Origin of the sequence: Streptomyces lavendulae subsp. lavendulae, from assembly GCF_002803845.1 — a bacterium.
GTDB classification, from domain to species: Bacteria; Actinomycetota; Actinomycetes; order Streptomycetales; family Streptomycetaceae; genus Streptomyces; species Streptomyces lavendulae.
On sequence record NZ_CP024985.1, the window covers coordinates 1,147,013 to 1,260,845 of the forward strand.

Consider the following 113,833-nt stretch of genomic DNA (forward strand, 5'->3'; position numbering starts at 1 on the left):
CTCGTGGGCCAGATAGGCCAGGGCACGGCCGTTGGCCTGGCCGCCCGGCTGGAACTGGGCGGGCGGGATCAGCAGCGTGGTGATGAAGCTGCTGGTGATGAGGAAGACGCTCATGATCACGGCGGCGGTCGTCAGCAGCTTCCTGGCGCCGCGGATCCGGCCGGCCGGCTTCTCCTCGGTGTCCTCCGGATCGCCTTGGACGTGGGGCATGACCGCCACGCCGGTCTCGAACCCGGAGAGGCCCAGGGCGAGTTTCGGAAACACGATGAGGGCGATGCCGATCATCATGAGCGGGTTTCCGTGCTCCGCCGTCAGGGCGGCCGTCCAGTCGGGGATGAGGTGAGGCTCGCTGATCACCTCCCCCAGGCCCACGGCCACGACCACCACGTTCAGCCCCAGGTAGGTGGCGACGAGCACCACGGCCACCCCGATGGCCTCGCTGAACCCCTTGAGGAACACCGCGCCCAGCAGGGCGATCATGAGCAGGGTGATCGGTACCTCGTGGCCGTGCAGGGTGCTGGTGAGGTGCGGGTTCTCCACCAGGTGCGCGGTCGCGTCGGCGGCCGAGAGGGTGATGGTGATCAGGAAGTCGGTCGCCGCGAACCCGAGCAGGGTCAGGACGAACAGCTTGCCCTTCCAGAACGTCAGCAGCCGCTCCAGCATGGCGATGGAGCCCTCGCCGTGCGGACTCTCCTCGGCCACCCGCCGGTAGACGGGCAGGGCGCCGAACAGGGTGAGCAGGACGAGCACGATGGTGGCGAGCGGCGAGAGCAGCCCGGCGGCGAGCGCGGCGATGCCGGGCTGGTAGCCGAGGGTGGAGAAGTAGTCCAGGCCGGTCAGGCACATGACCCGCCACCACGGTCGCCCGTGGGGCTGGGCCGCGGCCTCCTTGGCGGCGGGCGAACCGTTCTGCGCGGTCAGGCCTTCCAGCATCCACGCGCGCAGGCGCGAGGAGCGGGCAGGAGTGGCCATGGTGGGGAGCTCCTGTCGCACGGCAAGGAATCAGCCATCGACACCGACGGCTGGGCCAGCGTACGCACCCTGATCACTTATCCCAGCAAATACGACAATTCCGACGCATTCTTACTGCGGACGGGGGACGGCTCCCCACTTCTCCGCTTGCAAAACGGACCAGCGGTCCGCATACTCCATTCATGCGGACCGCTGGTCCGCTTTTGTCGCCGCGAGCGCCGCGCCTTCGAGCAGAACGGAAGTCCCCACCATGACCATCCGCACGGAACCCGACGAGCTCTACCGCCACGGCCTGCGCCTGCTCCTGGAGAAGGACATCGACGGCTGGGTCGGCCTGTGGCACGAGGACGGCGTCATGGAGTTCCCCTTCGCGCCCGAGGGGTGGCCGGTACGGCTGGAGGGCCGGCGGGCCGTCGCGGACTACATGCGCCGCTACCCCGACCACATCGACCTCCACGACTTCCCCGACGTGACGGTCCACCGGACGACCGCCCCCGGGACGATCGTGGTCGAGATGCGCGGGGTCGGCCGCCTGGTGAAGACCGGCCGCCCCTTCGACATGACCTACATCGCCGTGGTAACCGCCGAGGACGGCCTCATCACCTCCTACCGCGACTACTGGAACCCCCTCGCCGTATCGCAGGCCGACGCCGGCTTCGCGGGAGCGGGCCGATGAGAGACCGCGACGCCACCCTGGTCATCGGAGCCACCGGCACCACCGGCCGTCGCGTCACCGCCGGGCTCCTCGCCGAAGGCCACCGGGTCAAGGCCGCCGGCCGCGGCGCCACCCCCGTGGAGGGCGCACAGGCCGTCCGTTTCGACTGGAACGACCCCTCGACCTGGGACGCGGCCCTCGACGGCGCCGACCGCGCCTACCTCGTCCCGCCCATCGGCTCCTCCGACCCGGCCGCCGTCATGCTGCCCTTCCTCCGCCGGGCCAGAGCCACGGGGCTGCGCCGCGCCGTTCTGCTCAGCTCCTCGGCGATCCCCGAGGGCGGGCCGGCCGTGGGGCAGGTCCACCGGGAACTGCCCGCCCTGGTCGAGCAGTGGGCGGTACTGCGGCCCTCCTGGTTCATGCAGAACTTCACCGGCGACACCCCCCACGCGCGCAGCATCCGCGAGTCCGGCGCGATCTCGACGGCCGCGGGCGACGGCCGCGTCGGATTCGTCGACGCCGAGGACATCGCCGCCGTCGCCGTACGCGCACTGACCGATGCCCGGTCCCCCGACACCGACCTCGTCCTGACCGGCCCCCGGGCCCTGAGCTACGACGAGGTCGCCGCGATCATCAGCCAGGTCACCGGCCGGACCGTCGTGCACCGGCACCTGACCTTCGAGGAGTTGCGCGACCGCTGGGCGGCCGAGATCCCGCTGGAGTTCGCCACCATGCTGGCCTCCATGGACCGGGCCATCGCGGCCGGGGCCGAGGACCGCACCACGGACACCGTCCAGCGCCTGACCGGCCGTCCCCCGGGCACCTTCCGCACCTTCGTGGAAAGGGAGGTGGCGCCGCGCGGCTGACCCTCCGCCGGGAAGGGGGGAGGAGGGGTGACCGGCGCGTCCGGCGCACGACAGCGCGTATCGTCGACTGGCCCGCACCACCCGGGCCGTCGGACACCATGCATCAGGAGGACCCCGTGACCCAGCGGCCGGAACGCGCGGACGCCCTGCGCAACCGAGAGGCCGTCCTGGCCGCCGCCGACGCCCTCTTCGCCTCCAGCAGCAGCCCCCACGGCGTGTCGATGGACGAGATCGCCACGGCCGCAGGCGTCGGCAAGGGCACCCTCTTCCGACGCTTCGGGGACCGCGCCGGCCTGATCGGTGCCGTGATCGCCTCCCGCCTCGAACCCCTCAAGCGCGACGTGGTGGAGGCGCGGGAGACGCCCGGATCCGCGCCGCGACAGCGGGTACTGGACCTCCTCGACGCCTCGCTGCGCTTCAAGATCGCGAACCGGAACCTGATGTCGGCCGCGGAGGAGGCCGGGATCAGCAGCCCCTACCGGGCCGACCACTACGGCTGGTGGCACGACATGCTCCGGTCGGAGCTCGACGGCGTGCCCACCGTCCACGACCCGGACTTCACCGCCCACGCACTGCTCGCCGCCCTCCGCGCCGACCTCGTCGCCCACCTGATCGACGAACGGAAGATGACGCCCGAAGACCTGCGGTCCTCGCTCGCGGCCTACGTCGACAACGCCCTCGGGGACGGCAGCGACCAGCCTCTCAGCGGGCCGGGTCACCCAGCGCGGTGAGGATCTCGCCGACCGTGTGCTCGAAGAGCGGCCCGGGGTCGGTGAGGGCGAAGTCGAGGTGTCCGAAGACCTCCACCGCGACGGCCCCGTACAACCGCGCCCAGCAGGCGACGAAGACGTAGATCACCTCCAGCGGTACCGGCTCCCCCGCCAGGTGCTCGCGCACCTCCTCCAGCTGCGCCGCCCAGACGGGGTCCAGCCCGGCGGGGGTCCGGACGGCGCCGCGCCGCGAGAGTTCGACCATGAGACCGAGGAGGACGCCCCCGAAGCGCCAGCTGGGGTCGTGGGCGGGGGCGCCGGGCGCGGTGTCGGCGTCCGCCACGGGCTTGGCGAACAGCAGGGCGAACTCCCGCGGGTGGGCCAGCGCCCAGCGGCGCAGCTCGCGGCAGACCTCGCGCAGCCGCTGCCCCGGCTCCCCGGCGGGCAGCCCGTCGCGCGCCGCGGCCAGGGCGGCGGCCAGCTCGTCGTACAGGTGCGAGACCAGGGCCTGGACCAGCTCCCGGTGGCCGGCGTAGTAGCGGTACAGGCCCGGCGCGGTCAGGCCCATCTCGCGGGCGACGGCCCGCACGGTCACCGCCTCCGGGCCCTCCTCGACCAGCAGCCGCCGCGCGATGCGCATGGCATCGGACAGCGCCTCCTCACGTACGCGGTGGCGCCGCCTTCCCGCGGCCGTTTCCGGGGTGTCCGTCATCTGCGCGGGCCCGCCTTCCACTTGACAAAGTTAACGGGTATCACTTTAGCTCTCCCCGAGAGTTAACACCGTAAACAATTGCTTGAGGGACCGGACTCGTGAAGTACTGCATCGTGCTGACCTACACGCTCACTCCGCGCTGGCTGGCGCTGTCGCGCGAGGAGCGCAACCGGATGCGCACCACGCACATCGAGCCGGTCTTCGCGCAGTACGCGGACCGGATCACGGCCCGGTTCTTCGACGCCGAGGCCTTCAACGGCGGCTTCTCGGACTTCGCCGTGCTGGAGACCGAGGACCTGGGCGCGTACTACTTCCTCGTCGAGGCCCTGCGCGACACCCCGCTCATCAGCGACGGCCACCTCGTCCTCGGCGAGGTCCTCATCGGGGTCCGGGACGGCTTCCAGGAGTACGAGCGCGCCCGCGCACGACGTGACGGGTTCCCGCGCGGGTCTGGTGTGAAGCAGTGAATCACTGCTTCAATTCTTCCCATGCCCTACCGCCGACCGCCCGCCGTGCAGGCCCGTCTCGACGCGCGCCGTGACCGGGTCCTGGAAGCCGCCGTCCGTCTGCTCGCCCGGGAGGGGTACGCCGGCTGCTCCGTCGCCGCGATCGCGGCCGAGGCCGGTATCTCCACCGGAAGCGTCTACCAGTCGTTCTCCGGCAAGTCCGAGCTCGCCGCCGCCCTCTTCCGGACCCTGGTGGCACGGGAGGTGGAGGCGGTGACCGCCGCCGCCGACCGGCCCGGTACCTCCGCCCATCGGGTGGCCGCAGCCGTGGAGACCTTCGCCTCGCGGGCGCTCCAGGCGCCCCGGCGGGCCTTCGCCCTGCTGGCGGAACCGGCGGACCCGGCCGTCGACACCGAACGCCTCGTCTTCCGGCGGGCGTTCCGCGACGTGTTCGCCCGGCAGGTCGCCGCGGGCGTGGCCGTCGGCGAACTGCCGCCGCAGGCACCCGAACTGACGGCGGCCGCACTGGTCGGGGCGATCGCGGAAGCGCTCGTCGGACCGCTCGCCGACGGCGACGCGGCCCCGGGCGAGGTCATCCCCGGCCTGATCACCTTCACCCTGCGTGCCCTTGGAGGACACGATGCCGCAGACGCATGAGGTCACCAACCAGGTACCACCGCACCACGGTTACGACGCCGCCGCGGATCCGGCCCTGCTGGAGGCCCTCGCCCGCGAGGGGGCCGGCCGGGCCGCGCCCGAGCTGCACCGCCTCGGCGTCCTCGCCGGTTCCGAGCAGGCGGCGGAGTGGGGCCGGCTGGCCAACGAGAACGAGCCCGTCCTGCGCACCCACGACCGCTACGGCCACCGGATCGACGAGGTCGAGTTCCACCCGTACTGGCACGAGCTGATGCACACCGCCGTCTCGCACGGGCTGCACGCGGCCCCCTGGGCGCAGGACGAGCCGGGCGCGCACGTGGCCCGCGCCGCGAAGTTCATCGTCTGGAGCCAGGTCGAGGCGGGCCACACCTGCCCGGTCTCCATGACGTACGCCGCCGTCCCGGCGCTGCGCGCCGCGCCCGCCCTGGCCGAGTGGCTGGAGCCGCTGCTCGCCTCCCGCACGTACGACTTCGGGCTGCGCCGGCCCGACACCAAGCGCGGGCTGATCGCCGGCATGTCGATGACCGAGAAGCAGGGCGGCTCGGACGTCCGCGCCAACACCACGACCGCCGTACCGGCCGGGGACGGCACGTACCGGCTGACCGGGCACAAGTGGTTCACCTCGGCGCCCATGTCGGACGTGTTCCTGACCCTGGCGCAGGCCCCGGGAGGGCTGTCCTGCTTCCTGCTGCCGCGGGTCCTGCCCGACGGCACCCGCAACCGGCTGCTGCTCCAGCGCCTCAAGGACAAGCTGGGCAACCGTTCCAACGCCTCGTCCGAGATCGAGTACGACGGGGCCTTCGGCTGGCTCGTGGGCGAGGAGGGGCGCGGGGTCGCGACCATCATCGAGATGGTCAACACGACCCGCCTCGACTGCGTGCTCGGCGGGGCCTCCGGGATGCGGCTCGGCCTGATCCGGGCCGTCCACCACGCCACCCACCGGCGGGCGTTCGGCAAGGCCCTCGTCGACCAGCCCCTGATGCGCAACGTCCTGGCCGACCTGGCCCTGGAATCCGAGGCCGCGACGGCCGTCGCCATGCGCCTGGCGGGGGCCACCGACCGGGTCGCGCGCGGCGACTCGGACGAGGCGCTGCTGCGTCGGCTGGGCCTGGCCGTGACCAAGTACTGGGTGTGCAAGCGTGCTCCCGGGCACGCCGCGGAAGCCCTCGAATGCCTTGGCGGCAACGGCTACGTCGAGGACTCGGGCATGCCGCGCCTCTACCGCGAGGCGCCGCTCTCCTCGATCTGGGAGGGCTCGGGGAACGTGGCCGCCCTGGACTCGCTGCGGGCCATGGCGCGGCAGCCGGAGACCGTCGAGGCCTTCTTCGCCGAGGTGGGCCGGGCGGCCGGGGCCGACCGGCACCTGGACGCGGCGGTGGCGGGGCTGCACAAGCAGCTCGCCGATCCCGCCGGGGCCGAGTACCGGGCCCGGCAGCTGACCGAGACCATGGCCCTGGTGCTGCAGGCGTCGCTGCTGCTGCGGCACGCCCCGGCCGCGGTCTCCGACGCCTTCTGCGCGTCGCGGCTGGGCGGCGAGCACGGCGGCGCGTACGGCACCCTTCCGACCGGAGTGGACACCGGGGCCGTTCTCGCCCGGGCCGCGACGGCCACCGTGTGAGCCGACTGCCGGGCCCGGCAGCTTCGGCGGCTGCCCGCAGTCGCCGCCGGGCCCGGCGGACCCCGTGGAGCCGGCGCCGGACGAGCCGCCGGTGCAACCGGTGCGCTCCCCCGGAGCGTCTGGGCCGTTGACGGCGGACGGCCGGAGCGGCGACGGGCGATGGGACGGGGACGGGACATGAGACGCTCGTACGGGAACGCGATGCTGGTCACCGCGGTGGCGGTGGCACTGGGGCTCTCGGCCTGCACCCCGTCCGGAGACCCGGATCCCGCAGCGCCCGCCCGGCCCACCGGCGGATCCGGGAGCGCCCAGGCCTCCCCCTCCCCCTCCCGCTCCCCCTCCCCCCGCCCGACGGCCCGCCCCTCCGGAAGCGCCCCGGGGAGCCCGGCGCCGTCGGGGCACACGGGTGCGACCCCCGCGGTGCGTACGGGTGTCCCGTGGAACCTGGACCGGCTCGACCAGCGCACCCGCCCCCTCGACGGCCGCTTCGCCGCGGGCACCGACGGCAGCGGGGTGCACGTCTACGTGCTGGACACCGGCATGGACATCAAGCACCCCGAGTTCGCCGGACGCGCCACCCCGGGCGCCGACTTCGTCGGTGCCCCCGACACCGGGGACTGCTCCGACTCGGAGGGGCTGGGCCACGGCACGTTCGTGGCCGGCATCATCGGCGGCCACACCTACGGGGTCGCCCCCGGGGCCGAGCTCGTGCGCGTCCAGGCCATCGGCTGCGAGGAGGGCGGCGGCAGCAGCGGCCCGGGCGCGGGCACTCCCCCGCCGGCCGAGGCCTCCGTCGTCAAGGCGGTCGAGTGGGTGACCGCCCACGCCCGGCGCCCGGCCGTGGTCAACATGTCCCTCAACCTCAAGACCCGCTCACCGGCGCTCGACGCCGCCGTGCAGCACATGGTCGAGTCCGGGATCCCGGCCGTCGTCGCGGCGGGCAACTTCAACGACGACGCCTGCGGGCACTCCCCGGCGGGCGCCCACGGCGCCATCGTCGTGGCCGCCGCCACGGCCGACGACCGCCACTGGCGGGACACCGAGGGCTTCGGTTCCGGGTACGGGTCCTGCGTGGACCTGTACGCACCCGGAGACAGGATCACCTCCGCGCTGGCGGGCACCCCCGACACCGTCAGCAGCGACTCCGCCGCCACCTCGTGGGCCACCCCGCACGTGACGGGCGCGGTGGCCCTCTACCTCTCGGCCCACCCCGGCGCCACCCCCGCCCAGGTGCGTACCTGGGTCACCCAGCAGGCCACCCGGGACGCCCTGACGGCCGTCCCCGCGGGAACTCCCAACCGCCTCCTGAACACCTCCGTCCTCTGACGGCTCCGCAAGGGAACGGGGTTCGGGGCGAAACGGGCCGGCCCCGTCAGCGGTCCACCGGCAGCAGTTCCCCGATCGCCGCGAGGGCGGCCCGCGGTTCGTCGGCGTGGCAGCGGACCGTGTGCACCTCCGTGCGCCGCCCCGACAGACCCACCACGGTGACCGGTCGGGTCAGCTCGATGGTGATCGAGGTCTGCGACGCGACGGCCAGGTCCAGCACCCCGTCCTCGGTCCTGTTCGCGTCGGGGAAGCGGACGTCGTGGCGGGCGGAGGCGATCCGTTCCAGCGGTATCCGCAGATCGATCCGCGCACCGCGCCGCACCCGCAGTCCGCCCGGTCCCACGACGTGCGGGCGGGTGACGGCGGCGGCATGCAGCCCCAGGACCAGGAACACCGTGTAGAGGTCGAGCACCAGCATGACCAGGTGCGCGACCGGATACGCGGCGAGCATGAAGGACACCCCGACCGTCTCGACCGCGAACACGAAGACCAGCCCGTACGAAGTCGGCGCCTGAGCACGCGCGTACCCGACAGCGGTGTCCCCTTCCCCGACCCCGTGCGTGCGGCGGGCCACCCACAACCCGAGGCTCGCCATCCACCGCCCCTCGTGCGCCACCAGCCGCCGTACCCGCGCGAACAACCCCGTCCCCATATGGCCCAGTGAACCAGGGAGGACCCCCCGGCGCACAGGAGGCCCCCGCGGGTCAGTCCTTGCGGAGCGTGGCCGCGTGGTCGGGCACGAGGGTCAGGAGCTCCTTGGGCGGCCTCTCGTACCCCGTCGACGGGGGCCGGGACGGCAGGACGAGCGGCGGCAGGGCCACGTCCCCGTAGGGGATCGAGGACAGCAGGTGGGCGATCATGTTGATCCTCGCGCTGCGCTTGTCGTCGCTCTCGACCACGTACCAGGGGGCGTCCGCCGTGTCCGTGTGGACCAGCATGTCGTCCTTGGCCCGCGAGTAGTCCTCCCAGCGCGTGAGGGACTCCAGGTCCATCGGGGAGAGCTTCCAGCGCCGCAGCGGATCCTCCGCCCGGCGGCGGAACCGCTCTTCCTGGACGGTGTCGCTGACGGAGAACCAGTACTTGCGGAGCAGGATCCCCTCTTCGGCCAGCATCCGCTCGAAGACCGGGCACTGCCGCAGGAAGAGCTGGTGTTCCGCCGGCGTGCAGAAGCCCATGACGTGCTCGACCCCGGCGCGGTTGTACCAGCTGCGGTCGAACAGCACGATCTCCCCGGCGGCCGGCAGGTGCGCCACGTAGCGCTGGAAGTACCACTGCGTGCGCTCCCGCTCCGTCGGCTTCGGGAGGGCCGCGATGCGTGCCGCGCGGGGGTTGAGGTGTTCGGCGACGCGTTTGATCGTGCCGCCCTTGCCCGCGGCGTCGCGGCCCTCGAAGACGACCACCAGGCGGGCGCCCTCCGCGCGCACCCACTCCTGGAGCCTGACCAGCTCCGTCTGGAGCCGTAGCAGTTCGGCCTCGTAGACCGCCTTGCCGAGTCCCATTACCGTTCCCTCCCCTTCGTCGTCGGACACTTCGATCAAGTCAGTCACGGCGGACGTCCGCGCGCAACGATGTCCTCCGGGCCCCGGCGTGTCGATACGCTGGCCGTTGGCCGGGGGCATCGGGCGGCAGCCGGAAGGGAAACGAGTGGGTGTGGGCGATCCGTTGACGCAGGTACCGAGGATGCGGCTGGACGAGCTGCTGGACGAGCTCCAGGCGCGCATCGACGAGGTGCGCGGCACCCGCGACCGGGTGCACAGCCTGCTGGAGGCCGTCGTGTCGGTGGGGCGGGAGCTGGACCTCGCCCAGGTGCTCCGGCGCATCGTGGAGGCGGCCGCGCTGCTGGTGGACGCCGAGTACGGGGCCCTGGGCGTGATCGGGCCCGACGGCCGTACGCTCGCCCAGTTCCTGACCGTCGGGCTCACCGACGGGCAGATCGCCGACATCGGTCCCCTGCCGGCCGGCCACGGCCTGCTCGGCGAGGTCATCCACCACCCGGAGCCGCTGCGGCTGACCGATCTCGGAGCGCACTCCTCCTCGTACGGGTTCCCGGCCCACCATCCGCCCATGCGCACGTTCCTCGGGGTGCCGATCCGGGTCCGTGACGAGGTGTTCGGGAACCTCTACCTCACCGACAAGCGGGGCGGGGTCGACTTCGACACCGAGGACGAGACCGTGATCTCCACCCTCTCGGTGGCGGCGGGCGTGGCGATCGACAACGCGCGGCTCTACGAGGGGGCGCGGCGCCAGCAGTTGTGGCTCAGGGCCAATGCGGAGATCACCGAGAGCCTGCTGTCGGGCAGTTCGCGCCCGGCGGTGCTGGAGCTGATCGCCCGCCGTGCCCAGGAGATCACCGCGGCGCGGCTCGCGAACATAGCCGTGCCGGTGGACGGAGTCGACGGCCTGGTCGTGGAGTTCGCCGCCGGCGCGGACGGAGCGGCGTGGCAGGGCCTCGTCGTCCCCTTCGACGGGACGCTCTCCGGTGCCGCGCACCGGGCGGGCAAGCCCGTGACGGCCATGCAGGCCTCGGACGACGGACGCTATCCGGCCGAGGGCCGGACGCGGGGGCGGGACGGGCTGGGGCCCGCCGTGGCGGTGCCGTTGGGCACGGCGGGCGGGGAGAGCCGGGGCGTCCTGCTGCTCTCGCGCCCGGCGGGCGATCCGGCATTCGGGGAGGGCGAGCTGGAGCCGATCGTCGCCTTCGCGGGTCAGGCGGCGATCGCCCTGGAGCTGGCGGAACGGCGCCGGGACGCCGAGCAGATAGCGCTGCTGGAGGAACGCGACCGGATCGCCCGCGACCTGCACGACCTGGCCATCCAGCGGCTCTTCGCCACCGGCATGACCTTGCAGAGCGCCGCCCGGCTCGTGGAGCACGAAGGGGCTGCCGAGCGGGTGGGCCGGGCGGTCGACGACCTGGACGAGACCATCAAGATCATCCGCTCGACGATCTTCGGGCTCCGCACCAAGGACCGCGAGAGCGGACCCGGGCTGCGGGCACGCGCCGCCCGTGCCGTCGGCGACGCGGCGGCCTCCCTCGGTCATCCGCCGCGCCTGAGCATGGAGGGGCTCCTCGACACCGACGTACCCGCGCGGCTCGCCGACCACGTGGTGGCGGTGCTGGGCGAGCTGCTCAGCAACGCGGCCCGTCACGCGCGGGCGACCCGGGTCGGCGTGACCCTCAAGGCCGCGCGGGGCGAGATCGTGCTGACCGTCTCGGACAACGGCACGGGCATTCCCGCACAGGGCCGCAGGAGCGGGCTGCGCAACCTCGACGAGCGGGCCCGGGACATGGACGGGTCCTTCACCATCGAGACCCCCGAGAAGGGCGGCAGCAGGCTCGTGTGGCGGGCGCCGCTCCCCGGCAGCCGCTGAGGGGGGCGGTACGGGCTCAGCCGCCGACCGCCAGGGCGGGCGGCGGCGCGGCCTCCAGCCGGAATCCCGTGACGAGGTCCGGGCGGATCCGCAGGGCTCCGGTCATCGGCCGCCCCACCCAGGGGCGCAGCAGGTCCGCGTACCGGCCGAGGTCCTCGGCGTCGGCCACGGGTCGCGCGTAGCCGGTGACGACGACGCTCCAGCCGAGGTGGGTGTGGGGATCGATGGCGTCCGCCTCGTACGCCACCACCACGCCCGGCGCGTCGACCGGGGCCGCCAGGGAGGCCAGCGCGCCGCCCTCGTGGATCCGGATGATGACGTCCTCGCCCTCGACGAGGTGGTTCACCGGCCGTACGGCGGGCAGCGCGTGCTGCGTGAAGACGATGCGTCCGAGCGGCACCGTGGCGAGGAGCTCCAGGGCCTCGGCGCGGTCCAGCTCCCACATGTGCCGGCCGGCGGGCCGCCGTATGCCGTCCTGGTCCATGGTCGGTACCTCCGTGATCACGAGACGACGAACTTCAGGCCGTGGTCGGCGGACAGCACCCGCATCGACTTGACCACCAGCGGTGGTACGTCGCACAGGAGGAGCCGCGTTCCCGCCACGCGGCAGTGGCGGTCGAGACGGGTCAGGAGGTCGATGCCCGCGCTGTCGCAGAAGGCGAGGCCGCACAGGTCCAGGACGATGTTCCGGTGGCCGGATCCGGCGAGTTCGCGCAGGCGCGGCCCCACTTGCCCGGCCGTGTAGAAGTCGAGTTCTCCGGCCAGGGCTATCCGCAGCCCGCGGTCGTCCCGGGCCACGGTCTTCAGGTCGATCAAGGCGGTCGTCATCGCGTCCTCCGCGCTGCGTGCGGCTCCGTGGAGCCGCGCTGTTCCCCGTGCGCCGTCAGTTCATCCGGTGCCACCCGCGCCCGGGAAGGCCCGGCAGGCCCTCGGACAGGGCCGAAGGTCCCTTTCGCGAGGCCCGTTGCGACGGTTCCCTCCGGAACCCCGCGTCCGATGAGGGCCGATCGGCCCTGTCCGGACGGCCCGTCCGGCGGGCAGGATGCGGGTGTCCGTGCGTCCAGGGCGAACCCAGGCGAAGGAGTCGCGTCATGACCGGCAGCGGTGCCCCCTCCCCCGCGGCGGAGCCCATCCGCGTCTTCCTGCTCGACGACCACGAGGTCGTACGCCGGGGAGTGCACGACCTGCTGGACGCCGAACCCGACCTGACGGTGGTCGGCGAAGCGGGCACGGCGGAACAGGCGCTGATCCGCATTCCGGCACTGCGTCCCCGGGTCGCGATCCTGGACGTCCGGCTCCAGGACGGCGACGGGGTGAGCGTGTGCCGCGAGCTGCGCTCGCAGATGCCCGGGCTCGCCTGCCTGATGCTCACCTCCTTCGACGACGAGGACGCGCTGCTGGACGCCGTGATGGCGGGTGCCTCCGGGTACGTCCTGAAGCAGATCACCGGCACCGACCTGGTGACCGCCGTGCGGACGGTGGCTTCGGGCCGGTCCATGCTCGACCCCGGGGCCACCACACGGCTGATGGCGCGCATGCGCGGGGAGGTCCCCGAGGAGGAGCGGGCCCCGGGGCTGCCCGGCTTCACGGACCGGGAGAAGGAGATCCTCCTCATGGTCAGCGAGGGGCTCACCAACCGGGAGATCGGCAAGCGGCTGTACCTCGCGGAGAAGACCGTCAAGAACATCATCTCGCGGCTGTTCATCAAGCTGGGGGTGGAACGGCGGGTCCAGGCCGCCGTGATCGCCAGCCACGCCCTGACCCCACCGGGCCGACACCCGGCCCCCGCCCGGGCCGCGGAGCAGGAGCGGCCCGCCGGGCAAGGGCGGCAGGCAGGTCAGTCGTCGATCGCCTGGTAGAGCGTGGTCCAGAAGTCGTGGATGGCCCGCGCCGAGTCCGGGGTGGACATCCCGGTCTGGGTGAGGAGGATGCCGACGAGCCGGTTGTGGGGGTCGGCGTAGGTCGTGGTGCCGGCTCCGCCGTCCCAGCCGAACTGGCCGACGGGCGCGTAGTCGCCCCGGTAGGTGCGCACCGTCATCCCGAAACCCCAGCCGCCGGTCTGTCCCTGACCGTGTGACAGGTGGACGACACTGCGCCCCCATGCCTGGAGGGCGGCCGTCTGCTCGGCCGGGAGGCGGTTGCCGGTCATCAGCTCGACGGCGGGCCGGGACAGGATCCGCTCGGTCCCGTGCATCCCGTGGTCGAGCAGCATCCGGAAGTAGGCGTGGTAGTCGTCGACGGTGGAGTCGAGTCCGCCGCCGCCCGACTGGAACGCCGGGGGCCGGCTGTGGTGTCCGCCTTCGGCCTCGTCCGCCACCTCGAACCCGCCGGTCTGCGGATCGGGGGCGTACAGGGGCGGCAGCCGGTCGATCTTGTCGGCGGGCACGTGGAACCCCGTGTCCTTCATCCCCAGCGGATCGAAGATGCGCTCGCGCAGGAACGCCTCGAACGACCGGCCGGTGACCCTGGCCACCAGCACCCCGAGCACGTCGTCGCTGACGTTGTACAGCCACCGCTCCCCGGGCTGGTACATCAGCGGAAGCGTGCCGAGGCGGCGCATCCACTCGTCCGGCTCCACTGCCGGGAGCATCCATCCGTTCTCGCCGTAGACCCGCTGCTCGAAGTAGGCGCTCATCATCGGGGAGCCCATCGCCGTCATGTCCAGCCCGAGCCCGCAGGTGGAGGTGAGCAGGTCCCGCACGGTGATCGGACGCCGCGCCGGTACGGTGTCCTCCAGCGGAGCGTCGGCCCGCTGGAGCACCCGCCGGTCGGCGAGCTCGGGCAGCCACGGGTCCACCGGGTCGTCGAGCCGCAGCCGGCACTCGTCCAGCAGGACCATGGTCGCGGCGACCGCGACCGGCTTGGTCGTCGAGGCCATCCGGAAGATGGTGTCCCGGCGCATCGGCGGGCCACCGTCATGACGCATCGTCCCGATCGCTTCGACGTGCGTTTCCTCGCCCCGGCCCACCAGGGCGACGAGCCCGGGAACCTTTCCGGACTCCACGTGCCGTCGCAGCACCTCGCGCAGTCTGCGCAGTCCTGCTCCGGAGAGGCCGTTGTTGCCGTTTCCCACCGTGAATCCCCCTGTTCGATGCTGCGAAACCGTCCCGGGTGGCCCGCACGGTGCGGGCCACCCCCGAGGACATGTGCCGTGTCGCCGTCAGACGGTCCCGTCCGCCCCTGCGGTGTCTTCGGCGGCGGCGCGCCCGATGTCGTCGGCGAGCCGCTTGCGCGCACGGGCGGGGACGTAGCCACCGTCCGAGTAGTTCTGGGCGAAGGTCTCGGCGAACTCCACCGGGTCCTCCCCGACGACCTCGCGGATCGGCGTCCCGTCCGCCACCGCCTGCTCGAACAGGTCGGCGAGATCTTCGAACATCGACGCATTGCTGTCGGCGTCGGTCGGCACGAAGTGCATGAGGTGCCGCTCGATCGCCCCGACCGCCGCGCGGTGGCCCTCCGGGAGCTCCTTGACGCGAGCCCTGTACGCCCTCCACCGCTTCTTGGGCCCGATCATCTTCGCGATGATCCCGCTCTTCTCGACTTCGGACACGGTCAGCCGCCCTCCCCTTCGCGGAGCTGTTCCAGTCGTTCCGCGAGGAAGCTCCACGTCCTCCAGAACTCTTCGAGGTATTCCCGCCCCTGAGCGTTGAGGGAGTGCACCTTGCGTGGCGGCCCCTTCTCCGAGGGGACCTTCTCCACGTCGACGAGACCGCGCTTCTCCATCCTGACGAGCAGCGCGTAGACGGTGCCTTCGGCGATGTCCGGGAAGCCCTGCTCCCTCAGACGTGCCGTGATCTCGTAGCCGTAGGCGGGCCTGCCGGCCAGGGAAGCGAGGATGATCCCCTCCAGCGTGCCCTTGAGCATCTCGGTCAGCAGCTTGGCCATGGAACACCTCCCCTTGAGCTATTGAGCGTCGTTGACTACTGGTACACAGTAACGCTGACTACCAGTACTCAGCAAGACGGATTAGTGAACCTCGACGAGTCCGACGGCGCGTCGGTGCAGTCGGTGGTGACGCGGAAGCGCAGGCGGCAGATCACCGCGTCGGCGTCCCGGCGTACCGCGTGGGCGGCCACCGAGCCGCGCTGGTTCTGCAGCATCCGCTGCCAGAGGCGTTCCGGTTCGGTCTCCGGGATCAGGACGGGCACCTGGGTGTCCGGCCGCCGCTCCGTCAGGCCGCGGACGTATCCCGACACGGGACGGCCCGGCGAGCGGGTCGGCGAGGGGAGTTCGACGATCCGATCGTAGGCACGGTGCACCTTCTCGAAGCCGAGGACGATTGGCGAGATCCATACGCCGTTGGCGCCACTGTTCACGCCCTCCATACGCCGGACCGGCCAGATCGTATGAGGTGCGTCAAGGCCTCGCCAGGGCCCGTGGCGCCGGGCCCGACCGGGGGCACCGTGGACATGGGCCCACCGGCCCGGCGGTGACCGCGCCGATCGGACCCGAGGGGGTCCGAGGGGGTCCGAGCGGGTCCGTTCCCGGGACCCCATGTCCGGACGGGAGGCTCCACATGTCCGGGTACCGGCTCCAGGAACGTGCCGCGCTGCTCGCGGCCCTCGTGGTTCCCTTCGCGGTGGCGCTCGCGCTCGTGCCCTTGCGTACAGACCTTTCGGCGTCGAACGCCGCGCTGGTCATGGTCGTGGCGGTGGTGGCCGTCGCCGCCCTGGGCACCCGCACCGCCGGGGCCTTGGCCGCGCTCTCCGCGGCGGCCTGGTTCGACTTCTTCCTCACCCCGCCCTACCGGCGCTTCGCCATCGCCGACCGCGCGGACGTCGAGACCGCCGTCCTCCTGCTGCTCGTCGGCCTGGCCGTCTCCCAGATGGCCCTCCGGGCCCGTCGGCTCCGTGCCGTGGCCGTCACCGGCTCCGGGCACCTGTCCCGCCTCCGGGTGGCCGCCCGCCTGGCCGAGGACGGTGGCTCGCCCGAGGCCGTGGTCGAGCACGTGCGCCGGGAACTCCTCGGGCTGCTGGACCTGCGCGGCTGCCGTTTCGAGTACGGCAGCCTGATGGGGCACCGCCCCCGCCTGGAGCACGACGCCGGGGTCTGGCTCCGCCACGGGGGCCGGATCGTCGAGTACGACAGCTGGCCGAACGGCGAGACCGAACTCCGCGTCGTGGGCGGCGGGCACCACTACGGCCGGTTCCTCCTCGACCCGCGTCCGGGTCCGCTGCCCCCGGAGGAGGCCCGGCTGGTCGCCGTCGCCCTCGCCGCCCAGGCCGGTGCGGCCCTGGACTCCACCGGGCTGGCCCGGAAGGCGTGAAGGCCGCACTTCGCGGAGCCCGCCGCGCGTCCCCGCGTATGGGGTGCGCCAAAGGAGCGCTTGCGCCCGTATGGACCCCGTCAAGGCGGCTCGGCGCGCAGGGCCACTCGCGGTTTGCTCGGTCTCGGCCACTCCGGCCGATTCCACCTCATCACTACACCAGGAGCTCACGGTGGCCGATCCGGCCTTCGTCGTCACCACGGTCGCGGTCTTCGCGCTGGTGGCCCTCATCGCCCGGGGGGTGACCAAGCTGTGAACGCCGAGAACATCGTCGGCCTCGTCGTGGCCGTCTCCCTGCTCGGATACCTCATCCTCGCCCTCGTGTACCCGGAGAGGTTCTGAGCACTGCCATGAGTCCCGTAACCGCTGGTGTGCTCCAGCTCCTCGCACCGACCGCGAGCTCGCCCACGAGGTCGGGGACGCCCTCGGCGTATGGCCGGACGGCGGCGGCATCCGCCTGGCCGAGGCCCTGCGGACGCGCTTCGACATCGCCCGCATCACCCCGGACCTGCTGAGGTTCGTCGTCGCCCGCACCGGAGACCAGGACCTCCAACGGCTGCTGCGCCCGGACACAAGGACGAGCCGGCCAAGTGGAGCCGGGGACGGCAGGCCGCCGACGTCATCGGCGCCTTCCCCGTCCGGGCCTGCGCCGCGGAGTGGACCGGAGTCCTCAAGCGACTCCGGCCCCGCCTCTACTCCATCTCCTCAAGCCCCCTCGCCCACCCCGGCGAGGTCCGCCCTGACCGGGTCCGCCGTCCGCTACGCCAACGACCTCGGCCGGGACCGCAAGGACGTCTGCTCCAGCTACCTCGCGGACTGCGCCGACGACGGGCCCTTCCAGGTGTTCGTGCAGCGCTCGCCCCACTTCCGGCCGCCCGCCGGACCGGCCACACCAATGATCATGGTCGGCCCGGGTACCGGGGCCGCACCGGCCCCGACTGGCTGGGCGCACTGCGGCATGGACAGGGAGTCGGGCGCCGCGTACGTGCGGCAGATGGCCGCCGACAGGCGCCACGTCCGCGACGTCTACCGACCGGCCCGCCGTTCAGGCCCGGCGCAGTGCGGAGCGGCCCGCGTAGCGTGCCGAGGCGCCCAGCTCCTCCTCGATCCGGATCAGCTGGTTGTACTTCGCCGTGCGGTCGGAGCGGGAGAGCGAGCCGGTCTTGATCTGACCGCAGCCGGTCGCCACCGCCAGGTCCGCGATGGTGGTGTCCTCCGTCTCGCCAGAGCGGTGCGACATGACGGCCGTCCAGCCCGCCCGGTGGGCCGTGCCGACCGCGGCGAGGGCCTCGGTCAGGGTGCCGATCTGGTTGACCTTGATCAGGATCGAGTTGCCCGCGCCGGTGCCGATGCCCTCGCGCAGCAGCTTCTCGTCGGTGCAGAAGAGGTCGTCGCCGGTGAGCTGGCAGCGGTCCCCGACCCGGGCGGTCAGCTCGCGCCAGCCGTCCCAGTCGTGCTCCGCCATCGGGTCCTCGATGGAGAGGATCGGGTAGGAGTCGATGAGCTTGGCCAGGTAGTCGGCGTTCTCGGAGGAGGTGCGGCGCACCCCCTCGCCCTGGTAGTCGTACACCCCGTCGCGGAAGAACTCCGACGACGCCGGGTCCATGATCAGGCCGATGTCCGTGCCGGGGCGGTAGCCGGTGCGCTCGATGGCGGCCATCACGAAGTCGAGCGCCTCCTCGGCGGTACGCAGCGCGGGTGCGAAGCCGCCCTCGTCGCCGACGCCCGTGGAGTGCCCGGCGGCCAGCAGGTCGCGGCGCAGGGTGTGGAAGACCTCGCTGCCCATCCGGACGGCTTCGGCGAAGGTGTCCGCGCCCACGGGAGCGATCATGAACTCCTGGAAGTCCAGCGGATTGTCGGCGTGGGCGCCGCCGTTGACGATGTTCATCATCGGCAGGGGCAGGAGGTTGGCGTCCTCGCCGCCGAGGTGGCGGTAGAGGGGCAGGCCGTGGGCCGCCGCGGCGGCCTTCGCGGCGGCGAGGGAGACGCCGAGGACCGCGTTGGCGCCGAGCCGGGACTTGGTGGCGGTGCCGTCGAGGGCGACGAGCGCGGCGTCGAGGCCCGCCTGGTCCGCGGCGTCCCGGCCGCGGACCGAGGCCGCGATCTCCCCGTTGACGTGCGCCACCGCGCGGTCGACGCCCTTGCCGTGCCAGCGCGCGGGATCTCCGTCGCGCAGTTCGACGGCCTCCCGGGCTCCGGTGGAGGCGCCGGAGGGAACGGCCGCGCGCCCCAGGGAGCCGTCCGTCAGGACGACGTCGACCTCGACCGTGGGGTTGCCCCGGCTGTCGATGATCCGGCGGGCGGTGACGGTCTCGATGGCGGCGTCGGCGGTTCCGGCTGCATTCGTGGACATGGGAGGCCCTTCCCGTTCGTCGTGTGCCGTGGCCCCGGCTGCGACAGCGCTGGCGCTGGGCCCGACACGACAAACCCTACAGCAATGCTGTTCAGTTTTGCTGCGCAGCATTGCTGTGCAGTATTGCTGCGCAGGTCAGCTGGGCAACGTGGCAGGCCAGCGGGGTAAAGTGCCCTATGCCCACCTCGGAAGCCGCCGCCATCGCCGCAGAACTGCGCACCGCGATGGGCAAGCTCACCCGACGCGTCAAGCACGAGGACCGCATCCCGCTGGGCCAGGCCGCCGTACTCGGCGCCCTCGACCGCAACGGCGCCATGACCACCAGCGACCTCGCCGCCGACCAGCGCGTGCGCCCCCAGTCCATGGCCCGGTCGGTGGGGCTGCTCATGGAGCAGAACCTGATCACGCGCCGGGCGCACCCCACGGACGGCCGCAAGTCACTGGTCGAGCTGTCGGACGCGGGCCGGACCGCGCTCGAAGCGGAGCGCGGCCGCAGGGCTGGGTGGCTCGCCCAGGCGATCGAGGCCGAACTCACGGACGAGGAGCGGGAGTTGCTGGCCCGCAGCGCCGCCCTGCTGGAGCGGCTCGCCACGCGCTAGCTGTATTGATCACGAGCGTTGTTGACACTCGGTGGGTCTTGAACATGACGAAGACCTCCGGTGTGGTGGGAGCTGTCTAGGAACCCATTGCACAACGGAGGTCTTCGTGTCCCACCGTAATGCCCGGCTGACCGTCTTCGGTAGGCGCCTGCTGGTCGAGCGGGTCGCTTCGGGCCGCCCGGTCGCGCACGTGGCCGCCGAGATGGGCATATCTCGGGCCACCGCACACAAGTGGGTGCGCCGGTGGCGGGACAACGGCCCGGCCGGGTTGCACGACCGCTCCAGCCGACCTCGCACGACCCCGCACCGGACCTCGGCCGAGGTCGAAGCGAGGGTCTGCGACCTGCGGCGGGCCCGCAAGCTGGGCCCCGCCCGGATCGGCCCGGTCCTTGGCCTGCCCGCCTCGACCGTCCACCGAATCCTGACCCGGCACGGTCTGAACCGGCTCTCGTTCATGGACCGTCCCACCGGCACCCTGATCCGCCGCTACGAACGCGAGAAGCCCGGCGAGCTGATCCATGTCGATGTGAAGAAGCTCGGCCGGATCCCCGACGGCGGCGGCCACAAGGCCCTGGGCCGGCAGGCCGGCCGTGCCACCCGCAACGGGATGGGCTTCGACTACGTCCATTCCGCGGTCGACGACCACTCCCGCCTGGCCTACAGCGAGATCCACCCCGACGAGAAGGTCGCGACCTGCGCGGGGTTCCTCACCCGCGCGGCCGCGTTCTTCCACCACCACGGCATCACCCGCATCGAACGGGTCCTGACCGACAACGCCTGGGCCTACCGCAAGGGCCTGGCCTGGAAAACCGTCCTGGCCCACCTCGGCGCGAGCGGCAAACTCACCCGCGCCTACCGGCCCCAGACCAACGGCAAAGTCGAACGCTTCAACCGCACCCTGCTCGACGAATGGGCCTACCTGCGGCCCTACACCTCAAACGACGAGCGGACAGCAGCCCTGGCAGACTTCCTCCACACCTACAACCACCACCGCTGCCACACCGCCCTGGGCGGACACCCGCCCATCAGCCGCGTAAACAACCCTGCGGGTCAATACAGCTAGCGCCGCCGCCCGAAGGTTGCGGCCCGGGTCGGGGCGCTCCGGATGCCGAGGGTGGCGAGGGCCGCCGCCGTCACCTCGGTGGCGGTCCGCCGCCGGGGCCTGCCGCCCGGACCGGGCGGGAGGAGGATGGGATGAGGGCCGCGGGGCGCGCAGCGGAAGGGATCACCAGGTCCCCCGCCCGCCGCGGCGGGTGAAGGAGGTCCGGTCGTGGTCATGTCCGGGACGTTCCGGGCCGAGCCCAGCCCAGTGAAGGTGGTTCCCTCCGAGCCGGGCGGTCTGCTGGACGTTCTGAGCGTGGCCGCGGTGGTTCTGGACGTCGAGGGGCGGATCACGTTGTGGAGCCCCCAGGCGCAGGAGCTCTTCGGCTGGTCGGCCGAGGAGGCGCTCGGCAGCCGCGCGGCCGGACTGCTGGTCGCCGAGGAGTACGTCGACCTGGTCCTGGAGCTGTTCGCCAAGGTCATGGCCGGTGGCGGCGCCTGGGCGGGTGTCTTCCCCGTGCGCCGCAAGGACGGCTCCACGCGACTGGTGGAGTTCCGCAACATGCGGCTGCAGGACGAGCACGGCGGGGTGTACGCCCTGGGGATCGCCTGCGACGAGGCCGTGCTGCGCGACGTCGAGCGCGACCTGGCCCTGTCGGTGCCCCTGGTGGCGCAGTCCCCGCTGGGGCTGGCGGTGCTGGACCGCGACCTGCGCTACGTCCTGGTCAACCCGACCCTGGAACGGATCAACGGCCTGCCCGCCGCGGAGCATCTGGGCCGTACGCCCGGTGAGGCCCTGCCGTTCCTGGACACGGAGGTGATCGAAGCCGCCATGCGCCGGGTCCTGGACACCGGCGTACCGCTGCTGGACCAGTACGGCATCGGCCGCACCCCCGCCGATCCGGACCGGGAGCACGCCTGGTCGGGCTCGTACTACCGGCTGGAGGACCCGCGCGGGCGGGTGATCGGTGTCGCGCTCGTGGTCGTGGACGTCACCGACAGCTACCGCGCGGCCCAGGAGGCCGCCGAGGCCCGCAGACGCCTCGACCTCATCGCCCGGGCGTCGGTGACCATCGGGACCACGCTGGACCTGGAGCGCACGGCCCGCGAACTCGCCCGCCTCGTCGTCGCCGACCTGGCCGACTTCGCCTCGGTCGACGTCCTCGACTCCGTCCTGGAGGGCAGCGTGGCCACGGCACCCGGCCCTCGGACGGGGCAGGCGCTCTTCATGGCCCTGGCCGTGGCGGCGGCCCACGGGACGGCCGTCGTCCGTGCCGCCGACCCGGTGGGCGAGCGCATCACGTATCCGGCCGAGCGCCTGGTCACCCGCTGCGTGCAGACCGGGCGTCCCGTCCTGGTACCGCACGTCACCGACGCGGACCTGGCCCGGATCGCACGCTGGCCGTACCGCTGACCGCCCGCGGGCAGGTCCTCGGCGCCCTCGGCCTGCTGCGCATCCGCAATCCGCTCCCCTTCGACCACGACGACGTCACCCTGGCGGGCGAGCTGGCCACCCGCGCCGCCGTCGCCATCGACAACGCCCGCTGGTACCAGCACGCCACCGACACCGCCCTGACGCTCCAGCGCCACCTCCTCCCCCATCCCCCGCCCCGGTCCGCCGGCCTGGAGATCGCCTACCGGTACCAGCCCGCGGCGGCGGCCAGTGCGATCGGCGGCGACTGGTTCGACGCGATCCCCCAGCCCGGGGACCGGACCGCCCTCGTGGTCGGCGACGTCATGGGACACGGTGTCCACGCGGCCGCGACGATGGGACAGCTGCGCATGGCCACCCGCACCCTGGCGGACCTCGGCCTCGAACCGGCCCGGGTCCTGCGCCACCTCGACCACATCACGGCCGAACTGGACGGGACCATCGCGACCTGCGTCTACGCCACCTGGGACCCGCACCGCTCCCGCTGCCGCGTCGCCCTCGCCGGTCATCCGCCGCCCATCGTCATCCGCTCGGGGCGGGCCCCCGAACTGCTCTCCCTCCCCGCCGGCGTGCCGCTCGGCACGGGAGGCCTCGGCGGCACGCGCTTCGAGAACACCTTCCTCGACCTGTTCCCCGGGGACCGGCTGGTGCTGTACACCGACGGCCTCGTCGAAACCCGCGACGACGCCCTGGACGACCGCCTCGGCCTCCTCCTCAGCCTCCTCGCCGAACCCGGCCTCTCCCCGGAGGCCGCCTGCGACCGGCTGCTGACCGCCCTGCGCCACCCCGACGCGGCCGACGACGTGGCCCTCGTCATCGCCCGGGTACGCCCCCACCCGCCCACCATCGCGGCCGGACCGGGGAAACACGGGGAAGGGGAATAGGGGCCCGGGGCGGCGGGTTCGCGGGACTGCAAGATCAACACGGTGGTTCGGGAGGGGTCATGACGGTCCACGGCACGGTGGTCGCCGGTTTCGAAGGGGTACGGGAGGAGTTCGCCGCCTTCCTCGCGGCCGAGGAGCACCCGCCCGGCGCACAGCTGGCGGTGTACCGGGGCGGCGAACAGGTGGTGGACCTGTGGTCGCAGGGGGTGGACGCCGAGTCCCTGATCGGCGTCTTCTCCTCCACCAAGGGCGCGGCGTACCTGGTGGCGGCGCTGCTGGTGCAGGACGGCCTCCTGGACCTGGACCGGAACGTCGCCTCGTACTGGCCGGACTTCGCCGCGGAGGGCAAGGGCGGGATCACGCTGCGCGAGTTGCTGGCCCACCGGGCCGGGGTGATCGGCCTGGACGCCGGGTTCACCGCGCGGGAGCTGGCCGACGACCGGGCGATCGCGGCCCGCCTCGCGGGGCAGCGCCCGTTCTGGCAGCCGGGCCGGTTCTTCGGCTACCACGCCCTCGTGATCGGCGCCCTGGTCGGCGAGGTGGTGTTCCGGGCCACCGGGCGCACCCTGCACGCCTGGTACGAGGAGCGGGTCCGCGCTCCGTACGGGCTCGATCTGTGGCTGGGACTGCCGGAGTCCGAGGAGCCGCGCTTCCTGAGCACGCTTCCGATGCTGCCGACGCCGCAGCAGGCCGCCGAGATCGAGGCGGCCACCGCGAGCCGGTACAGCATGGTGGGGATCGCCTTCAACGAACACGCCCCCGGCAACGTCGAGTTGTACGACTTCCCCAACTCGCGTGCCGTGCGCGCCGGAGGCCAGGCGTCGGCGGGCGGGCTCGGCTCGGCGCGCGGCCTGGCGGGCATGTACGCAGCCGCCGCCTTCGGCCTGGGCGGGCGGGGGCCGCTGCTGAAGCCGGACACGGCCGCCGAGTTCGCCCGGATCCACTCCGAGGGCAACGACCTCGTGGGCGGCGCCCCGAAGGCGTTCGGCCTCGGCTTCCAGAGCTACGGCTCCCGCTTCCCCGCCCTCGGCGCGGGCGCCTTCGGCCACAGCGGCGCCGCGGGTTCGCTCGGCTTCGCCGACCCCCGGCAGGGCTTCGCGTACGGCTACACCCGCCGCCGGTTCGCCTTCCCGGGCGGCGCGGCCCCGGAGAACGAGCGCCTGCTGTCGTCGGTCGTCCGCGCGCTCGGCTGACGCGACCACGGCCCGGCAGGGCCACGGGCGGGGCACGGTCACGGAATCCGGGCCGCGCCCCGTTCCCGTCCGCCCGGCCCGCCCGGTCCGCCCGGTCCGCCGCTACCGCGTCGCGCGGGTGGCGGGGCGGGCGTGGCCGGCGTAGTGCCGGGCGGCACGGACCCGGTTGCCGCAGCGGTCCGAGCACCACCGGCGCGAGGCGTGGGCGCGGATGAACAGCCGGGTGCAGCCGCGGGCGCCGCACGCCGAGAGCTTGGCGCCCTCCCGCCCCGTCAGCAGCTCCGCGCCTTCCTCGGCCAGCCGGGCGAGGGCCGCGTCCACGGCCCCGCCCGCACGATGACGCAGGGTCAGTTCCGGCCCGCCCTCGGTCCAGGTGAGCTCCCGTACGGCCGGTGCCGCCGCCAGGGCCCGGTTGAGCTGCCCCAGCGCCTCCTCGGCCGGCGGCTCGCCCTCACCGTGCGCGCTGAAGATCGCCCTCAGGGTGTCGCGCAGGGCGCGCACGCGCCGCACTCCGTCCTCGTCCACGGATGCCCGGTCGGCGATCAGGCCGCGCTCGCGCAGCCATCCGTGCGCGGCGGCGGCGTCGGGCAGACCCTCGTACGGGCCGCCCGGCAGTGCGAAAGCGGTGTTGACCAGGGCGAGCGAGGCGTACTGCTGCTCGCCGGGGGCCGGTCCCTGCGGCGAGGCAAGGCGTTCCACAGCATCCATGCCGCTAACGGTAGCAGTTGAGATTTCCCGTTATCCTACGGCCGGGCGTCAGGCGAAGTACTTCTGGGCCGCCCGTACTCCGCGCGCCAGGGCCTCCACCTCTTCGGCGGTGTTGTAGACGTAGAAGCTCGCGCGGGTGGTCGCGGGAACCCCGTACCGCCGCATGAGCGGACGGGCGCAGTGGTGGCCCACCCGGACGGCCACCCCCTGGTCGTCCAGCACCTGGCCGACGTCGTGCGGGTGGATGCCGTCCACCGTGAACGCCACCGTGGAACCGCGGTCTTCGGTCCCGGACGGTCCGATGATCCCGACCCCGGGGATCTCGGACAGCAGGTCGAGCGCCAGCGCCGTCAGCTCGTCCTCGTGCAGCTTCACCCGGTCCATGCCGAGCCCTTCGAGGTACCGGACGGCCGCGCCCAGTCCGACGGCCTGCGCGGTCATCGGCACACCGGCCTCGAACCGCTGGGGCGGCGGGAGGTAGGTGGACCGGTCCATGGTGACGATCTCGATCATCGAACCGCCCGTCAGGAAGGGCGGGAGTTCGCCGAGGAGTTCGTAGCGGCCCCACAGGACCCCGATCCCGCCGGGCGCGAGCATCTTGTGCCCGGAGAAGACGAGGAAGTCGGCGCCGAGTTCCGCCACGTCGACCGGGCGGTGGGGCACCGACTGGGCCGCGTCGACCAGTACCCGTGCGCCCACCCGGTGGGCCCGGTCGGCGATCGCCCGGACCGGGTTGACGGTTCCCAGCACGTTCGACTGGTGGGTGAGCGCGACCATCACGGTGTTCTCCGTGATCAGTTCGTCGATCCCCGAGAGGTCCAGCCGTCCGTCGTCGGTCAGCGGGAACCACTCCAGTGTCGCGCCGGTCCGCCGGGCCAGTTCCTGCCACGGGACGAGATTGGCGTGGTGTTCCATCTCGGTCACCACGATCTTGTCGCCCGCCCCGATCCCCCCGCCGTTCCCCAGGGCGTACGCCACGAGGTTGATGCCCTCGGTGGCGTTCTTGGTGAAGACGACCTCGTCCTGCCGGGCGCCGATGAAGGCGGCGACGGCCACCCGGGCGTCCTCGTACGCCTCGGTGGCCTCCTCGGCCAGCTGATGGGCTCCGCGGTGCACCGCCGCGTTGTGGTTCAGGTAGAAGTCCCTCTCGGCGTCCAGGACTTGGAGGGGCTTCTGGGTGGTGGCCGCCGAATCCAGGTAGATCAGCGGCGCCCCGCTGCGCAGGACCCGCCGGAGGATCGGGAAGTCCGCCCGGATCTTTCCGGTGTCGAGCCGCGAGGCCCCTGTTCCTGCCCCTGCCGACGTGCTCACGCGCGTACCCCTTCCTGCGACCCTGCGACGATTTCTAACGACCATATCGGAATTAGCCGTTAGAACATAGAGGGAAGCTCACCGGTCGGGCAGCGGCGGGGCGGTCCGTGAGAGGACCCCGCGCAGCAGCAGCGCCGCCACGCCGGTGAGGACCAGCGGCACGCACAGGACGAACAGGATCCGTGGGATCTCCCATCCGGCGCCGATCATGATTCCGCCGAACAGGCCGCTGACGAGGGTGCCGATGCGGCCGATCCCGCTCATCCATCCCATGCCCGTGGCCCGCAGCGTCGCCGGGTAGGCCAGGGCGCCGACCGCCTGGAGCGAACCCATGGAACCGCCCAGACACACCCCGAGAAGGCAGACCAGGGCCGAGAGTCCGGCGTATCCCGTGCCCGCGACCGCGGCGGCACAGACGGCGAGGCCGCTGAGCACCGACGCCAGGGCGAGGAAGCGGAAGCGGTCGCACCTTCCGAGACAGAACGACGCCAGGAGCTGTCCGCACAGGGTCCCCGCGCCGAACAGCGCGACGACGACCCCGGTGCGGGCCGCCGTTTCGCCACCCTGTCGCCCGAAACCTTCCCCCGTGCGACCGCGCTCGCGGACCGCTGGCCTCCTGTCTGCTCGGCAAGCGCCAAGCGATCGATCTCCCCGTATCAGGTGATCCGTGGCACGCTTGACGGGCTGACACTTCAGGGGACCCTGGTGCGGCGGAGCGCGCTGCTGCACTGCACCGACGTGACCGGCCCGGTCGGGGTGGTCGCCTCCATCACCGCGCACGAGGTCACGGGGGGCCGGGTCCCGTCCGGTGTCCACGTCATGGCCGCTACGCTGCCGCCGAGGGCCACCGCCGACCGGATCGTGCGTCACCTTCCGCGGACGACGGCGCGTATGACGGAGGTCCCGACCGGCGAACCGGGCACGATGACGCCGACGTCACCACCGGTGTCCGGTGCCCGGGACGAGGCCGTCGGCCGTCAGCGGGGTCCGGCGGCCAACGCCCGAACCGCACCCGGCACGAGCAACAGGAAGACAGAGGGATGACGCCCCAGACCCGACGCACCGGCAGGACCGGCCGCCCACCCCGCCTATCCCAGGAGGCCATCCTCACGGCGGCCCAGCACGTTCTGGACGAGGAGGGGCCGGAGCACCTGTCGATGCGCCGACTGGCACAGGAGCTGTCCAGCACGGCAATGGCGCTCTACCATCACGTGCGCGACAAGGACGAGCTGCTGCTCCTCCTGCTCGAACGCCACGCCCAGCGCTTCGCGCGCCCCGAACTGCCCACCGATCCTCGTGACCGGCTGATCGCGGCGAGCCGGGCCCTGCACGACATCCTCGCCGAGTGTCCGTGGATCGTGGAGGTCCTCGTCTCCGACGACCTGATGGCCGTCTCCGCCCTGTGGATCGTGGAGAACATGATCGACGCCGGGATCGAATGCGGACTCAGCCCGGAGGAGGCCGTCTACGCCTACCGCGTCATCTGGTACTACACCGCGGGCGAGCTCACCGTCCGGGTGAGCCGCGAGCGGCACCACGCAGGCCTGAAGCGGCCACCGCACCGCGACAAGGCCTTCGCCACGCTCGAACCAGAGGAGTTCCCCCGGCTCGCCGCACTCGCCGGCCAATGGGACGAGATCACCACCCGGGACACCCACCACGAGGGCCTGGTCGCCATCGTCGACGGGCTGCTGTCGCGGACCGGCACGGCGCGGCGGGCGAGATGACGCTGGGCCCGTACCACCGACGCGGACATCGGTGGTACGGGCCCACGGCCCCGGGTTCGGGCACCTTGTAGGCGGCGGCCCCCCGGCCCCGGAAGGCCGCCTGTACGTCCCGCAGGGTCGGCGGGTGCGCGCCGCCCCTGGGTACGACACAGGCGCAGGTCCGTTCTCCCACCGAGCAGATACTCTCCACCTCCAGCACCGCATCTTCTCAGCGTCTCCAGCCGGTCCGGCGTCATCACCCCCTGGGGGGCGCGGTATCGGAGCTTGCCCTCCTCCTCGTACAGCGCCACTCCGGCCGCATTCAGTTCTGGACGCCGGCCCCGGGCCCCGGGCCTTTCCCGGCCCGCCCCATCCCCCCGGTGTCGACAACGGACGACCCCAGGGGCTACTTTCCTTACATGTATAAAAACTTACGAGGGCGCCCTGGCGCGGTCCTGGCCGCAGCAGTCGTCGCCCAGTTCGTCTTCGCCCTGGACATGTCCGTGGTCAACGTCGCGCTCCCCGCGATCCGCACCGCGCTGGGCTTCACACCGCTCGACCTGTCGTGGGTCGTGCACGTCTACGCGCTCACGTTCGGCGGCCTCCTGCTGCTGGGCGGCCGCGCCTGCGACCTGTACGGCCAGCGCCGGCTGTTCGTGCTGGGGCTGGCGGTCTTCGGTGTGTGCTCGCTGGCGGGCGGCCTGGCACAGGTCCCCTGGCAACTGATCGCCGCCCGCGCCGGGCAGGGCCTGGGCGCCGCCGCGGCCGCGCCGGCCGCACTGGCGATGCTCACCACCACCTTCCCCGAGGGCCCGCGGCGCGTCCGCGCGCTCGGGGTGTGGAGCGCCGTCAACGCCGCGGGAGGCGCCCTGGGCGTGCTGGCGGGTGGGCTGCTGACGGAGTACGCGGGCTGGCGCTGGGTCATGCTGATCAACCTCCCGATCGTCGCGGCGGCTCTCGCGCTGGTCCCCGCCGTCGTGCCCGCCGCGGCACGGCCCGCCCGGCGCGAGCGGCTGGACGCACTCGGCGCGGTCCTCGCGACCGGCGGGACCGCTCTGCTGGTGTTCGGTGTCGTCCGCACCGACACCCACGGCTGGAGCTCCCCGGCCACGCTGACGACCCTCGCCGCCGCGATCGCGCTGCTGGTCGCCTTCGTCTTCGCCGAGTCCAGGACCTCCAGCCCGCTCCTGCGCCTCGGTCTGCTCCGCAGCCGCTGGGTCGCCGGCGCCAACGTGCTGGTGTTCCTGGCCGCGGCCGGGCAGTTCGCGGCGTTCTACTTCGTCTCCCTGTACCTCCAGCAGGTCCTGGGCATGGGCGCCGCAGCGACCGGCGCCGCGTTCCTGCCCTTCTCCGCGGGCCTGGTCGCCGGCACGGTCGTCGCGACCCGTGTCATCGGCGACCGCAACCCCCGCACGTCCCTGGTGCCCGGCGCCCTGCTGGCCGCCGCGGGCCTCACCTGGTTCGCCTTCATCAGCCCCGACGGCGGCTTCCTCACCGATGTGCTGGGCCCGTCCGTCATCACCAGCGTCGGCGCCGGAATGGTCCTGGCCCCGGTGGCCGCGGCCGCGACCACCGGAGTCACCCGGCGCGAGGCCGGCATGGCCTCCGGCTTCATGAACAGCTCCCGCCAACTCGGCGGCTGTGTCGGCCTGGCCGCCCTCGCCACCATCGCCGCACACCGCACCGGCGCGGCCACCGATCCCGCCGCGCTCAACGACGGCTACGCCCTGGGCCTGGCCGTCACCGCCGCCCTCTTCGTCATCGCGGCGGCCGTGGCGGTCGTCGTGCTGCCCCGGCGCCGGGCCGCCCTTCCCGTCCCGCAGCCGACCACGGCCGCGGAGAACCAGATGGAAGGAACTTCGTCCTGACGGGACGCCACCGCCGCACCGCCTGACCGACGGCATCCGCCTCGGCTCCCGCCCCACCCCCGGCCGCGCCGAGGAGACGTCAAAGGCCGGGAGCGGTGACCGCTCCCGGCCCGTTCTCTTCGGCCATTGCCGTTCGGCGCGCCCGAGGCCGCAGACGGTCAGCTCCGCCGGAAGCCGGCCGGTCCGTGAATCCGGGGTGGCCCATGCCGGTGACGGTCGGCCAGCGCTTCCAGCAGTCCATCCGCGGCCAGGCGTCGGCCCAGCTGGTGTCCTCCGGGTCCGGCGGCAGCAGCGCCGGATCGCCGTCGAGCGGCAGGAAGGGCCGGCCGCCGAGACCGGCCTCGGGCAGCGGGACGAAGAAGGTGCCGTCCATGTTCACTCCGGCGGCCACCCGGGGGTCGGCGGCCATGGCCGTGGCCGCCGAGGCACCGCCGATGGAGTGCCCGGCCATGCCGATGTGCCGGGCGTCGGTCAGCCGGGAGTGGCGCCGGGCGGGGCGGTCACCCGTGAGCCGGTCCAGCAGGAACGTCACGTCGCGCGCCCGGGCGTCGGACACGCGGTTCAGCGACCGGTCGGGGAACACCTGCTCGCACGCCTTGCAGCCGAGCACCCGGCCGCCGGGGAAGGTGGTGCCGTCGGACTCCGGGTTCACCCCGCCCCGCTCCTCGCTCACCGCGCGCGCCGAGGACCTGACCTCCGGGGCTGCGTCGTCGCCGCGCTCCACCACGCCTACGACAGGCCGGCGGCCGCCGCGCGCCAGGCTTCGGTGACGGCGGCGTGCGCCTGGAGGGTGCGGGCGGCGGTGTCTCCGGTCAGCTCCAGCGGGCGGCCGACGTGGACGCACAGCCGCGGTCGCCGCAGCGGGGCCGTGACGAGGCCGGCGACCTGCTTGGCGACACCGCCGGAGGTGATGCGTCTGGCCCCCGCCTGTCCGACGGGGACGACGGGCGCCCCGGTCCTCGCGACGAGCCGGGCGAGCCCGCTGCGGAAGGCCCGCGGCTCGGCCTCGGCGGCGTCACGCCGCGAGGGGATGCCGCCCTCGGCGTACATGAGCACGGAACGCCCCGCGGCCAGCGCCGACTCGGCGCGGTCGATGGCCTCGGCGGCCCGCCGGTCCCCCCGGTGGACGGGGATGTGCCCCTCACGGACGAGCAGCCGTCCCAGGACCGGGGCGCGCCACAGCCCGGCGGCGGCCATGACGACGGGCTCGACCCCGCAGCGGCGCAGGGCGGCGAGCACCACGGCGGGATCGGCGAGGGAGGTGTGGTTGGCGACGATGACGCTGCCGGACGGCACGTGGGCGTCGGGCGCCACGGTGACGCGGATGCGCCCCAGGGCGGGGGCCAGGGCCTGGGCGAGGCGGCTGAGCATGGCGTTCTTCCGATCGTGACGGCGGCGACGGGGCCGCCGGGACTGCCCCCAGGGTCGCCCGCGCCGCACCCGGACCGCCTGAGTACCCCTACTCAGACCCACCGGGCCGCGCTACCCATCCGCGGACACCTCCGCGCAGCCGGTGGCCGTCGCGGCGGCCGTCGCTCCGGAGGGTGCGGGGTCCCAGGGCCAGGCGGACTCCCGGCCCGCCTCGATGAGGCCGACCATCCGGAACGCGGCGTCCGTGAGGCCGCCGAAGGTGTACCGGTGGGGACCCGTGGGGCCGTGGGCCGGCCGGTACCCCGCGAGGTTCCAGGTGTACACGGGGACGTCGGCCGGGACCGGTTCGGCCGGTCCGTGGTGGCCGTCGGGGGCGGTCTGCTCGTCGGTGACGATCAGGACCCGGTCGTGCTCCCGGTAGTGCGTGCGCACGGCCTTGGCGGTGTGGGTGCCCCCAAGGCTGCGGAACCGTTCCAGCACCTCCAGCACCGGCTCGTCCGGCGCGAACGGCACCTCGCGGCTGCTCCAGCCGAACTGCACCAGGTCCGCCTGCTCGGCGCGCAGGGCGAGCGCGGTTCCGAAGACGGCCGCGGCGTCCGCCCGGGTCAGCCGGGACCGCTCGGAGACGGTGTCCCAGAACATGGAGTCGGACCGGTCCACCAGGATCAGCGTCCGGCCCGGCAGGGCCGGGACGTTGGCCAGGGAGTGGCCCAGGGCGCCTTCCAGCGCGGCCGTCCAGCGCGGCGACGGCGCGTGCCGGTGGGCGGCGAGGTAGCGGAAGGGGAACTGCCGGGAGCGGGCGACCTCGGCGGGGTCCGAGAGACGCCCGGCGACCCGGGCCGCGACCTCGTCCGGGACTCCCGCCCCGTCGAGGTTGCGGAGGTTCCGCAGGAGCGCCATGGGGCCCATCGACGGGATCACCGCCTCCCAGACGGCGGCGTCCATCGGGCCGTGGAGCCAGCCCGCCACGGCCTCCCACGTCATCCCCGCGGCGGCGAGCCGCTCGGCGCCGCCCGGGCCGGTCACCAGCGCCCGCCGCTCGTCCGGAGCCGACTCCATCAGCGCCCGGTGTGCGGCGAGCAGTTGGTCGGAAGCCGGCGCGAGGGCGCGCTCGGGGTGGTGGCGGCGGTCCAGGGCGTACCGGAAGAGCGGGCCCTGCCAGGGCTTCTCCGGGTCGGGCGAGGCGTGCACCAGGTTGAGGACGTCGCCGAAGCGGAACCCCTTCGACGCGGTGTCGTACTTGAGCAGGGAGCGGGAGGTGTAGAGCCGGCGCACGGCGTCGGCGATGCCCCGCTTCACGGGCTGCGGCACGTTGCGCCCGTACTCCGAGGTCCAGTGGGCGAGCAGTTCCCCGGGTTCGTCGGCGCGCTGGAGCACCGAGTCGATCACGGAGCGGTTGGACGGGCCCTCGGTGGCCCCGGCCTCCAGCCGGGCCCGTACGTACGCGGCCGCGCCCACCAGGGACGCCGTCCGCATGTTTCCCTCGGCGCGGAGCCACCGCAGCAGGCCGGCCGTCCACCCGGGGTCCCGGACCGCGAGGTCGCGGACGAGGCGGGTGTAGCGGTCGTCCCGGTCCTGGCCGCTCTCGTAGAAGGTCCGCTGGGAGACGAGGTTGCCGACCGCGAGGAGGTAGAGCTCCTCGCGGGGTTCGCGGACGAACCCGTGGCCGCCCTCGTGGGTGCGCAGGCGCCGGGCGGGCCGGTGGTGGGTCAGGGGCGCGGGCGGCGCGGGCCGGGCACGGGCGGCCGCAGCGATGTGCGGCGCCACGAGCATCTCGGACCAGGTCTTGGACACGCGCGGGGTGTGACGAGGCAGTGAATCCCCCCGGATTCGGCGGTTCTTCGGGCCCCTCGTGCGGACGTACCGGCGGGGCGGGTGCGTACGACCGCGCCTGCCGAGATCAGAAGGGGCGGCGGCATCACTTGGGTGTCAGAGGAAGTAGCCGCAGCCGGGCGCATCGGGGGCGCGGTCGCGACGCCAACGTACCGGCACCGCCGGGCCGGGCACCAGCGATTAACGCGGGCTGCGTGCGCGGGCCCGCCCTCGGGCCCGCCGGGTCATGCCAGCCGTTCGAGTGCCGCGGCGACGGGGGCGGTGCCGTCCTCCGCGGCCAGCCGGGCGGCGAGGTGCCGGGCGCGGTCGCGGTAGGAGGGATCGGCCGTGGCCGTGCGGAGCGCCGCGCCGAGGGTGGCGGCGTCGAGGTGGCGCAGGGGAACGGCGCGGGGCGCGGTGCCCAGCTCCACGAGGCGGGAGGCCCAGAAGTGGGCGTCGAACTGGACGGGTACGGGTACGCAGGGCACGCCCGCGCGCAGCGCCGCGCCGGTGGTGCCCGCTCCGGCGTGGTGGACGACGGCCGCGGTGCGGGGGAAGAGGAGGGAGTGCGGGACGTCCCCGATGGTGATCATGTCGTCCCCGGTGGCGGACAGCCCGGCCCAGCCCTGCTGGATCACGCCGCGCAGGCCCGCGGAGCGCAGGGCGGTGACGATGTGGGCGCTGACCCGCCGGGGGTCGGGCGTGGTGGCGCTCCCGAGGCCGACGTAGACGGGGGCGGGGCCGGAGCCGAGGAACTCCTCCAGCTCCGCCGGGAGCCGGTCCGTGCTGTCGTGGGGCCACCAGTATCCGCAGACCTCCAGGCCGGGACGCCAGTCGCGGGGGCGGGGGACCACCAGCTCGCTGAAGCCGTGCCACACGGGCCAGCCCTGCCGCTCGCGGGCGCGGCGGGCCGAGGACAGCCGGCCCGGCGGGAGGCCGTGGTCGGTGGCCAGTGTCCGTGCGGCCCGGGTGAAGACGTGGTCGACGGCCGCGGTGACGGCGTGCCCGCCGAGCCGGTTGGCCAGCGGTCCGGCGGAGCGGGTGCCGAGCATCGGCGGCGGGAAGGCGCGGGTCCCGTGCAGGGGCTGGAGGAAGAGGCCCATGCTGGGCCGGCCGAGGCCCTCGGCGATGGCGCAGGCCAGCGGTGCGACCGTTCCTCCGGCGAGTACGACGTCCGCGTCGCGCGCCGTGCGCACCAGCGCGTGCGTCATCTCCGGTGCGATGCGCCTCGCCATCGCCACCGCCCGCAGCAGTTTCGCGGCCCCGTTCCCGCTGCGGTGCAGTCCGCGTCCGCGCGCCGAGTGCAGCTCGGCCCTCGGGTCCCCGGGAAGGCCCTCGAAGCTCATCCCCGACCCGGCCACCAGTGGTGCGAACACTGCGTGGGTCACCAGGGTGACGTCGTGTCCGGCACGGACCAGTCCGGCTCCCAGACCCGTGTACGGTGCGACGTCCCCGCGTGATCCCGCTGTCATGACGGCGATCCTCACGTCCGCCAGTGTGGCGGCCCGGACCCGTCCGCGACAGCACGCCGCCGCCGCGGCGGCACGCGGTACCCCCGAAGCGGCACAGGGCCTGCGTCCCGACCGGTCAGGGAACCGCCGGGACGGAGGCCGAGGCCTGGGCGATGACCACGTCGAGCAGGGCCAGCAGACTGCCGCGCGCGTCCTCCCGGGAGCGGGCGTCCAGCAGCAGCACCGGAGTGTCGGGGTTCCCCAGGTGCAGAGCGGCGGCGATCTCCTCGGCGGTGTAGGGCTGTTCGCCGTGGAAGCAGTTCGCGCCGACCACGAACGGCAGCCCGCGGCTCTCGAAGAAGTCGATCGCCGGGAAGCCCCGGTCCAGACGCCGGGTGTCGACGAGCACGAGCGCTCCCAGGGCCCCGTTCAGCAGGTCGTCCCACATGAACCAGAACCGCTCCTGGCCGGGCGTCCCGAACAGGTAGAGGACCACCCCGGCGTCGGCCAGGGTGATCCGGCCGAAGTCCATCGCGACCGTGGTCAGCGTCTTGGACTCGATGCCGTCGAGGTCGTCGACGCCGATTCCCGCGCTCGTCAGGCGCTCCTCGGTGCGCAGCGGCTCGATCTCGGAGACCGACTCGACCAGGGTCGTCTTGCCGACCCCGAATCCGCCGGCGACGAGGATCTTGACGGGGGACGCTCCTCGGGCGGCGAAAGCGTCGGGAGTGTCATATCCGGGCAAGGTTGTCCCTGATTTTCATGAGCAGGTGGACATTGGTGGTCTCGGCGCCGTCGAGGGGCGGCCGGTGGTGGATCAGCCCGCGGTCCGCGAGTTCGCCCAGCAGCAGCGTCATCGGGGTGAGGCGCATGTGCATACGGGCCGCGATCTCGGCGACCGCCATCCCGCCCGGCGGTGCGCACATGGCCAGGACGGCCCGCCATTCGGTGGCCAGCCCGGTGTGGGCGTCGTCCGCGGCGACCGCGGCCGTGATGGTGGTGTCCATGGTGAGGACGGTCTGCGCAGCGGCGGCCGTGCGGCCGTCGGTCAGCGCGTACAGCCGGGTCCGGCGCGGGCTCCTGCGCTGTGGCTCGTCGGGCATTACGGCGTCGGTGCGGAGGTGCGCCCGGGGGTTCCCAGCCACTCGCCGAGCGCCTGGGCCGTCCGTACGGCCTCGCCGCCCAGCTCTCCGAGGCGTGCCTTGCGGTTGGTCACCACGATGAGCGTGCTGCCCTCTCCGCAGCCGACGACACAGAGGTACCGGTCGTCCATCTCCACCAGCTGGCGGATGACCCGGCCGCCGTCGATCTCCCTCGATATCGCCTTCATGGTGGCGGCGATGCCGGAGGCGGCGGCCGCGATGCGCTCCGCCTGGTCCCGCTCCAGCAGGTAGGCGCTGAGCTTGATGCCGTCGTTGGACAGGAGCACGGCTCCCTCGATGCCGGCGATCCTGCTCAGGTTGTTGTCCAGGATGCCGTAGATCATCTCGCTGGCTGTCATCGTCATGGCCGTTCCGCTCGGAGCTCTGCTTCCACTTTCTTGGTCCCCTCTTCGTAGTCCGCCCAGGCGTCGGCGACCTCTTCGGGTGTCGCCGTGTCCCGGCCGGTGTCCGGCTCCGGTGCGCGGGGCCCGCGGAGCTGCCGGGTGAGATGGGTCTGCGGGACGCGCTCGGGCAGGGCCGGCCGCGCGCCTGCGGGGGCGGCCCCGGAGCGGACGGGCAGCGGCCGCCGGGTCGTCGCCGGTACGGGGGCGGGCGCCGGGGCCGCGTCGGCCTCGGGCGCGGGCGGTACGTCGGGCGCGGGCCGTGTGTCGGCCTCGGGCGCGGGCCGGCGTACGGGCGGGCGTACGGGGGTGAGCGCGGCGGCCGGTCCCGGCTCGCGACGGGTCCGCGGTGCGGGCTCCGCCCCCGGCTTCCGCTCCGGAGCGGCGGACGCCAGCAGCGCGCCCGGGAGGATCACCACGGCCGCGGTCCCGCCGTACACGGAGCGGCGCAGGGTGACCCGGGCCTGGAGCTGTTCGGCCAGGTGGCCCACGACGAAGAGGCCCAGCCGGTGCGCGTTCTCCGCGAGGACGGAGTACGGCGGCGCCGAGTGCAGGCGCTCGTTCATGGCCTCGTAACCGGCGGCCGAGACGCGCGGCCCGCGGTCCTCGATCTCGACCGACAGCCCGTCCGCCACGAGTTCGGCGCGGACGACCACCTTCGAGCGGGGCGGCGAGAACCGGGTCGCGTTGTCCAGCAGTTCGGCCAGCAGGTGGCTGATCTGGCTGATGACGTGCGGCTGCACGCTCGCCTCGTCCAGCGCCTGCCGTTCGATCCGGCGGAAGTCCTCTACCTCGGCGGCCGCTTCGCGCAGCAGGTCGGCGACGCGCATGGGGTCGGTGTGCGGGTCGGGGATCTCGCCGCCGGCGAGGATCAGCAGGTTCTCGATCTGGCGCCGCATCCCCACCGTCAGCTGGTCGGACCGCATCAGCTGGGCCAGGAGGGCCTCGTCGTGGCCGAAGGTGTCCTGGAGGTCCTCGGTCAGGCTCAGTTGCCGGCTGACGAGGTTCCCGGTGCGGGAGGCGATGCCCGAGGCGAACAGGCCGAAGCCGTGGCGTTCGGCGGCGAGCTGCCGGTGTCCGTCGACGGACACGGCGACGACCCGCGCGAAGGCGTCGGTGATCTGCCCGACCTCGTCCTGGCGCCCGCGTACGGCCGGCAGCGCCCCCGTGTCGACGGGCTCGCCGCGCTGGAGCCGGGCCACCACCTCGGGGAGCGTCTCCTCGGCGATGGCGACCGTACGGGTGTGCAGGCGGCTGAGCCGGCGCAGGACGGACCGGGTGGTGAGGACGACGACGGCGGTGACGAGCAGCAGGGCCCCGCCGCTGGCTCCGATCAGCCAGTAGACCTCGGTCTCCAGCTCGGAGGCCTTGGCGTCGGCGTGCGCGAACACGCTGCGGGCCCGCTCCGTGTTGAGCGCGGCCAGCTGCGGTGCGAAGGTCGCGTAGGCGGCGGGCCAGCCGTCGACGTCGGCCGGCAGTTTCACACCGGTCGGGGTGTCCTTGTGGTTGGCGACGACCGCGTTCTCGATGCGGAACTTGGCCTGCCAGGCCGCGGAGCCGGTGAGCTTGTCGTACGAGGCCAGTTCGGCGGGCGGGAGGTACGGGACGATCCAGGTGTCGTACAGGTACCGGTGGGTGCCGACGGCGTCGAGGAACTGGGAGAAGCCGGTGGCCGCCAGCTCGCGCGGGGGCCCGGCCAGCGCGAGGGCCGTGTTCTCGCGCGCGACCATCTCGGCGGCCGAGAACAGGGCGACGGCGGGCCTGCTCTCCTGGGCGAGTTCGGCGTCGTCGGAGTGGCTGAATTCATCCTGGTAGGCGCGGATGATGTCGTCGATCACGCCGGTGTAGTAGGCGACCACCTGCTCGGCGCTGCCGCTGTGGGCGTCCGCGCGTTTGCGGTAGGAGTCCAGCAGGTCGAGCCGCTCGGCGACGGCGCCGACGCGGCCTCCGTCCTGCCCGGGACCCTGCGTCCCGGGCTCCCCGGCGCTCCCCGCGACCTTCCGGAACTCCGCCGCCGCCCGGTCCGTCCCGGCCCGCCCGTCGCGCACGGCGCCGTCGCCGACGGGGGATCCGGCCCACCGCGCCGCCGTCGTAGCGCGTTCGGCCTGCAGCTCGTTCATCAGCCTGACCAGCGGTACGCCGATCCGCTCGCCGTCCTCCACGTCGGCGCGCAGGTGCGCCGACTGGGCCAGCAGCCGCTGAGCGGTCACGGTGACCTGGGTCCCCATCGCCACGGTCGGGACGACGGCCAGGCAGACCAGCATCGTGCGCAGGCGTACGGTGCGGCGGCGCCGGACGGGCGGCGGGCCCGGGGGGCCTTCGGGTGCCATCTCAGACATCGGTCCTCGGGAGCGGCAGGGGCGGGAAGGGGCCTGGTCGAGGGCATGGCGGAACTGCCGACACGGCCCTGTGGGGTAAGGATGCCGATCATATCCAGCCAGTCCAAATAAACGGAGACCCTACTTCCCTACCTGTGCGCGAGAAGACCGCCGGGCGGCCTCGGGACCCGGCCGGTGCCGGGGTGGCGACGAGGTTGGCGTGCCGGGCCGGGGGAACCAGGTACCGTCTTTGTCATGTTCTTCCAGAGGCCGATCTACGAGTGAGGGCGTGATGGGCCCTGCTGACGTCCTGCGACGTCGCCGCCCGTCCCCCACCGATGAATCCGTAGATCCCTTCACACCAATACCGGGAGAACCCGTGACCGACAGCAAGAACATCAACAACCCCGTGGGCCAGGGCGGCGGCCACCGCAAGAAGCTGTCCCGCGCCGAACGGCAGAACAACGGTCCCCACCGCAACCTCGACCGCCAGGGCGCAGCCGAGCAGAAGGCCGAGCTGGTGCGCAAGATGCGCGAGAAGGCACGCGCGGCCGCGGCCGCGGGCACCGGGCAGACCGGCGAAGACACCGCACAGAACTGACGCACCGCCGCCGCAAGGGCGGCACCGCACGGGGTACGAGCAGGTCCGGGAGCGCCCGCACCTGCTCGTACCCACAAGTACTGCCCTGACTCCGATTCACCGTTCGGCCCGCGCATGCGCCCCCCTGCCGGAGGCGACGCCGTCGACGAAACAGGCGCCCCGGGAAAGCCGCCGGGGACCGGCCTGCCGGCGTTGCCCGCACCCCTTTGCGTACTGCCCGTCGGGAACACGTCCGGTAGACCCGGTCGAGACGGTCCCAGTCGATCTGCCGCTAGCCCGCGCCAGCGGTTGCCTACCGCCCGGACGCCCGGCCGGCTCGAAGACCGAGCCGATCCCCTCCCCACCAGGGCGACGACATCACCGCGAGAAGGAACCCAGACGGACGCCCGGCGGAAATCAACCACAGATGCGCTTGCTCAACCCTGGTTGATTACGTGGGTTCCAGCCACTAGGGTCTCGTTCCAGCGATCACCCGGCCCCGCTCGGGACGCACCGGCAACGACCGCTCGGAGGTGACCGCTTGACCGACCGTCACTTCTCATCCCGTCCCGGGCAACGGGGCTCGGCACCATTCCTTAGGGGGAAGAGCGTGAGCACCATCACCCACAGGAGTCATCTGCAGACTCGCCCATGGGCCCGTCTCGGCACCGGCGCCTGCGCCCCGCCGAGCGACCGCGTGCACGAGGCGGCGGAAGATCTGTGCGGAGCGGTCTTGAGCTCGCTACGGCGCCGGGACCAGCGGGAGAAGGGACTGCAATACGTGCAGGGGCTGCTCGCGACCCCCGGCCGCAAGTCGATCCGCAACATCGCGCAGCAGATCGGAGGCACCGCCACCGATCAGAGCCTGCACCACTTCATCGCCGGTTCCACCTGGGACTGGAGGCCGATCCGCAGCGCATTGTCCCGGTATCTGGAGCAGTCCTGCCCGTTGACCGCGTGGGTGATCCAGCCGATGACCATCCCGAAGGGCGGCGAGCACTCCGTCGGGGTGTGGCGGCAGTACGACCCGCAGCGCCGGCAGATGTTCCGGGGGCAGCAGGCCTTCGGAATCTGGTTCACCTCACCCCATGTCGTCACTCCGGTGGGGTGGCGGCTCCACCTCCCGGAGGAGGAGGCGGGCGAGGGCTCCGGAGAGACGTACGAGGAGTGCGCGGTGACCGGCATCCTGGAGGCCGTACGGCAGGTCGGACTGCCGCCCCGCCCGGTTCTGCTGGACATTCCCGGCATCGGCACCCGCTCCACGATGAACCGTTTCGCCGACGCGAAGCTCCCGGTACTGGCCCGGATCGGCCCGGACACCCGGCTGCTGGTGACCGACCCGGCGCTGCCCGGCCACGGCGCGGGCGCCCTGGCCGCCTCGGAGGTGCTGCAGAAGGTACGGGCGCTGCGCACTCCCGCCGAATGGGCCGACCCGGCACACCCGGGGCGGCGCCGCGCCACGCTGGTGGCCGCCGTACGCGTGATGATGCCGGACCCCGCGCCCACGCGGCGCCGGCACCTGACCCTGCTCGGCGAATGGACCGACCCGCACCGTCCGCCCTCGCAGCTGTGGGTGACGGACCTGTCCCAGCCCGCCCCGCTCGCCCCGGCGGCGCTGCTGCGGCTGACGAAGCAGACGGGGCGGGTGTCGGAGACCTCCGCGCACAGCGTGCAGGAGGTGGGGCTACGGGACTTCGCGGGGCGCTCGCTGTCCGGGTGGCACCGGCACGTGACGATGGCCTCGGTGGCGCACGCGGCGCGCTGCCTGTCCGAAACCGGCGTCCCGGCCGGGTCGGCCACCGCCCAGGACCGGCGGACGGCTCCCGGTTCCGGCCCGGCCTCTTCGGAGCCGGGGCCGGTCGTCGGCGCCCCGCGGTGAGCCGGGCGTCAGCCCTCCAGTGACGCCCATATGCGTCCGGCCATGCCGGACGCGGGTGCCTTGCCGAGGCGCATCGCCTCCAGGGGCGAGCGGAACTTCGCGGCCAGCATGCGCCCGAACCTCTCCGCCCTCCGCTCCTCGCCGAGATCGAAATCGGTGCGGGCGGCGACGTGGGCGACGGCCTCGGCGAGGCTCCACCGGTCCCCGATCATGCGCGCCGCGACCTTCGCCCCCGCACCGCCGGCGTGCTGCCCGCAGGTTCCTTCCTTGCGGTGCCACAGTTCGTGCCCGACGATCACCATCTGGTGCAGCGGAGAGGTGTTCTGCTCGACCGCGATCACCTCGAAGTCACCCATGTCGAGCCACAGACCGCTGACGGTGTCCTGCGGGAACGGTTCGAGCATCAGGCGCACCTCGCGCCCGCCGGTCCGCGTCACGTAGGCGCAGATCTCCCGGAACAGCTCGACCGGAGTGGCCGGCGACGAACCGGCCACGCCCGCGAAGAGCTCATCGCGATGCCTCTTCATATCCCGGTACGTCCCCACCGTGCCCCCCATACATCACATCCGTACCGACCCCGGGTCTACTCGCCCCGGGCCTCCCGGGCCCGCTCCTCGCGTGCCCGGCGGGCGACCGACTCGATCAGCGCGATGAGCGGCTGGGCCGTGTCGTCGGGCACCTCCGCCAGAGCGCGCGCCGCGTAGCCGACCACCCCGAGCTCCGGGTTCAGGTCGGGTGCGGTACCCCTGTCCTTCAGGCGCCGGAGGTCCTGGTCCTGGCGCTCGAAGGCCCGTTCCAGGAGCTCGTTGTGGATGTCGCGCAGGACCCGGTCGAGGGCCTCTGCGGGCTCGGCCACCAGGAACTCGATCCGCTCCCCGAAGAACTGCGCGATCCCGGCGGCGTGATCCAGGTTCGGAGCCTTGCCCGTCTTGATCATTTTGTCGAGCCACTGAGGGCTCGTGCCCGCCCCCGCCGCGATCTCCGCCAGCGAGTAGACGCGTCGCTGCCCGTCGGTGGAGGGGCGCAGCCGCGTGGCGCGCAGGAAGAGGATCCGGTCCAGCACCCGCCGGTGGCGTGCCTCCACCGCGTCCGCACCGCTCTCGGCAGCGGACGCCACCTGCTCGCCGCGCAGCAGGGCCTCGACTTCCGCCACGGGCAGGCCGGAAGCGTGGGACAGGCCTCCCTCGCCCTCGACCCTCAGCACGTCCCCGCGGTCATCGCCCAACCGGTCGAGAAGGGCGACGATGCGCCGGAGCGTGCTCACCGGATCAGCCGCAGGCCTGTCACTCAACGCTTACTCCCACGGACTCCGACGGCCTTGACGATTCGAGCAGTGACCGTAGCCGCTCGCGCAGAGCGAGAGCGATGGCGAACGGCCCGACCCCGGTGGGTGATTCTACGTGGGGGGCCGCCGAGCCCCCGCCATCGGTACCGCGCCGCGGCGGTGGGGCTCGCGCCGGGGCGGCAGCGCCCGGGAGACGCGCACCATGAGGTCGCCGTACTCGGTCTCGGACGAGCGCAGGGCGTGGGCGGCACGGCGGCTCTCGTCCTCGTCGGCGGGTGTGGCGCGGGCACGGGCCTCGGCGGCCGCGTGCAGCATGGCGGCGAGGCCGGCCGCGACGGCGTCCGGACGGCTCGCGCCCTTGCGGACCGCCTCGCGGTAGGCCAGTTCGCGTATGCCGTCGGCGCAGTAGGGACGCAGCCGGAGCATCCCGTCCTGGATGTTCGTCATCCGGTTGACCAGGCGCTGTTCGGGGCCCGCATACCAGGGTGTGGTCAGCGCGAGGGGGTCCGGGCCGCCGGTGGCGGACGGGCGCACGACCCGCATCAGCGGGGCGAGCGCGAGGAAGGTCCGCCCGGGCTCCACGAGGCGTTCGGTGACCCAGGGGCCGAAGACCGGGAGGAGGAAGCCAAGGGTGACGATCATGGCTCCGAAGGGGGCGTACTCGGCGACCCCGGCGTTGAGTACGTCCCAGTTCCGTCCGTCCCAGCGGGCGGCGACGGCGAGGAGTTTGAAGGACCCGCAGAAGAAGTTCGACAGGAATCCGGCACCGAGCACGTAGAGGCTGGCCCGCAGCCACCCGTCGGCGGCGGCCGGTCCGTCCGTCCGGATCTCTTTGCGGAGGGCGAGCGACCAGCTCCAGCACACGACCGTGGCCCTGCCCGCGGCCACGACGCTTGAGGACAGGTAGAGCACCAGCATCTCGCCGATGAAGGGGGTGTTGGCGTAGTAGGTGTCGAAGTCGGACGGTCTCTCGTCCGGCACGTCGCCGAGGACGAAGCAGACGATGACCAGCAGGACGACGAGGCAGTGTCCCAGGATCCAGACGCGGACGCGCCACCTGGTACGGGGTCTCCCCGCCTTGTCCCCCCTCCAGTTCTCCATCAGCGCCAGACAGGTGCAGGCGTACGCGCACAGGATGCAGTGGACCAGCAGGGCCGAGAAGTTGGAGATGCCGGTGAGCCGGTTGACCGCCGTCACCGTCGGCGGGGCGGAGAAGAAGAAGCCGGCGCAGTGCAGGAGGATCAGGGCGTTGACGGTGCGGACCAGCGGGCTGCGCCACCCCCGCACCAGGGCGGGCAGCTTCACCAGCAGGACGGCGGCGAGCGCGGCTGTGGGTATGTAGAAGTTGACGCCTTGCTGCATGGCCAGCCTTCCGATGGTGCCCGGACGCGGCCGGCGACGCCGGTGAGTACGGCGCCGTCTTCCCGACCCGACGCACCGGTCCCCGCCCCGCACGTCACCCCACGATCATGCCAGTGGGACGCGGCACCCCCGTCGGCACGGCACACGCGTCAGTCCGCCGCCGCCGTCCCCGCGGTGTCCCCGCCCTCGCGGGTCTCCCGCGCCCGGTCCGCACGCGCCCGGCGGGCGATCGATTCGATGAGGTCCACGATCGGCTTGGCCGTCTCCTCTGGCACCTCGGCCAGACAGCGGGCGGCGCTCCCGACGAGTCCCGGCTCGCACCTCGCGTCGACGGCCGGTCCGGCCGTCCTGAACCTCCGCACCTCGGCGTCCTGTTGCTCGACGGCCCGCTCCAGCAGGTCCGAGTGGATGTACTGCAGTACGCGGTCCAGGGCCTCGGCGGGCGGGGCCACCAGAAAGTCGATCTGCTCCCCGAAGAACCTGGCGATCCCGTCCGCGTGGTCGAGGTTCGGGGCCTTCCCCGTCTTGATCATCTTGTCGAGCCACTGCGCGCTGGTGCCCGCTCCGGCCGCGATCTCCGCCAGCGTGCAGACGCGGCGCCGCCCGTCGGGGCGGCGCCGCAGACGCGTGGCGCGCAGGAAGAGGATCCGCTCGACCACCCGCCGGTGGCGGGCCTCCACCGGGTTCTCCCCGTCGGCGCCCGTTCCGGTCGGGATCCGGTCGCCGCGCAGCAGGGCTTCGACGTCCTCGGGCGGTACCCCGGACGCGTACGACAGCCCGGCCTCGCCCTCGACCCGCAGCACGTCGTCGCGATCACCGCCGACCCGGTCGAGGAGGGCCTCGATGCGTCGTACCGTGCTCACCGGATCAGGAGCAGATCTGTCACTCACCGCACACTCCTGAGGACTCCCGGGTACTGATCATCCGAGCGTGACCGTAACCGCTCCCCTGTCGCAATAGCAACCACCGATGAGAACGCATCAGCCAGGGTTGCGTCACGGGGGCCGTGGGCAGCCTCCCTGTCCGGTGCGGATCGTGGGCGACATCAGCAGTTTGTTCTGGCTTCGTACGGTATGGCTTCCCCATGATGGGGCGGGCCGGGGGCAGCTCACGAACCGCACGACCGGTAAGGATGGAAATGAACGGGAAGAAGCCGAAGAACCCGGACGGTCCGGAAACACTCTCCGACGAAGAGATGATGAAGCTGATCAACGAAATCCTCGACAGCGTCCCAGCCGAGCAGGCCGAGGACTGCCTCCTCGCCATCGCCGACGGGCGACCGGCTCCCCACGACGTTCCGGTCGATCTGACCCCCGCCCAGGCGAACGACCTCCTCCTCTTTCTCCACAGGGGCGGCGGCTGAATCCGCCCCGGCGTCGCTTCAGACCGTTGCCGCGGCCGACAGCCGTCCGCCGGTCACCCAGATACGTGACATCGCATCGGCAAGGGCGGGATACCGGGCTGCCTCGCAGATCATTTCCGAGAGCACGAGCATTCCGTGTGCGGTGCGCTTCGGTTCGCGGTTGCGGTGCAGCCAGGTGACCGCGCTGCCCAGGGGCCGACGCCCCAGGAAGATCCCCATGCGCCGCACGGCGGCGGCGCTCTCCAGGTCGGAGCGGTCTCCGCCGAACGGCAGGACTTCGGTTCGGCGGATTCCGGGTGGTGCAAGGGAGTTCCGCACATGGCGGACGCACGCTTCCTGAGGGGCCTGTCCGTTCTCGAACGTGTTGCGGAATCCGACGATGCGCATGCCCGCGTCCTGCAGACGGAGCTCGATGTAGAGCTCGACGGACAATCCCTGAAGGTGAACACGCATCGGCAGGTAGGCCATTTCACCCGGTCTCCGCGAGGCCCCGCCGAAGAATCCCTGAGCATCCTCCGCCCTCGACCGAACGGTCGAGGTCAGGAGCCGGTACTCGTCCACTGATGCGTGCGCCGGGGAGAACGACACCGGTTGCAGCATGGCCGCCCGCATCAGGGGAGACCACCCGAGGTCGATATTCCCTGCTGCATTCCGGGCACTTTGGGATCGATCCCGCCGTATTCGCGCATGCGCGGCCACCACCTTCTCCATACTCCCGATCGCAGGGTTCGGATCGGTCCGATCATTTGTAGTCGCCCGGGTGGCGGCCGGACGCATAGTTGGCCTCTGATGCTAAAAAACAGCACGGTCGGGAATCCCCGCCGGAAAGCACGGTCGGGAAGCACGGTCGGGAAGCACGGGCACCTCGCGTTCGAGCGCGTCCCGCGATCGAGGTGAGAGCGATGTGGCGTCCGGGGTGTGCGGGCGCCCGTACACTCGGCCCATGAACCGCACACGCGTCACGGAGGAGTGCCTGCCGCAGGCCGCTCCCGCCGCGCGTGCGACCCGTACGGACCGGACGGGCGCCGGCTCCCGGACCGCCGTCGGCGGCCAGGCCCCCACGGCCGGCCGCTGCGCCCCGCACGGCCACGGCTAGCGCTTCCCGCCGCCCTCCCCGCCCTACCTCACCCGGGCCCCTCCCGTACCCCTTCCCGGGACGGCCCCACCTCCGGCATCCCGGCCGGACCACCGCGCCCCGACCCTTCCCGGTCCCGTCGCCCGGGGCGATCCCCCGCCCCCACCGCATCACCGCAGTACCGGCCATCCGTCGGCGCTGCCGCCAGGCGCGGACCCGCACGCCGGGCCGCTGCCGCTCCCGAAGGGACCACCGTGAAGTTGAACGGGTTGCTGACCGGCCACGAGCACCACGTCATCCAGGGGGACGCCACGTCGACGCGGATCACCGCGGGCACCACCTTCGACGTGGACCGGGTCGTGCCGGGCTCGCTCTTCATCGCCGTACCCGGTCACCGCGGAGGCGGCCCCGCCGCGATCGGCGGGGCGCTCGCGCGCGGGGCGGTGGCCGTGCTCGTCGACGCGGCGGGAGCCGCCACCGTGCCCCCGCAACGGGAACTGCCGCCCGCGGTGTGCGTCGTACGGGTGGCCGACACCCGCAAGGCCGCCGCCGTCGCCTCCTCCCGCTACTACGGCGAGCCGGGACGGCAGATGGACGTGGTGGCGGTCACCGGGACCAACGGGAAGACCTCCATCTCGTACATGGTCGAGTCGCTGCTGAGGATCTCCGAGGGCGCCTCGGTGGGCGTCATCGGTACGGCGGGCAGCAGGATCGGGGACGAGGTGATCCCGATGCCGCCCTCGGTGCTGACCACTCCGGAATCGCCCGACCTGCAGTACCTCCTGGGCCGCATGCGCGACCGGGCCACGAGCAGCGTCGTACTGGAGGCCACGTCGATGGCGCTGCAGACGTACCGGATGGACCGCACGTTCGTCGACGTCGGCGTCTTCACCAACCTGACCCAGGACCACCTGGACGACCACGGCACGATGGACCGCTACACGAACGCCAAACTCCGGCTGTTCCAGGGGCTCTGCCGGCACGCGGTGGTCAACGTGGACGACGCCGTGGGGGCCGGGATCCGGGCGATGATGCCGGGCGCGGTGACGACGTACGGACTCGACGACGCGGAGGCCGACTTCCACGCCGCGGACCTGGTGGCGGACGCCTCCGGCACGCGGTTCACCCTGCACCACGCGGGCCGGGCGTACCCCGCGGCCATCCCGGTCCCGGGCCGGTTCTCCGTGTCCAACGCGCTGGCGGCCGTGGCGGCCTGCCGGGTCCTGGGGCACGACCTGGACGGACTGGTCGCCGCGCTCGCGCAGATGCCGCCCGTACCGGGCCGGTTCGAGCGCTTCGTGACCCCCGGCGGCACGTCGGTGATCGTGGACTACGCGCACTCGCCCGACTCCCTGGACAAGGTCCTCACGGCCATCCGGGGCTTCGCCCGCGGCCGGGTCATCACCGTCTTCGGCTGCGGCGGCGACCGGGACTCCACCAAGCGGGCCGAGATGGGCCGGATCGCCGGAACCCACTCCGACCTGTGCGTCCTGACCTCGGACAACCCCCGCACGGAGGACCCCGAGGCGATCCTGGACCGGATCGCCCCGGGCATCGCGGCCACCGGCACCCCGTACCAACGCTGCGCCGACCGGCGCACTGCCATCGGATGGGCGCTCGCCGCCGCACGGCCCGAAGACATCGTCCTGATCGCCGGAAAGGGCAGCGAACCGCACCAGATCGTGGGCGAGGAACTGCTCCCCTTCAGCGACATGGCAACCGTACGCGACCTCGCCGGGACCGCCCCGGCCTCCTGAACGGCTGCTCGGTCACCAGCCTCAACCCCTTCACCCGCGCCTACGCGGGCAGCGCGGGGAACACGACCACCGAGCCGTCCTTGTCGCGGGCGATCTCGATCGCCACGTCCGTCGTGCGGCCGCCGGCCGTGACGCCGTCACCCAGCCGGTGGATCCGGTGTGCCGCGCTCAGGAGCCGTTCGACCTCGCCGGTCGTGAAGACGGGCCGCAAACCGTTCGGGCGCGCCAGTTCCAGTGCCGACAGGCGCACGAGAACACCGGCGATGCCCGACTCCAGATCGTCGAGGCGCTGCTGATCGCGCTTGAGTGCGCGGGTGAAGTTCTCGAACGGATTGCCGGCGTCGCCCTGGGCGTGCTCGACGGCCTGGAGGACGACCACCCGCCGCTTCAGCGCGATGGCCAGGGCGGCGAGTTCGAGGTGGGCGCGGAACCTGCCGCCGTGGTCGTCGACGCCGGGGAACAACTTGGTCAGCGTACCGAGTTCGACGGCTTCACCCTCGGGCAGTGCGTCGAGCGCGCTCTGCCATCGGGCCAGGCGGCGGTCGGCCCTGCCCAACGCCGTGTTGATGGCGTGCACCGCCGAGTCGAGCCCCAGCGAGACACCGGGCCTGCCCTGGTCGAGCAGGACGGCGGTGGCTTTGTCGATGGCGTCCCGGCAGCCGTCGAGTTCGCTGTGCTCGTCGTCGAGCTTCTCCTCCTGAAGCTGCTCCAGCAGTTTCGTGATGTGCTCGATGGCCTGTCGGCGCTTGTGGTCGGCGTGCGCGCTCACCCCCACCGCCACGGCCATCAGCACGAGCGGAGCGGCCACGGTGAGCGCCGTACCGCCGGCGGCCGCGGCGCCGGCGGTCGCACCGGCCCCGCCGACCGTGCCCGCCGCTGCCGCCCCGCCGACCGGCACGAACCTCGCCTTGGAGGCGATCCTGCCCGACGCCGAGTCCACCAGCGCACCGTAGATGCCCCCGGCCGCCCCCTTCGGCACCATCGGGCGGACCATGCCCTGCCCGAACCGGGCGGCGACCTTCGCCGGAACCACCATGCGGTACAGGCTCTCGCCGGAAGTGGTCGCCCGGGCCACCGTGAGGGAACTCCGCGCCGATTGCGTGACGAACTGCGACAGGTGCTGCGCCAGGGGACTCACGGCGTCGAGCGGGATGCCACGGCCACGGTCGATCCCGTCGGGCAGCGGATGCACCTCAAGGGTGACGATCGGCTCGTCGGCCAGGACGGCCAGCACCCCGCGCAGTTCGGCCAGGCGCTCGGCCGTCATCGACTCCCCCGCGGCCAGCCCCGGCACCCGGACATCAGCGGTCGCCAGCGTCCACACGGGCACGGTCGTCCTGCGGTCGTCGCTCATCGTCTCCCCCTCGTTCTCCGCCAGCAGCCTACGTCCCGACGCCACACCCGAACGGCGCAGCAGCGCATGCTGCGCCGGCACCGCGCTACGGGAACCGTCGCTGGGACACAGCATTGCGTGGCCACGGCTGCGAGCCTCGCCGGGGGGTTCTTGGTCGGCTATGGTGCGTGACCATGTCTGTGCAGGGGGAGTTAGACCGGGGCCGTTACGTCCTTGACCGTGAGCCGATCGCGGCGGGCGGAATGGGGACGGTGTGGCGTGGCTACGACCGGAAGCTGAAGCGTGCCGTCGCCGTGAAAGAGCTTCGGTTCGCCGAGGGGTTGAGCACGTCTGAGCGTGACCGGCAGAGGGCGCGGGTGATGGTCGAGGCGCGGGCCGCTGCTCGCCTGGACCATCCGGGGATCGTGCCGGTGTACGACGTGATCGAGGACGACGGCCGTCCGTGGATCGTCATGCGCCTGGTGCCCGGGCGGTCTCTGGCGCAGGAGGTGGAGGCGTCGGGGGCGTTGAGTCCGCAGCGGACGGCCGAGATCGGGCTGGAGATCCTCGCGGCGCTGGAAGCCGCCCACGGCGAAGGCATCCTGCACCGGGATGTGAAGCCGCAGAACGTCCTCTTGGACGCTGAGGGCAGGGCGGTGCTGACCGACTTCGGGATCGCTTCCGTCATGGGTGCCACGCAGCCCCTGACCGCGACCGGGATGGTCGTGGGCACGGTGGGCTACATGGCTCCGGAACGGTTGTCAGGATCAGGGGCGGGGCCCAAAGCGGATCTGTGGTCGCTGGGTGCAACGCTGTACTTCACGGTCGAGGGCCGATCGGCCTACCACGCCGACGATGTTGTCGCCCTGATCGCCGCAGTCGCGTCCCGTGACCCCGAGCCGATGAGCCGGGCCGGTGCACTCGCGCCCGCCATCGCGGGGTTGCTGGTCCGAGACGTCGGCGCACGCTGGGACGCGGCGGCTGCCAAGGCGTACCTGCAAGCGGTCGTCGCCGGCAGCCCGGGTCCGGAAGCGCCGACCCTGACGGCCCCGCGCCTCTCGTGGAACCAGGATGTCCCGCCGGCCACGCCCGGAGCCGGCGACGTCCCCGCTCGCCGGCTCCGCCCGCGCGGACTTACGTGGCTGGTGGCCTCCGCGGCAGCCGCGGTGCTCATTGCCGGAGGGGTGGCCATCGGCATGCAGCTGACGGGTGGAGACGGCTCGGCCGCGTCGCACGGAGGGTCCCCTGCCTCGCCCCCCGCCTCGGCGTCGGCCCCTGAGCCCAACAGGTTCACGGCGGTGCCCAAGCTCTGCCAGTCAGGCCTGGTGAGCACGGACAACATCGGCAAACTGGTGTACAAGGGAGAGCCGAGCGGGGCTCCCGTCGACACCGTGGCGGTGAACCAGTGCGAGTTCAAGGACTCCTCCGATGCCACTCTGCATGTGAACCTCACGATGCACGGCAGCGTCAGGGCGGCCAAGGACCTTCTCAAGGAACCCGCCTACGTCGCCAACGGACGGGGCGGCGATGTGACCCGGAAAGACCTCGCACTCGGAGACCAGGCGGACGTCACGTCGTTCTCTTCCACCGTGGAAGTCCGCGTCCGGATCAGCAACCTCACGATCGACATTCGCAACATCGCCGGCCCGTACGGCGGCGGGGGCGACGAGAAGGACGCGGTGCCCTTCGCTCGTGAGATCGCGGCAGCGGCAGAAGCCGAGGCCCGGCCAGGCACCTAGCGCGACCTTGCCGGGATCCGATCGTCCGGACGGCGGCCGTGCCACCACCTTGGGTCCGCAGTGAGAACCCGCACCGGCTCAGCACTCGCATTCAGGATGCGTTCAGGCCCGGTGTGCCACAGTCCGCGCGCGGCCGCCTTGGTGGTCGGCTGATTTCAGGGGGCGCTCCTGCGGCTTCGGGGTGAGCGCCCCTTCATTCGGGCGGACCGACGGGAGAAGTCAAGGTGCGGAAAAGGTGCCCTCCGTACCGAACGTGCTCCTGTTCTGGATCGCCTTCGTCCTGACCCGTCCGCTGGGCGCCACCGCCGGCGACTTCCTCACCAAGCCGACCGCCAAGGGCGGCCTCGACCTCGGGACGGCGGGCTCCTCCGCCGCCCTCCTCGCCGTCCTCCTCGGGCTGATGGCGTACGCCCAGGTCCAGGAGCGCCGGGCACGCGCCTGAGGGGAGACCGGCAAGTCCTGCCGGTCGTCTCCACCCGTTCGATCGTCTACAGTGCAGTAGACCCGTCTACTTGGCTGTAGTCAAAGGGGCTCCTCCGGGCAGTCCCCCGCGTCCGAACCAGTGAGAGAGGCCGACCCGATCCATGGCCACGTCCGCTTCCGCCGCGCTCGCGGTGAATCTGCTCGATGCCCATTCGCTCCTCGCCACCTTCGGTGTGATCGGGATCGGGGTGGTGATGTTCGCCGAGACCGGGCTGCTGGTCGGGTTCTTCCTGCCCGGCGACTCGCTCCTGTTCACCGCCGGCCTGCTCTGCGCGGGAACCGCCGACAAGGGCGCGAACCTGTCCCTGCCCGCGGTGCTGGCCGCCGCCGTGATCGGTGCGCTGGCCGGCGCCCAGTGCGGCTACCTCATCGGCCGCGGCGCCGGCCCGGCACTCCTGGCCCGCGGCCGTTCCAGGAAGCTCCATGAGGGCGCCGCCCGGGCCGAGGAACTGCTGGGGAAGTACGGGCACGCCAAGGCCATCGTGCTCGCCCGGTTCGTCCCGGTGGTCCGTACGGTCCTCAACCCCCTCGCCGGGGTGCTCAACATTCCGGCCCGGGTGTTCACGGTCTGGCAGGTCGCAGGCGGCCTGCTGTGGACGGTGGGGCTGGTCCTCGCCGGTTACGTCCTCGGCTCCTCGATCCCCAACGTCGACACGTACCTCCTGCCGATCGTGGGCCTGATCGTGGCGATTTCGCTGCTGCCCGTGGCGATCGAATTCCTCCGCTCCCGACGGGGCGGCAAGCACCAGAACGGAACAGCGCATTGACCTCCGGCCACAACGGTTCCGGCGTCGACGGCAACGCCTACATCGACGTCACGGACCTCGCCCATCGGACGCCGAGCTGGCTGAACGACGCCATTGGCGCCTGGTCCCTCTACGGCCTGTCGCTGTTCGCCGTGCTGATGCTCGCGGCGTGGTGGGGGGCCCGTCGCGCCGGTTCTCCGTCGGCCGTCACCGCTCTCGCGGTCCCGCTGGTCACGCTCGCGGGATTCGGCGTCGATCTGCTGCTCAAGCTCGTCTTCCGTGAGGACCGGCCCTGCCAGAGCCTGCACGTGGCCGTGCTGGAGTCCTGCCCCGCCCCCGGGGACTGGTCCTTCCCCAGCAACCACGCCGCCATCGCCGCCGCGGCCGCCGTCGCCCTGCTGTTCGTGTCCCGACGCCTGGGCGGCGTTGCCGTGGTGGCGGCGGTACTGATGGCCGCCTCCCGGGTGTGGGTGGGGGTGCACTACCCGCACGACGTCCTCGCGGGACTCCTCGTCGGAGCCCTGGTGGCAGCCGTCTGCGGCCGGGCCGTCCAGCGCCGGCAGAGCGTGCTGGCCGACCGGCTCGGCGAGGGCCGCTTGCGCCCGCTGCTGACCGCCCCGTGAGCCGCCCCCGGGGCTCCGGCCCCGGCTCCAAGGGAGACGTGAGGTGGACAGCCGCATCCTGGTGGTCGAGGACGACCATCCTCTACGGAACGTGATCCTGCGGGGCTTGCGCGAAGAGGGCGTCGTCCACCCGGTGCCCGCGCCGGACGGCGCCACCGCGATGCGACTGCCGTGGACGCGGGCGGTGTCCCGGCAGCGCAGCAGCAGGGTGTCGGCGGTGGTCACGGCAGGGCCCCTCTTCGGCCCGGCAGGCCGGCCCCGTAGGCGGCCCCGACGACTTGGTGGGCGTCGGGGGGAAGAGTGGCGCGGCCCTCTGTTGCGAACGTGGGGGCCGGAACGGGCGTACGTCGCATGATCATGGCGGCTTTCGGGAGACGGAGCGCAAGCGCAGGTTCCTCCGACGCTAGGCAGTCGCGGGTTAGCACCCGGCCCGCTCACGGTGAGAAGACGGTAAAGCCCCAGCTCATGCGCCCGGCACCGCACGGCAACCTACTGCCCCGACGCATGGGGATGCGCCGGGGCGTCCGTCGTCGCCCGGCTGTTCAGCCGAGGGTGTGAGGAGCGCGTCAAGTGCGTCGACCTCAGTGGGCTTGTCGGGGTGCGGGGCGCGTACTGCCTTCAGTACCCGGTCGATCTCGCCGTCGAGGAAGCTCCACGCCTTCTCGCTCTTGGGCTCAAGGGTGGACTGGTCGTCGTCCCACGCGGTCTCCAGGTCGGTCACGCGGCTGGTCGCGGCCCGCTGATCACCCGAGTCGACCTTCGCCAGGGTGTCGGACGTGATGGTGCGGAACTTCGCGATCTCAGCCGGAGGAAACGGCAACGTCGCCTCCTGCGGGCTGATGTGGCCGGTCACCGGTGCCGGAGTGTCCGCTTCTGCGCTCGCTGCCGCGTGCGGCTGGTGGTTCGCCCACACGAGGAGCGAGGCCGCCCGTCGCCGTACTCGGTGGTGCACGCGGTCGAGTACGGCGACAGGGGGCCGGGCGTCAGGCCTGCGGCCGTGCCGCGCGGCGGTCGGCGGCGCTCAGCCACAGGACCACGGCGACGATGATCACCGCGAGGACCAGGCTGACCGGCCCGGTGCCCAGCCCGAGGCCGCCGCGCTCGGCGCCGACGCCGGCCCAGTCCGCGAAGGAGGCGCCGAGCGGGCGGGTGAGGACGTACGCCCACCAGAAGCCGAGCACCGGCGGGAGGGCGAACAGCCGGTGGGCGAGCGCCGGCAGGGCGATCAGGGCGGCGAACAGCAGCCCGGAGGACAGGTATCCCCAGCCCAGGGTCGCCGCGGTGAGGTCGCCGACGGCCGTGCCGAGGGCGAAGGTGGCCATGACCACGGTCCAGTAGAAGACCTCGCGGCGTCCGCCGGCCACCGTCTCCACCGCCAGGGTGCCCTCGGTCCGCCGCCAGACCAGGAAGACCAGGGCCAGGGCCACGGCGAACGCCGTCGCGGACACGGCGTAGGGAACACCGAGGGCGACGTGCGCGACGTCGGCGGCCATGGTCCCGAAGACGCTGACCATGACCACGGCCGACCAGTACACGGCCGGGACGTAACGGCGGGTGCGGGCCTGCGCGGCCAGGGCGGCGGCCAGCAGCAGACCGGCCGCGGCGACCGCCGGGACGGGCCCGAGGACGCGGGCGAGGTAATCGGATGTGGTCTCGCCCATGCCGGTGGTGAGGATCTTGACGATCCAGAACACCGCGGTCACCTCGGGGACCTTGCTCGCCGCGGAACGGACGGCCTGGGCCTGGGCGCGGCGGTGCGCCCGGGGGGTTGTCGTGGCGCCCAAGACGGCGGCACTCCTTTCTGCGCGGCGCGGCCGGGGTCGCGCCGCTCGGTCGGTCGGTCGCTGAGTCGGTCGGTGGCTCGGTCGGTCGGTGGCCCGGTCGGTCGGTGGCCCGGTCGGTCGGTCCGGTTCAGCCGCCCAGGACGGTGTTGCCGGTCAGGGTGCCGCCGGTGCCGTCGACGGTCACCGCGTGCCGCACTCCGTCGGGTCCGACGACGACGATCCGCCAGGCCCGGCCGCCGCCCTGCTCGGTGACCGGGGCCAGCGACTCGACCTTGCCGTCGTTGACCGCCGCGGCAGCCTTGTTCACGGCGTCCGCCGCGGAGAGCGAGGGCAGCGGGGCCGGGGCGACGCCGGTCGAGGGCCCACGGGAGTCGTCGGCGTGGGTGCCGCGCCCACCGTCCGCGTGCCGACCGCCGTGCCCGTCGCGGCCCTCGGAGTCCTCTCGCGACTCGTCGTGGCGCTCGTGCTCTCCGGCGGACGCCACCGCGTGCTCGCCGCGGCCCTCTTCCTCGTGGTGGTGGATGGCCGCTGCGGCCGCGCCGCCGCCGATCACCACCACGGCCGCGGCGCCGACCGCTGCCCATCGCGCTCTGCGGCCACGCGGCCGACGCCCGCTGCCGGCTTCTTCGGCGTCGTGCCAGGACCGTCCTGACCCGTCTGCTCAAACGGCTCGCCTGCGCCCACGGACTCACCCACGGATTCACTCACGGTGACCACCCCTACCTCTTGGCAAGGTCCGGGGCCCTGCGCCCGGACATCCGGGCACAGCTTCGTTCAGGTAGGCGGATGCGCGGCGTGCCACTCTGGGGGCATGCGTGTACTGGTGGTGGAGGATGAGCGCCGAATGGCCCTGGCGCTTCAGCACGGCCTGACCGCCGAGGGGTTCAGCGTGGACGTCGCCCACGACGGCCTGGCGGGGTTCGCCAAGGCCAGGACCGCACCTATGACGTGGTGGTGCTCGACATCATGCTGCCCGGCCTGAACGGCTACCGTGTGTGCTCGCGGCTACGGGCCTGCGGCAGCAACGTCGGCATCCTCATGCTCACCGCCAAGGACGGGGAGTGGGACGAGGCCGAGGCACTGGACACCGGCGCGGACGACTTCCTGTCCAAGCCGTTCTCCTTCGTGGTGCTCGTCGCCCGGCTGCGGGCGCCGGCCCGCCGGATCGGCAGCCGGGCCCCGCAGCGCACGGTGCTGGGCGACCTCGTCGTCGACTCCGCCGCCCGCACCTGCAGCCGCGGCGGCGTACCCGTCCCGCTCACCCCGCGCGAGTTCGCCGTCCTGGACCACCTCGCCCGGCGAGCCGGCGAGGCCGTCTCCAAGCGCGAGATCCTGGCCTGTCCATCGCCCTGGACATCGCGGCTCTCCACGGTGGCGGCATCACCGTCCAGAACACAGCGGACGGCATCACCTTCCGCACCCGTCTCGTCGCCTGCCCCCGAGGATAGCCCGGGGGGCGGGGGCGCCGTCGGCGGACCATCGCCCCTGGGTGGTCAGCCTCCGACTGCTGCCGGAGCGGGCGCGATCCGGTTCAGGGCCCGGCCGTAGCGGCGCAGGAGCAGGAGCGCGGTGGTGGCGAGGCCGATGAGCAGGCCGAGCCAGAGGCCGCGGGTCTCACCGCCGAGGGGATACGCGAGCAGCCAGGAGGCGGGCAGGCCCACGGCCCAGTACCCGATGAGGGTGATGCGGAACCCGCTCTTGGTGTCGTCCAGGCCGCGCAGGAGACCGACGCCGATGTTCTGCGCGCAGTCGAAGAACTGCAGGACCGCGACGATGACGAGCAGTCCGGTGGCGATCTCCAAACCCTGCTGGTCGGCCGGTGCGCCGGGGTCGAAGTAGGGGCGCAGGACCAGCCGGGGCACCGTGAGGTAGAGGATGCCGACGAGGGTGGTGACGGCTGCCCCGCAGGCCAGCGCGGTGTTCCTGATGCGCCGGGCGGCGGGCAGGTCGCCGAGGGCGAGTTCGCGGCTGACGTTGAGGGAGGCCGCGTGGGAGAGGCCGACGGCGACCTGGAAGACGATGTAGACGAGCTGGTTGACGGCCGTGTGGGCGGCGAGGGCCGCGGCCCCGAAACTGCCCGCGAACAGCGCGGTGACGAAGAAGAACCCGGCCTCGGATCCGTAGGTGGCGGCGATGGGGGTGCCCAGTACCAGCAGGCGTCGCACGGTGGGTGCGTCCGCGCGCCAGAAGTCCAGGCGCAGCAGGGGGGCGAGCTCGGCGTCACGGCGGGCGGAGGCGTAGAGCGCGAGGAAGGACAGCAGGTAGACGCTGCTGGTGGCCACTCCGATTCCGGTCAGGCCGAGTTCGGGGAGGCCGAAGGTGCCGTGGATGAAGCCCCAGTTGAGGGCGGCGTTGACGGCGACGGAGGCCAGGGTGATCTGCAGCAGTGCCTGGGGGCGGCGCATGCCGACGGTGAACTGGCGGATCGCCTGGAACCACAGGCACGGCACGAGGCCGGGCGCGAGGGCTGCGAGCATGCCCTGGGCCCGGTGGGCGACGGCGGCGTCCTGGCCGAGGAGGGTGGCGGCCTGGCCTGTGCCGATCATCAGGAGTGCACCGGCGATGCCGGCGAGGGTGGCGACGGCCATCGCTGCGCGGACCAGCGCCCGTATCCCGTCTCCGTCCGCGTCGGTACCGTTCGCATCGGTACCTTGCGTGTCGGTACCTTGCGTGTCGGCAGCGTCCGCGCCGGTCCGGTCGGCCTTCTCGGCGCGGGCCGCTGCCGCTGCGATCTGGTTCCCGACGGAGGTGACGAGCCCTACGCCCATGGTGCGGAGCTGGTTGAAGATGACCAGGGCGAGGCCACCGGCGGCCAGGGCCTCGGTGCCGAGCAGCCCCATCATGATGGTGTCGGTGGTGGTGAGGGCGACCTGGGCGAGCTGGGTCAGGGCGAGCGGAACGGCGAGGACGGCCAGGGCGCGGCTGTCGCGGGCGAGGGTGGCGAGCTGCTCCATCGGGGGTCAGTTCCGGCGGAGTTTGGTGAGGGTCTCTTCGATCTCGGCCTCGGTGACCGGGTCGAGGAGAGCGCGGGCGGTCATCCAGTCGTCGTTGAAGACGGTGTCCGTGTACTTCTCGCCGCCGTCGTTGATGAAGGCGACCATCACGGTATCGGGGGCGAGTTGGGGCAGACGCGCCAGGGCCTCGTGGACGACTCCGCCGGCGGAGCCGCCGATGAGCAGACCGCAGTGGCGGGCGACGGCCCGGGCGGCGGCGAAGGCTTCGACGTCACCGACCTTGGTTCCCTCGTCGATGAGGTCGTAATCGACGAGCAGGCCGATCGTTGCACCTTCGGGGGTTCCGGTGCCCGACTGGTAGTAGTCGTGGGCGGGCGGGCCGAAGGCGATGGAGCCCTTGGGCTCGACACCGATCACGGTCAGGCCGGGCACGGTCTTCTTCAGTTCCCGGGCAGTGCCGCACAGTCCCCCGCCGGTGCCGACCGCGCCGATGAGGACGTCGACGCGGTTGTCGAGGGCCTGGGCGATCTCGCGGCCGACGTCGTAGTAGCCGACGGCGTTGCTGGGGTTGTTGTGCTGTTCGGTGAAGAAGGTGTTGTCCTTGCCGCGGGCCATCTCCTCGGCGAGTTCCTCGCGGGCGGCGGTGTGGAGTTCCTCCCCGTCGGTGTCGGCGTCGACGTAGACGAGTTCGGTGCCCATGGCCTTCATGCCGCGCAGTTTGTCGGCGGCGGCGTGGTTGTCGACGACGGCGGTGAACCGGTAGCCGCGCTCGGCGGCGACGACTGCGAGGCCGAGGCCGGTGTTGCCGGAGGTGGACTCGATGATGTGGCCGCCCTCGCGGAGCAGTCCGCGGTCCTCGGCGTCGACGACCATCTGGCGGGCCATGCGGATCTTGGCGCTGCCCGTGGGGTTGAACATCTCCAGCTTCAGCAGCAGGCGGGCGCCGTTGTCGGCGCGGGCGAGCTCGAACAGCGGGGTGTAGCCGATGAGGTCGGATATGCGGCTGACCACCGGCGGGCGGTGCAGGGCGTCGGTCATGTGAGGGCTCCGTGGGGACGGCGGTGCGGGTGAGATCAGTGATCGAGGCGCCAGCGGGGCCGGGCCGCTGCCCCGGGGTGGTCGATGACGACCTTGGGCGGAAGGGGCAGCTCGTGGAACGGGGACTCGTTGGAGTCCATCTGGTAGCCCGCGGTGTTGGGATAGACGAGCAGGTCCCCGGCCTGCGGCCGGCTGGGGAAGGCGATCTTGCGCCAGGTGAGCAGGTCGGAGTCCAGGCAGCTCGCTCCGGCGATGCTCGCGCGGTACGGGGCGCCGTCGTGTGGTCGGCCGGGGTGGGGTCGGCCGGGGTGGGCGGGCAGCAGTCGGGGGTCGGGGAGGTACTCGCTGTTGAACCACTGCTCGGACAGGCTCAGGCTGGTGCCGTCGACGGTGACGATGCCGTAGCCCTCCCGGTCCTTCACCCCCTGGACCGTGAAGACGGACGCTCCTGCCCGGTCGAGGAGGGCCCGGCCCGGTTCGAGCAACAGCATGACCGCAGCCTCCCGGAGCCGCTCCGCCAGGGTCGGACCCGAGCGGGCGGGGCGGGCGGCGAGGACGCCGCGCAGTGCTTCGGCACCGGCGACGGGCGAGTGGTAGGGGTAGAAGTCGCCCGCGGTGAACTCCTTGCCGGCGTGGTAGTCGCCGGGGTGCTGTCGGTCGAGGAAGCGCGTCCAGGCGTCGGCGGGAACGTAGTCGACGGCGAAGCCGCCGCCGATGCTGATGCGGTCGGCCTGCAGGCCCAGAACCCGGGCCTCCAGGCAGAGTTCGACCAGTTCGCCCGCGAGGTCGGCGCGCTGTTGGACGTCATAGCCGGAGAGGTGGAAGCCGAAGCCCTCCATACGGACCTGGCCGTCGGCTTCGGCGCAGCTGCGCATCGCCTCGTCGAGGTCCTCCTCACCCAGTCCGAAGCGGCTGTTCGGCTGGGCCGCGGGATGGACGCGCAGCAGCACCCTGGGGGGCCGGGGCAGGCCCAGGGTCAGGACCCGGTCGAGTTCGTCGAGGGCGTCCACGGCGATCAGCGCCCCCTGCTGGGCGGCGACGCGCAGCAACGATTCCGCTTTGGCGGGGCCGGTCACGACGAGGTCCTCGCCCCGTACTCCGTGCCCCAGTGCCTCGCGGAGTTCACCGAGCGAGGCGACGTCGACGCCGGCGCCGGCCGTGGCGCAGCGGTCGATGAAGACGCGTGCCTTGTTGGCCTTCTTCGCGTAGTGGACCCGCCCCTCGACCCCGGCGTCGTCCAGGACCGTACGGAAGGCGGCGAGGTTGCTGTCGAAGCGGTCGGGAAGCAGGTAGTGGAAGGGGCCGCCGAGGCCGTGGGCGAGCTCGGCGAGCAGTCCGCTGGTGTGCAGACGGTCGGTGACGTGGTCGGGATGGGCGGGAAGGGTCAGCACCACAGGGCCACCTCGGTCCCTAGCTTCTGCTCGGCGGCGAGCTGGGCGAAGCGGTGGCCCAGCGCGATGTCGGTGACGACGAGGCCGCTGTTGTAGGCGAAGATCCGCTGGTCCGGGGCGGTACGGGCCTTGGTGGCACCGGAGATGACGACCGGGAGCTCCACGTCCACGGCGGGCAGGTCGCCGTCGGCGTCGGCCATGTCGGTGCCCGTGACGCGCATCTGGGCCTCGCTGGTCGCGATGACGCGGTCGGCGTCGTGCAGGGTGGAGGGGGCCAGGCCGTGGCCGACGAGGATCGCCGTCGCCCCGGGGCGCAGCCATCCGGCTTCGACGGCGGCCGGGGTGTGGGCGCCGGCGGTGGCGACCACGACGTCGGCCTCTCGCGCGGCCGGGGCGAGGTCGGTGACGACCTCCACGTCCCGGTCGGGGTAGTGGCGGGCGAGTTCGGCACGGACGGCGGCCATACCGTCGGGGTGGGTGCCCGAGAGCAGCAGCCGGTCCAGCTGCGGCAGCGTGGTCAGCAGGAACGGCAGGGCGAGCCGGCCCTGGGTACCGGTGCCGATGACCAGCGCCGTCTTCGCGGCCGGGGAGGCGCATTCGCGGGCCAGGAGCGCGGAGACGGCCGGCGTGCGCAGGGAGCCGATGCGCGAGCAGTCCATCATGGCCACCGGCAGCCCGGTGACGTCGTCGTAGATGGTCAGGGTCGTGTAGTAGTGCTGGTTCTCGCGGCTCTCGTGCAGCCCGTGCTTGTAGGACGTCTTGATCGCAACGACGTTGCGGACGCCGTCGCGGCCGAGCATGGCGTACGAGACGGAGTGGCCGTCGTCGGGCTTGACGCTGAGCTTGCGCGGGTTGTCGGACCTGCCTGCCGCCAGGGTGCGGTAGGCCTGCTCGACGGTGTCGACGACGTCGGCGAGGGAGATGTCCAGGCCGGCGAGGTCGCTGGTGGACAGTACGCGCAGGGTGGTGTCGTCCCGGTCCATGTGGGTCCCTTTCTCCGTGGGTGGTGCGGCGGTGGGAACGGCGGGGATCAGGCGGCCCAGGCAGTGAGGGCGACCTGGCCGTAGCCGTGCTCGTCGTGCTCGGCGAGCGGGCGGGTGGCCCGGTCCTCGACCCGCACGGAAGCCCGCTTGAGCCAGCGGTCGGCGCCGTCGTAGCGGGCGCGGAAGGGGACCCGGCCGTGCACGACGATGTCGTTGTCGACGACCAGGACGTCGCCCGGTTCAAGGCTCACCGCGACCGAGACCCGGGCCAGTTCGTCCCCGAGCCGTCCGTACGCCGCCCGCCAGGCCTCGTCGGCCTCTTCCAGGGGGGTGTAGGCGGGATCGAAGCGCATGGTCAGCCCCTCGTTGGTGTCGAAGAGGGTCGGGACGGGCGCGGGACGGCCCGCGAACTGCCGGGCCTGCTCGTAGGCGTCATCGGGCAGGATCGGCACGACCGGCCGCCTCAGCTGCTCGACGTCCTCGTCGGCGAGGGACGTCATGCGGATGCTGGCCGCGGTGGTGGCGATGTTGTCGTGGTTGCGCATGCAGCACAGCAGCAACAGGTGGGCGCGACCGGGGTGGAAGGCGTCCTCCGTGTGCGGGGTGAGCAGCACGGAGCTGGAGGCGCCGGTCTGCTCGCTCTCGTGGCCCGGTGAGGGAACGATGTTGTGGACGAACCTGCCGTCCTGCTGGCCCTCCCAGGCGATCGGGGTACCCATCAGGGCCGACACGAGCAGCAGGACCACGTCCCACAGGACGCCGGCGTCGCCGACGCTCGACCAGTGGGCGGGGGTGGAGCCGAGTTCGCTGTCGTCCGGTTGCAACCCCCGCAGCAGGAACAGGCCGTCGGAGGTGTCCACCGGACGCAGCGCGCTGTGGATCTCCTCGCTCAGCCGGGCGCATGTCCGGGGGAGGTCGGCGAGCAGCTCGGGCGAGGTGGCGGATCCGTGGTCGGCGAGCAGCTCGGACGCGGCGGCGGTCAGTTCACGGACGGCCGCGGCGTCGAGAGGGCGTACGGGGGCAGGCGTGGGCACAGTGGCACCTTCCGGAGCGGGGCAGGGCCGAGCGCGGGCGTGCGGCAGCGCCGCACCGGCTCGAAAGTGGCGGCGAAGCACAGGGGAAGCGCAGAAGTCGTTGGGTCCGGCGCGGTCGGGGGGCTGCCGGACACCAGGAACGTAACAACGACGGGAAGGTAAGGCAAGCCTAACCATTGCGATCGACTACATAAACGTAGTCTCAGTTTTGTCCAGATTCGCCCCACTGGAAGGATCGCCAATTCGCCTAGCGAACAGGCAAGTTGAGCCAGAGAGGGCGGAGACCGAGCAGGCGCACACGGTCTCCGCGCGGCTTGCACAGCCCGGCCAGAAGCAGTTAGGTAAGCCTAAGCAACCTCGGCACGATGTGAGACGAGGGCCAGACGTGGGTGTCACCAGACGACAGCTGCTGTGGGCCGGCACCGGAATCGGTGTGGCCGGATTTCTCGCCGCCTGCAGCGGCAGCGACCCCAAGGGCACCGCATCCGCGAGCGGAGCGGGCGAACAGCCGCGCCAGGGCGGTACGTTGAGGGTCGGAGCCCTCGGCAAGGCGGCGTCCGTCACCCGCGATCCGCACGGCACGCAGGCGAACGAGAGCGCGCGCAGCCGCCGTGCGAGCAGCACGCACACGGCCACCGCCGCCAGGCCGAGGCCCACGCCGGCCCACCCCGCGACGTACTCCGCCATCGGGAAGGGCACGTGCCGGCAGGCTTCCCGATGCCGGTCGGCCCACCCCCGGCTGTCCGGACTCACGTTCCGGAACGAGCTCGTGTGCTGGGTCAGCTTGATGTCTCCGTCCGGGGTGACCGAGTGGAGGCACTCACGCTCAGGACGGAGATTACTGGAGCGGCGGCGGCCCGGACGGGAACCGCCCCCGCAGAGCACCCGAGGCAGTTCAGCCGAGGCCGGGGATGGTGGACACCAGCAGGTCGATGAGCTTGATGCCGACGAACGGCAGGATCAGGCCGCCGAGGCCGTAGACGCCGAGGTTGCGGCGGAGCAGGTCGTGGGCGGAGGCGGGCTTGTAGCGGACGCCGCGCAGGGCGAGCGGGATGAGGGCGACGATGATCAGGGCGTTGAAGATGATCGCCGAGGTGATGGCGGAGGTCGGGCTGCTCAACCCCATGATGTTGAGGGCTTCGAGTCCCGGGTAGGCCGAGGCGAACATGGCCGGGATGATCGCGAAGTACTTCGCGACGTCGTTCGTGATCGAGAAGGTGGTGAGCGCGCCTCGGGTGATGAGGAGTTGCTTGCCGATCTCGACGATGTCGATGAGTTTGGTGGGGTTGGAGTCCAGGTCCACCATGTTCCCGGCCTCCTTGGCGGCCGAGGTTCCGGTGCTCATCGCCACGCCGACGTCGGCCTGGGCGAGGGCCGGGGCGTCGTTGGTGCCGTCGCCGGTCATCGCGACCAGCTTGCCGCCGGCCTGCTCCCGCTTGATGAGGGCGAGTTTGTCCTCGGGGGTGGCCTCCGCGAGGTATTCGTCGACGCCGGCCTCCTGCGCGATGGCGCGGGCCGTCAGCTCGTTGTCGCCGGTCACCATGACCGTACGGATCCCCATGCTCCGCAGCTCCGCGAAGCGCTCCCGGATACCCTCCTTGACCACGTCCTTGAGGTGGATGATCCCGAGCACCCTCGGGCCGTCCCAGTCGTGGACCGCGACCAGCAGGGGCGTGCCCCCGGACTCGGACACGGTGGCCGACCAGGCTGCTGCTTGCGGCGGTACGGTCCCGCCGCGCGCCACCACCCAGTCGCAGACCTGCGTCACCGCACCCTTGCGGATGGCGCAGCCTGCGCCGTTGTCCCAGCTCAGATTCACACCGCTCATCCGGGTCCGGGCGCTGAACTCGGTGAAGCGGGGATTGCTGAGGTCCTCCGCGGCGGCCGGCTGGAGTCCGTACCGCTGGGCGAGGGCGACGACGGAGCGGCCCTCGGGCGTCTCGTCGGCGAGCGAGGACAGCTGGGCGGCGTCCGCCAGCTTGATGTGGTCGACGCCGGGCAGCGGGATGAAGGCCACGGCCTCGCGGTTGCCGAGGGTGATGGTCCCGGTCTTGTCGAGGAGCAGGGTGTTCACGTCTCCGGCCGCCTCGACGGCGCGTCCGCTCATCGCGATGACGTTGCGCTGGACGAGCCGGTCCATGCCCGCGATGCCGATCGCCGACAGGAGGGCGCCGATCGTGGTGGGGATGAGGGTGACGAGCAGGGCGACCAGGACGGTCGTGGACTGTGCGGCGTGCGCGTAGGCCGCCATCGGCTGGATGGCGACGACCACCAGGACGAAGATGACGGTGAGTGCGGCCAGCAGGATGTTCAGCGCTATCTCGTTCGGGGTCTTCTGCCGGCTGGCGCCCTCGACCAACGCGATCATCCGGTCGATGAAGCTGTGGCCCGGGCGCGAGGTGACCCGTACGACGATCGAGTCGGACAGCACGGTCGTACCGCCCGTGACGCCGGACCGGTCGCCACCCGATTCCCTTAAGACGGGGGCCGATTCGCCGGTGACGGCCGACTCGTCCACCATCGCGGCCCCGTCGACCACGTCGCCGTCGGCCGGGATCGGCTCGCCGGCTTCGACGAGCACGAAGTCGAAGGGCTGGAGCTCGGCCGGTGTGACCACCTCGGTCTCGGCCCGGTTCAGGTTCGCCCCGTACGTCCAGTGGTTCAGCCGTACCGCCACGGTGTCCGTACGCGCCTTGCGCAGCGATTCCGCCTGTGCCCGGCCCCGTCCTTCGGCAACGGCCTCGGCGAGGTTGGCGAACAGGACCGTCAGCCAGAGCCAGACGCTGATCACCCAGGTGAAGACGGACGGGTGGATGAGCGCCGAGAGCGTGGTCAGGACGGATCCGACGGCTACGACGAACAGCACCGGTTTCTTGACCAGTTCGCGCGGAAGGAGCTTGCCGACGGCCTCCCGTGCGGAGGCGGCGAGCAGCTCGGGGTCCACCACGTTCACCTGGCCGGAGCGTTTCCGCGACGGTCGGCCGGTCGGAGTCCGCGGAGGTGTCCCGAGACCCGGAGGAACGTGCTGCGCGGCGGCGGGAGGCATGAAGCGACCTTCTGGATGGGTTCGAGGCGTGGCAGCCCCGGCAGCTCTCGGCCGGGGAGTGGAAGAGGGTGTCGCCGCCGGGGACCGTCCCCCATGGACCCCCTCGGCCGTCATGTGAGTATTCGAGGTCCCCGGCGGCGCGACAGACAGGAAACTACTGCCCGTTTCCCTGGAAATTCGCCTGTGGGCGCGGGAATTGGCACCTCCTTGACGGCGGCGCACGAGACGTGTCAAGCCGCCGTCAGAGGTGCGTCAACGCACGTCAGCGCGTGTCAGCGTGCGTCTGCCGTGATGCGGAAGCGCAGCCGGCAGATGACGGCATCGGTGTCGCGGCGGACCGCGTGGGCCACGACGGAGCCGCGCTGGTTCTGGAGCAGCCGCTGCCACAGGTGGGCCGGTTCGGTCTCCGGGATCAGTACGGTCACCTGGGCGTCCGGGTGGGACTGGGCCAGCTTCCGCACGTATGCCGCCAGGGGGCGGCCGAGCGAGCGGGTTTCCGAGGAGAGCTCGATCAGTTCGACGCCGGGCTTCCACAACTCCCAGTCCCGTCTGAGGGCTTCAGCGGTCTCACGGTCCTCGGGGGCCGGGTGGGTGACGGTCACGGCGAGGACGTCATCGCCGAGTGAGGTGGCAGCGTCGAGGGCCTGGCTGGTCAGGCGGGACAGGCCGGAGACGGGAACCACGACCACGGAGCGGGAGCGGTGCGGGGCCCGGGGAATCCGGCCGAGCTCCAGACATTCGCCGATCTCGGTGTATGCGCGGTGGATCTTCTCGAAGCCGAGCACGAGCAGCGGCAGCGCGACGACGATCAGCCAGGCGCCCTCGGTGAACTTGGTGGCGGTGACGACGACGGCCGAGACCCCGGTCAGCAGGGCACCGAAGCCGTTGAGTGCCGCCTTGGCCTGCCAGCCGCGAGGCCGCTCCCCGTACCAGTGCCGGACCATGCCGACCTGGCAGATGGTGAAGCCGATGAAGACGCCGATCGCGAAGAGCGGGACGAGGGTGTTGGTGTCGCCGCCGGAGAAGACGAGCAGCAGGGCGGAGACGAGGGCCAGCCAGACCACACCGTGGCGGTGGACCTGACGGTCGGCCTTGAGCGCGAAGACGTGCGGCAGGTGGTTGTCCCGGGCCAGCAGGCTCATCAGGACCGGCAGACCACCGAAGGAGGTGTTCGCTGCCAGCCCGAGGAGCACCATCGTGGCGAACTGGACCACGTAGAAAGCCGCGTTGTGCCCGAAGGAGGCGTCCGCGAGCTGCGCGAGCACGGTCACGCCCGCCACCGGCTGGAGGTGGAAGCGCCCGATCAGGATGGACAGGCCGATGAGCATGACGCCGAGCAGGGCGCCGAGGGCGACCTCGGTGCGCTGGGCGCGGCGGGCGGCCGGGGCGCGGAAGGACGGTACGGCGTTGGCGACGGCCTCGACGCCCGTCAGGGCGGAACAGCCGGCGGCGAAGGCCTTCAGCAGCAGGAGCGCACCGACGGTGGTGGCGCCCTCGCCGAGCGCGGAGGCGTGCCCGGCGGCGGAGGCGGTGCTGACGGGACCGTCACGGAAGAGCCCGACGACGACCATCGCGAGGATCGACCCGACGAAGACGGCGGTGGGCACGAGGAACGCCTTGGCGGATTCCACGACCCCGCGCAGGTTCACCGCGGTGACCAGCACCAGGACCCCCAGGCAGATCCACACCCGCTCCCCGTACAGCTCGGGGAAGGCCGAGGTCAGGGCAGCCACGCCGGCCGTGACGGACACGGCGACGTTCAGCACGTAGTCCAGGATCAGCGAGGCGGCGGCCACCAGGCTCGTACGCCGACCGAGGTGCCGCTTGGCGACGGCGTACGAGCCGCCGCCGTCCGGGAACGCGGCGATGACCTGCCGGTACGAGGCCACCAGCACCGCCAGCAGAGCGGCGATCGCCAGGGTCACGGGGAGGGTGAAGCCCATGCCGTACGCACCGGCCGCGGCCAGGACGAGCACGATCGACTCCGGCCCGTACGCCACGGACGCCATCGCGTCCAGCGACAGCGCGGCCAGTCCCTGGACGGCGGTCAGCCGGTGGCGGTCGCCTGCCGCGGGCGCCCGTACGCCGGTATCAGGAGGCTCCCCCGTACCCGAGGCCTGTCCTGCCGTGCTCGGCTTTCCCATGTCTATGGACATCTTTCGCTGTTCCTCCGTAGGGCAAAGTGAGGACAGCGTCGGAATGCCGTGGCCTGATCACCAGTGTTCTTGGCGTCATCCATACGGCCACCGCTCCAGTATTCACGCGCCTTTGATGCCGAGGCGGGGGAGCCGTATCAGGTGCGGCAAGACCTGGCCACGGTGTGTGCCCGTCCCTCCGGCAGAGGGCAGCCCGAGAAGTTCTGATTCGGCCACTCGCCGGAGGCCGTGGTCGAATACGTGCGCCGGGAACACGGCCGGCCTGTCCCACCAGGGCTGACCAGGCCTCCTCCGGCGCTCCACGTCAGGGCGGCGTTAAGAGTTCCCGTGCGTCCGTATGGACCCCGTCAAGGCGTCTTAACGCCGGGATGAAGACACGGTTAGCTCGTCATCGGCCATCTGGCCGATTCATTTCTTCCCTCTTCATCCAGGAGCTCACGGTGGCCGATCTGGCCTTCGTCGTCACCACGGTCGCGGTCTTCGCGCTGGTGGCCCTCATCGCCCGGGGGGTGACCAAGCTGTGAACGCCGAGAACATCGTCGGCCTCGTCGTGGCCGTCTCCCTGCTCGGATACCTCATCCTCGCCCTCGTGTACCCGGAGAGGTTCTGAGCACTGCCATGAGTCCCGTAACCGCTGGTGTGCTCCAGCTCCTCGCACTGACCGCCGCACTCGCGCTGGCCTACCGCCCCCTGGGCGACTACATGGCCAAGGTCTACTCCTCCGAGAAGCACTACCGCCCGGAGAAGTGGATCTACAAAGCCATCGGCGCCAACCCGTCGGCCGAGATGCGCTGGCCCGCCTACCTGCGCGGCGTCCTCGCCTTCTCCGCCATGAGCGTCCTCTTCCTCTACCTGCTCCAGCGGCTGCAGGGCGTCCTGCCCGGCTCGCTCGGCTTCGCCTCCATCGACCCGGACCAGGCCTTCAACACCGCCGCCTCCTTCGTGGCGAACACCAACTGGCAGTCGTACGCCGGTGAGCAGGCCATGGGCCACGTCGTGCAGACCGGCGGCCTGGCCGTGCAGAACTTCGTCTCCGCGGCGGTCGGCATGGCCGTTGCGGTGGCCCTGGTACGCGGCTTCGCGCGCTCCCGTACCGGCGAACTCGGCAACTTCTGGGCCGACCTGGTCCGCGGTACCGTCCGGATCCTGCTGCCGATCTCGGTGATCGGCGCGATCGTGCTGGTCGCCTGCGGTGCCATCCAGAACTTCGCCGGCATCCACGAGGTCGGCCAGTTCCTCGGCGGCACCCAGCAGTGGAACGGCGGGGCCGTGGCCTCGCAGGAGGTCATCAAGGAGCTCGGCACGAACGGCGGCGGCTACTTCAACGCCAACTCCGCCCACCCCTTCGAGAACCCCACCCCGTTCTCGAACCTCTTCGAGATCTTCCTGATCCTGATCATCCCGTTCGCGATGACCCGCACCTTCGGCCGCATGGTCGGAAGCCTGCGCCAGGGCTACGCGATCCTCGCCACCATGGCCGTCATCTGGCTCGGCTTCACCGCACTGATGATGTGGACCGAATTCGCCCACCACGGCCCGGCCTTCGACATCACCGGCGGCGCCATGGAGGGCAAGGAGACCCGCTTCGGCATCGGCGGCTCCGCGATCTTCTCCGTCGCGACCACGCTGACCTCGACGGGTGCGGTCAACTCCTTCCACTCCTCCTTCACCGGTCTCGGCGGAGGCATCCAGCTCCTGGGCATGCAGCTCGGCGAGATCGCGCCCGGCGGTGTCGGTTCCGGTCTCTACGGCATGCTGATCATGGCGATCATCGCCGTGTTCATCGCCGGCCTGATGGTCGGCCGCACCCCCGAATACCTCGGCAAGAAGATCGGCACCCGCGAGATCAAACTCGCCGCCTGCTACATCCTCATCACCCCCGCCCTGGTGCTGTGCTTCACCGCCGCGGCTATGGCCCTGCCCACCCCGCCCCACTCCATGCTCAACCCCGGCGCCCACGGATTCTCCGAAGTCCTCTACGCCTACACCTCGGGCGCGAACAACAACGGCTCCGCCTTCGCGGGCCTGAACGCCGACACCCAGTGGTTCAACTCGACGATCGGCATCGCCATGCTGCTCGGCCGGTTCCTGCCCATGGTGTTCGTCCTCGCGCTGGCCGGCTCGCTCGCCGAGCAGAAGCCCGTTCCCGAGACGGCGGGAACCCTGCGCACCGACAAGCCCCTCTACGCCGGCCTCCTCGTCGGCACGATCGTCATCATCACCGGTCTGACCTACTTCCCGGCCCTGGCACTGGGTCCGCTCGCCGAAGGGCTCGCATCATGAGCACCGCCACACCCACCAGGGCTCCGCACCAGGACGCACCCACCGGCCACAAGCCGGAAGCCGGACGCGTGGGCGGAGGGCTGTTCGATCCGAAGCAGCTGCTGAGGTCCTTCCCGGACGCCGTGCGCAAGCTCGACCCCCGCGTCATGATCAAGTCGCCGGTCATGTTCGTGGTCCTGATCGGCTCGGTCGTCACCACCGTGCTGGCCCTGAAGGACCCGACGGACTGGTTCGGCTGGGCGATCACCGCCTGGCTGTGGCTGACGACCATCTTCGCCAACCTGGCGGAAGCCGTCGCCGAGGGCCGCGGCAAGGCCCAGGCCGACACCCTGCGCAAGGCCAAGACCGATTCCGTCGCCCGCCGCCTGGCCCAGGACGGCAAGAGCGAAGAGCAGGTGCCGGGCACCGACCTGCGCATCGGCGACCTCGTCGTCTGCGAGGCCGGTGACATCATCCCCGGCGACGGTGACGTCGTCGAAGGCGTCGCCTCCGTCGACGAATCCGCCATCACGGGCGAGTCCGCGCCGGTGATCCGGGAGTCGGGCGGCGACCGCAGCGCGGTCACCGGCGGCACCAAGGTCCTCTCCGACCGGATCGTCATCAAGATCACCACCAAGCCCGGCGAGACCTTCATCGACCGCATGATCGCCCTGGTCGAGGGCGCCGCCCGGCAGAAGACGCCCAACGAGATCGCGCTCAACATCCTGCTCGCCTCGTTGACGATCGTCTTCCTGCTCGCCGTCGTCACCCTCCAGCCCTTCGCGATCTACGCGGGCGCCGAGCAGTCCATGATCATCCTCGCTGCGCTCCTGGTCTGCCTGATCCCGACCACCATCGGCGCGCTGCTCTCCGCGATCGGCATCGCGGGCATGGACCGGCTCGTCCAGCGCAACGTCCTCGCGATGAGCGGACGTGCCGTGGAAGCCGCCGGTGACGTCTCCACGCTGCTGCTCGACAAGACCGGCACCATCACCCTCGGCAACCGCCAGGCCTCCGAGTTCGTCCCCGTCAAGGGCACCACCGAAGCCGAACTGGCCGACGCCGCCCAGCTGTCCTCCCTCGCCGACGAAACCCCCGAGGGCCGCTCCATCGTCGTCCTGGCCAAGGAGAAGTACGGGCTGCGCGAGCGGCACCAGGGCGAGCTGTCGAACGCCGAGTGGATCGTCTTCACCGCCCAGACCCGTATGTCGGGCGTGGACGTCGACGGCCGCAAGGTCCGCAAGGGTGCGACCGGATCGGTCATCGCCTGGGTGAACGAGCGCGGTGGCTCCGTCGCGGACGACGCCCAGGTGCTCACCGACACGATCTCGCAGGCCGGCGGCACCCCGCTGCTCGTCGCCGTCGAGGACGAGCAGGGCCCGCGGGTCCTGGGTGTCATCCACCTCAAGGACGTCGTCAAGGAGGGCATGCGCGAGCGGTTCGACGAGCTGCGCCGCATGGGCATCAAGACCGTCATGATCACCGGCGACAACCCGCTGACCGCCAAGGCCATCGCCGAAGAAGCCGGTGTCGACGACTTCCTCGCCGAGGCCACCCCCGAGGACAAGATGGCCCTCATCAAACGGGAACAGGCGGGCGGAAAGCTGGTCGCGATGACCGGCGACGGCACCAACGACGCCCCGGCCCTCGCCCAGGCCGACGTCGGCGTCGCGATGAACACCGGCACCTCGGCCGCCAAGGAAGCCGGGAACATGGTGGACCTGGACTCCAACCCCACCAAACTCATCGAGATCGTCGAGATCGGCAAACAGCTCCTGATCACGCGCGGTGCCCTGACCACGTTCTCCATCGCCAACGACGTCGCCAAGTACTTCGCGATCATCCCCGCCATGTTCGCCGTGGTCTACCCGGGCCTCGACAAGCTCAACATCATGGGCCTGTCCTCGCCCGAATCCGCGATCCTCTCCGCCGTCATCTTCAACGCGCTGATCATCATCGCCCTCGTCCCGCTCGCCCTCAAGGGCGTGCAGTACAAGCCGACCAGCGCCGACAAGATGCTCCGCCGCAACCTCGGCATCTACGGACTCGGCGGCCTCGTCGCCCCGTTCGTCGGAATCAAGATCATCGACATGCTCATCTCCCTCATCCCCGGAATCGGCTGAGCCATGAACAACTCCGTAGGAAACACAGCACGTCTGCTCGGTGCGGGCCTCAGGGCCCTGCTCGTCCTGACGGTCGTCTGCGGCGTGCTCTACCCGCTCGCCGTCACCGGGATCGCCCAGGCCCTGTTCAACGACAAGGCCAACGGCTCCGAAATCAAGGACAAGACCGGCCAGGTCGTCGGCTCCTCCCTCATCGGGCAGAGGTACGACCTCCCCAAGCAGAACCCCGACGACGCCACGGAAGCGGCGAAGCCGGACCCCAAGTGGTTCCAGCCGCGCCCCTCCAACGGCCTCGGCTCCAACAGCGTCAACACCCAGTACTCGCTGATCCTCTCCGGCGCCACCAACAAGGCCGCCGACAACCCGGACCTCGTCAAACTGGTCACGGACGCCAAGGCAGCCGTCGTCGCGGACAACTCCACGGCGACGTACAAGGTCAAGCCCTCGGACGTGCCGGCCGACGCCGTCACCTCCTCCGGCTCCGGCCTCGACCCCAACATCTCCCCCGCCTACGCCGCACTGCAGATCCACCGGGTCGCCGAACAGAACAAGCTCGACGTCAAGCAGGTCGACAAGCTCGTCGCCGACCACACCACCGGCCGCACCCTCGGATTCATGGGCGAACCCCGCGTCAACGTGCTCGAACTGAACACCGCCCTCAAGGCACTGACCGAGAGCTGATGTTCCACATCGCACGGCCCGGGGGCCGGCGGGGCGCGGAACTCCCCCCAGCTAACGCTGGGAGGGGCCCCCGGCGTCCCGTCGGCCCCTTACCGTGCCCGTAACGAAGGGAAGGCTGCACACCGATGACCCGGGTGCTGGTGGTGGAGGACGACCCTCAGCTCGTCCGCGCACTCAAGATCAACCTCCAGGCGCGCAAGTTCGACGTCGAGGAGGCCTCCGACGGCGGCTCGGCCCTGCGGCTCGCGGCCGCCCGCAAGCCGGACGTCATAGTGCTGGACCTCGGCCTCCCGGACATGGACGGCATCGAAGTCATCAAGAGCGTTCGCGGCTGGAGCCGGGTCCCCATCCTGGTCCTCTCGGCGCGTCACACCTCGGAGGACAAGATCCGGGCGCTGGACGCCGGAGCGGACGACTACGTGACGAAGCCCTTCAGCATGGACGAGCTCCTGGCCCGCCTGCGGGCGGCCGCCCGCAGGCAGGAGCCGACCACCGCCTCCCAGGCCGACAAGGTCGCCGTCGTCACGACCGACGAGTTCACCGTCGACCTGATCGCGAAGAAGGTCCACCGGGGCGACCGCACGGTACGGCTGACCCCGACCGAGTGGCACCTGCTGGAAATCCTCATCACCCACCCGGGCCGGCTGATCACCCAGAGCAGGCTGCTGCTCGAAGTCTGGGGCCCCACCTACGGCGAGAACACCAACTACCTGCGCGTCTACATGGCCCAGCTCCGGCGCAAGCTCGAAGCCGACCCCTCGCACCCCCGGTACCTGATCACCGAACCGGGCATGGGCTACCGCTTCGAACCCTGACCACCCACCCGCCCACCCGCCCACCCGATCGTCACCAGAGAAGAAGAGCCTGAACATGGGACGCGGCAAGCTCCGCATCTACCTCGGCGCGGCACCGGGCGTCGGCAAGACGTACGCGATGCTCTCCGAGGCCCACCGCCGCGTCGAGCGGGGCACCGACTGCGTCGTGGGCTTCGTCGAGCACCACAGCCGCCCGCGGACCGAGGTCATGCTGCACGGGCTCGAACTCATCCAGCGGCGCGAGATCGAGTACCGCGGCTCCACGTTCACCGAAATGGACGTGGACGCCGTCCTCGCCCGCCGCCCCGCCGTGGCTCTGGTGGACGAGCTCGCGCACACCAACGTGCCGGGCTCGCGCAACGCCAAGCGCTGGCAGGACGTGGAGGAACTGCTCCAGGCCGGCATCGACGTCGTCTCGACCGTCAACATCCAGCATCTCGAATCACTGGGTGACGTGGTCGAGACGATCACCGGCGTCCGCCAGCGGGAGACGGTCCCGGACGAGGTCGCGCGCCGCGCCGACCAGATCGAGCTCGTCGACATGTCCCCGCAGGCGCTGCGCCGACGCATGGCGCACGGCAACGTCTACAAGCCCGACAAGGTCGACGCCGCCCTCTCCAACTACTTCCGCCCCGGGAACCTCACCGCGCTGCGCGAGCTGGCGCTGCTGTGGGTCGCCGACCGGGTGGACGAGTACCTCCAGGAGTACCGGGGCGAGCACAACATCCGCTCCACCTGGCAGGCTCGCGAGCGGATCGTCGTAGGTCTGACCGGCGGACCGGAGGGACGTACGCTCATCCGCCGTGCCGCCCGGCTCGCCGAGAAGGGTGCGGGCGGCGAGGTCCTGGCCGTCTACATCGCCGCCAGCGACGGCCTCACCTCCGCCTCCCCCAAGGAACTGGCCGTCCAGCGCACCCTGGTCGAGGACCTCGGCGGCACCTTCCACCACGTCATAGGCGACAACATCCCCGACGCGCTGCTGGAGTTCGCCCGCGGGTGCAACGCCACCCAGATCGTGCTGGGCGTCAGCCGCCGCCGCTCCTGGCAGTCCGTGTTCCGCCCCGGTGTCAGCGCCACCGTAGCCCGCGAATCGGGCCCGGACCTCGACGTCCACATCGTCACCCACGACGAGGCCGCCAAGGGCCGCCGCAGCCTGCCCGTCGCACGCGGCGCACGGCTCGGCCGCTCGCGCATCATCTGGGGCTGGCTCACCGGCATCGCCGGCCCCGCCCTGCTCACCGTGCTGTTGAGCCGGCTCGTCCCCGAGCTCGGTCTCGCGAACGACATGCTGCTCTTCCTCACGTTCACGGTGGCGGCGGCCCTGCTCGGCGGCCTGCTCCCCGCGCTCGCCTCGGCGGCGTTCGGGTCCCTGCTGCTGAACTACTACTTCACTCCGCCGCTGCACGAGTTCACGATCTCCGACCCGAAGAACATCGTCGCCATCGCGATCTTCGTCGGTGTCGCGGTGTCGGTGGCCTCGGTAGTGGACCTGGCCGCCCGACGCACGCACCAGGCCGCCCGCCTGCGCGCCGAATCCGAGATCCTCTCCTTCCTCGCCGGCAGCGTCCTGCGCGGTGAGAACTCCCTCGACGCGCTCCTAGAGCGGCTTCGCGAGACCTTCGCCATGCAGTCGGTCGTCCTCCTGGAACGCAGCAGCGAGGTGGACCCCTGGACGACGGCGGCGTCCGTCGGCACCGGTCCCGTCGGCCGACCCGAGGACGCGGATGTCGACCTCCCCATGGGCGACAACATGGCCCTCGCCCTCACGGGCCGGGTCCTGCCCGCCGAGGACCGCCGCGTCCTGGGCGCCTTCGCCGCCCAGGCAGCCGTCGTACTCGACCGCCAGCGCCTCGTCGACGAGGCGGAGAAGTCCCGCGAACTCGCCGAGGCCAATCGCATCCGCACCGCGCTCCTCGCCGCCGTCAGCCACGACCTGCGCACCCCGCTCGCCGGGATCAAGGCCTCCGTCACCTCCCTGCGCTCCGACGACGTCGAATGGTCCGAGGAGGACAAGGCCGAACTCCTCGAAGGCATCGAGGACGGAGCCGACCGCCTCGCCGCCCTGATCGGCAACCTCCTCGACATGTCCCGCCTCAACACCGGCACCGTCGTCCCGCTGATCCGCGAAACGGATCTCGACGAGGTCGTCCCCATGGCCCTGGGCGGCGTACCCGAGGACAGCGTCGCGCTCGACATCCCCGAGACCCTGCCGATGGTCGCCGTCGACCGGGGGCTGCTGGAGCGGGCCGTCGCCAACATCGTCGAGAACGCCGTCAAGTACAGTCCCGACGGCCAACCCGTCCACGTCTCCGCCAGCGCCCTCGCCAGCCGCGTCGAGCTGCGCGTCGTCGACCGCGGGCCCGGCGTCCCGGACGAGGCCAAGAACCGCATCTTCGAACCCTTCCAGCGCCACGGCGACGCCCCGCGCGGTGCCGGCGTGGGCCTCGGCCTGGCTGTGGCCCGCGGCTTCACCGAGGCCATCGGCGGCACCCTCACCGCCGAGGACACCCCGGGCGGGGGCCTCACCATGGTCATCACGCTCCCCATGGCAGGGGACGCCCCTGCGGTATCACCGGAGCTCCCGACGTCCGCGGTCACCTGACGACGGGGCGAGCGGCAGGGCGGCTCAAACCGACGATCGCGGGTCACCTCACGGCCCGCGATGGTCTCCGTACCGGTGCAGCGGGCCCGGCATTGCCCCGCGCAGGGGCCAACGACAGAAACACGCGAGCCGTCCGGCCCCGGTATCCCCCCACCGGAGAGCCGGACGGCTCATGTGTTGTGCGACGGGTGACCGACACACGGTCGCATCGCCCCGTACCCCCACGGTGGGACCATGCGCCCTCGGGCGGTGTTCAGGTCACCGCCCGTCGGCCGCGTGCCGCCGGTCCGTCGTCCGGCTCCGTCGCAACACCAGTCTGCTCCGGGCGGACGGCCCCGGCAGTACTCCTTGACGGGTTCCTTCCGCACGGAAGTCGATCTTTGATGCGGCTCTGACGAGAGGTCATCAGAAGGCCGTCAAGAAGCCTTCGAGCGCTTGCCTCCACGTCCCCGATGCGCTGGGATTGCGCCATGAACAGCGGTCCGCGCCATGACGATCGGCCACCGAATCGGGTGCAGCCGACGGCGCCCGCTGTCCGCCCGGCCCTCTGACGTCGGCCGCGCGTCCTCCCCGTACCTGCCGTCAGCCCCCTGAAGGGCGCTGACCGAAGCCGCGTACGCATCCTCACCTCCACCGCACGGACCGAGCCCACGCACAGCCTCGCGCTGGGGCGCCGGGCGCTTCGGCCATGCCCGTTTCCAGGAATCCCACATGTCTTCATCCCTGTCCGGCCGTACCGTCCTCGTCACCGGCGCCACCTCCGGCATCGGCTACGAGACCGCCCGCCGGCTCGCCGAGCGCGGCGCCACCGTCCTCCTCCACGGCCGTACGCCCGAGGAAGCCCACGCCGCCGCCGACCGGCTCGTGGCCACCGCCGGGGTGGACGGCGCCCGTCTCCGGCCGCTCGCCGCCGACTTCGTGCGCCTGGAGGAGGTCGAGAACCTCGCCCACGCCGTCGTACGGGAGCACCCGCGCCTGGACGTACTCGTCAACAACGCGGCCATCGCCGCACCCGAGCGCCACACACTCACCGCCGACGGCAACGAGATCTCCTTCCAGGTCAACTTCCTGGCGCACTACCTCCTCACCACCATGCTGGAGCCGGCCCTCACCAGCGACCCCGGTGGTCGCGTCGTCAACGTCTCCTCCGCCCTCCACCGCACGGGCGCCATCCAGTGGAACGACCCGCAGCGCGTGCGGCGTTACTCGCGCCTCGCCGCATACGCCCAGTCGCAGCTCGCGCTGACCGTCTTCGCCGCCGATCCGCGCGTCACCGCCGTCTCCGTCGACCCCGGTGTGTGCGAGACCGGTCTTCTCCCGCTGTACGGGCACGAGGGCGCGCCGGCCGCCGAGGGCGCGCAGCACGTCGTACGGCTCTGCGACCCGGCCACCGAGATCGTCAACGGCGCCTACTACGACCGCTCCGAGCGCGTCGCCCCGGCCCCCGCCGCCACCGAGGACCGCACCGTCAAGCGCCTCAACAAGCTCGCCGACCTCCTCGTCGGCCACATCGCCTGAAGGGATACACGGACATGTCCAAGCGCGCACGCAAGAAGAGGGCCCGCCGCAGGAAGGGCTCCAACCACGGCAGCAAACCCAACTGCTAGCCACCAGCCCAACCCGTGGGGCGGCCCTCCGACAGGTCCGCCCCACTTCCCGGCGACTCGACACGCTCATTCGCGCTCACCTGGACGTATGACGCGCGGTGCGGGCAGCCCGGTCACCGCTGAGGAACAAGATCTGGAGCCGGGCCTAGGATTTACCCGTGAGCACGGCAGACGACGACCGCATCGCCCTGGACCTCCTCGACGCCCATCTCGAAGACCTGTGGCGGGCAGCCGTCGAACTCCAGCGGGGAAACCGGGCCGTCGTCCCCGAAGCACCGCGCGAGCTGGGCGGGGCCGCTGCGGACGGTGCGGCCACGGAACTCCTGCGGTGGGGGTACGGAGAGCTGGCCGGCATTCCGCGCTCGCCGGCCGACGTGTTCGCCCGCAGCGTCGGCAGCACCCTCATGGAGGTGCGGCGGCGGCGCAGCCCCTGGAACGCGGCGGCCCTGCGCCTGCTGGAGGACCCGTACGTCTTCCTCGCCACCGGTCCGCGCCGGCACAAGGACTGGGCCGAGGACGTGCTCGCCCTGATGCACCGTGAGGTCCCGGACCCGCGCGGCTGGCTCCGGATCGACGGCGACCGGGCCGACCATGCCCGCTATGCCGTGCCGGCGTACCCCTTCGAGCCGCCGCCCGCCGCCGAGTTCCAGGACCGCCTGCACGAGCTGGAGCCGGCGGGGGCCGTCACCGCGCTCGCCGTCATGGCGGAGGAGTGGAACGAAGGCCGGCCCGTCCGGAACCGGCCGGAGCGCGATGCCCTGCTGGCCGACGCGCGGTTCCTGCTGGACCGCTACGGCCCGGACGCCCGGTTCTGGACGAACGCCCAGGACGCGGCCGCGGATCCCGCCCGGGACTTCGTCCAGGCCGGCCTCGAAGGGACGAGGGTCTACGGGTTCATCACAGGCGAGTACACCAACGGCCTCGACCTGTTCGACGAACTGGGCCTCATCGCCGTGTCCGACGAAGAGGTCGGGGTCTTCTGGTCCTTCGGCGCATACTGACACCGGCTCCCCTGCACCTGGACCCGTCCGGATCCCTCGCCCGTCACCCCCACGGGGGTGCCTGATGTTCTTTCGTCATCCACCACCAGCACCCGGGGCATCGACGCACCACTGATGTCGGGCACGGCTTGCTACGTGAACGCACCCGTCCGGGGCACGCCGGTATCAGAGCCGTGTCAAGGACTGGCCGACCTCCTTGAGGCACGCCTGGCCAGGCAGTTGGATGAGTGATGTGAACAGCGGTCTGCGCCACGACGACCGGCCACCACATACGGTGCGCCCGGCCTCGCACGCTGCTCACCTTCCGGTGCGCTGACGTACCGCTCCCGATCCGCGGCCGCCTGCCCCCGCCGTCAGGCACGCCCCCCTCCCCTACATCACAGCCCGCGCACCACAAGGGAGAGTTGATGATCGAAATCGCACCGCAGCGACTGCCCACCCTGAGCCGGTGGTTTCCCACCGGCTCTCCCGGCCTGGGGGCACTCGCCGAGCACGTGCTGACCACAGGCACCGGCTACTGGTGGGCCGATCGTCCCGACCGGCCCCGCGTCCTCGCCGTCAGCTGCGCGGACCACGTGCTGCTGCGCGGCGACCCCAGCGCGCTCACCCCGGACGCCCTGGCCCGGTTCGCGGACCGGTACGTCGAGGCGCCCGCACGCTGCTGGCCCGCCCTCGGCTCCGCGTTCGAGCGCGTGGTCCCCCGGGAACGGATGCTGTACGTCCACCAGGCTCAGGCATCGGTACGCCTCCCCCGTACGCCGCGTGGCGTGACGGTGCGGCGGCTGACACCCGAGGACGTTCCGGCACTGGCCGAGCTGCGCTCCGAGAGCGCCTGGATCCACGCCAGTTGGGGTGGCCCCTCCCGGCTGGCCACCTCGGGCCACGCCTGGGCCGCTTTCGCCAAGGGCCGGATCCTCTCCATCGCCTGCACCTACTTCCTCGGCAGCGCCTACGAGGACATCGCGGTCGTCACCGTGCCCGACCACCGCCGCGAACGTCTCGCACTGGCCTGCGTCGCCGGCTTGGCGGCCGATATCCAGGCACGCGGACGCACCGCGAGCTGGTGCTGCTCGCGCGACAACCGACCCAGCCGGCTGCTGGCCTGGACGGCCGGATTCCGGCTCACCCGCGAATACGTCCACCACGCCACGGGCCGCGCCCTGGCACGCGATGTCCGGCCAACGCCGATGCCGGCATCGGGCGTGGCCTCAGCCCTGGCCTGATGGCCGACTCGCCGGCGGGTGATGTCGCTGGTGTGGTGTTCGTTCGTCGTAGAGCCGCGAGGACCTGGACGCGGGCCGGCACCACGAGGAACAAGTCCGTACCGACGCCGCGCGTTCCGCCCCCACCCGAGTCGACGCGGACCGTGCGGTCACGCGACGCCGACCGGGCTTCCCGGCACACCGCCTTCACCCTGTCGATGTAACGGCCGTCAATACACCGTCAAAGTCCACCCCGGTGCCGTCAGGAGTGCATCAGGGACGTTTCGTTCACGACCTCGCCGGTGTTCGCTGGTGAGGTTGAGGGCGTCCGGAGGAGTCGGGTACGGGTGAGTACGGAGAATGTCGTCGGCATCGTCATCGCGGTCTGCCTGGTCGGGTATCTGATCCTGGCGTTCTTCTTTCCCGAGAAGTTCTGAGCATGACGACGACGGACGCGGACGGCCTGACGGCAGCGGCGGTACAGCCGGTCGTCCGGCCCGGAAGGCTCAAGGTCTTCCTGGGTGCGGCCCCCGGGGTCGGGAAGACGTACCGGATGCTCGACGAGGCCCACCGCCGGGTGGCGCGTGGAGCGGACGTGGTGGCCGGTCTCGCGGAGTGCCACCGGCGCCGGCACACCGAGGCGAGGCTCGACGGCCTGGAGATACTGCCCTTGGCCGGCCACGACTACCGTGGCGGCCGGTATGCCGGGTTGGACCGGGAAGCGCTGCTGTCCCGGCGTCCGCAGGTGGTGCTGATCGACGAGCTCGCCCACACCAACGTCCCGGGCGGCGGCCGGCACCCGAAGCGCTGGCAGGACGTCGAGGACATCCTCGCCGCCGGGATCGACGTCGTCACCACGCTCAACATCCAGCACCTGGAGTCGCTGAGCGACGTCGTCGAGAAGATCACCGGGGTGCCGCAGCGCGAGACGGTGCCCGACGAGTTCGTACGCCGCGCCGACGAGATCGAGCTGGTCGACATACCCCCCGAGGGACTTCGGCGCCGGATGGCCCACGGCAACATCTGTCCCCCGGAACGGATCGACGCCTCCCTCGCCCACTACTTCCGCCCCGGCAACCTCATCGCGCTGCGGGAGCTGGCCCTGCTGTGGCTGGCCGGGCGGGTGGACGAGGCCCTCCACAAGTACCGCGTCGAGCACGGCATCGGGGAGGTCTGGGAGACCCGGGAGCGGGTGGTGGTGGCGCTCACGGGCGGCCCCGAGGGGGAGACCCTGATCCGTCGCGCCGCCCGCATCGCCGGCCGCTCCGCGGGTGGCGAACTGCTCGCCGTGCACATCGCACGCAGCGACGCCCTCGCCGCCGGGGTCTCGCACGCGGCGCTCGCCGCGCAGCGGGCCCTCGTCGAGGACCTGGGCGGCAGCTACCACTCCGTCGTCGGCGACGAAGTCCCCACCGCCCTGGTGGACTTCGCCACGGCGGAGAACGCCACCCAGCTCGTCCTCGGTACGAGCCGCCGCCGCAGGCTGGAACGTTTCCTCACCGGCAGGGGAATCGGCGAGACCGTCGTCGCTCTCTCCGAGGACATCGACGTCCACATGGTCACGCACGAGCGGGCCGGCCACGGCCGTCTGCTGCCCTCCCGGCGCCGCACGCTGCCCACCTCCCGCCTCGTCGCCGGACCCGTGGCCGGTGTCGTCCTCCCGGTACTGCTCACCCTCGCCCTGGACCGGATGCGCGGCACGCTGAACCTGACCAGCGAGGCACTGCTGTTCCTGGTGGCCGTCGTGGGCGTGGCCTGCATCGGAGGCGTCGCCTCCGCCGTGATCGCGGCACTGACCGCCGCCCTGCTCCTCAACTACTGGTTCATGCCGCCCATGGGCGAGTTCCACGTCGGCGCCGCGGTCGAGCGGGCCCGCCTGGTCGAAGCCGCCGCCGAGGTCGAACCCATCAAGGCCGCCGACCGTCTGCGCACCGCCCTGCTGCGGGCCGTCAGCCACGACCTGCGGACCCCGCTGGCCGGGGCGCTGGCGGCGATCGGCTCGCTGCGCGCCCCGGACGTGGACTTCTCCGAGGAGGACCGGGCGGAGCTGCTCGAATCCGCCGAGATGTCGCTGAACCGGCTGAACCGGCTGGTGGAGAACCTGCTCGACCTCAGCCGCCTGCAGGCCGGCGCCCTCAGCCTCGAACTGCGGGCCACCACCCCGGAGGAGGTCCTGCCCCCCGCTCTGGAATCACTGGACCTGCCGTCGGCGGACACGCCCCGCATCGACCTGCAGAACCTGGAAACGGTGCCGGCGCTGCAGGCCGACCCCCCGCTGCTCGAACGGGTGCTGGCGAACCTGGTCGGCAACGCGGTCCGCCACGCCCCCGGCGACCGTCCGGTGCTGGTGACGGCGAGCGCCCTGGCCGGGCGGGTCGAGGTCAGGATCGCCGACCGGGGCCCCGGCATCGCCGCCGACGACCGCGAGCGCGCCTTCGAGCCCTTCCAGCGCCTCGGCGACCGTGACAACACCACCGGACTCGGCCTCGGCCTCGCCCTGGCCCGGGGACTGACGGAGGCGATGAACGGCACCCTCACCCCCGAGGACACCCCTGGCGGGGGTCTGACCATGGTCCTGTCCCTGCCCGTCGCCAAGGACGGACTCGAACCCGGCCCGGGCGGCATGCTCAGTACTTCGTGACCTGGGAGCGGAAAGCGTCCATGGTCAGGATCTTCTCGGGGACGGGCAGGGTGATGGTGAACTTCTCTCCGAAGCCGTCGTACGTGGTGGTGCTGGTGCGGCCGTCGCGCTGCGATTCCAGCAGGAGCAGCCGTTGCCGGTCCTTGTCGATGAGGTAGACGTCTTCGGACTTTCCTGCGGTGACCTCCACCGCTTGCGCCTGCCTGCCGGCGACGGCGCGGTCCTTGCCCTGGGTTCGGTGCCCCGCCTCCGCGATCTTGTAGTACATGTCGCAGCCCTGCTCCGCCTTCGTGGTCACGTAGGAGGACCTGAGCTCTGCCGGCACGGTGACCTGCTGGCCGCGCTGCCGCAGGGCGCCGGCGAACAGGTCGGCGCTGGTGTACGAGGTTCCGTCCTTGCAGTAGATGTCGCCCGACACACCCCCCGTGACCTCCACATGGAGGCCTTGAGCAGGGTCCGACCACATCTCCTGCTTCGCACCGGCGAAGGCCGTGGTACTCCCCGACGAATGGAACGACTCGTTCAGCATCCGGGTGTTCGCAGCCTTGACGAGCGACACCGCGTCTGCGTCCGGCGCCTTCCCGGCGCCGTCGCCGCATCCGGCCACCGTGGCGGTGAGTACGGCCGCGAGGGCGATGGACCGGGCGAGGCCGATCTTCGTGAACATGGGTGGACGGTCTCCATCGGTCGTTCCGGCCGGCGTCATCTGGCGAGGTCGTGTGGGGTCGGCGTAGCGGGGGCCGGGCTCCATGTCCCGTGAACCCCTCCCCCCTCGACCTCTCCTGATCCAAACACGGCAACTACGCGCGGACCAAGCGGTGTTGCGTCAAGGAGACGTATGGTTGACGGGACAAGAGCTCGTCACCTGGGCACACTCAAGCGCTCTCCATAGGATCTGGTCTGTGAACGATGACGACGAGCCGGTCTTCAAGCGAAGCAAGTGGGGCACGAACCGCTACTACTACAACCCCCGCAATCCCCTCGGGCTCACGCTGATCGTCATCAGCCTGCTCTTCGCCGGAACGGCGTTGATCCTCATGGCCAACCGCGCCGGCCCCTTCAGGCCACCGCCCGATCCCGCGCCATGGAGCCCGCCACCGTTCGACTACTCCTGGCCGCCGCATTCGAGCCCGCCCACCACGCCTGCTCCGACACCGGGCACGACAAGCACGCCGACCCACCGCGCCGCAGGCGGCGCGGGAGCCGGGGCCGGTTACACGGCGAGCGCGTAGGCCAGGAGAAGCATGAGGGAGACCGTCGTGACCATGAAGAACACATAGCGCGCCGGAACCGCGGGCGCTTCGCTTCCCGGCTGCCGGCGCTCGGCTTCGAGGTGCTCCCGGAGCAGCCTTCCGGAAGGAATCGCACCGATGGTGAACCCGACCCATGTGAAGGAGTACATGACCACCATCTGCCGCGCGCTCCACGGCACGGCCCCCAGGACGCCCAACGCCGTCATCACGAGCAGGAACACGACGGAGACACCGGCCGCCAGGGCGGTCGGCCGGAGCGTTCTCAGACAGCGCTGTACACCGAGGCAGAGCACGGACGTGGCGAAGACGGCCATGGCCACCAGCCAGCCGATGGGGAGTCGCGCGAGGATGTCGGGTCCCTTCGGATCGGGCCAGGGGGCTGCCAGCGTAGCTTCCCCCTGACCCTGTCCCGGTTCCCAGGCCGTCACCGGCCGTACTGTCAGCCGAAAATGGACGACAGCGTCGACGTGACCGGCGAGATCAGGTCGTGGCCGAACTGTGTGATCTTCGTGGCCACGGGAGCCACCGCCTTGCCGCCCACCTTGCTCAGGGCCCCGATCCACTGGGACTGCCCGAAGGTGACGAGTCCCAGCGCGGTGCTGCCGGCGGAGGACCAGAACTCGCTGCTGTTCCATCCGTAGCCGATGCCGGTGAGGATCGTGCTGATCCCGGAGACCGCGACGGATGCGATGCCCAGGCCGAAGGCCAGGGGCTCAAGGACGATGGCGGCGGGCGGGAAGATCAGCCCACCGATGCCCGCGAGGGCGCTCGCGAAGCCCAGGCCGGTGCTGAGCCAGTTCGTGGCGTTGGCCCACCACTTCACGTCCTTGTACCAGGGAACGTCAGCGCCCTTGACGGTGTCGTTGTCAGCGGTGTCGGCCGGGGACTTGCCCGCGTCCTTGGCGGCCTGTGCGTCAGCGGCCGCCTGCCTGGCCGCCGCGGCGAGCTCCTGCTGCCTCTTCTCCGCGGCGATCTCGTGGGCCTGGCTCGCGGCCTCGGCCGCCGTCCTCGCGTCCTGGCCGGCCTGCGTGGCCGACGAGTGGGCGGAAGCGGCGGACGCCTGGGCGGCGTTGGCGGACGCCGATGCGCTGCGTGCGGCGTCGAAGGCGCGGTTGGCGGAGTGGTTCGCCGAGCGCGCGGCGGTGCGGGCGGTGGCCGCCGCCTGACTCGCCTTGTCGGCGGAGGCCTGCGCGTCCTTGGCCGACTGGTCGGCCGCGTCGGCGTTCAGCTTCGCCTGCTGCGCGGAGTTCGCCGCCTGCGTGGCCCAGTCCTTGGCCTTGTTCGCCCATTCGATGGCCTCGGCGGCCGCGTTGCGGGCGACGGCCGCCGCCTGCTGGGCGCGGGCGGCGTCCTCCTGCGCCTTCTGCGCGATCTTCGCGGCCGCGGCGATCGCACCCTGCATGGCGGCGATGTGGCTGGCCGAGTCGTAGTCGAGCTGCGCCGTCTTGTACTGGACCGAGGAGATGAAGTTCCGGCGCAGCCACGCCGGGCCCTCCATCGCCGCCTGGGCGTGGGCCCTGGTGTAGGGGCCGGCCTTGTCCGAGGAGAGCAGGGCGGTGGTGGCGACCGTGTCGTCCTCCCGCTGCGCCGCCTCGCCGGTGACGGTGAGGAACTCGTACAGGGCCTCCACGGTCCCGGCGTTCAGCGCGGTGTTGGCCGCCTTCGTGACCGCCTTGCCCGGGTTGGCGGCGAGGGCGCGCGTCACCGCCACGCGGGCTTCCGTCGCGGACGCCTGGACGAGCCCGCCGTCCAGGAACTTGGCCGCCGCGTCCGGGTCCCTGCTCTCCAGGGCCCGGGCCGCGGCATAGCCGATGTCCGGCGGCAGGGTCCGGGCGAGGTAGAGACTGGTCTCCCGGTCGTCCTGCCGCTGGGCGAGCTGCCGGTCGGTGTCGATCCAGACGTGGATGTCGGAGTCGGCGCCGGACAGGGCGAACCGCGCGGCCTCGTGCGTCCAGGTGCCGTGTGAGGTCCCCATCACGGCGACGGCGGCCTTGCGGCCCAGCCCGGTCGCGAGACCGGTGTCGCCCGCCTTGAGGGCCGTCTCGGCCTGGGCGATGAGGTCCTTCGTGGCCTGTGCGGCCTGCTCGGCCTGGGTGCGCTTCTCGGCGTACGCCTCCCGCTCGCCCTGCTCGATCTGGGCGAGCAGCCGGACCTCCTGGACCGCCCGCTGGGTGTCCTGGTCGAGGCGCTGCCACTCGGCCTCGCGTGCGGCCTTCTCCACCGCGACGGCCTGGGCGACGGCATCGGTGGCGGTGTTCGCGGCCTTGGTGGCCTCGTTGGCGAACTCGGTCGACTTCTTCGCGTACTCCACGGCCTGACCGGCGTACTGGGCGGCCCACTCGGCCGCCGCGGCGGCGTTGTCCGCGTGTGCGGCGGCACTGTTGGCCGCGTCCCGGGCGGTACGTGCCGCCGCTGCGGCCGCGTTGGCCAGGGCCTGGGCCGTGCCGGCGGCGTTGGTGGCGATCGTGGCGTTGGTGCCGGCGATCTGGGCCTGGCGCTTGGCTTCGGCGGCCTCGGCCTGGGCGGCGCCGGCGGCACTGGCGGCGGCGGCCGAGGCGTTGGCGGCGGCCGCGGCGTTGCGGGCGGCGGACGCGGCGGCATCGCCGGCGCTCGCGGCCTGGGCGGAGGCGTTCGCGGCGCTGTCGGCGGCCGCGGCCGCGTTGCGCGCCTGGGCCGCGGCGGTGCGGGCGACCACGGCGGCGTCCTTGGCGGCCTGCGCCTGGGAGGCGTCCTTGGACGCGGCGATGGCCGCGTTGTAGGCCTGGGCGGCGGCGGAGCCCGCGTTGGCCGCGGCCTGGCTCGCGGCGGTGGCGGCGTAGGCGGCGCGGCGCGAGGCCTGGATGGCGGCGTGGGAGGCGACGGTGGCGACCCGGGCCGCGTCGGCGGCGCCCGTGGCGGCCTCGCTCGCCTTGCGGGCCGCCTTGCCGGACTTGATCACGTCCTGCTGCGCGGCCTGGGCCTCGGCGGCAGCCTTCTCGGCCGCGTCCTTGGCCTTGGCGGCGGCCTCGACGGCACGGGCCGAGGCCTCCTCGGCCTGCTTGGTCATCGCGTCGGCCTTCTTGCCCTCGCGCTGGACGACCGCGACCAGTTCCTGGATCTTCATGGCCTCCTGGTCGCGGGCCCGCGCGATGTGCTGGCCGATGTCCAGGAACCACTCGACGTCCTTCGCGGTACCGGAGAGCGCCCGGGTCGCGTACTTCTGCACCTCCGGGCCCGACTGGAAGGAGAGCTTGGAGGCTTCGACCCGCATGTCCTCCAGACGCGCCGTGTACTGGCCGTCCAGGAGGAACGTCTCCAGCGCCGCCTGGGAACCGTCGGTCAGGGCGGTGCTGCCGACACGGTTGACCGCCCGTCCGCCCACGGCCATCACCGTGGTCGTGGCGACCCGCAGGTCTTCCATGATGGCGGCCTTGAAGCCACCGCCGAGATAGGCGGCTATGGCGGAGTCACCGCCGTTGATCGCGGCCGTGACCTCGCGCCGGCTGCCCTTGCCGCCGCCGGCGAGCGAGCTGATGATGGCGACGCGGTTGTCCTCGGCGGTCTCCGAAGCCAGCTTCGTGGCCAGGAAGCTCTGGACGTCGGCGTCGGTGCCGGTCAGCGCGGCGGCGGCAGCGGCGCGGACGGCCTTGCCGCCCAGCAGCCACGCCTTCACGACCTTGGCACGGTCGGTGTCGGGGAGACGGAACGGGTCGCCGTCACCTCCGTCCGGCGGGGGAACGGTGGCGGCCAGGGCGGCCACGGGGTTGAGTACGAGGCTCGATGTGGTGATGGCAACCGTGGTGGCGGCAACGGCGCCGAGAACCCGGCGCCGGCTCCAATAGATGGTGTCCAAAACGACCCTTCGCTATCGGCGCCCGATGGCGCGAGTTTTCTTCGCCGAGGCAAGGGTGCGCCCGGCCGGTTCCAAGGGATTCCCTCCGCGACCTTATGCAGCAATCGAGTGGTTGACTACTCGTCACATACCCTGCGCGGGCTGGATTGTCGGTGGGTCCGCGCAAGTGAACCAGGCATTCCGTCACGCGCATGGCCGTCTGAAGATGGCCTTCGTCATGCGAATCCCGGATTCCGCGACCACGGGACCCATCGAATGAAGTGACGCAAGTCACTCGTCGCCCCTCCGGGGCGCCCAATACCCCTCGCTAATGGTCCATCAAGATTCTTTTCCGAAGGTTGAGTTCGGCGCGGAACGGTCCGCTACGATGCCGCTCGGAAGTGGGGGACTTCCCGGGTCCGGCATGCCGTGCACGAGCATGCCGGATATTCGGAATCCAGCCTTCACATCCGTGTTGACAGCCGTTCCGGGTTTTGAACCGGAACCGATGACGGGGACAGCGATGAAGGCACGCAAGACCATGCTCCGTGCTGTTGGCGCCGCACTTGGCGCAGGCGCCCTCGCATGGGTCGCGATCGGGAGCGGACTCTCCGGCGCTCCGGCCCGCGCGGACAGCTCCGCGATGAAGGCGGTCGCCGAGGAGGGGCCGGGCTACGCCATCGAGGACTTCGGCTACCCGAACGCCGACAAGATCCTCGCCGAGAAGCACATCACCCTCAAGCGCGGCGACGGGCACATCCTCCTCGCCGACTGCGGCAGCGCGACCGATCTGATGGAGGTCTGGTCCCGTGCGAACGAGAAGATCTGCTTCCGCGTCACCGGCACCAAGGGCTACCTGACCCTGGAGATCCCCGCGGTCTTCGCCGTCAAGGGCAACGCCTACTCCGCCAAGGTCGACATGACCGTCGGCGCGGAGGAGAAGACGTTCGACGTCAACAAGAACGCCTGGACGCCGGTCGGCGAGAGCGCCGACGAACAGGGCCGCGACTTCATGCTCATGGAGATCCGCACCAGCAAGTAGCACCGGCGACGCCCGTACCGGGCCGACGGCGGCTTCGTGCGGACGCCCGTACCGGGCCATCGGCACCGCCCCATTGAACCCGTCGGCCGAGTGACCGACCGATGCCGCGGCGTTGCGAGGCCATGCCCACGCGCCCGCGTCCTGCCTGCGAAGGAACACTCACATGTCCGCACTCCGTCCGCGCGCTGCACGGATCTCCGGCCTGCTGGCCACCTCCGCCCTGCTGTCGACGGCCCTGATGACCGCGACCCCTGCCGTCGCGGTCTCCGGCCCCGAGGCTGCCGCCGGCGCACACCCGTACGCCGTCCGGCTCGACATCGGCGACGAGGCCAACTCCCGTGCCTGCACGGGCACACTCGTCGACCGCTTCTGGGTCCTGACCGCCGCGAGCTGCCTCGCCGCCACCCCGGGAAGCACGGTCCCGGCCGGCAAGCCGGCCCTCAAGACGACCGCGACGCTCAGCGACGGCAAGGCCGTCGAGGTCACCGAGGTCGCGCCGCGCACCGACCGGGACGCCGCCCTCGTACGGCTCGCCACCCCGGTCACCGGGATCGCGCCCGCCCTCCTCGCCACCGCGGCCCCGGCGACCGGTGCCGAGCTGACCGCGGCCGGGTTCGGCCGTACGAAGACGGAGTGGGTGCCGGACAAGCTCCACACCGGCACCTTCACCGTCAACTCCGCCACCGCCACCACCCTCGCCATCACCGGTAAGGGCACCGACGTACTCTGCAAGGGCGACACCGGCGGCCCGCTGCTCAACTCCGCGGGCCAGATCACCGGTGTCAACTCCCGCTCCTGGCAGGGCGGCTGCCTGGGAACCCCGGCCACGGAGACGCGTACGGGCGCCATCTCCACCCGCACCGACGACCTGGCCCAGTGGCTGCGGGACGTCCGCTTCACCACCGCCTCGATCCAGAACGCGCTGAGCAACCGCTGCGCGTACGTCGGTTGGCGCACCCCCGACAACGGCGCCCCGGCCCAGCAGGTCGACTGCGACCCGCAGTACGCCGACCAGCTCTGGAAGCTGGAGCCGGTCCCGGGCGGCTACCAGATCCGCAACCACTTCAACAACCGCTGCCTGGTGGTCTCGTGGCGCACCCCGGAGGACGGCGCGCCCGTGACGCAGTACGACTGCCACCCGGAGTTCGCCGACCAGGTGTGGAAGCTGGAGCCGGTCGCCGGCGGCGGCTACTCCATCCGGAACTCGGTGAGCAACAAGTGCATGTACGTCTCGTGGCGCACGCCGGAATGGGGCGCGCCCCTGACTCAGGTGGGCTGCGATTCACAGTACGTCGACCAGGTCTGGAAGATCTGAACGACCTGACACGCCGAGAGAAAGCGGGGCGCCCTCGGTCCGGCCGTCAAGGGCGACCTCGCCTTTCGCGCTCTCGGTGCGGAATTCGACTGCCTGAAACACTCCAGGCGCCTCCATTGACGATCGGCTGGAATTCGCTTCGGAAAGTCGAGTTGAAGACATGCGCGATCTGGCGATCGGCTCAAAATAAGGGGCTTTCCAGGGTGGCGCGCTCGCGCTTCCGGGTGGTCCCTCTCTTCGGAACGCCCCCTTCACATTCGTGTTGACGGCGGTTTCGGCCATCGGCCGAACCGACGAACGGGACAGGATCGAAGGCACGCAAGACAATGCTCCGTGCTGTCGGCGCGGCCCTCGGCACGGGTCGACATGACGACGGGTACTGAGGAGACGACGTTCGACGTGAACAAGAACGCCTGGACGCCGGTCGGCGAGAGCGCCGACGAACAGGGCCGCGACTTCACGCTCATGGAAATCCGCACGTCCAGGTAGACCGGCGGCACTCACGCCGCACCACCCGCACCGCGCCGTTCCCTTGAGCCCGTCGGCCCGAGGGGGCCGAACGACGCTCCGGCATGCGTGTGGACGTTCCCGCACGCCCGCGCTCTGCTGTCGAAGGAAGAACATGTCTGCATCCCGTCCGCGCGCCGCGCGGATCCCCGGCTTGTTGGCCGCCACCGCTGTGATGTCGGTGGGTCTCGCCGTTCCGGCCACTCCCGCCCTCGGCGGTGGCCGGACCCGAGGCCGCCGCCGGACAGCTCCCGTCCGTCGTGAAGCTCGGCCTCGGCAATGAGAACGACTCCCGTGCGTATACGGGTGTGTTGGTCGACCGTTTCTGGGTACTGACGGCCGCCGGCTGTTTCGCCGGCACGCCCGGTACTCCGGTTCCGGCGGGCAAGCCTGCGCTGAAGACCACCGCGACGCTCAGCGACGGCAAGGCGGTCGAGATCACCGAGATCGTCCCGCGCGACGACCGCGACGCGGCCCTGGTCCGGCTGGCCACCGCCGTCACCACCATCAAGCCGACGACACTGGCCGCTGCCGCGCCGGCCGCGAACGCCGAGCTGACCGCGGCCGGGTTCGGCCGTACGAAGACGGAGTGGGTGCCGGACAAGCTCCACAGCGGCACCTTCACCGTCAACTCCACCACCGCCACCACCCTCGCCATCACCGGCAAGGGCACCGACGTACTCTGCAAGGGCGACACCGGCGGCCCGCTGCTGAACTCCGCGGGCCAGATCGCCGGTGTCAACTCCCGTTCCTGGCAGAGCGGCTGCCTGGGAACCCAGGCCACGAAGTCGCGTACGGGCGCCATCTCCACCCGCACCGACGACCTGGCCCAGTGGATCAACACCACCACGTACCGCGCCCCTGCGACGTCCAGCGACTTCAACGGCGACGGCAAAACGGACCTCGCCCTCACCGGCGGCCAAGGCTGGACCTGCCTGCCCGTAGCCATCTCCAAAGGCGACGGCACCTTCAACGTCACCTGCAACACCCCCGGCATGGACTGGGGCGACTGGGCAGCCGAAAACGGCGTGAAGGTCGCCTAGGTTCTGTCTCTTTGGTCGGCGTCGGGTCCAGATGAGGATGCCGGCGATGTGGAGTGCGGCCTGGTAGGCGATGGCGAGCTTGTCGGTTCGGGTGGCCAGGCCGCGCCACTGTTAGGCCCGGTCAGCCAGCACCGCGAAGGGCCGGGTTCGTGGTCTTCCGGGGCCGGTGCGGGGCACGCGAATGCGGGACATCACGCCCTCGAAGGCGGGCGCGTCACCGGCCTGACCTGAAGTGACGATGAAGGCCAGGGGTCGTGCCCCGCCGTCTGAGGCCAGGTGGGGTTGCCGGGATCGGCAAGGTGCTCATCGTGACGGCCGAGGCGGAGAAGTCCTTCCGGTGGAACGTCGAGAGGATCGAACTGCTCATCCTGGCAGGTCTGATCCTCGTGATGGCGACAGCGGCGTACGTGTGGCGTCGCTCGATGCGGCCGGGAGACCACTTCCCGCTCCAGGAGGTGCGGCGCTCCCCGTCGCCGGAGCCGTCACCCACCCCGGTGGGCGGGTCCTGATCCGTCACCTTCCGCCGCCTCGGCCGCCCGTACCCGTTGCTCCTCGCGAGCGGAGCCGACGTCCCGTTCCAGGGGTGTACGGCTCACGGCCGTCGCGAGGTCCTCCAAGGCCTGCTTCTGCATTTCCGCCCCGCGCCGCACCACCGGGCTCCCGTCCCCGGCGGCGGCGCCCTCCCATGCGTGGAGCGCCTCCTCCACGCGCGCCCAGTCCGGATTCCTGTGCTCGCGCACGTCGACCGCCGCCTGCGCGGTGTCCGCCTCCAGGGCCTCGGCGAGCCGCTCCGCCTCGGGGACGGGACGGCTGTCGTCCCGCAGGACATGGCTCTCCATGAGCATCGCCGCCCGGTCGAACCCCTTGAGCGCCTCCTGCGCCTCCTCCGCCTCGCGTGACGTCAGGCCCCTGGGGCGGACCGGTTCCTGCCTCGCCCGGTCGTACGTCTCCTGCCAGGCGGCATGTGCCTCCCTGCTCGCCAGCAGTGCCCTGCGCAGGTCGGCGTGATGTTCCCGGGTCGGTTCGGCGTAGCTGCGGAGCACCGCGGCCGCGTAACGGCCCTCGGCGGCGAGCCAGTCCGCAAGCCGGCCCGGCAGCCGGGGTGTCTCCCATGCGGGGAACACCACGTACGCCAACATCGCCAGGGCCCCGCCGAGCAGGGTGAGCACCACCCGCTCCGGGACCGTCTGCTCCCATGCCTGGCCGCCCATGCCGAGCAGGAAGACGACGTATGCGGCAGTGAAGCAATGGGAGTAGGCGTAGCCAGTACGGTTCAGCATGAACGACAGGCCCGCCGAGACCACCGCCAGCAGGCCGAACACCTGGGCGTCCGGACCCAGGGCCCGCACCGTCCCGGTGGCGAGCGCGACCCCCGCCAGGGTCCCGGCGAGACGGGCCACCGCCCGCGCGTACGTCCGGTGGAAGTCCGGTCGCATCACCATCACCGAGGTGATGGGCACCCAGTAGCCGTGGCCCACCGGCAGCCGGGCGGCGATCAGGTAGCCGAGCGTGGCCACCGCCGCCAGGCGGACGGCGTGCCGGAACACGGGAGAGTCCCGGCGGAGCTCAGGGCGGACCGCCCGGACCACGACCGGGACCAGCCGGAACATGGTCGGGCGCACCAGGAAATGGGCGTTCGCGGGGCCGGGCGGCGCGGGCGTCCTCCCACGCGTGCCGCACCGGGCGACCTCCAAGGCCTCGCCGAGCAGTTCCACGAGCCGCGCGGCAGCCTGCCGCGCGGGGCCCTCCAGCACCTCGTGCTCCTCGTCGACGCGCAGGGCGTCCGTGCTTTCGGGCGACACCTCGGCGGGAGTGCCGCGGCGGATCGAACGGGCGGCCGCGTCCAGGACCTCGGCGGCCGCGTCGAGCAACTCCCGCGCGCGGTCCCGCCCGGGTCCCTCCGCCGGGGCGCCGACGTCCGGGTCGGCGAGTGCGGCGACGACCGGCCGAATGCGCTCGGCGAGCCCCCGGGGGCCGTGCAGGACGGGGGGACGGGTGCGGGCCTGCGAGGGCGTCACGGCGGCCGCGTCCCGGGCCGTCATCAACGGTTCCGGGTCGAACGGGGCGGTCGGGTCGTGCCGCAGCCGGCGGGCGTAGTCCGCCACGGCGGCCAGGGCGTCGGCGAGCGCGTCACGGTGCGCCCCCCAACGGCGGATCGGGAACAGCAGGATCAGCAGGGCCTGCGCCACGCCCCCGAGCGCGATGATCCCGGCGTGCTCCAGAGCCCGCCCGACGCTCGTGGGCAGGGTGACGGTCACCAGCATGCTGCCGACCGTCGTCGCCGCGACGATCCCGGCGGTCGATCCGACGGCCCACGCCATCCCTGCGGCAAAGGCCCATACGGCCAGCAGTGGGAGGAACGTCGCGAGTCGTCCCGCGGCCAGATAGCCCAGGAAGGTGCTGAGTGCCAGACCTACGCCCGCGCCGAGCGCGATGACCTTGCGGGGACGCCAGGTGCGCTGGAAAGTGGCTGCGCCCGCAGAGTAGGCGCCGAGGGCGGCGGACGCGGCGTAGGCCGGGGAGGCCAGCCACAGCGCCGGCCCGATGACGATCGACACCCCCACAGCTGTGCGCAGCGCGAGCAGGGGCTCCAGTCGCGCCTCCTCGATCGTGAGCCCGGATCGCACGACTTCCCGGAGGGCCCGCAGCCACGTCACGGGCAGGAGCCTAGCCGGACCCCCTACCGGGTCGCGCCGGCCACGCCGCCGCCTCCTGTCCTCGGATCCCTCGCCGCTTGTGCCCCTTCCCTGGTCCGTGCGGATCCAGGACCACCTTGGTCCGGAGTCGACGCATCTCCGACTCAGGTCACCAGCTGGTCACCGTGGTCGCCTTGGAGCATGTGGCGACGTTCCTTTTCGCGCGTGGAGTAGGCGGCTGCGCGGATCGCCTCGTCGCTCTCCAAGCCTGATCCCAGCGCGCCGGCCACCGTGGCGACCGAAGCGACGAACCAGGACAACGTGAAGTACTCCGTGGCGTGCAGCGGGGTTCCCGTCATGGAAGCGAACACTCGGTCGTTGAGGATGAACAGCGCCCACGCCAAGTTGATGGCCATCAAACCCACGTAGCAGACGAGCGCCCCGATACCCACGGTGAGGACCGTCGAGGTGTTGTAGAGCCGCGCCCTCTGCCTCGCCTCCGGCGAGCCCTCTGTCGTTCGGTGCCATAGCTCCCCGTCCACGATCAGCCAGCCGGTCATGAGGCCGACGGACCCGACCATGGCGATCACGAGGCGTGGCGCGCTCAGGGCCCCGGAGAGGCTCCAGGTCGTGGAGTCCAGGGTGGCGATGGCCCCCGTGGCGAGTGCGGCCGCCAGGGCTTTCGACAGGCCCGATACCAGCCGCCAAGGCCGGTTGGCGCGGACCATGCCGACGAGCACCCGCAGGTAACCGCGCGGCCCGCTGACGACGTATCGAAGATCGGCGGTCTCCTCGTCACCGACCTGGCCCCGATGGACAGGCGCGAGCCGACCGGCAAAAGGGCCCAGAAGCGGCTGACTCTGCGGAAACCCCTCAGCCCCGGTGGCCTGCGGACCCACCAAGCCGAGCACGGCTTCTTCCACGGCCCGCCGAGCCCGCGTCTGCAGCCGCAAGCCCCCCAGGGAAGGAAGGGACAGCAGCGCCAAGCCGTGTTCGTGGCTCAGATCGACAACGATCTTGCGCCCGTGTGAGTGCAGCGGAAGGTCGGTGAGGGCCACCACGACGTCCCAGTTCTCCGCACTTCCCCGGTCCATGATCCGGCGCATCAGGGTGGGCGGGTCCTCGGTCCCCGAGGTGAACGGCTCACTGACCACCTTGACGTCGAACCGTCGCCCCTGGCCCGCCTTTTCGGCGAGCCGATCAGGAAGTATCCGGGCGATGCGCTGCGCGATGTCCGTGGGCGCGTCCGGATCCGCCAGGAGAGCCACGACCGTAACGTCCTGCGACGACACCCGCACGACCGGACCATCCTCCTCGGCTGCTCTCCGCGATTGCAGGGGTTCACAGGATGCCCCGGGGTGAAGGCGAAGCAGCGGTGACACGCTGTTCCTGGGCAGGGTCAGCGCGACGACACGGACCCGCCCGCTACCGGCCGACGCCCCTCGGAGTCGGCGCTGACCAGGTTTCCCCTCCTTTCCCGGTGCTCGTGCACGAGGCGGATCGCCATGGCGCCTTCACCGGTCGCCGAGGCCACCCGTTTCACCGAGCCACTTCTGACGTCGCCGGCGGCGAAGACCCCGGGAAGGGTGGTCTCCAGCAGCATCGGATCGCGGCCCAGCGAGGCCCACCGGTTCGCGTCGGCCACCGCCCGGGCGTCGCCGCCGGTGAGGACGAAGCCCTTCTCGTCCAGGGCCAGCACGCCCCCCAGCCATTCCGTGCGCGGCCGGGCCCCGATGAACACGAACAGCGCCGCGGCCTGCAGCTCACGGCGCTCATTGCTTGCGTTGTCCTCCACCGTCAGCGACTCCAGCTTCTCCTCCCCGGCGACGCCCCGTACTTCGGTGTGGAGCAGCACCTCGATCTTGGGGTGCTGTTCCACCTGGTCCACCAGGTAGCGCGACATGTCCGCGTTGAGGTCGCCGCCCCGGACGAGGAGGTGGACCCCGGACGCGTGTTGGGCGAGGAACAGCGCCGCTTGCCCGGCGGAGTTCCCGCCGCCGACCACGGCGACCGGGTCCGCCCGGCAGAGGCCGGCCTCGTGGACCGTCGCCGCGTAGTAGACGCTGATGCCTTCCAGGCGGTCGATGCCGGGCACTTCGAGCCTGCGGTACCGCACTCCCGAGGCGAGCACCACGGCGCCGGCCCGGGCCCGGGATCCGTCTGTGAACGTGACGACGTACTCGTCGTCCTGCGGGGTGAGCGTGCTGACCTCCGCCGGCACCATGAGGCGGGCGCCGAACTTGTGGGCCTGGAGCACCGCACGTTCGATGAGTTCGCCCCCGGAGATGCCGGACGGGAAGCCGAGGTAGTTCTCGATGCGGGACGAGGTCGCGGCCTGGCCACCGGTGGCCACGGCGTCGACGGTGACCGTGGTGAGGCCGTCGGAGGCACCGTACACGGCGGCGGCGAGTCCTGCGGGGCCCGCACCGACCACCATGACGTCGCACCGTTCGTTCTCGGGCGAGGGGGCGGGCAGCCCGATGAGGCGGGCGAGTTCGGCGTTGCTCGGATTGCGCAGGAGCCGCTCGCCCTGCCAGAGGACCACCGGCGTCTCCTCGGGGCGGATGGCGAACCGGCGCAGCAGCGCCTCGGCCTCCTTGTCCCTCTCCAGATCCACCCAGCGGTGGGGCAGCCGGTTGCGGGCGGCGAACTCGCGCAGCCGCAGCGTGTCCCGTGAATAGCACGACCCCAGGATCCGGAAGCCGGCGCCGAGGCCGATGAGCAGGTACCTGCGGCCCAGGTAGGCGCGGAGGATCAGGTCGCCGAGGACGGGGTCGCTGCCGACCAGGGCGCGTTGCCGCTCCACCGGTACGGCCAGGATCTCGCCGGCCTCGCGCACCACGGCGGTGTTGAACGCTGCCTGGCCTTCCAGCAGTCCGAGTTCGCCCAGGAACCTGCCGGGTCCGTGCACGGCCACCGTCCGCTCGTCGGGGCCGCCCTGGTCGTGGAGGATTTCGACGGTCCCGCTGAGGATCGCGAGGAACTCCCGGAACGGCTCGCCCTCGCGGTACAGCACCTCGCCCTCGGCGGTCCTGCGGCGCTCGCCGTGCGCGGTCAGGTCCTCCAGCTGCTCCGGCGTGAGGCGGGGGAACGCCCCGTACCGGTCTGGTGTCTCGCGGACCGCACCATTCTCGTGCTCGGCCGTGCTCATCAGACCAGGGCCTCGTGAACGTAGCACCAGCGCCAGTCCTCTCCCGGCTCGAAGGACTGCACGACGGGGTGACCGACGCTCCCGGCATGCCGTCTGGCGTGCTTGAGGGGGGAGGAGTCGCAGCAGCCCACATGCCCACAGGTGAGGCAGAGGCGCAGGTGCAGCCACGGGGAATGCTCCCTGAGGCACTCCTCGCAGCCCTGCGGGGTACGCGGTGTCACTGGGCGCACCATCGCCAGGTGCGGGTCGACAATCGTGGCCATGAGAGTTTTCCTTCCGTGCATGGGCCTGATCGGCCGCGGCCGACGATCTTCCTCAGCACCGTCGTCCTCACCCTCCCGCAGTGGTCTGCCTGCCCGCCATCGCCTGCTCGACCCACGAGCGCAGGACGTGCGCGGGTGCCGCGCCGGCCTGCCGGGCGACCGTCTCGCCCCGGTCCAGGACGAGCAGGGTCGGCACCGCCTGGACCTCGAACCGCCGACTGAGCCGTGGGTTCCGGTCGACGTCGACCTTGACGAGCTTGATCCGTCCCGCGAGGTCCCGGGCGACCTGTTCGAGGGCTGGGCTGACCATGCGGCAGGGGCCGCACCAGGTGGCCCAGAGGTCGACGACGACGGGCACCGTGGCGTTGTCGGCGACCTCGGCGAAGTCGTCGTCGCCCGCGTCGACGACCCAGGGCAGGGGCTGCTTGCAGTGGCCGCACTTGGGCCGTCCCCCGGCGGCCACGGGAATCCGGTTGCCGCGCCCGCAGTTCGGGCAGGTCACCGTCGTCGTCCGGGTGGTGTTCACGCCGCCCTCGTTTCCCGGTGGCCCTCCTGCTGGTCGTAGGTGACCACCAGCTCTGCGTGCTCGGCGTCGACGCGCACCGTAGCGCCGTCCTGGACGTCGCCGCGCAGCAGGGCGCGTCCGACCAGTGTCTCGACCTCGTGGGAGATGTAACGCCGCAGCGGCCGGGCCCCGTACACCGGGTCGTAGCCCTGGTGGGCGATCAGCTCTCTCGCACTGTCGGACAGTTCGACGGTGATGCGGCGCTCGGCGAGCCGCCGCCGCAGCTCGTCGAACTGCAGCTCCACGATCCGCTCGATCTGCCGCTCACCGAGCGGCTTGAACAGCACGATGTCGTCGACGCGGTTGAGGAACTCCGGACGGAAGTGCCCGCGCAGCTCGCCCATCACCAGGGCGCGGGCGTCGGGCTTGATCTCACCCTCGGCGGTGGCGCCGTCGAGGAGGTGCTCGGAGCCGATGTTGGACGTCATGATGATCACGGTGTTGCGGAAGTCGACGGTGCGGCCCTGGGCGTCGGTGATGCGACCGTCATCGAGGATCTGCAGCAGCGTGTTGAAGACATCGGTGTGCGCCTTCTCGATCTCGTCGAACAGGACGACCGAGTACGGCTTGCGGCGCACGGCCTCGGTGAGCTGGCCGCCCTCCTCGTAGCCGACGTATCCGGGCGGTGCGCCCATGAGCCGGCTGACGGTGTGCCGCTCCTGGTACTCGCTCATGTCGAGGCGGACCATGTTCTCCTCGGAGTCGAACAGGGTCCGGGCGAGGGTCTTGGCCAGCTCGGTCTTCCCGACGCCGGTGGGGCCGAGGAAGATGAACGAGCCGATGGGACGGCGAGGGTCGCGGATGCCGGAGCGGGCACGGATGATGGCGTCGGTGACGAGCTTGACGGCCTCGTCCTGGCCGATGACGCGCTCGCGCAGGATCTCGTCGAGGCGCAGCAGCTTCTCGCGTTCGCCCTCCTGGAGGCGGGCGACGGGTACGCCGGTCCAGGCGGCGACGATCTCGGCGATCTCCTCCTCGGTGACGACCTCGCGCAGCAGCCGGTTCTGACCTTGTTTGGCGGCCAGTTGCTCCTCCTCCGCGGCGAGTCGCCGCTCCAGGTCCTGGACGCGGCCGTAGCGCAGTTCGGCGGCGAGGTTGAGGTCGTAGGCGCGTTCGGCCTCCTCTGCCTCGTGGCGGACCTGTTCCAGTTCCTGGCGCAGTTCCTGCACGCGGCGGATCGCCTGCCGTTCGGCCTCCCACTGGGCGTGTTTGGCGTCGGCCTCTCCGCGCAGGTCGCCCAGTTCCCTGCGCAGCTCTTCCAGGCGCGTCTTGCTGGCGGGGTCGGTCTCCTTGGACAGGGCGGCATCCTCGATCTCCAGCCGCGTGACGCGGCGGGTGATCTCGTCGAGTTCGGCGGGCATCGAGTCGATCTCGGTACGCAGTCTGGCGCACGCCTCGTCGACGAGGTCGATGGCCTTGTCGGGCAGGAACCGATCGGTGATGTAACGGTGGCTGAGGGTGGCCGCGGAGACCAGCGCGGTGTCCTGGATCTTCACACCGTGGAAGACCTCCAGGCGTTCGCGCAGTCCGCGCAGGATGGAGATGGTGTCCTCCACGCTGGGCTCCTCGACCAGGACCTGCTGGAAGCGGCGTTCGAGGGCGGCGTCCTTCTCGATGTGCTTGCGGTACTCGTCGAGGGTGGTGGCGCCGACCATGTGGAGTTCGCCTCGGGCCAGCATCGGCTTGAGCATGTTGCCGGCGTCCATGGCTCCTTCGGCGGCGCCTGCGCCGACGACGGTGTGGAGTTCGTCGACGAAGAGCAGGATGCGCCCTTCGGCGGCCTTCACCTCGGACAGCACGGCCTTGAGGCGTTCCTCGAACTCGCCGCGGTACTTGGCGCCGGCGACCAGGGAGCCCATGTCCAGGGCGAACACCGTCCTGTCGCGCAGGCCCTCGGGGACATCGCCGCGGACGATGCGCTGGGCCAGGCCCTCGACGATGGCGGTCTTGCCGACGCCGGGGTCACCGATGAGGACGGGGTTGTTCTTGGTCTTGCGGCTGAGGATCTGGGTGACGCGGCGGATCTCCGCGTCACGGCCGATGACCGGGTCCAGCCGCCCGGACCGGGCCTCGACGACGAGGTCACGTCCGTACTTCTCAAGAGCTTCGTAGGCCACTTCGGGGTTGGCGGAGGTGACGCGCTGGTTGCCGCGGACCTGGGTGAGCGCGCCCAGGAACGAGTCCCTGGTGATGCCGGCCTGTTTGAGCAGTCGCCCGGCGGCGGTCGAAGAGCTCTCCTCGGCGAGGGCGAGCAGGAGGTGTTCCACGGACACGTACTCGTCCTTGAGGCGTTTGGCCTCCCGTTCGGCGGTGTCGAGCAGGTGGGCGAGGCGCTGGGTGACGAAGACCTGGCCGGGTGCCGCGCCGGGGCCGGTGACCTTCGGGCGACGGGAGAGTTCCTCGCGCACGGCCTCGCGCAGTCCCTTCGGCTCCTTGCCGGCCTGCTCCAGCAACCGCGGGATCAGACCGTCCTCCTGATCGAGAAGTGCGAGCAGCAGGTGTTCCCCGTCGACCTCGGTGTGCCCCATGCGGCCGGCCGCGGTCTGGGCCTCCTGGAGGGCTTCCTGGGACTTCTGGGTGAGACGGTTCATGTCCATGGGGGTGTTTCACTCCTCGTGCCGCGGCCGCGCAGGGCGGCTTCGAGCAGGCTGATGCGGTCGAGCAGGTCGAGCACCAGGCCGATGGATGCGTAGTTGAGGCAGAGTCCGGTGCGCAGCCGCTGGATGCGGGCGAGGACCGCCGGGGCCGCGGGGTCGAACACCAGGTGCCCCGCGGCGTCGCGTTCGGCGTCGATCAGGCCGAGGGCGACGAACCGGCGGATCAGATCGGGGTGGAGGCCCGAGCGACGGGCCACGGCGTCGAGGGAGAGCCTGGGGGCGGGCACGAGCGCGTACCGGACGGCCGTCGAGGCGGTGAGGTCGGCGCGCGCTCGCACCGGACGGTTGCCCATGCCGGCCCGGCCGGGGCCTGACGCTCCCGCGGGTGGTTCGTTCATCACGTCCTCCTGGGGTCGTACGAGGAGGCGGCGGCGAGCTCCGCGAACAGTTCGCGCTCCCGGTCGCCGAGGGTGGGTGGCACCACGATGCGGAGTTCGGCGTACAGGTCGCCGTTCGCGCCGCGGGGGTTCGGCATGCCCTCGCCGCGCAGCCGCAGCCGCCGGCCGCTGGACGAGCCCGCGGGCACCGTGACCTTGGCCGTGCCGCCGCCGGGGGTGGGCACCGGTACGGTCGCACCCAGGGCCGCCTCCCAGGGGGCCACCGGGACCTGGACGTGCACGTCGCGGCCGTCCAGCCGGAACCGGGGATGGGGCTGGATACGCACGCGCAGGTACAGGTCGCCCGCGGCGGCGTCACCACTGCCCCGACCGCCCTCGCCCGCCAGCCGGATGCGCTGCCCGTCGGTGACGCCCGGCGGCACGTCGACCTCGTACCGCCGCGGCTGCCCGGTGGGACCGGCGAGCGTGACGGTGCGGCGGCCGCCTCGGTACGCCTCCTCGACGGTGAGCGACAGCTCGGCCTCCTGGTCCGCGCCGGGTACGCCGCCTCGGGCGGCGCCGGCACCGAACATGGAGCCGAACAGGTCCTCGATGTCGATGCCCTCCGCTGCGAAGTCGTCTCCGAAGCCGGTGTACCGGACCCGAGGACCGCCGCCGCCTGCGGTCGTGCGACCGCGGAAGCCGCCGCCCGCTCCGGCCGCGACCCGCTCGTCGAAGTCCTCCGGAATCTTGCGGAAATCCTCGCCGAAGCGGTCGTAGCGGGCCCGGGTCTTGGGATCGGACAGGACGCTGTATGCCTCGTTGAGGTCCTTGAAACGCTCTTCCGCCCCAGGGTCCTTGTTGACGTCGGGGTGGTGCCTGCGGGCGAGTTTGCGATATGCCTGCTGGATCTCGTCCTGGCTCGCGGACCGCGACACCCCGAGCGCCTCGTAGTAGTCCCGCGCCATGACCGGTCACTCCCGCTTAGCGACGGTCACGGCGGCGGGCCTGAGCTGCCGCTCGCCGTCCCCGTAGCCGGGGCGCAGTACCTCGACGACCGTGCCCGGTGGGGCGTCGGGGTCCTGGACGACGCCGACCACCTCGTGCCGGGCCGGGTCGAAGGAGACGCCGGTCTCCGCGTACCGCGGGTAGCCCAGCAGTTCGAGGACGCTCACCGCTTGGTCGCGTACGGCCCGGATGCCCTCCACGATCGCGCCCGGATCGGCGTCCGCGTGGGTCAGGGCGAGTTCGAGGTTGTCGAGGACCGGCAGGAAGGCGGCCGCCGTGCGGGACCGCTCCACCGCCCGTTCACGCTCCATTTCCCTGGCGTGACGCTTGCGCAGGTTGTCGAGGTCGGCGAGTGCCCGCCGCCAGCGGTCCTCCAGTTCCTGGATCGCGGTCGTGTACTCGTCCTCGGCAGGCGCGGGGCCGGCGGCATCGGGTCCCGGTTCGCCGTCCGCCGCTCCGGACCGGGTCGGCCCCGGCTGGGGCAGGTCCCCGCGAGGGGGGCGTCCGGCGCCTTCCGGGACCGGGTCGACCGGATCCGACGCGGCCCGGTCGGGTTCCTGGGGGTAGGTGGGCATGGCGCGCCTCAGCCCTTGTCGAACTCGGCGTCGATGACATCGTCGTCTCCGCCCCCGCCACTCGTGGGACCGCCGGTGGCGGAGTCCTGGGCGGGACCTCCGCCCGTAGCGGCGGCGCCCTGATGGGCCGCCAGCCCGGCGAGCACCTGCTGGAGTTCGGAGGTCAGGGGCCGCACCCGCTCGACGCCCGCCTCTTCCTTGACCGCCGCCCGGGCGTCCGACACGAGCATCTCGCCGCGTGCCTTCTCGTGCGCGGGCGCTGCGTCGCCCAGTTCGGCGAGACGCTTCTCGACCTGGTACGCGATGGCGTCGAGTTCGTTGCGGGCGTCGACGGCCTCGCGGAGTGCCTTGTCCTGGCCCTGGTTGCTTTCGGCCTCCTGGACCATGCGTTCGACCTCACTGCGGTCCAGGTTGGAGCTCTCGCTGATGGTGATGCCCTGTTCCTTGCCGGTGTCCCGGTCGCGGGCCTTGACGTCGAGGATGCCGTTGGCGTCGATGTCGAAGGTGACCTCGATCTGGGCTTCGCCCCGCGGCGCCGGCCGGATGTCGGTGAGCTGGAACCGGCCCAGCACCCGGTTGTCGGCGGCCCGCTCGCGCTCGCCCTGGAGGACCACCACGTCGACGGCCGGCTGGTTGTCCTCGGCGGTGGAGAAGGTCTCGCTGCGGCGCACCGGGATGGTGGTGTTCCGCTCGATGATCTTCGTCATCACTCCGCCGCGTGTCTCCACGCCCAGCGACAAGGGGGTCACGTCGAGCAGCAGGACGTCCTTGACCTCACCCTTGAGCACCCCTGCCTGGATCGCGGCACCGAGGGCCACGACCTCGTCGGGGTTGACGCTCATGTTGGGTTCCTTGCCGCCGGTCAGTCGGCGGACCAGAGTCTGGACAGCGGGGATGCGGGTGGATCCGCCGACGAGGATGACCTCGTCGATGTCGCTCTCGCCGACCTTGGCGTCGGCGATGGCCTGCTGGACCGGTCCCAGGCAGCGCTCCACCAGGTCGCCGGTGATCTGCTCGAACGTGGACCGCATGATCGAGTCGGTGAGGTGCTTGGGCCCGGCGGCGTCGGCGGTGATGAACGGCAGGCTGACCTGCGTCTGCGTCACCGAACTCAGCTCGGTCTTGGCCTTCTCCGCCGCCTCGAACAATCGTTGCAGCGCCTGCGCGTCCTGGCGCAGGTCGATGCCGTTCTCCTTCTGGAAGTCGTCCGCGAGGTGATCCACCAGACGCCGGTCGAAGTCGTCGCCGCCCAGGTGGCTGTCGCCTGCGGTGGAGCGCACCTCCACCACGCCGTCGCCGACGTCGAGGATGCTCACGTCGAAGGTGCCGCCGCCCAGGTCGAAGACGAGGACGGTCTCGTGCTCCTTCTTGTCCACGCCGTACGCGAGGGCGGCCGCCGTCGGCTCGTTGATGATCCGCAGCACCTCCAGTCCCGCGATCCGTCCGGCGTCCTTGGTGGCGGTGCGCTGGGCGTCGTTGAAGTAGGCGGGCACGGTGATGACCGCCTCCGTGACCCGCTCCCCGAGCTGCTTGGAGGCGTCGTCCGTGAGTTTGCGCAGCACCTGTGCGCTGATCTCCTCGGGCGCGTACAGCTTGTCGCGCACCTTGAAGCGGGCCGCTCCGCCGTCGCCCTCGACGACGTCGTACGCCACCGCCCTGGCCTCGTCGGAGATCTCGTCGAAATGCCGGCCGATGAACCGCTTGGCCGAGTAGATGGTGCCCTTGGGATTGAGGATCGCCTGGCGCCGGGCCAGCTGGCCCACCAGACGTTCCCCGGTGTCGGTGAAGGCCACCACGGACGGTGTCGTGCGGTTGCCCTCGCTGTTGGGCACGACGGATGGCTCTCCGCCCTCCCACACGGCGATCACCGAGTTGGTGGTGCCCAGGTCGATGCCCACTGCCTTGGCCATGAGGAACTCCTCCCGGTACGGCGCCTGCGCCGACTTTCCGGATCACGTTCGTTCAGGTACGGGTGGGACCTCCGCCAGTGGTCTGCAGCCCGCCGAACAGCGGGCGGAGCAGGACACCGCGGGCAACCCTGTGGAGCTGCTCGCTCACCGCCCGTCCTTCCTACCGGTGCCGGTGCGCGCGGACGGTCTCCGAGCACTCCTCCGCTCCTCAGGGTGGCGGGCCGAGTGGTTCCACGCCTGCCCCTGGCGAGCCAGAAACGCACGGGGCCGGTCGCCCCACGAGTACGAGAGGAGGAATCGAACATCTCGTATGAGCCGCCCCGGCAGGCACCACGGCTCGGCTGTAGGCTCGAAGGGAACGGAGTGATCCGATGGCCAGCAGCCGGGCGCACCACCTGTACCGCCGCCGCTGCGACCGTGAGAGCGGCCTTCCGCGGGGCAGGGGCGGGCGGCTCCCCGTGGCGGCGCGGAGAGGGTCTCTCCCACCCCGCGGCATCGGGCGGCACCCCACGGCCTCGGGTCGAGGGCTCCGCCCGTCCGCTCCGGCTTCGGCTCCGGCTCCGGCTCCGGCTCCGGCTCCGGCTCCGGCTCCGGCTCCGGCCGACCATGCCTCCCACGACCTGATGGCGCTCTCCAGGGCCCTGTTCGACTCCCTGGACGAAGGCGAGATCCTGAGCCTGGCCATGGACCACATAGCCGCCACAGGGCCGTACAGCGTCGAGGCCGGATACCTCGCGGTGGACGGCGACCTGGTCCCAAGCCGGAGCAACGGGCAGATCCATGCCCTGGCCGTGGACCGGAGGGTACGGGAGCTGGCCGGGGAGGACGGCGCTGTGACCGTGGCCGGCCGCCCCAGGGGCCAGGGCCTGGGGCTACGCGGGCTTGAGAGGCTCCACGGCTACCTCGTGGTGACCTCCCGCTCCCGGCCCACCGAGGCCGAGCGCTTCCTGCTCGCCACGCTGGTCCGGCACACCGGAGCTGCGCTGTCGGTCGCCTACGCACACCGGCGCCGGCGCGAGGACGCTCTGGAGCTGCACCGGCTGAGGGAGGAGCGGACGGCCCTCCAGGGGCAGCTGATCTCCGTCGTGGCCGAGCTGGGGTACCAGCGGTCCGTTCACGCGCTCCTGGCCGACGTCGCCGCCTCGGGCGGCGGCGAGGAAGCCATCACCCGCGCACTGCACGGGCTCACCGGACTCCCCGCGCTGGTCGAGGACCGCTTCGGTCGGCTGAGGTGCTGGACCGGCCCCGATCGCCCCGACCCCTATCCCGAACCGGACCCCGTGCGCCAGGACGAAATGCTGTACGCCGTCGCCCGTCGGGCCGGGCCGGTGCGGATGGAGGACCGGCTGGTCACCCTGGTCCGCCCGCAGGGCGAGATCCTGGGCGTGCTGGCCCTGGTCGATGCCCGGGGCGAGGCCGATGAGCACACCGTGCTCGCGCTGGAACACGCCGCCGCGTCGCTCGCCCCGCAGCTGGCGCACCTGCGCAATCTGGCCGAAGTGGAGTCGAGGCTGCACCGCGAGCTGGCCGACGACCTCCTGGCGGGGACGGACGAGGCGAGCGCCTACGCCCGGTCCGAGGCAGTCGGACACGACCTGCACCGCCGCCACTACGTCGTCGTGGTGCAGTGGTCGAACCGGACCGCGGACGCTTCCTTCGCGCAGACCGTGGGCCGGGCGGCCTCTGCCGTGGGCATGCACTCGCTGCTCACCCGGCGTGCCGACCACGTGGTCCTGGTCGCCGACGACAGGCCGCACGCCCGCGCGCTGTACGAGGCGCTCGCCCGGGAGACCGGCACACGGACCGGGACCATCGGGGTGAGCGCCCCTTGCGACGCCCTGGACGACCTCCCCCACCGCTACGAGGAGGCGCAGCGCGCCCTGGAAGTGCGCCGCCACTCCCGTGAGCGCTACGGCACGACGTTCTTCGACGAGCTGGGCCTCTACCGCATCCTGGGACCCGGCAACGACTACCGGGAACTGGAGACGTTCGTCCACGAGTGGCTCGGGCAGCTGATCGACTACGACTCACGGCACCACACGGCCATGGTGGAGACGCTGTCCCGATACTTCGACTGCGGCGGCAACTACGACGAGACCGCCGAATCCCTCGCGATCCACCGCAGCACGCTGCGCTATCGGCTCCAGCGCATCCGCAACATCAGCGGCAACGACCTCGCGAACGTCGAGGACCGGCTCAACCTCCAGGTGGCGACCCGGGTGTGGAAGATCGTGCTGGGCGAACAGGCAGGAAACCGGCATCGTTGAACGCGATACGGCAGGCCCCCGGCTGACCGGTGCGCAGCCCCTCGCGCCGTCGTCAGGAGCGCGCGAGCCGGGCCGCGAGGTAGGGCGCGGTGGCGCTGCGGCGGGCTCTCGCCACCTTGGCCGGCGGGCCCGCCGCGACCACCCGCCCACCCGCGTCGCCGCCGCCCGGACCGAGGTCGATGACCCAGTCGGCGGTGGCGATCGTGTCCAGGTCGTGCTCGACGAGGACGACCGTGTTGCCGGCGTCGACGAGCCGGTGCAGCTGTCGCAGCAGCAGCGCGACGTCCGCGGGGTGCAGCCCAGCCGTCGGCTCGTCGAGCAGGTAGAGCGCGTGGCCGCGGCGGGCTCGCTGCAGTTCGGTGGCCAGTTTGATGCGTTGCGCCTCACCACCGCTGAGTTCCGTCGCGGGCTGCCCCAGCCGCAGGTACCCCAGTCCCACCTCGCGCAACGTCTCCAGACTGCGGGAGGCGGCCGGGACGGCGGACAGGAACGCGGCGGCGGCGTCGACGGAGAGCGCCAGCACTTCCGCGATGTTCTTGCCGCGGTAGGTGACTTCCAGCGTTTCGGCGTTGTACCGGGCGCCCTGGCAGCTCGGGCACGGTGCGTAGGTGCCGGGCAGGAAGAGCAGTTCCACCGCGACGAATCCTTCGCCCTGGCAGGTCTCGCACCGTCCTTCGGGCACGTTGAAGGAGAACCGCCCGGCCGAGTAGCCGCGCGCCTCGGCCTCGTCCGTCGACGCGTACAGCTTGCGCACCGCGTCGAACAACCCCGTGTACGTGGCCAGGTTGGAACGGGGAGTTCGGCCGATGGGCCGTTGGTCGACCCGGACCAGCCGGTCGAACGACTCGGCCCCCGACGCGTTCTGAACGTCAACGACCGGCTGCGCCTCGTCGGGCTCCTCGGGTACGAGTCCGAGGTGGCTGCGGACGACCTCGGCGAGCACCTGCGTCACCAGTGTCGACTTTCCGGAACCGGACACGCCCGTCACCGCCGTCAGTACGCACAGCGGTACGTCGACGGACACGTCGTGCAGATTGTGGCGGGAGACTCCCCTCAGGTGCAGCCAGCCCTGCGGTGTGCGCGGGCGGTGATCGAGCGGTTTGGCGCGCCCGAACAGGTACTGGCTCGTGGCCGACTCCGCCACCCGCTCCAGACCGGCGACCGGGCCGCTGTACAGCACGCGGCCGCCTCCCTCGCCCGCGCCGGGGCCGATGTCGACCACCCAGTCCGCCCGCCGTACGACGTCCATGTCGTGCTCCACGACGAACAGCGAGTTGCCCGCCGTCTTGAGGCGCTCCAGCACGTCCAGCAGCGGTTCCGCGTCGGCCGGGTGCAGGCCCGCGGAGGGTTCGTCGAGGACGTAGACGACGCCGAACAGCCCCGAGCGCAGCTGGGTGGCGATCCGCAGGCGCTGCGCCTCGCCGGGCGAGAGGGTCGTCGAGCGGCGCCCGAGGCTGAGATATCCGAGGCCCAGGTCGAGCAGTACGTCGACCCGCGCGACCAGATCGCCGCAGATCCGGACCGCGGCCTCGGTCGTCTCCCCCGATCGGGCGGTCGAGGTGGTGGCGTCGGCCTCGGACCGTTCCGCGACGGGCCGCAGCAGCCCCACGACCTCGGTGAGCGGCATCGCGTTGATCTCGGCGATGGAACGTCCGGCGAAGGTGACGGCGAGCGCCTCGGGCCGCAGTCCGCTGCCGTGACACTCGGGGCAGGGCACGCTCCTGACGAACCGGAGCGCGCGTTCGCGCATCTTCTCGCTCTTGGAGTCGGCAAGGACGTGCATGACGTGCTTGCGGGCGCTCCAGAACTTGCCCTGGTAGCCGTAGTCGACGCGGTCCTCCTCCGGCTCGATGTACACGGAGGGCTGCTCGTCGGTGTACAGCAGCCAGTTCCGGTCCCTCTTCTTGAGCCTGCGCCACGGCCGGTCGATGTCGATCCCCAGGCCGCTCACGACACTGCGCAGGTTGGCTCCCTGCCAGGCGCCCGGCCAGGCGGCGATCGCCCCCTCGCGGATGCTCAGCGAGGGGTCCGGGACGAGCAGCTCCTCGGCGACGTCGTGTACGACGCCCAGTCCGTGGCATTCGGGGCAGGCGCCGGCCGTGGTGTTGGGTGAGAACGACTCGGCTTCCAGCCGTGCCGCCCCGGGGGGATAGGTGCCGGCGCGGGAGTACAGCATGCGCAGCAGATTGGACAGCGTGGTGAGGGTGCCGACCGTCGAGCGCGAGCTGGGCGACCCGCGTCGCTGCTGCAGGGCCACGGCCGGTGGCAGTCCGGTGATTTCCTGCACGTGCGGTGCACCGACCTGGTGCAACAGTCTTCGTGCGTACGGTGCCACGGACTCGAAGTAGCGCCGCTGGGCCTCCGCGTAGAGCGTGCCGAACGCGAGCGAGGACTTGCCCGAACCGGAGACGCCGGTGAAGGCGACCATCGCGTCCCGCGGAACGTCGACGTCGATGTTCCGCAGGTTGTTCTCACTGGCGCCCCGGACATGCACGAAGGGGTCAGTCCCGTCCTTGCTCACCCTTCCTGACTACCTGATCGCGCCGGGAACCGCGCGACATGCGCCGTCCCCGGGCCTCGCTCAATCGACCTACTCCATAAAGGTGCAGGTCAGCGCGCCCGTCCGCGTGCTTTCAGGGGCACCGGCGGGAGCTGCGGAGCGGGGATCGGGGGGCCGTCGTAGCCCTTTACCTCGCCGAAGCGCGAGCCGTTCATCCAGTCCTCGCGGGCCTGGACGATCTCCTCGTTGGAGCGGCCGATCCAGTTCCAGAACGTAACACGAGATATCCGTCTTCGTGCAGGTCAGGAACGTATTAGACCCTCCAGCGTCAGCAAAAGGTCAGCATTGGCGCCGGAGGGGTCCCGCACCGCATGGCAACGAAGTCGCTCGCCCACGGCATGGGCACCTTCTACAAGGACTGCGAGCACGCGCCGTCCCGCTGGTCGAAGTGCCCGCACGAGTACAAGATCCGCTACCGCAGTGCGGCCGGGAAGCAGACCGAGGAAGCCGGCTTCTCCACGCAGGAGAACTCGATCGCCCGCCTCACGACGGTCTACCAGGAGAAGAAGGCCGCACCCCGGAACCAGAGCAAGGCCGAGCGCATCCAGAAGTACGGCGCGATGCAGTTCCGCGAGTACACCGCGGAGTGGAAGGCCGGCCAGCGCGACCTCGCCGAGTCCTCTCTCCGCACCCTGGAGTCCCTCCTCGAACACCACATCCTGCCGACCCTCGGCAGCCGCCGGATGAGCACCTTCGACCACAAGGTCGTCGACGGCTTCATCCGCACCATGGAACGCAACGGCGCCGGCCTCGCCACGCAGTCCAACGCCTTCGACAAGGTGAAGTCCGTCCTCCTGGACGCGTACCGCCTCGGCATCTACACGGAGAACCCCGTCCTGGGGGTCAAGCCCCCGCAGTACGACCCCGAGCGCGCGGTCATCCCCTCCCCCGCCCAGCTCCGCGACATACGCACCGCGGGCGACGACCGCTTCCTCCTCATCGCCGACCTGATGAGCGGCTGCGGCATGCGCAACGGCGAGGCCTTCGCCGTCAACCTCAACAACCTCGTCGCCGGCGACGTCTACCGCATCACCGAGCAGGTCAACCAGACCACCAAGACCTACGGCCGCCTCAAGCACCGCAAGCCCACCGACTACCGCGACGTCCCCCTCCCGACCCGCGTCCGCGAGACGATCGAGTGGTATGCCGACAAGCACGGAACGGTCGACGGCTACCTCCTGCGCCACCCCACAGACCCCACGAAGCCCTTCCTGGCCTACAACCTCCAGAACCAGTGGCAACGCATCAAACGCGCCGGCGAAGTCGACATCCCAGACGGCATGGTCATCTACAGCCTCCGCCACTTCTTCGCGTCGAACTGCCTCTCCAACGGCATCCCCATCACGGACGTCGCCGAGTGGATGGGCCACAAAAGCCTCGACATCACCTTCAAGATCTACCGCCACCTGATGCCCGGCTCCATCGGCAAAGCCGCCAAGATCCTCGACGTGGGCCTGGCCGCATAAGGCGCTCCGGACGTCACGCCGGATGGAAGTGTGGCCATCGTCCAGTCGCCCTGGGGCCCGTCGACTGGGCCAGCGACCACACCAGCGACGAAGTCGGTCGCGCACCGGCCGCCGTCCCGATAGTGCTAGAGCGAGTGCCCTCGGGATGAGGTCAGGCCCCCGCTAATGGCTCGGGTCTGCTGTGGCGCAGGCCCTCGGCCTGACAGTCCGTCTCTTCCGATCAGCACAAACGTGGCCGTTGCACGACTCGGTGCGTCCCGTGCACTAGCATCCCTGCTCCGCTTCGCAGCGCGCGCAGGGGACCGCGGCGATGTCGCCCTGTTATCCACCGGGCGGGCAGCCCGCTCCGCGCGCCTGGGAGGGCGGGTTCTAGCGGTCAACGGGGACCGGCTCCCGTACCGGGCCGGCAACCGCACGCTGATACTCAACGGGAACCCGCTCACCGAACCGTACCTGCCGCCCAAGCGTCCGCCCTCAGCAGCGGCCTTCGACATCCTGGTCCCCGAGGGCCAGGTTGTGGCCCTGGGCGGCAACCGGGTCGAGCCGCACGAGCGTGACTTCCCGGAAGGCAGGCCCGGCACGTTCGACGCCGCGGACATCCGGGGCAGGGCCGACCCCAAGCCCAACGGCCGGACAGGGGAGAGCCATTCGCCTCACTGGCCTCAGCCTGCATGCGCCGAGGCGCAGCCCCCACCGCCCCAACTGCGAAGCTAGCTTCGCAGCCTGACGGTGTGTATGGTTCGGCGTATCGAAGCTCAGGAAATCCGGGGCTTCGTGAGTGGCTACGGGCTGGAAGCAGTGCGAAGTTTCCCGTCCACGGCCATCGGCAAGGACATCCGACTCATCAGATACCGCACCACCCCGCGTGGTTGGACGCCCGGCAGGGCGGTGCGGCTCGACCATCCCCGCGCCATGCGCGGGAACGGAAAGGACAACCCATGCGGATTGCCGATACCCATAATGCCTGGTCCTTACCGCCTTGGACCAGGAGCGGCGTCCTGCCGCTCGTTGTGATCATCGTGGTCTGTGTCTTCGGCTCGGCGATTACCGGACACGCGGCCGATGCGCTGGCCGTAGTGGTTACGGTTCTGCTGACCGTTACGACGGAGGAGCTGGTACGGGCCGCGATGCGGCACCGGCTGCGCGTCGCCTGACCATGTGACGTGTGTGGTGGGGCGCCGTGCTCAGTACCGCGCCCCATCACGCACCACCCGCAACACGAAACCACAGGAGCGAATGAAAGGAGGTGAGGTGTCGTGCCGCAGGGCAACGCACCCACGGCCCACGGTGTCCGGATTCTGCTGGGCGACCTCTGCGAGGTGACGGCCGGCCCGTCCGGGTCACTGCTGGACCGTCTGCACGATGGCCCCGACGGCGTGCCCGTGATCTCACCACCGGACCTCGCCGGAGACCACAGGGTGGACAGCCGCAAAGTGCGACGGGTGCCGCAGATCGACGCGGACCGGCTGGAGCGGTTCGCCGTGCGGGAGGGCGACGTGCTCGTCGTGCGGCAAGGGGCACTCGGGAGGCTGGCGCTCATCGAGCAGGCTCAGTCCGGATGGCTCTACGGATCGTCCTGTCTGCGCCTGAGGCCCTTGCCCGGCGGCATCCTGCCCGCCTTCCTGGCGGCCTACCTGTCGCATCCGCCGGTACAGAGAGCCATGCTGGGCCAGGCCCTCCCCGGTACGGTGCCCGCACTCAACTCGACGTTGCTCAGGGAGCTGCCCGTCACTGTGCCGGCCATGGACCGGCAGTACGCCATCGTCGAGGCCCTCGCAGACGTTGCCGACCAGATCAGGATCCAGCGGCAGATGGCCGAGCGGCTGGAGTCACTGCGGCCGGCCATCTTCAGGGAACTGCTCCAAGGGACGAGGGACACATGGCGCTGATGACCGCCGGACGACTGACGGAGGAACTCTTCAGGGCAGCTGACATCCTGCGCGGCCGGATGGACGCGTCGGAGTACCGCGACGTCCTCTTCGGAATGCTGCTGCTCAAACGTGTTTCGGACCAGCCCGGCATCCTCAACGTGCCCGATCGATCGCGCTGGCGGCACATTGTCGATTCCAAGTCCGAGGAGCCAGGACAGGTGCTCAACAAGGCGCTGTCGGCGCTGGAGCAGAACAACCCGGACGGACTCGACGGAGTCTTGGGAGCCCTCGACTTCGACAGGGGGCTGGGGCGCGCCCAGCTGAAAGCGCTGATCGATCACTTCGACCGCATCCCTCTGGGTGACGATGATCTGGAGTTCGGCGATGTGGTCGGCCGGGCCTACGACCACACGCTGGGTCGGTTCGCCGACGTGGCGGGCAGGAAGGGGGGAGAGTTTTACACGCCTCGTTCCGTGGTCCAGCTGATGGTGGAGCTGGTGCGTCCGGAACCGGGACAGTCGGTCTACGATCCCTTCACCGGCTCCGGCGGCATGCTCGTCCAGGCCAAGGAGTACGTCGACGAGTACGGCCGGGACGGCGCCGGCCTCGGCCTGTTCGGGCAGGAACTGAACGTTGAGACGTGCTCGATCGCCCGGCTGAACCTATTGCTACACAACGTGACGGACGGCTCGGTGCTCTGTGGTGACACCCTGGCCGATCCGCTCCACCTGCAAGGTGACGGCCGGCTCAGACGCTTCGACCGGGTGCTGACCAACCCTCCGTTCTCGATGAACTATACGGAGAAGGAGATGAAGCACCCGGAGCGGATGCGATACGGCTGGACTCCCGCACAGGCGAAGAAGGCTGATCTGATGAACGTCCAGCACGTGCTCGCCGTGCTGCGTCCGGACGGGATCGGAGCCGTCGTGACCCCGCACGGTGTGCTGTTCCGGGGAGGCTCGGAAGCCGAGATTCGCCGGGGCATCCTCGAAGATGACCGGCTCGTAGCAGTGATTGGTATCGGGCCGAACGTATTCCACGGCACAGCCATCCCGGCCTGCATCCTCGTGCTGCGTGGCAATGACGGAGCGCCGGTGGGAGAACGCGGCACCGTGCTGTTCGTCAATGCCGAGCGCGAAGTGGTCACCGGCCGGACGCTGAACCGCCTGGAGCCGGAGAACATCGAGAAGATCGTGAGTGCCTTCCGGGAGAGGGCTGACATCGACGGCTTCTCCCGGGTGGTCACGCTGGAAGAGATCGCGGAGAACGATTTCAGCCTCAACATCCCGCGCTACGTCGACGCCGGTCCGCCGGAAGGGCCGTTGCTGGACGTCCGCGCGGCGCTGTTCGGCGGTGTCCCCAGACACGAGGTGGAGGCGGAGGAGCCGAGGTTCCATTCCTTCGGCATCGACCTCGCGGACCTCTTCCAGCCAAGGAACTTGGACTACTTCAGCTTCCCGGCCGAAGGCTGCGAAGCCACGGCCGCCCGCATCCCGGACCTCGCGGCCACCCAGGAGCGCAGGTTCGTCGACCAGTGCTGCCGGTGGTGGGAGGGTGCGGGAGCGCAGATCGCCGAACTCGCGGACACGAAACAGCTGTTCATGTCACGCTCCCACCTCATGGCTTCCTTCCGTGAGGAACTCCTGCCATTGGAGCTCCTGGACCGGTACCAGTTGACTGGAGTCTTCGCGGCATGGTGGTCGGACCGGCAGGACGACTTCAGGAGCCTGGAACACCGCGGCTTCCCCGGAGTGATCGACCGATGGGCGGCGACAGACGGCGAGCTCTCCCCGCATAGCGGCCCGGCGCGCGAACGAGTACTCAAAGTCCTCGGTGACGATCTCTGCTCACGCGTCACGGGACGCGTCGCTGCGCAGCGGCAGG

At 71.6% G+C, this 113,833-nt stretch carries 103 protein-coding genes and 7 pseudogenes (2 of these 110 cut by a window edge); 55 read left to right on the forward strand and 55 right to left on the reverse strand.

Going from position 1 to position 113,833, the window contains the following annotated elements:
* On the reverse strand, positions 1-972 hold the 5' portion of the coding sequence (locus SLAV_RS05155) for an APC family permease (protein WP_100660789.1). Its footprint begins 966 nt before the window's first position; the window shows 972 of its 1,938 coding nt (coding positions 1-972); the start codon lies at positions 970-972; its stop codon lies off the left edge, out of view.
* Between the two features lie 250 nt (positions 973-1,222).
* On the opposite strand from SLAV_RS05155, the gene SLAV_RS05160 reads away from it, so the two are divergent.
* The 3 genes from SLAV_RS05160 to SLAV_RS05170 all read left to right on the forward strand — a co-directional run bounded on the left by SLAV_RS05160 (position 1,223) and on the right by SLAV_RS05170 (position 3,224).
* On the forward strand, positions 1,223-1,648 hold the full coding sequence (locus tag SLAV_RS05160) for a nuclear transport factor 2 family protein (RefSeq protein ID WP_030242018.1): 426 nt from the start codon (positions 1,223-1,225) through the stop codon (positions 1,646-1,648).
* Positions 1,645-2,493, forward strand: coding sequence for an NmrA family NAD(P)-binding protein (locus tag SLAV_RS05165; RefSeq protein WP_030242016.1), 849 nt, complete (start codon positions 1,645-1,647; stop codon positions 2,491-2,493). Before SLAV_RS05160 ends, SLAV_RS05165 begins: the two co-directional genes overlap by 4 nt.
* Before the next feature lie 116 nt (positions 2,494-2,609).
* Entirely contained in the window at positions 2,610-3,224 is a 615-nt protein-coding gene (locus SLAV_RS05170; protein WP_051841577.1) for a TetR/AcrR family transcriptional regulator, read from the forward strand.
* On the opposite strand, the gene SLAV_RS05175 is transcribed toward SLAV_RS05170, so the two are convergent.
* Positions 3,196-3,915 carry a TetR/AcrR family transcriptional regulator gene (locus SLAV_RS05175; protein WP_030242013.1) on the reverse strand — a complete coding sequence of 240 codons (720 nt, stop codon included), beginning with the start codon at positions 3,913-3,915 and terminating at the stop codon, positions 3,196-3,198. The genes SLAV_RS05170 and SLAV_RS05175 overlap by 29 nt on opposite strands.
* Positions 3,916-4,013: 98 nt before the next feature.
* Between SLAV_RS05175 and SLAV_RS05180 the strand changes: the two genes are divergently transcribed.
* From SLAV_RS05180 to SLAV_RS05195, 4 genes are all read left to right on the forward strand, one after another.
* Positions 4,014-4,382, forward strand: coding sequence for a darcynin family protein (locus tag SLAV_RS05180; RefSeq protein WP_051841576.1), 369 nt, complete (start codon positions 4,014-4,016; stop codon positions 4,380-4,382).
* A gap of 21 nt (positions 4,383-4,403) precedes the next feature.
* Positions 4,404-5,018, forward strand: a complete 615-nt coding sequence (locus SLAV_RS05185; protein WP_030242010.1) for a TetR/AcrR family transcriptional regulator — start codon at positions 4,404-4,406, stop codon at positions 5,016-5,018.
* Positions 5,002-6,636 (forward strand): isovaleryl-CoA dehydrogenase, encoded by a 1,635-nt coding sequence (locus SLAV_RS05190; RefSeq protein WP_030242008.1) that lies wholly within the window; start codon positions 5,002-5,004, stop codon positions 6,634-6,636. The genes SLAV_RS05185 and SLAV_RS05190 overlap by 17 nt, the downstream gene beginning before the upstream one ends.
* 177 nt (positions 6,637-6,813) lie before the next feature.
* Positions 6,814-7,962, forward strand: a complete 1,149-nt coding sequence (locus SLAV_RS05195) for a S8 family peptidase (RefSeq protein WP_244225234.1) — start codon at positions 6,814-6,816, stop codon at positions 7,960-7,962.
* 46 nt (positions 7,963-8,008) lie between these two features.
* On the opposite strand, the gene SLAV_RS05200 is transcribed toward SLAV_RS05195, so the two are convergent.
* Complete coding sequence (locus tag SLAV_RS05200; protein ID WP_051841579.1) at positions 8,009-8,614, reverse strand: hypothetical protein; 606 nt, start codon at positions 8,612-8,614, stop codon at positions 8,009-8,011.
* A 52-nt stretch (positions 8,615-8,666) separates the two neighbouring features.
* Positions 8,667-9,461: a polyphosphate kinase 2 gene (gene ppk2, locus SLAV_RS05205; RefSeq protein ID WP_030242046.1), complete on the reverse strand. Its 795-nt coding sequence runs from the start codon at positions 9,459-9,461 to the stop codon at positions 8,667-8,669.
* 181 nt (positions 9,462-9,642) lie between these two features.
* Between ppk2 and SLAV_RS05210 the strand changes: the two genes are divergently transcribed.
* Positions 9,643-11,331 carry a sensor histidine kinase gene (locus SLAV_RS05210; protein WP_051841580.1) on the forward strand — a complete coding sequence of 563 codons (1,689 nt, stop codon included), beginning with the start codon at positions 9,643-9,645 and terminating at the stop codon, positions 11,329-11,331.
* Positions 11,332-11,347: 16 nt separating this feature from the next.
* Here SLAV_RS05210 and SLAV_RS05215 read toward each other — a convergent pair whose 3' ends face one another.
* Both SLAV_RS05215 and SLAV_RS05220 read right to left on the reverse strand, forming a co-directional pair.
* The gene (locus SLAV_RS05215) at positions 11,348-11,815 is read right to left on the reverse strand and encodes a pyridoxamine 5'-phosphate oxidase family protein (RefSeq protein ID WP_030242051.1); all 468 of its coding nucleotides are present in this window, start codon (positions 11,813-11,815) and stop codon (positions 11,348-11,350) included.
* Between the two features lie 17 nt (positions 11,816-11,832).
* The gene (locus SLAV_RS05220; RefSeq protein ID WP_051841581.1) at positions 11,833-12,159 is read right to left on the reverse strand and encodes an STAS domain-containing protein; all 327 of its coding nucleotides are present in this window, start codon (positions 12,157-12,159) and stop codon (positions 11,833-11,835) included.
* A 263-nt stretch (positions 12,160-12,422) separates the two neighbouring features.
* Between SLAV_RS05220 and SLAV_RS05225 the strand changes: the two genes are divergently transcribed.
* Positions 12,423-13,190, forward strand: a complete 768-nt coding sequence (locus tag SLAV_RS05225; protein WP_078950779.1) for a response regulator — start codon at positions 12,423-12,425, stop codon at positions 13,188-13,190.
* Here SLAV_RS05225 and SLAV_RS05230 read toward each other — a convergent pair.
* The 4 genes and pseudogenes from SLAV_RS05230 to SLAV_RS05245 all read right to left on the reverse strand — a co-directional run.
* Complete coding sequence (locus SLAV_RS05230) at positions 13,169-14,404, reverse strand: serine hydrolase domain-containing protein (protein ID WP_030242057.1); 1,236 nt, start codon at positions 14,402-14,404, stop codon at positions 13,169-13,171. The two genes, SLAV_RS05225 and SLAV_RS05230, sit on opposite strands and share 22 nt — an antisense overlap.
* Before the next feature lie 87 nt (positions 14,405-14,491).
* Positions 14,492-14,881: a DUF1048 domain-containing protein gene (locus tag SLAV_RS05235; protein ID WP_030242060.1), complete on the reverse strand. Its 390-nt coding sequence runs from the start codon at positions 14,879-14,881 to the stop codon at positions 14,492-14,494.
* 2 nt (positions 14,882-14,883) lie between these two features.
* On the reverse strand, positions 14,884-15,216 hold the full coding sequence (locus tag SLAV_RS05240) for a PadR family transcriptional regulator (RefSeq protein ID WP_030242062.1): 333 nt from the start codon (positions 15,214-15,216) through the stop codon (positions 14,884-14,886).
* Between the two features lie 68 nt (positions 15,217-15,284).
* Positions 15,285-15,569: pseudogene (locus SLAV_RS05245) on the reverse strand (hypothetical protein); the annotation flags it as partial.
* 278 nt (positions 15,570-15,847) lie between these two features.
* Here SLAV_RS05245 and SLAV_RS05250 point away from each other — a divergent pair.
* The 4 genes and pseudogenes from SLAV_RS05250 to SLAV_RS42210 form a co-directional block, all read left to right on the forward strand.
* A complete protein-coding gene (locus tag SLAV_RS05250; RefSeq protein WP_030242066.1) occupies positions 15,848-16,597 on the forward strand; it encodes a DUF4118 domain-containing protein in 750 nt (249 codons plus the stop codon).
* Positions 16,598-16,667: 70 nt separating this feature from the next.
* A complete protein-coding gene (locus SLAV_RS40885; RefSeq protein WP_078950780.1) occupies positions 16,668-16,853 on the forward strand; it encodes a hypothetical protein in 186 nt (61 codons plus the stop codon).
* The gene (gene kdpF / locus SLAV_RS05255; RefSeq protein WP_037690508.1) at positions 16,850-16,939 is read left to right on the forward strand and encodes a K(+)-transporting ATPase subunit F; all 90 of its coding nucleotides are present in this window, start codon (positions 16,850-16,852) and stop codon (positions 16,937-16,939) included. Before SLAV_RS40885 ends, kdpF (SLAV_RS05255) begins: the two co-directional genes overlap by 4 nt.
* Before the next feature lie 55 nt (positions 16,940-16,994).
* Positions 16,995-17,528: pseudogene (locus SLAV_RS42210) on the forward strand (reductase); the annotation flags it as partial.
* A gap of 114 nt (positions 17,529-17,642) precedes the next feature.
* On the opposite strand, the gene eno reads toward SLAV_RS42210, so the two are convergent.
* Positions 17,643-18,950 (reverse strand): phosphopyruvate hydratase, encoded by a 1,308-nt coding sequence (gene eno, locus SLAV_RS05265; RefSeq protein WP_030242344.1) that lies wholly within the window; start codon positions 18,948-18,950, stop codon positions 17,643-17,645.
* Positions 18,951-19,126: 176 nt separating this feature from the next.
* On the opposite strand from eno, the gene SLAV_RS05270 reads away from it, so the two are divergent.
* From SLAV_RS05270 to SLAV_RS05285, 5 genes are all read left to right on the forward strand, one after another.
* Complete coding sequence (locus SLAV_RS05270) at positions 19,127-19,549, forward strand: MarR family winged helix-turn-helix transcriptional regulator (protein WP_030242341.1); 423 nt, start codon at positions 19,127-19,129, stop codon at positions 19,547-19,549.
* A gap of 106 nt (positions 19,550-19,655) precedes the next feature.
* Positions 19,656-20,612 (forward strand): IS481 family transposase, encoded by a 957-nt coding sequence (locus tag SLAV_RS05275; RefSeq protein WP_100660791.1) that lies wholly within the window; start codon positions 19,656-19,658, stop codon positions 20,610-20,612.
* Between the two features lie 213 nt (positions 20,613-20,825).
* Positions 20,826-22,004: a PAS domain-containing protein gene (locus SLAV_RS43600; RefSeq protein WP_360002443.1), complete on the forward strand. Its 1,179-nt coding sequence runs from the start codon at positions 20,826-20,828 to the stop codon at positions 22,002-22,004.
* Positions 21,920-22,906, forward strand: coding sequence for a PP2C family protein-serine/threonine phosphatase (locus SLAV_RS43605; protein ID WP_425276236.1), 987 nt, complete (start codon positions 21,920-21,922; stop codon positions 22,904-22,906). Before SLAV_RS43600 ends, SLAV_RS43605 begins: the two co-directional genes overlap by 85 nt.
* A gap of 59 nt (positions 22,907-22,965) precedes the next feature.
* A complete protein-coding gene (locus tag SLAV_RS05285; RefSeq protein ID WP_030239547.1) occupies positions 22,966-24,099 on the forward strand; it encodes an EstA family serine hydrolase in 1,134 nt (377 codons plus the stop codon).
* A gap of 102 nt (positions 24,100-24,201) precedes the next feature.
* Here SLAV_RS05285 and SLAV_RS05290 read toward each other — a convergent pair whose 3' ends face one another.
* From SLAV_RS05290 to SLAV_RS05300, 3 genes are all read right to left on the reverse strand, one after another.
* Complete coding sequence (locus SLAV_RS05290; protein ID WP_037688746.1) at positions 24,202-24,807, reverse strand: CGNR zinc finger domain-containing protein; 606 nt, start codon at positions 24,805-24,807, stop codon at positions 24,202-24,204.
* Between the two features lie 48 nt (positions 24,808-24,855).
* Complete coding sequence (locus SLAV_RS05295; RefSeq protein ID WP_051841402.1) at positions 24,856-26,118, reverse strand: cysteine desulfurase; 1,263 nt, start codon at positions 26,116-26,118, stop codon at positions 24,856-24,858.
* A 78-nt stretch (positions 26,119-26,196) separates the two neighbouring features.
* Complete coding sequence (locus SLAV_RS05300) at positions 26,197-26,988, reverse strand: MFS transporter (protein ID WP_078950634.1); 792 nt, start codon at positions 26,986-26,988, stop codon at positions 26,197-26,199.
* A 170-nt stretch (positions 26,989-27,158) separates the two neighbouring features.
* On the opposite strand from SLAV_RS05300, the gene SLAV_RS05305 reads away from it, so the two are divergent.
* A complete protein-coding gene (locus SLAV_RS05305; protein ID WP_030239534.1) occupies positions 27,159-27,845 on the forward strand; it encodes a TetR/AcrR family transcriptional regulator in 687 nt (228 codons plus the stop codon).
* Between the two features lie 218 nt (positions 27,846-28,063).
* On the opposite strand, the pseudogene SLAV_RS43610 reads toward SLAV_RS05305, so the two are convergent.
* Positions 28,064-28,249: pseudogene (locus SLAV_RS43610) on the reverse strand (TubC N-terminal docking domain-related protein); the annotation flags it as partial.
* On the opposite strand from SLAV_RS43610, the gene SLAV_RS05315 reads away from it, so the two are divergent.
* A complete protein-coding gene (locus SLAV_RS05315) occupies positions 28,244-29,692 on the forward strand; it encodes an MFS transporter (protein ID WP_030239531.1) in 1,449 nt (482 codons plus the stop codon). The pseudogene SLAV_RS43610 and the gene SLAV_RS05315 overlap by 6 nt on opposite strands.
* Before the next feature lie 79 nt (positions 29,693-29,771).
* Here SLAV_RS05315 and SLAV_RS05320 read toward each other — a convergent pair whose 3' ends face one another.
* From SLAV_RS05320 to SLAV_RS05355, 8 genes are all read right to left on the reverse strand, one after another.
* On the reverse strand, positions 29,772-30,419 hold the full coding sequence (locus SLAV_RS05320) for an alpha/beta hydrolase (protein WP_051841401.1): 648 nt from the start codon (positions 30,417-30,419) through the stop codon (positions 29,772-29,774).
* A gap of 2 nt (positions 30,420-30,421) precedes the next feature.
* A complete protein-coding gene (locus SLAV_RS05325) occupies positions 30,422-31,063 on the reverse strand; it encodes a lysophospholipid acyltransferase family protein (protein ID WP_030239528.1) in 642 nt (213 codons plus the stop codon).
* 111 nt (positions 31,064-31,174) lie between these two features.
* A complete protein-coding gene (locus SLAV_RS05330; RefSeq protein ID WP_078950637.1) occupies positions 31,175-32,836 on the reverse strand; it encodes a TROVE domain-containing protein in 1,662 nt (553 codons plus the stop codon).
* A gap of 284 nt (positions 32,837-33,120) precedes the next feature.
* Positions 33,121-34,347, reverse strand: coding sequence for a glycosyltransferase (locus tag SLAV_RS05335; protein ID WP_030239522.1), 1,227 nt, complete (start codon positions 34,345-34,347; stop codon positions 33,121-33,123).
* 115 nt (positions 34,348-34,462) lie between these two features.
* A complete protein-coding gene (locus SLAV_RS05340) occupies positions 34,463-35,071 on the reverse strand; it encodes a GTP-binding protein (protein WP_030239519.1) in 609 nt (202 codons plus the stop codon).
* The gene (locus SLAV_RS05345) at positions 35,058-35,429 is read right to left on the reverse strand and encodes a DUF742 domain-containing protein (RefSeq protein ID WP_030239517.1); all 372 of its coding nucleotides are present in this window, start codon (positions 35,427-35,429) and stop codon (positions 35,058-35,060) included. The genes SLAV_RS05340 and SLAV_RS05345 overlap by 14 nt, the downstream gene beginning before the upstream one ends.
* Positions 35,429-35,833, reverse strand: coding sequence for a roadblock/LC7 domain-containing protein (locus SLAV_RS05350; protein ID WP_030239514.1), 405 nt, complete (start codon positions 35,831-35,833; stop codon positions 35,429-35,431). Before SLAV_RS05350 ends, SLAV_RS05345 begins: the two co-directional genes overlap by 1 nt.
* Positions 35,830-38,208 carry a sensor histidine kinase gene (locus SLAV_RS05355; RefSeq protein WP_030239512.1) on the reverse strand — a complete coding sequence of 793 codons (2,379 nt, stop codon included), beginning with the start codon at positions 38,206-38,208 and terminating at the stop codon, positions 35,830-35,832. Before SLAV_RS05355 ends, SLAV_RS05350 begins: the two co-directional genes overlap by 4 nt.
* A 358-nt stretch (positions 38,209-38,566) precedes the next feature.
* Here SLAV_RS05355 and SLAV_RS05360 point away from each other — a divergent pair, with 358 nt between their 5' ends.
* Together SLAV_RS05360 and SLAV_RS05365 are read left to right on the forward strand one after the other, a co-directional pair.
* Entirely contained in the window at positions 38,567-38,788 is a 222-nt protein-coding gene (locus SLAV_RS05360; protein WP_030239509.1) for a DUF6243 family protein, read from the forward strand.
* Positions 38,789-39,404: 616 nt separating this feature from the next.
* Positions 39,405-40,646 carry an IS701 family transposase gene (locus tag SLAV_RS05365; protein WP_425276237.1) on the forward strand — a complete coding sequence of 414 codons (1,242 nt, stop codon included), beginning with the start codon at positions 39,405-39,407 and terminating at the stop codon, positions 40,644-40,646.
* 8 nt (positions 40,647-40,654) lie between these two features.
* Here SLAV_RS05365 and SLAV_RS05370 read toward each other — a convergent pair whose 3' ends face one another.
* From SLAV_RS05370 to SLAV_RS05385, 4 genes are all read right to left on the reverse strand, one after another.
* Entirely contained in the window at positions 40,655-41,173 is a 519-nt protein-coding gene (locus tag SLAV_RS05370; RefSeq protein WP_030239504.1) for a hypothetical protein, read from the reverse strand.
* Between the two features lie 56 nt (positions 41,174-41,229).
* Positions 41,230-41,910, reverse strand: coding sequence for a hypothetical protein (locus SLAV_RS05375; RefSeq protein ID WP_030239502.1), 681 nt, complete (start codon positions 41,908-41,910; stop codon positions 41,230-41,232).
* A 132-nt stretch (positions 41,911-42,042) separates the two neighbouring features.
* Positions 42,043-43,293 (reverse strand): MAB_1171c family putative transporter, encoded by a 1,251-nt coding sequence (locus SLAV_RS05380; RefSeq protein ID WP_051841399.1) that lies wholly within the window; start codon positions 43,291-43,293, stop codon positions 42,043-42,045.
* A 149-nt stretch (positions 43,294-43,442) separates the two neighbouring features.
* Positions 43,443-44,156: a hypothetical protein gene (locus tag SLAV_RS05385; RefSeq protein ID WP_051841398.1), complete on the reverse strand. Its 714-nt coding sequence runs from the start codon at positions 44,154-44,156 to the stop codon at positions 43,443-43,445.
* A 275-nt stretch (positions 44,157-44,431) separates the two neighbouring features.
* Here SLAV_RS05385 and SLAV_RS05390 point away from each other — a divergent pair, with 275 nt between their 5' ends.
* Positions 44,432-44,656 (forward strand): hypothetical protein, encoded by a 225-nt coding sequence (locus SLAV_RS05390; protein ID WP_030239494.1) that lies wholly within the window; start codon positions 44,432-44,434, stop codon positions 44,654-44,656.
* A gap of 18 nt (positions 44,657-44,674) precedes the next feature.
* Here the strand turns inward: SLAV_RS05390 and SLAV_RS05395 are convergent, their stop codons facing one another.
* Positions 44,675-45,367, reverse strand: coding sequence for a ribosome-inactivating family protein (locus tag SLAV_RS05395; RefSeq protein WP_234333876.1), 693 nt, complete (start codon positions 45,365-45,367; stop codon positions 44,675-44,677).
* A gap of 232 nt (positions 45,368-45,599) precedes the next feature.
* On the opposite strand from SLAV_RS05395, the gene SLAV_RS40895 reads away from it, so the two are divergent.
* Complete coding sequence (locus SLAV_RS40895; RefSeq protein ID WP_158740895.1) at positions 45,600-45,752, forward strand: hypothetical protein; 153 nt, start codon at positions 45,600-45,602, stop codon at positions 45,750-45,752.
* A gap of 233 nt (positions 45,753-45,985) precedes the next feature.
* Complete coding sequence (locus SLAV_RS05400) at positions 45,986-47,488, forward strand: UDP-N-acetylmuramoyl-L-alanyl-D-glutamate--2,6-diaminopimelate ligase (RefSeq protein WP_030239488.1); 1,503 nt, start codon at positions 45,986-45,988, stop codon at positions 47,486-47,488.
* 40 nt (positions 47,489-47,528) lie between these two features.
* Here SLAV_RS05400 and SLAV_RS05405 read toward each other — a convergent pair whose 3' ends face one another.
* On the reverse strand, positions 47,529-48,842 hold the full coding sequence (locus SLAV_RS05405; RefSeq protein WP_030239485.1) for a hypothetical protein: 1,314 nt from the start codon (positions 48,840-48,842) through the stop codon (positions 47,529-47,531).
* A 173-nt stretch (positions 48,843-49,015) separates the two neighbouring features.
* Between SLAV_RS05405 and SLAV_RS05410 the strand changes: the two genes are divergently transcribed.
* From SLAV_RS05410 to SLAV_RS42215, 5 genes and pseudogenes are all read left to right on the forward strand, one after another.
* Positions 49,016-50,560, forward strand: coding sequence for a serine/threonine-protein kinase (locus SLAV_RS05410; protein ID WP_051841397.1), 1,545 nt, complete (start codon positions 49,016-49,018; stop codon positions 50,558-50,560).
* A 235-nt stretch (positions 50,561-50,795) separates the two neighbouring features.
* Entirely contained in the window at positions 50,796-51,002 is a 207-nt protein-coding gene (locus tag SLAV_RS05415) for a COG4705 family protein (protein WP_030239481.1), read from the forward strand.
* A gap of 142 nt (positions 51,003-51,144) precedes the next feature.
* Positions 51,145-51,810 carry a DedA family protein gene (locus tag SLAV_RS05420; RefSeq protein ID WP_037688740.1) on the forward strand — a complete coding sequence of 222 codons (666 nt, stop codon included), beginning with the start codon at positions 51,145-51,147 and terminating at the stop codon, positions 51,808-51,810.
* The gene (locus SLAV_RS05425; RefSeq protein WP_030239478.1) at positions 51,807-52,412 is read left to right on the forward strand and encodes a phosphatase PAP2 family protein; all 606 of its coding nucleotides are present in this window, start codon (positions 51,807-51,809) and stop codon (positions 52,410-52,412) included. Before SLAV_RS05420 ends, SLAV_RS05425 begins: the two co-directional genes overlap by 4 nt.
* Before the next feature lie 43 nt (positions 52,413-52,455).
* Positions 52,456-52,581 (forward strand): annotated as a pseudogene (locus tag SLAV_RS42215) (DNA-binding response regulator); the annotation flags it as partial.
* 294 nt (positions 52,582-52,875) lie between these two features.
* Here the strand turns inward: SLAV_RS42215 and SLAV_RS05435 are convergent.
* From SLAV_RS05435 to SLAV_RS05445, 3 genes are all read right to left on the reverse strand, one after another.
* Positions 52,876-53,265 carry a hypothetical protein gene (locus SLAV_RS05435; protein WP_030239476.1) on the reverse strand — a complete coding sequence of 130 codons (390 nt, stop codon included), beginning with the start codon at positions 53,263-53,265 and terminating at the stop codon, positions 52,876-52,878.
* A gap of 130 nt (positions 53,266-53,395) precedes the next feature.
* The gene (locus tag SLAV_RS05440; RefSeq protein WP_030239474.1) at positions 53,396-54,196 is read right to left on the reverse strand and encodes a COG4705 family protein; all 801 of its coding nucleotides are present in this window, start codon (positions 54,194-54,196) and stop codon (positions 53,396-53,398) included.
* Between the two features lie 127 nt (positions 54,197-54,323).
* Complete coding sequence (locus tag SLAV_RS05445; RefSeq protein WP_030239472.1) at positions 54,324-54,755, reverse strand: hypothetical protein; 432 nt, start codon at positions 54,753-54,755, stop codon at positions 54,324-54,326.
* A 252-nt stretch (positions 54,756-55,007) separates the two neighbouring features.
* Between SLAV_RS05445 and SLAV_RS05450 the strand changes: the two are divergent.
* Positions 55,008-55,531 (forward strand): annotated as a pseudogene (locus SLAV_RS05450) (response regulator transcription factor); the annotation flags it as partial.
* Positions 55,532-55,689: 158 nt separating this feature from the next.
* Here SLAV_RS05450 and SLAV_RS05455 read toward each other — a convergent pair.
* From SLAV_RS05455 to SLAV_RS05485, 7 genes are all read right to left on the reverse strand, one after another.
* Positions 55,690-57,150 carry an MATE family efflux transporter gene (locus tag SLAV_RS05455; RefSeq protein WP_037688738.1) on the reverse strand — a complete coding sequence of 487 codons (1,461 nt, stop codon included), beginning with the start codon at positions 57,148-57,150 and terminating at the stop codon, positions 55,690-55,692.
* 6 nt (positions 57,151-57,156) lie between these two features.
* Positions 57,157-58,188, reverse strand: coding sequence for a cysteine synthase family protein (locus tag SLAV_RS05460; protein ID WP_030239467.1), 1,032 nt, complete (start codon positions 58,186-58,188; stop codon positions 57,157-57,159).
* Positions 58,189-58,223: 35 nt separating this feature from the next.
* On the reverse strand, positions 58,224-59,582 hold the full coding sequence (locus tag SLAV_RS05465; RefSeq protein ID WP_030239464.1) for a type III PLP-dependent enzyme domain-containing protein: 1,359 nt from the start codon (positions 59,580-59,582) through the stop codon (positions 58,224-58,226).
* Complete coding sequence (locus SLAV_RS05470; protein ID WP_030239462.1) at positions 59,573-60,562, reverse strand: ornithine cyclodeaminase; 990 nt, start codon at positions 60,560-60,562, stop codon at positions 59,573-59,575. The genes SLAV_RS05465 and SLAV_RS05470 overlap by 10 nt, the downstream gene beginning before the upstream one ends.
* Before the next feature lie 47 nt (positions 60,563-60,609).
* Entirely contained in the window at positions 60,610-61,596 is a 987-nt protein-coding gene (locus SLAV_RS05475; RefSeq protein WP_030239459.1) for a TauD/TfdA family dioxygenase, read from the reverse strand.
* A gap of 895 nt (positions 61,597-62,491) precedes the next feature.
* Positions 62,492-64,642, reverse strand: coding sequence for a potassium-transporting ATPase subunit KdpB (kdpB, locus tag SLAV_RS05480; RefSeq protein ID WP_030239458.1), 2,151 nt, complete (start codon positions 64,640-64,642; stop codon positions 62,492-62,494).
* A gap of 272 nt (positions 64,643-64,914) precedes the next feature.
* Positions 64,915-66,798: an APC family permease gene (locus SLAV_RS05485; protein WP_030239454.1), complete on the reverse strand. Its 1,884-nt coding sequence runs from the start codon at positions 66,796-66,798 to the stop codon at positions 64,915-64,917.
* 368 nt (positions 66,799-67,166) lie between these two features.
* On the opposite strand from SLAV_RS05485, the gene SLAV_RS41480 reads away from it, so the two are divergent.
* From SLAV_RS41480 to SLAV_RS05545, 12 genes are all read left to right on the forward strand, one after another.
* Positions 67,167-67,322 carry a hypothetical protein gene (locus SLAV_RS41480; protein WP_167456785.1) on the forward strand — a complete coding sequence of 52 codons (156 nt, stop codon included), beginning with the start codon at positions 67,167-67,169 and terminating at the stop codon, positions 67,320-67,322.
* On the forward strand, positions 67,319-67,408 hold the full coding sequence (gene kdpF / locus SLAV_RS05490) for a K(+)-transporting ATPase subunit F (RefSeq protein ID WP_037690508.1): 90 nt from the start codon (positions 67,319-67,321) through the stop codon (positions 67,406-67,408). The genes SLAV_RS41480 and kdpF (SLAV_RS05490) overlap by 4 nt, the downstream gene beginning before the upstream one ends.
* Positions 67,409-67,416: 8 nt before the next feature.
* The gene (gene kdpA, locus SLAV_RS05495; RefSeq protein WP_030229834.1) at positions 67,417-69,081 is read left to right on the forward strand and encodes a potassium-transporting ATPase subunit KdpA; all 1,665 of its coding nucleotides are present in this window, start codon (positions 67,417-67,419) and stop codon (positions 69,079-69,081) included.
* On the forward strand, positions 69,078-71,183 hold the full coding sequence (kdpB, locus tag SLAV_RS05500; RefSeq protein WP_030229835.1) for a potassium-transporting ATPase subunit KdpB: 2,106 nt from the start codon (positions 69,078-69,080) through the stop codon (positions 71,181-71,183). The genes kdpA and kdpB (SLAV_RS05500) overlap by 4 nt, the downstream gene beginning before the upstream one ends.
* Positions 71,184-71,186: 3 nt before the next feature.
* On the forward strand, positions 71,187-71,864 hold the full coding sequence (locus tag SLAV_RS05505) for a potassium-transporting ATPase subunit C (protein ID WP_030229836.1): 678 nt from the start codon (positions 71,187-71,189) through the stop codon (positions 71,862-71,864).
* Positions 71,865-71,989: 125 nt separating this feature from the next.
* Positions 71,990-72,679: a response regulator gene (locus tag SLAV_RS05510; protein WP_030229837.1), complete on the forward strand. Its 690-nt coding sequence runs from the start codon at positions 71,990-71,992 to the stop codon at positions 72,677-72,679.
* Between the two features lie 55 nt (positions 72,680-72,734).
* Positions 72,735-75,281, forward strand: a complete 2,547-nt coding sequence (locus tag SLAV_RS05515) for a DUF4118 domain-containing protein (protein ID WP_030229838.1) — start codon at positions 72,735-72,737, stop codon at positions 75,279-75,281.
* A gap of 711 nt (positions 75,282-75,992) precedes the next feature.
* A complete protein-coding gene (locus tag SLAV_RS05520) occupies positions 75,993-76,799 on the forward strand; it encodes an SDR family NAD(P)-dependent oxidoreductase (RefSeq protein ID WP_030229839.1) in 807 nt (268 codons plus the stop codon).
* Between the two features lie 247 nt (positions 76,800-77,046).
* Complete coding sequence (locus SLAV_RS05525; RefSeq protein ID WP_030229840.1) at positions 77,047-77,889, forward strand: hypothetical protein; 843 nt, start codon at positions 77,047-77,049, stop codon at positions 77,887-77,889.
* 407 nt (positions 77,890-78,296) lie between these two features.
* Positions 78,297-79,112, forward strand: a complete 816-nt coding sequence (locus tag SLAV_RS05530) for a GNAT family N-acetyltransferase (protein WP_051840868.1) — start codon at positions 78,297-78,299, stop codon at positions 79,110-79,112.
* Between the two features lie 326 nt (positions 79,113-79,438).
* On the forward strand, positions 79,439-79,528 hold the full coding sequence (gene kdpF, locus SLAV_RS05540) for a K(+)-transporting ATPase subunit F (protein ID WP_100660792.1): 90 nt from the start codon (positions 79,439-79,441) through the stop codon (positions 79,526-79,528).
* A gap of 2 nt (positions 79,529-79,530) precedes the next feature.
* Entirely contained in the window at positions 79,531-81,732 is a 2,202-nt protein-coding gene (locus SLAV_RS05545) for a sensor histidine kinase (RefSeq protein WP_051840870.1), read from the forward strand.
* Here SLAV_RS05545 and SLAV_RS05550 read toward each other — a convergent pair.
* The gene (locus SLAV_RS05550; protein ID WP_030229844.1) at positions 81,719-82,399 is read right to left on the reverse strand and encodes a hypothetical protein; all 681 of its coding nucleotides are present in this window, start codon (positions 82,397-82,399) and stop codon (positions 81,719-81,721) included. The two genes, SLAV_RS05545 and SLAV_RS05550, sit on opposite strands and share 14 nt — an antisense overlap.
* Positions 82,400-82,634: 235 nt before the next feature.
* On the opposite strand from SLAV_RS05550, the gene SLAV_RS05555 reads away from it, so the two are divergent.
* Positions 82,635-82,964: a hypothetical protein gene (locus SLAV_RS05555; protein ID WP_234333578.1), complete on the forward strand. Its 330-nt coding sequence runs from the start codon at positions 82,635-82,637 to the stop codon at positions 82,962-82,964.
* Here the strand turns inward: SLAV_RS05555 and SLAV_RS05560 are convergent.
* Positions 82,946-83,413 (reverse strand): hypothetical protein, encoded by a 468-nt coding sequence (locus SLAV_RS05560; RefSeq protein ID WP_100660793.1) that lies wholly within the window; start codon positions 83,411-83,413, stop codon positions 82,946-82,948. The two genes, SLAV_RS05555 and SLAV_RS05560, sit on opposite strands and share 19 nt — an antisense overlap.
* Before the next feature lie 11 nt (positions 83,414-83,424).
* Positions 83,425-86,817 (reverse strand): ALF repeat-containing protein, encoded by a 3,393-nt coding sequence (locus SLAV_RS05565; RefSeq protein ID WP_030229846.1) that lies wholly within the window; start codon positions 86,815-86,817, stop codon positions 83,425-83,427.
* Between the two features lie 502 nt (positions 86,818-87,319).
* On the opposite strand from SLAV_RS05565, the gene SLAV_RS05570 reads away from it, so the two are divergent.
* From SLAV_RS05570 to SLAV_RS05580, 4 genes are all read left to right on the forward strand, one after another.
* Positions 87,320-87,838: a hypothetical protein gene (locus SLAV_RS05570; protein ID WP_199922159.1), complete on the forward strand. Its 519-nt coding sequence runs from the start codon at positions 87,320-87,322 to the stop codon at positions 87,836-87,838.
* A gap of 163 nt (positions 87,839-88,001) precedes the next feature.
* Positions 88,002-89,153 carry an RICIN domain-containing protein gene (locus SLAV_RS05575; protein ID WP_051840876.1) on the forward strand — a complete coding sequence of 384 codons (1,152 nt, stop codon included), beginning with the start codon at positions 88,002-88,004 and terminating at the stop codon, positions 89,151-89,153.
* Between the two features lie 366 nt (positions 89,154-89,519).
* Positions 89,520-89,642 (forward strand): hypothetical protein, encoded by a 123-nt coding sequence (locus SLAV_RS43060; RefSeq protein WP_256462245.1) that lies wholly within the window; start codon positions 89,520-89,522, stop codon positions 89,640-89,642.
* A 236-nt stretch (positions 89,643-89,878) separates the two neighbouring features.
* A complete protein-coding gene (locus SLAV_RS05580; RefSeq protein WP_051840879.1) occupies positions 89,879-90,703 on the forward strand; it encodes a S1 family peptidase in 825 nt (274 codons plus the stop codon).
* On the opposite strand, the pseudogene SLAV_RS41755 reads toward SLAV_RS05580, so the two are convergent.
* Positions 90,689-90,994: pseudogene (locus SLAV_RS41755) on the reverse strand (hypothetical protein); the annotation flags it as partial. The gene SLAV_RS05580 and the pseudogene SLAV_RS41755 overlap by 15 nt on opposite strands.
* An 8-nt stretch (positions 90,995-91,002) precedes the next feature.
* Here SLAV_RS41755 and SLAV_RS05590 point away from each other — a divergent pair.
* Positions 91,003-91,212 (forward strand): hypothetical protein, encoded by a 210-nt coding sequence (locus SLAV_RS05590; protein WP_208754731.1) that lies wholly within the window; start codon positions 91,003-91,005, stop codon positions 91,210-91,212.
* Here the strand turns inward: SLAV_RS05590 and SLAV_RS05595 are convergent.
* From SLAV_RS05595 to dnaK, 10 genes are all read right to left on the reverse strand, one after another.
* Entirely contained in the window at positions 91,186-93,360 is a 2,175-nt protein-coding gene (locus tag SLAV_RS05595; protein WP_030229850.1) for an FUSC family protein, read from the reverse strand. The genes SLAV_RS05590 and SLAV_RS05595 overlap by 27 nt on opposite strands.
* A gap of 143 nt (positions 93,361-93,503) precedes the next feature.
* Positions 93,504-94,637 (reverse strand): hypothetical protein, encoded by a 1,134-nt coding sequence (locus SLAV_RS05600; RefSeq protein ID WP_199922161.1) that lies wholly within the window; start codon positions 94,635-94,637, stop codon positions 93,504-93,506.
* 101 nt (positions 94,638-94,738) lie between these two features.
* Positions 94,739-96,490 carry an FAD-dependent oxidoreductase gene (locus SLAV_RS05605; RefSeq protein ID WP_051840881.1) on the reverse strand — a complete coding sequence of 584 codons (1,752 nt, stop codon included), beginning with the start codon at positions 96,488-96,490 and terminating at the stop codon, positions 94,739-94,741.
* Entirely contained in the window at positions 96,490-96,753 is a 264-nt protein-coding gene (locus SLAV_RS05610; RefSeq protein WP_030229853.1) for a UBP-type zinc finger domain-containing protein, read from the reverse strand. The genes SLAV_RS05605 and SLAV_RS05610 overlap by 1 nt, the downstream gene beginning before the upstream one ends.
* A gap of 67 nt (positions 96,754-96,820) precedes the next feature.
* Positions 96,821-97,279: a thioredoxin gene (trxA, locus tag SLAV_RS05615; protein WP_030229854.1), complete on the reverse strand. Its 459-nt coding sequence runs from the start codon at positions 97,277-97,279 to the stop codon at positions 96,821-96,823.
* Entirely contained in the window at positions 97,276-99,915 is a 2,640-nt protein-coding gene (gene clpB / locus SLAV_RS05620; RefSeq protein WP_030229855.1) for an ATP-dependent chaperone ClpB, read from the reverse strand. The genes trxA and clpB overlap by 4 nt, the downstream gene beginning before the upstream one ends.
* A complete protein-coding gene (locus tag SLAV_RS05625) occupies positions 99,906-100,313 on the reverse strand; it encodes a chaperone modulator CbpM (protein WP_030229856.1) in 408 nt (135 codons plus the stop codon). Before SLAV_RS05625 ends, clpB begins: the two co-directional genes overlap by 10 nt.
* Positions 100,313-101,260, reverse strand: a complete 948-nt coding sequence (locus SLAV_RS05630) for a DnaJ C-terminal domain-containing protein (RefSeq protein WP_030229857.1) — start codon at positions 101,258-101,260, stop codon at positions 100,313-100,315. Before SLAV_RS05630 ends, SLAV_RS05625 begins: the two co-directional genes overlap by 1 nt.
* A 6-nt stretch (positions 101,261-101,266) precedes the next feature.
* Complete coding sequence (locus SLAV_RS05635; RefSeq protein WP_030229858.1) at positions 101,267-101,875, reverse strand: nucleotide exchange factor GrpE; 609 nt, start codon at positions 101,873-101,875, stop codon at positions 101,267-101,269.
* An 8-nt stretch (positions 101,876-101,883) separates the two neighbouring features.
* The gene (gene dnaK, locus SLAV_RS05640; RefSeq protein ID WP_030229859.1) at positions 101,884-103,785 is read right to left on the reverse strand and encodes a molecular chaperone DnaK; all 1,902 of its coding nucleotides are present in this window, start codon (positions 103,783-103,785) and stop codon (positions 101,884-101,886) included.
* Positions 103,786-104,408: 623 nt separating this feature from the next.
* Here dnaK and SLAV_RS05650 point away from each other — a divergent pair.
* On the forward strand, positions 104,409-106,052 hold the full coding sequence (locus SLAV_RS05650) for a PucR family transcriptional regulator (RefSeq protein WP_078950316.1): 1,644 nt from the start codon (positions 104,409-104,411) through the stop codon (positions 106,050-106,052).
* A 52-nt stretch (positions 106,053-106,104) separates the two neighbouring features.
* Here the strand turns inward: SLAV_RS05650 and uvrA are convergent, their stop codons facing one another.
* Complete coding sequence (uvrA, locus tag SLAV_RS05655) at positions 106,105-108,573, reverse strand: excinuclease ABC subunit UvrA (protein ID WP_030229861.1); 2,469 nt, start codon at positions 108,571-108,573, stop codon at positions 106,105-106,107.
* Between the two features lie 89 nt (positions 108,574-108,662).
* A pseudogene (locus SLAV_RS42220) lies at positions 108,663-108,830 on the reverse strand (pirin family protein); the annotation flags it as partial.
* A 120-nt stretch (positions 108,831-108,950) separates the two neighbouring features.
* On the opposite strand from SLAV_RS42220, the gene SLAV_RS05665 reads away from it, so the two are divergent.
* From SLAV_RS05665 to SLAV_RS05675, 5 genes are all read left to right on the forward strand, one after another.
* A complete protein-coding gene (locus SLAV_RS05665) occupies positions 108,951-110,078 on the forward strand; it encodes a tyrosine-type recombinase/integrase (protein ID WP_030229862.1) in 1,128 nt (375 codons plus the stop codon).
* A 165-nt stretch (positions 110,079-110,243) separates the two neighbouring features.
* Positions 110,244-110,792, forward strand: a complete 549-nt coding sequence (locus SLAV_RS43615; RefSeq protein WP_394298618.1) for a S26 family signal peptidase — start codon at positions 110,244-110,246, stop codon at positions 110,790-110,792.
* Between the two features lie 224 nt (positions 110,793-111,016).
* On the forward strand, positions 111,017-111,232 hold the full coding sequence (locus SLAV_RS40905) for a hypothetical protein (RefSeq protein WP_030229863.1): 216 nt from the start codon (positions 111,017-111,019) through the stop codon (positions 111,230-111,232).
* A gap of 102 nt (positions 111,233-111,334) precedes the next feature.
* Entirely contained in the window at positions 111,335-111,967 is a 633-nt protein-coding gene (locus SLAV_RS05670; RefSeq protein ID WP_030229864.1) for a restriction endonuclease subunit S, read from the forward strand.
* A protein-coding gene (locus SLAV_RS05675; RefSeq protein WP_051840883.1) for a type I restriction-modification system subunit M crosses the window boundary here: on the forward strand, positions 111,958-113,833 show its 5' portion. It continues 125 nt past the right edge of the window; only the first 1,876 of its 2,001 coding nucleotides appear in the window; its start codon is at positions 111,958-111,960; its stop codon lies beyond the right edge, outside the window. The genes SLAV_RS05670 and SLAV_RS05675 overlap by 10 nt, the downstream gene beginning before the upstream one ends.

Excerpts from the sequence above, each read along its gene's own strand:
- SLAV_RS05160 (WP_030242018.1), top strand. The coding sequence starts at position 1,223 with ATGACCATCCGCACGGAACCCGACGAGCTCTACCGCCACGGCCTGCGC.
- SLAV_RS05165 (WP_030242016.1), top strand. The coding sequence starts at position 1,645 with ATGAGAGACCGCGACGCCACCCTGGTCATCGGAGCCACCGGCACCACC.
- SLAV_RS05175 (WP_030242013.1), bottom strand. The coding sequence starts at position 3,915 with ATGACGGACACCCCGGAAACGGCCGCGGGAAGGCGGCGCCACCGCGTA.
- SLAV_RS05185 (WP_030242010.1), top strand. The coding sequence starts at position 4,404 with ATGCCCTACCGCCGACCGCCCGCCGTGCAGGCCCGTCTCGACGCGCGC.
- SLAV_RS05190 (WP_030242008.1), top strand. The coding sequence starts at position 5,002 with ATGCCGCAGACGCATGAGGTCACCAACCAGGTACCACCGCACCACGGT.
- SLAV_RS05195 (WP_244225234.1), top strand. The coding sequence starts at position 6,814 with ATGAGACGCTCGTACGGGAACGCGATGCTGGTCACCGCGGTGGCGGTG.
- SLAV_RS05200 (WP_051841579.1), bottom strand. The coding sequence starts at position 8,614 with ATGGGGACGGGGTTGTTCGCGCGGGTACGGCGGCTGGTGGCGCACGAG.
- ppk2 (WP_030242046.1), bottom strand. The coding sequence starts at position 9,461 with ATGGGACTCGGCAAGGCGGTCTACGAGGCCGAACTGCTACGGCTCCAG.
- SLAV_RS05210 (WP_051841580.1), top strand. The coding sequence starts at position 9,643 with ATGCGGCTGGACGAGCTGCTGGACGAGCTCCAGGCGCGCATCGACGAG.
- SLAV_RS05215 (WP_030242051.1), bottom strand. The coding sequence starts at position 11,815 with ATGGACCAGGACGGCATACGGCGGCCCGCCGGCCGGCACATGTGGGAG.
- SLAV_RS05220 (WP_051841581.1), bottom strand. The coding sequence starts at position 12,159 with ATGACGACCGCCTTGATCGACCTGAAGACCGTGGCCCGGGACGACCGC.
- SLAV_RS05225 (WP_078950779.1), top strand. The coding sequence starts at position 12,423 with ATGACCGGCAGCGGTGCCCCCTCCCCCGCGGCGGAGCCCATCCGCGTC.
- SLAV_RS05240 (WP_030242062.1), bottom strand. The coding sequence starts at position 15,216 with ATGGCCAAGCTGCTGACCGAGATGCTCAAGGGCACGCTGGAGGGGATC.
- SLAV_RS05250 (WP_030242066.1), top strand. The coding sequence starts at position 15,848 with ATGTCCGGGTACCGGCTCCAGGAACGTGCCGCGCTGCTCGCGGCCCTC.
- SLAV_RS40885 (WP_078950780.1), top strand. The coding sequence starts at position 16,668 with ATGGACCCCGTCAAGGCGGCTCGGCGCGCAGGGCCACTCGCGGTTTGC.
- eno (WP_030242344.1), bottom strand. The coding sequence starts at position 18,950 with ATGTCCACGAATGCAGCCGGAACCGCCGACGCCGCCATCGAGACCGTC.
- SLAV_RS05270 (WP_030242341.1), top strand. The coding sequence starts at position 19,127 with ATGCCCACCTCGGAAGCCGCCGCCATCGCCGCAGAACTGCGCACCGCG.
- SLAV_RS43600 (WP_360002443.1), top strand. The coding sequence starts at position 20,826 with ATGTCCGGGACGTTCCGGGCCGAGCCCAGCCCAGTGAAGGTGGTTCCC.
- SLAV_RS05285 (WP_030239547.1), top strand. The coding sequence starts at position 22,966 with ATGACGGTCCACGGCACGGTGGTCGCCGGTTTCGAAGGGGTACGGGAG.
- SLAV_RS05290 (WP_037688746.1), bottom strand. The coding sequence starts at position 24,807 with ATGGATGCTGTGGAACGCCTTGCCTCGCCGCAGGGACCGGCCCCCGGC.
- SLAV_RS05305 (WP_030239534.1), top strand. The coding sequence starts at position 27,159 with ATGACGCCCCAGACCCGACGCACCGGCAGGACCGGCCGCCCACCCCGC.
- SLAV_RS05315 (WP_030239531.1), top strand. The coding sequence starts at position 28,244 with ATGTATAAAAACTTACGAGGGCGCCCTGGCGCGGTCCTGGCCGCAGCA.
- SLAV_RS05325 (WP_030239528.1), bottom strand. The coding sequence starts at position 31,063 with ATGCTCAGCCGCCTCGCCCAGGCCCTGGCCCCCGCCCTGGGGCGCATC.
- SLAV_RS05330 (WP_078950637.1), bottom strand. The coding sequence starts at position 32,836 with ATGCTCGTGGCGCCGCACATCGCTGCGGCCGCCCGTGCCCGGCCCGCG.
- SLAV_RS05335 (WP_030239522.1), bottom strand. The coding sequence starts at position 34,347 with ATGACAGCGGGATCACGCGGGGACGTCGCACCGTACACGGGTCTGGGA.
- SLAV_RS05345 (WP_030239517.1), bottom strand. The coding sequence starts at position 35,429 with ATGCCCGACGAGCCACAGCGCAGGAGCCCGCGCCGGACCCGGCTGTAC.
- SLAV_RS05350 (WP_030239514.1), bottom strand. The coding sequence starts at position 35,833 with ATGACGATGACAGCCAGCGAGATGATCTACGGCATCCTGGACAACAAC.
- SLAV_RS05355 (WP_030239512.1), bottom strand. The coding sequence starts at position 38,208 with ATGTCTGAGATGGCACCCGAAGGCCCCCCGGGCCCGCCGCCCGTCCGG.
- SLAV_RS05370 (WP_030239504.1), bottom strand. The coding sequence starts at position 41,173 with ATGAAGAGGCATCGCGATGAGCTCTTCGCGGGCGTGGCCGGTTCGTCG.
- SLAV_RS05380 (WP_051841399.1), bottom strand. The coding sequence starts at position 43,293 with ATGCAGCAAGGCGTCAACTTCTACATACCCACAGCCGCGCTCGCCGCC.
- SLAV_RS05390 (WP_030239494.1), top strand. The coding sequence starts at position 44,432 with ATGAACGGGAAGAAGCCGAAGAACCCGGACGGTCCGGAAACACTCTCC.
- SLAV_RS05395 (WP_234333876.1), bottom strand. The coding sequence starts at position 45,367 with ATGGAGAAGGTGGTGGCCGCGCATGCGCGAATACGGCGGGATCGATCC.
- SLAV_RS40895 (WP_158740895.1), top strand. The coding sequence starts at position 45,600 with ATGAACCGCACACGCGTCACGGAGGAGTGCCTGCCGCAGGCCGCTCCC.
- SLAV_RS05405 (WP_030239485.1), bottom strand. The coding sequence starts at position 48,842 with ATGAGCGACGACCGCAGGACGACCGTGCCCGTGTGGACGCTGGCGACC.
- SLAV_RS05410 (WP_051841397.1), top strand. The coding sequence starts at position 49,016 with ATGTCTGTGCAGGGGGAGTTAGACCGGGGCCGTTACGTCCTTGACCGT.
- SLAV_RS05420 (WP_037688740.1), top strand. The coding sequence starts at position 51,145 with ATGGCCACGTCCGCTTCCGCCGCGCTCGCGGTGAATCTGCTCGATGCC.
- SLAV_RS05455 (WP_037688738.1), bottom strand. The coding sequence starts at position 57,150 with ATGGAGCAGCTCGCCACCCTCGCCCGCGACAGCCGCGCCCTGGCCGTC.
- SLAV_RS05460 (WP_030239467.1), bottom strand. The coding sequence starts at position 58,188 with ATGACCGACGCCCTGCACCGCCCGCCGGTGGTCAGCCGCATATCCGAC.
- SLAV_RS05470 (WP_030239462.1), bottom strand. The coding sequence starts at position 60,562 with ATGGACCGGGACGACACCACCCTGCGCGTACTGTCCACCAGCGACCTC.
- kdpB (WP_030239458.1), bottom strand. The coding sequence starts at position 64,642 with ATGCCTCCCGCCGCCGCGCAGCACGTTCCTCCGGGTCTCGGGACACCT.
- SLAV_RS05485 (WP_030239454.1), bottom strand. The coding sequence starts at position 66,798 with ATGTCCATAGACATGGGAAAGCCGAGCACGGCAGGACAGGCCTCGGGT.
- SLAV_RS41480 (WP_167456785.1), top strand. The coding sequence starts at position 67,167 with ATGAAGACACGGTTAGCTCGTCATCGGCCATCTGGCCGATTCATTTCT.
- kdpA (WP_030229834.1), top strand. The coding sequence starts at position 67,417 with ATGAGTCCCGTAACCGCTGGTGTGCTCCAGCTCCTCGCACTGACCGCC.
- kdpB (WP_030229835.1), top strand. The coding sequence starts at position 69,078 with ATGAGCACCGCCACACCCACCAGGGCTCCGCACCAGGACGCACCCACC.
- SLAV_RS05505 (WP_030229836.1), top strand. The coding sequence starts at position 71,187 with ATGAACAACTCCGTAGGAAACACAGCACGTCTGCTCGGTGCGGGCCTC.
- SLAV_RS05510 (WP_030229837.1), top strand. The coding sequence starts at position 71,990 with ATGACCCGGGTGCTGGTGGTGGAGGACGACCCTCAGCTCGTCCGCGCA.
- SLAV_RS05515 (WP_030229838.1), top strand. The coding sequence starts at position 72,735 with ATGGGACGCGGCAAGCTCCGCATCTACCTCGGCGCGGCACCGGGCGTC.
- SLAV_RS05520 (WP_030229839.1), top strand. The coding sequence starts at position 75,993 with ATGTCTTCATCCCTGTCCGGCCGTACCGTCCTCGTCACCGGCGCCACC.
- SLAV_RS05530 (WP_051840868.1), top strand. The coding sequence starts at position 78,297 with ATGATCGAAATCGCACCGCAGCGACTGCCCACCCTGAGCCGGTGGTTT.
- SLAV_RS05545 (WP_051840870.1), top strand. The coding sequence starts at position 79,531 with ATGACGACGACGGACGCGGACGGCCTGACGGCAGCGGCGGTACAGCCG.
- SLAV_RS05550 (WP_030229844.1), bottom strand. The coding sequence starts at position 82,399 with ATGTTCACGAAGATCGGCCTCGCCCGGTCCATCGCCCTCGCGGCCGTA.
- SLAV_RS05570 (WP_199922159.1), top strand. The coding sequence starts at position 87,320 with ATGAAGGCACGCAAGACCATGCTCCGTGCTGTTGGCGCCGCACTTGGC.
- SLAV_RS05575 (WP_051840876.1), top strand. The coding sequence starts at position 88,002 with ATGTCCGCACTCCGTCCGCGCGCTGCACGGATCTCCGGCCTGCTGGCC.
- SLAV_RS43060 (WP_256462245.1), top strand. The coding sequence starts at position 89,520 with ATGACGACGGGTACTGAGGAGACGACGTTCGACGTGAACAAGAACGCC.
- SLAV_RS05605 (WP_051840881.1), bottom strand. The coding sequence starts at position 96,490 with ATGAGCACGGCCGAGCACGAGAATGGTGCGGTCCGCGAGACACCAGAC.
- SLAV_RS05610 (WP_030229853.1), bottom strand. The coding sequence starts at position 96,753 with ATGGCCACGATTGTCGACCCGCACCTGGCGATGGTGCGCCCAGTGACA.
- clpB (WP_030229855.1), bottom strand. The coding sequence starts at position 99,915 with ATGGACATGAACCGTCTCACCCAGAAGTCCCAGGAAGCCCTCCAGGAG.
- SLAV_RS05625 (WP_030229856.1), bottom strand. The coding sequence starts at position 100,313 with ATGAACGAACCACCCGCGGGAGCGTCAGGCCCCGGCCGGGCCGGCATG.
- SLAV_RS05630 (WP_030229857.1), bottom strand. The coding sequence starts at position 101,260 with ATGGCGCGGGACTACTACGAGGCGCTCGGGGTGTCGCGGTCCGCGAGC.
- SLAV_RS05635 (WP_030229858.1), bottom strand. The coding sequence starts at position 101,875 with ATGCCCACCTACCCCCAGGAACCCGACCGGGCCGCGTCGGATCCGGTC.
- dnaK (WP_030229859.1), bottom strand. The coding sequence starts at position 103,785 with ATGGCCAAGGCAGTGGGCATCGACCTGGGCACCACCAACTCGGTGATC.
- SLAV_RS05650 (WP_078950316.1), top strand. The coding sequence starts at position 104,409 with ATGGCGCTCTCCAGGGCCCTGTTCGACTCCCTGGACGAAGGCGAGATC.
- SLAV_RS05665 (WP_030229862.1), top strand. The coding sequence starts at position 108,951 with ATGGGCACCTTCTACAAGGACTGCGAGCACGCGCCGTCCCGCTGGTCG.
- SLAV_RS43615 (WP_394298618.1), top strand. The coding sequence starts at position 110,244 with ATGGCTCGGGTCTGCTGTGGCGCAGGCCCTCGGCCTGACAGTCCGTCT.
- SLAV_RS40905 (WP_030229863.1), top strand. The coding sequence starts at position 111,017 with ATGCGGATTGCCGATACCCATAATGCCTGGTCCTTACCGCCTTGGACC.